At 70.8% G+C, this 111,990-nt stretch carries 108 protein-coding genes (2 of these 108 running past the window's edge); 55 read left to right on the top strand and 53 right to left on the bottom strand.

Features of this window, described 5'->3' with window-relative positions:
* On the bottom strand, positions 1-4,206 hold the 5' portion of the coding sequence (locus AW270_RS12965; protein ID WP_061294817.1) for an ATP-dependent helicase. The gene continues 414 nt to the left of window position 1, outside the view; the window shows 4,206 of its 4,620 coding nt (coding positions 1-4,206); it begins with the start codon at positions 4,204-4,206; the stop codon falls past the left edge of the window.
* An 89-nt stretch (positions 4,207-4,295) separates the two neighbouring features.
* Here AW270_RS12965 and AW270_RS12970 point away from each other — a divergent pair, with 89 nt between their 5' ends.
* From AW270_RS12970 to AW270_RS12980, 3 genes are read left to right on the top strand one after another with little or no spacing between them, the layout of a single operon-like run.
* Positions 4,296-4,793 carry a VOC family protein gene (locus AW270_RS12970; RefSeq protein WP_245674689.1) on the top strand — a complete coding sequence of 166 codons (498 nt, stop codon included), beginning with the start codon at positions 4,296-4,298 and terminating at the stop codon, positions 4,791-4,793.
* A 31-nt stretch (positions 4,794-4,824) separates the two neighbouring features.
* Positions 4,825-5,019 carry a DUF3046 domain-containing protein gene (locus AW270_RS12975; protein WP_061294346.1) on the top strand — a complete coding sequence of 65 codons (195 nt, stop codon included), beginning with the start codon at positions 4,825-4,827 and terminating at the stop codon, positions 5,017-5,019.
* A 29-nt stretch (positions 5,020-5,048) separates the two neighbouring features.
* Positions 5,049-5,342 carry a hypothetical protein gene (locus AW270_RS12980; RefSeq protein ID WP_061294348.1) on the top strand — a complete coding sequence of 98 codons (294 nt, stop codon included), beginning with the start codon at positions 5,049-5,051 and terminating at the stop codon, positions 5,340-5,342.
* Here the strand turns inward: AW270_RS12980 and AW270_RS12985 are convergent.
* Positions 5,289-6,041: an SDR family NAD(P)-dependent oxidoreductase gene (locus AW270_RS12985; protein WP_061294350.1), complete on the bottom strand. Its 753-nt coding sequence runs from the start codon at positions 6,039-6,041 to the stop codon at positions 5,289-5,291. The two genes, AW270_RS12980 and AW270_RS12985, sit on opposite strands and share 54 nt — an antisense overlap.
* A gap of 62 nt (positions 6,042-6,103) precedes the next feature.
* Positions 6,104-6,361 carry a hypothetical protein gene (locus AW270_RS12990; protein ID WP_061294818.1) on the bottom strand — a complete coding sequence of 86 codons (258 nt, stop codon included), beginning with the start codon at positions 6,359-6,361 and terminating at the stop codon, positions 6,104-6,106.
* A gap of 302 nt (positions 6,362-6,663) precedes the next feature.
* On the opposite strand from AW270_RS12990, the gene recA reads away from it, so the two are divergent.
* The 5 genes from recA (at position 6,664) to cqsA (ending at position 14,477) form a co-directional block, all read left to right on the top strand.
* Entirely contained in the window at positions 6,664-7,761 is a 1,098-nt protein-coding gene (recA, locus tag AW270_RS12995) for a recombinase RecA (protein WP_061294352.1), read from the top strand.
* A gap of 1,025 nt (positions 7,762-8,786) precedes the next feature.
* Positions 8,787-9,473 carry a recombination regulator RecX gene (recX, locus tag AW270_RS37665; protein ID WP_439649055.1) on the top strand — a complete coding sequence of 229 codons (687 nt, stop codon included), beginning with the start codon at positions 8,787-8,789 and terminating at the stop codon, positions 9,471-9,473.
* A 518-nt stretch (positions 9,474-9,991) separates the two neighbouring features.
* Entirely contained in the window at positions 9,992-11,632 is a 1,641-nt protein-coding gene (gene rny / locus AW270_RS13010) for a ribonuclease Y (RefSeq protein ID WP_061294356.1), read from the top strand.
* Positions 11,633-12,428: 796 nt separating this feature from the next.
* Complete coding sequence (locus AW270_RS13015) at positions 12,429-13,220, top strand: alpha/beta fold hydrolase (protein WP_218009205.1); 792 nt, start codon at positions 12,429-12,431, stop codon at positions 13,218-13,220.
* 111 nt (positions 13,221-13,331) lie between these two features.
* Positions 13,332-14,477: an alpha-hydroxyketone-type quorum-sensing autoinducer synthase gene (gene cqsA / locus AW270_RS13020; protein WP_061294359.1), complete on the top strand. Its 1,146-nt coding sequence runs from the start codon at positions 13,332-13,334 to the stop codon at positions 14,475-14,477.
* A 210-nt stretch (positions 14,478-14,687) separates the two neighbouring features.
* Here cqsA and AW270_RS13025 read toward each other — a convergent pair whose 3' ends face one another.
* Genes AW270_RS13025 through AW270_RS13050 form a run of 6 tightly spaced genes read right to left on the bottom strand, consistent with a single transcriptional unit; the run spans position 14,688 to position 20,481 of the window.
* Positions 14,688-16,499 carry a S9 family peptidase gene (locus AW270_RS13025; protein ID WP_061294361.1) on the bottom strand — a complete coding sequence of 604 codons (1,812 nt, stop codon included), beginning with the start codon at positions 16,497-16,499 and terminating at the stop codon, positions 14,688-14,690.
* A gap of 41 nt (positions 16,500-16,540) precedes the next feature.
* Positions 16,541-17,275, bottom strand: coding sequence for a type 2 periplasmic-binding domain-containing protein (locus AW270_RS13030; RefSeq protein ID WP_061294363.1), 735 nt, complete (start codon positions 17,273-17,275; stop codon positions 16,541-16,543).
* Between the two features lie 53 nt (positions 17,276-17,328).
* Positions 17,329-18,183 carry an amino acid ABC transporter permease gene (locus AW270_RS13035; protein ID WP_061294365.1) on the bottom strand — a complete coding sequence of 285 codons (855 nt, stop codon included), beginning with the start codon at positions 18,181-18,183 and terminating at the stop codon, positions 17,329-17,331.
* On the bottom strand, positions 18,180-18,848 hold the full coding sequence (locus AW270_RS13040) for an amino acid ABC transporter permease (protein ID WP_061294367.1): 669 nt from the start codon (positions 18,846-18,848) through the stop codon (positions 18,180-18,182). The genes AW270_RS13035 and AW270_RS13040 overlap by 4 nt, the downstream gene beginning before the upstream one ends.
* A 59-nt stretch (positions 18,849-18,907) precedes the next feature.
* Positions 18,908-19,714, bottom strand: coding sequence for a glutamate ABC transporter substrate-binding protein (locus tag AW270_RS13045; protein WP_061294369.1), 807 nt, complete (start codon positions 19,712-19,714; stop codon positions 18,908-18,910).
* Between the two features lie 11 nt (positions 19,715-19,725).
* A complete protein-coding gene (locus tag AW270_RS13050) occupies positions 19,726-20,481 on the bottom strand; it encodes an amino acid ABC transporter ATP-binding protein (RefSeq protein ID WP_082801521.1) in 756 nt (251 codons plus the stop codon).
* A 152-nt stretch (positions 20,482-20,633) separates the two neighbouring features.
* Here AW270_RS13050 and AW270_RS13055 point away from each other — a divergent pair, with 152 nt between their 5' ends.
* Positions 20,634-21,263: a hypothetical protein gene (locus tag AW270_RS13055; RefSeq protein WP_061294371.1), complete on the top strand. Its 630-nt coding sequence runs from the start codon at positions 20,634-20,636 to the stop codon at positions 21,261-21,263.
* Here AW270_RS13055 and AW270_RS13060 read toward each other — a convergent pair.
* Positions 21,235-21,870 (bottom strand): response regulator transcription factor, encoded by a 636-nt coding sequence (locus AW270_RS13060; RefSeq protein ID WP_082801522.1) that lies wholly within the window; start codon positions 21,868-21,870, stop codon positions 21,235-21,237. The two genes, AW270_RS13055 and AW270_RS13060, sit on opposite strands and share 29 nt — an antisense overlap.
* Positions 21,871-23,772: a sensor histidine kinase gene (locus tag AW270_RS13065; RefSeq protein ID WP_157521923.1), complete on the bottom strand. Its 1,902-nt coding sequence runs from the start codon at positions 23,770-23,772 to the stop codon at positions 21,871-21,873.
* Positions 23,773-23,875: 103 nt separating this feature from the next.
* Here AW270_RS13065 and miaB point away from each other — a divergent pair, with 103 nt between their 5' ends.
* The 4 genes from miaB (at position 23,876) to AW270_RS13085 (ending at position 27,564) form a co-directional block, all read left to right on the top strand.
* Entirely contained in the window at positions 23,876-25,357 is a 1,482-nt protein-coding gene (gene miaB, locus AW270_RS13070; protein ID WP_061294375.1) for a tRNA (N6-isopentenyl adenosine(37)-C2)-methylthiotransferase MiaB, read from the top strand.
* 156 nt (positions 25,358-25,513) lie between these two features.
* Positions 25,514-26,122: a CAP domain-containing protein gene (locus AW270_RS13075; RefSeq protein ID WP_218009206.1), complete on the top strand. Its 609-nt coding sequence runs from the start codon at positions 25,514-25,516 to the stop codon at positions 26,120-26,122.
* Between the two features lie 90 nt (positions 26,123-26,212).
* Positions 26,213-26,716 (top strand): hypothetical protein, encoded by a 504-nt coding sequence (locus tag AW270_RS13080; RefSeq protein ID WP_061294379.1) that lies wholly within the window; start codon positions 26,213-26,215, stop codon positions 26,714-26,716.
* A 191-nt stretch (positions 26,717-26,907) separates the two neighbouring features.
* On the top strand, positions 26,908-27,564 hold the full coding sequence (locus tag AW270_RS13085; protein WP_061294381.1) for a class III extradiol ring-cleavage dioxygenase family protein: 657 nt from the start codon (positions 26,908-26,910) through the stop codon (positions 27,562-27,564).
* A gap of 3 nt (positions 27,565-27,567) precedes the next feature.
* Here the strand turns inward: AW270_RS13085 and AW270_RS13090 are convergent, their stop codons facing one another.
* Positions 27,568-28,479, bottom strand: coding sequence for a ribonuclease Z (locus tag AW270_RS13090; protein ID WP_061294383.1), 912 nt, complete (start codon positions 28,477-28,479; stop codon positions 27,568-27,570).
* A gap of 179 nt (positions 28,480-28,658) precedes the next feature.
* On the opposite strand from AW270_RS13090, the gene AW270_RS13095 reads away from it, so the two are divergent.
* Positions 28,659-29,201, top strand: a complete 543-nt coding sequence (locus AW270_RS13095; protein WP_245674690.1) for a methylated-DNA--[protein]-cysteine S-methyltransferase — start codon at positions 28,659-28,661, stop codon at positions 29,199-29,201.
* Between the two features lie 58 nt (positions 29,202-29,259).
* Here AW270_RS13095 and AW270_RS13100 read toward each other — a convergent pair whose 3' ends face one another.
* Positions 29,260-29,520, bottom strand: a complete 261-nt coding sequence (locus AW270_RS13100) for an antitoxin (protein WP_061294387.1) — start codon at positions 29,518-29,520, stop codon at positions 29,260-29,262.
* Between the two features lie 11 nt (positions 29,521-29,531).
* Positions 29,532-29,723 carry an Rv0909 family putative TA system antitoxin gene (locus AW270_RS13105; RefSeq protein ID WP_061294389.1) on the bottom strand — a complete coding sequence of 64 codons (192 nt, stop codon included), beginning with the start codon at positions 29,721-29,723 and terminating at the stop codon, positions 29,532-29,534.
* A gap of 75 nt (positions 29,724-29,798) precedes the next feature.
* On the opposite strand from AW270_RS13105, the gene miaA reads away from it, so the two are divergent.
* From miaA to AW270_RS13135, 6 genes are all read left to right on the top strand, one after another.
* Positions 29,799-30,704 carry a tRNA (adenosine(37)-N6)-dimethylallyltransferase MiaA gene (gene miaA, locus AW270_RS13110; RefSeq protein WP_061294391.1) on the top strand — a complete coding sequence of 302 codons (906 nt, stop codon included), beginning with the start codon at positions 29,799-29,801 and terminating at the stop codon, positions 30,702-30,704.
* Positions 30,692-31,498 carry a diaminopimelate epimerase gene (dapF, locus tag AW270_RS13115; protein ID WP_061294393.1) on the top strand — a complete coding sequence of 269 codons (807 nt, stop codon included), beginning with the start codon at positions 30,692-30,694 and terminating at the stop codon, positions 31,496-31,498. Before miaA ends, dapF begins: the two co-directional genes overlap by 13 nt.
* Before the next feature lie 79 nt (positions 31,499-31,577).
* Positions 31,578-32,312, top strand: coding sequence for an SCO6745 family protein (locus tag AW270_RS13120; protein ID WP_061294395.1), 735 nt, complete (start codon positions 31,578-31,580; stop codon positions 32,310-32,312).
* Positions 32,313-32,370: 58 nt separating this feature from the next.
* A complete protein-coding gene (locus AW270_RS13125) occupies positions 32,371-34,656 on the top strand; it encodes a hypothetical protein (RefSeq protein ID WP_061294397.1) in 2,286 nt (761 codons plus the stop codon).
* 25 nt (positions 34,657-34,681) lie between these two features.
* On the top strand, positions 34,682-35,443 hold the full coding sequence (locus AW270_RS13130; protein WP_245674691.1) for an SDR family NAD(P)-dependent oxidoreductase: 762 nt from the start codon (positions 34,682-34,684) through the stop codon (positions 35,441-35,443).
* Between the two features lie 61 nt (positions 35,444-35,504).
* Entirely contained in the window at positions 35,505-36,248 is a 744-nt protein-coding gene (locus AW270_RS13135; RefSeq protein WP_061294399.1) for an HNH endonuclease family protein, read from the top strand.
* A gap of 9 nt (positions 36,249-36,257) precedes the next feature.
* Here AW270_RS13135 and AW270_RS13140 read toward each other — a convergent pair whose 3' ends face one another.
* Genes AW270_RS13140 through aceB form a run of 6 tightly spaced genes read right to left on the bottom strand, consistent with a single transcriptional unit; the run spans position 36,258 to position 42,585 of the window.
* On the bottom strand, positions 36,258-36,473 hold the full coding sequence (locus tag AW270_RS13140; protein ID WP_061294400.1) for a DUF2277 family protein: 216 nt from the start codon (positions 36,471-36,473) through the stop codon (positions 36,258-36,260).
* Positions 36,474-36,503: 30 nt separating this feature from the next.
* On the bottom strand, positions 36,504-37,244 hold the full coding sequence (locus AW270_RS13145; protein WP_061294402.1) for an IclR family transcriptional regulator: 741 nt from the start codon (positions 37,242-37,244) through the stop codon (positions 36,504-36,506).
* Positions 37,241-38,467 (bottom strand): (Fe-S)-binding protein, encoded by a 1,227-nt coding sequence (locus tag AW270_RS13150; RefSeq protein ID WP_061294404.1) that lies wholly within the window; start codon positions 38,465-38,467, stop codon positions 37,241-37,243. Before AW270_RS13150 ends, AW270_RS13145 begins: the two co-directional genes overlap by 4 nt.
* A gap of 1 nt (position 38,468) precedes the next feature.
* The gene (locus AW270_RS13155) at positions 38,469-39,581 is read right to left on the bottom strand and encodes an FAD-binding oxidoreductase (protein ID WP_061294406.1); all 1,113 of its coding nucleotides are present in this window, start codon (positions 39,579-39,581) and stop codon (positions 38,469-38,471) included.
* A complete protein-coding gene (locus AW270_RS13160) occupies positions 39,581-40,999 on the bottom strand; it encodes an FAD-binding oxidoreductase (protein WP_061294408.1) in 1,419 nt (472 codons plus the stop codon). The genes AW270_RS13155 and AW270_RS13160 overlap by 1 nt, the downstream gene beginning before the upstream one ends.
* A complete protein-coding gene (gene aceB / locus AW270_RS13165) occupies positions 40,996-42,585 on the bottom strand; it encodes a malate synthase A (protein ID WP_061294410.1) in 1,590 nt (529 codons plus the stop codon). The genes AW270_RS13160 and aceB overlap by 4 nt, the downstream gene beginning before the upstream one ends.
* Positions 42,586-42,724: 139 nt before the next feature.
* On the opposite strand from aceB, the gene AW270_RS13170 reads away from it, so the two are divergent.
* Positions 42,725-43,417: a DUF4097 family beta strand repeat-containing protein gene (locus AW270_RS13170; RefSeq protein ID WP_245674692.1), complete on the top strand. Its 693-nt coding sequence runs from the start codon at positions 42,725-42,727 to the stop codon at positions 43,415-43,417.
* On the opposite strand, the gene AW270_RS13175 is transcribed toward AW270_RS13170, so the two are convergent.
* Positions 43,414-44,766, bottom strand: coding sequence for an FAD-binding oxidoreductase (locus AW270_RS13175; RefSeq protein WP_061294414.1), 1,353 nt, complete (start codon positions 44,764-44,766; stop codon positions 43,414-43,416). The two genes, AW270_RS13170 and AW270_RS13175, sit on opposite strands and share 4 nt — an antisense overlap.
* Positions 44,767-44,965: 199 nt before the next feature.
* On the opposite strand from AW270_RS13175, the gene hflX reads away from it, so the two are divergent.
* The 3 genes from hflX to AW270_RS13190 all read left to right on the top strand — a co-directional run bounded on the left by hflX (position 44,966) and on the right by AW270_RS13190 (position 48,828).
* Positions 44,966-46,363, top strand: coding sequence for a GTPase HflX (gene hflX, locus AW270_RS13180; protein WP_245674693.1), 1,398 nt, complete (start codon positions 44,966-44,968; stop codon positions 46,361-46,363).
* A 416-nt stretch (positions 46,364-46,779) separates the two neighbouring features.
* The gene (gene hutI, locus AW270_RS13185; RefSeq protein WP_061294418.1) at positions 46,780-47,988 is read left to right on the top strand and encodes an imidazolonepropionase; all 1,209 of its coding nucleotides are present in this window, start codon (positions 46,780-46,782) and stop codon (positions 47,986-47,988) included.
* Positions 47,989-48,828 (top strand): DegV family protein, encoded by an 840-nt coding sequence (locus AW270_RS13190; protein WP_061294420.1) that lies wholly within the window; start codon positions 47,989-47,991, stop codon positions 48,826-48,828.
* A 463-nt stretch (positions 48,829-49,291) separates the two neighbouring features.
* Here the strand turns inward: AW270_RS13190 and AW270_RS13195 are convergent, their stop codons facing one another.
* The gene (locus AW270_RS13195; RefSeq protein ID WP_061294422.1) at positions 49,292-49,846 is read right to left on the bottom strand and encodes a cysteine hydrolase family protein; all 555 of its coding nucleotides are present in this window, start codon (positions 49,844-49,846) and stop codon (positions 49,292-49,294) included.
* A gap of 783 nt (positions 49,847-50,629) precedes the next feature.
* Between AW270_RS13195 and AW270_RS41160 the strand changes: the two genes are divergently transcribed.
* The 4 genes from AW270_RS41160 (at position 50,630) to AW270_RS13215 (ending at position 55,885) form a co-directional block, all read left to right on the top strand.
* Positions 50,630-51,532 (top strand): ComEA family DNA-binding protein, encoded by a 903-nt coding sequence (locus AW270_RS41160; RefSeq protein ID WP_245674694.1) that lies wholly within the window; start codon positions 50,630-50,632, stop codon positions 51,530-51,532.
* 554 nt (positions 51,533-52,086) lie between these two features.
* Positions 52,087-54,429, top strand: coding sequence for a DNA internalization-related competence protein ComEC/Rec2 (locus AW270_RS13205; protein WP_061294426.1), 2,343 nt, complete (start codon positions 52,087-52,089; stop codon positions 54,427-54,429).
* Between the two features lie 17 nt (positions 54,430-54,446).
* Positions 54,447-55,412, top strand: a complete 966-nt coding sequence (gene holA, locus AW270_RS13210) for a DNA polymerase III subunit delta (protein WP_082801524.1) — start codon at positions 54,447-54,449, stop codon at positions 55,410-55,412.
* 8 nt (positions 55,413-55,420) lie between these two features.
* Positions 55,421-55,885: an HAD domain-containing protein gene (locus AW270_RS13215; RefSeq protein WP_169807312.1), complete on the top strand. Its 465-nt coding sequence runs from the start codon at positions 55,421-55,423 to the stop codon at positions 55,883-55,885.
* 149 nt (positions 55,886-56,034) lie between these two features.
* Here the strand turns inward: AW270_RS13215 and AW270_RS13220 are convergent, their stop codons facing one another.
* Positions 56,035-56,700: an ABC transporter ATP-binding protein gene (locus tag AW270_RS13220; RefSeq protein WP_245674695.1), complete on the bottom strand. Its 666-nt coding sequence runs from the start codon at positions 56,698-56,700 to the stop codon at positions 56,035-56,037.
* A gap of 131 nt (positions 56,701-56,831) precedes the next feature.
* Between AW270_RS13220 and AW270_RS13225 the strand changes: the two genes are divergently transcribed.
* On the top strand, positions 56,832-58,043 hold the full coding sequence (locus AW270_RS13225; RefSeq protein WP_061294431.1) for an RNA-guided endonuclease InsQ/TnpB family protein: 1,212 nt from the start codon (positions 56,832-56,834) through the stop codon (positions 58,041-58,043).
* On the opposite strand, the gene AW270_RS13230 is transcribed toward AW270_RS13225, so the two are convergent.
* The 5 genes from AW270_RS13230 to AW270_RS13250 all read right to left on the bottom strand — a co-directional run bounded on the left by AW270_RS13230 (position 58,044) and on the right by AW270_RS13250 (position 66,464).
* Positions 58,044-58,967, bottom strand: a complete 924-nt coding sequence (locus tag AW270_RS13230; RefSeq protein ID WP_061294433.1) for an ABC transporter ATP-binding protein — start codon at positions 58,965-58,967, stop codon at positions 58,044-58,046. It abuts the gene before it with no gap.
* Positions 58,964-61,639, bottom strand: coding sequence for an FtsX-like permease family protein (locus AW270_RS13235; protein ID WP_061294435.1), 2,676 nt, complete (start codon positions 61,637-61,639; stop codon positions 58,964-58,966). Before AW270_RS13235 ends, AW270_RS13230 begins: the two co-directional genes overlap by 4 nt.
* A complete protein-coding gene (locus AW270_RS13240; RefSeq protein WP_061294437.1) occupies positions 61,640-64,864 on the bottom strand; it encodes an FtsX-like permease family protein in 3,225 nt (1,074 codons plus the stop codon).
* 230 nt (positions 64,865-65,094) lie between these two features.
* Positions 65,095-65,364, bottom strand: coding sequence for a 30S ribosomal protein S20 (gene rpsT, locus AW270_RS13245; protein ID WP_061294439.1), 270 nt, complete (start codon positions 65,362-65,364; stop codon positions 65,095-65,097).
* 92 nt (positions 65,365-65,456) lie between these two features.
* A complete protein-coding gene (locus AW270_RS13250; protein ID WP_061294441.1) occupies positions 65,457-66,464 on the bottom strand; it encodes a glycoside hydrolase family 18 protein in 1,008 nt (335 codons plus the stop codon).
* 74 nt (positions 66,465-66,538) lie between these two features.
* Here AW270_RS13250 and lepA point away from each other — a divergent pair, with 74 nt between their 5' ends.
* The 4 genes from lepA (at position 66,539) to AW270_RS13270 (ending at position 70,090) form a co-directional block, all read left to right on the top strand.
* Positions 66,539-68,368: a translation elongation factor 4 gene (gene lepA, locus AW270_RS13255; RefSeq protein ID WP_061294443.1), complete on the top strand. Its 1,830-nt coding sequence runs from the start codon at positions 66,539-66,541 to the stop codon at positions 68,366-68,368.
* Positions 68,369-68,412: 44 nt separating this feature from the next.
* The gene (locus AW270_RS13260; RefSeq protein WP_061294445.1) at positions 68,413-68,619 is read left to right on the top strand and encodes a hypothetical protein; all 207 of its coding nucleotides are present in this window, start codon (positions 68,413-68,415) and stop codon (positions 68,617-68,619) included.
* Entirely contained in the window at positions 68,616-69,053 is a 438-nt protein-coding gene (locus AW270_RS13265) for a type II toxin-antitoxin system VapC family toxin (protein ID WP_061294447.1), read from the top strand. Before AW270_RS13260 ends, AW270_RS13265 begins: the two co-directional genes overlap by 4 nt.
* A 71-nt stretch (positions 69,054-69,124) precedes the next feature.
* A complete protein-coding gene (locus tag AW270_RS13270) occupies positions 69,125-70,090 on the top strand; it encodes a methyltransferase (protein WP_061294449.1) in 966 nt (321 codons plus the stop codon).
* 62 nt (positions 70,091-70,152) lie between these two features.
* Here AW270_RS13270 and AW270_RS13275 read toward each other — a convergent pair whose 3' ends face one another.
* Complete coding sequence (locus tag AW270_RS13275) at positions 70,153-71,418, bottom strand: glycoside hydrolase family 18 protein (RefSeq protein ID WP_061294451.1); 1,266 nt, start codon at positions 71,416-71,418, stop codon at positions 70,153-70,155.
* Between the two features lie 120 nt (positions 71,419-71,538).
* Between AW270_RS13275 and hemW the strand changes: the two genes are divergently transcribed.
* Complete coding sequence (gene hemW, locus AW270_RS13280) at positions 71,539-72,756, top strand: radical SAM family heme chaperone HemW (protein ID WP_061294453.1); 1,218 nt, start codon at positions 71,539-71,541, stop codon at positions 72,754-72,756.
* Here hemW and AW270_RS13285 read toward each other — a convergent pair.
* Both AW270_RS13285 and AW270_RS13290 read right to left on the bottom strand, forming a co-directional pair.
* Entirely contained in the window at positions 72,740-73,546 is an 807-nt protein-coding gene (locus AW270_RS13285) for a DUF3097 domain-containing protein (protein ID WP_174549866.1), read from the bottom strand. The genes hemW and AW270_RS13285 overlap by 17 nt on opposite strands.
* Before the next feature lie 10 nt (positions 73,547-73,556).
* Positions 73,557-74,216 (bottom strand): hypothetical protein, encoded by a 660-nt coding sequence (locus AW270_RS13290; RefSeq protein ID WP_082801525.1) that lies wholly within the window; start codon positions 74,214-74,216, stop codon positions 73,557-73,559.
* A gap of 140 nt (positions 74,217-74,356) precedes the next feature.
* Between AW270_RS13290 and hrcA the strand changes: the two genes are divergently transcribed.
* The 3 genes from hrcA to AW270_RS13305 are packed head-to-tail and all read left to right on the top strand — an operon-like array spanning position 74,357 to position 77,223.
* Positions 74,357-75,370 carry a heat-inducible transcriptional repressor HrcA gene (hrcA, locus tag AW270_RS13295; RefSeq protein WP_061294456.1) on the top strand — a complete coding sequence of 338 codons (1,014 nt, stop codon included), beginning with the start codon at positions 74,357-74,359 and terminating at the stop codon, positions 75,368-75,370.
* Positions 75,371-76,501, top strand: a complete 1,131-nt coding sequence (dnaJ, locus tag AW270_RS13300; RefSeq protein ID WP_061294458.1) for a molecular chaperone DnaJ — start codon at positions 75,371-75,373, stop codon at positions 76,499-76,501. It begins immediately after the preceding gene.
* The gene (locus AW270_RS13305) at positions 76,498-77,223 is read left to right on the top strand and encodes a 16S rRNA (uracil(1498)-N(3))-methyltransferase (RefSeq protein ID WP_061294460.1); all 726 of its coding nucleotides are present in this window, start codon (positions 76,498-76,500) and stop codon (positions 77,221-77,223) included. Before dnaJ ends, AW270_RS13305 begins: the two co-directional genes overlap by 4 nt.
* Before the next feature lie 339 nt (positions 77,224-77,562).
* On the opposite strand, the gene AW270_RS13310 is transcribed toward AW270_RS13305, so the two are convergent.
* Together AW270_RS13310 and AW270_RS13315 are read right to left on the bottom strand one after the other, a co-directional pair.
* Positions 77,563-78,270: a hypothetical protein gene (locus AW270_RS13310; RefSeq protein ID WP_061294462.1), complete on the bottom strand. Its 708-nt coding sequence runs from the start codon at positions 78,268-78,270 to the stop codon at positions 77,563-77,565.
* A complete protein-coding gene (locus AW270_RS13315) occupies positions 78,267-78,872 on the bottom strand; it encodes a SigE family RNA polymerase sigma factor (RefSeq protein ID WP_245674696.1) in 606 nt (201 codons plus the stop codon). Before AW270_RS13315 ends, AW270_RS13310 begins: the two co-directional genes overlap by 4 nt.
* 129 nt (positions 78,873-79,001) lie before the next feature.
* Here AW270_RS13315 and AW270_RS13320 point away from each other — a divergent pair, with 129 nt between their 5' ends.
* From AW270_RS13320 to AW270_RS13335, 4 genes are read left to right on the top strand one after another with little or no spacing between them, the layout of a single operon-like run.
* Positions 79,002-79,343 carry a histidine triad nucleotide-binding protein gene (locus tag AW270_RS13320; protein ID WP_061294466.1) on the top strand — a complete coding sequence of 114 codons (342 nt, stop codon included), beginning with the start codon at positions 79,002-79,004 and terminating at the stop codon, positions 79,341-79,343.
* A gap of 58 nt (positions 79,344-79,401) precedes the next feature.
* On the top strand, positions 79,402-80,421 hold the full coding sequence (locus tag AW270_RS13325) for a PhoH family protein (RefSeq protein WP_061294468.1): 1,020 nt from the start codon (positions 79,402-79,404) through the stop codon (positions 80,419-80,421).
* A complete protein-coding gene (gene ybeY, locus AW270_RS13330) occupies positions 80,418-80,882 on the top strand; it encodes an rRNA maturation RNase YbeY (protein ID WP_061294470.1) in 465 nt (154 codons plus the stop codon). Before AW270_RS13325 ends, ybeY begins: the two co-directional genes overlap by 4 nt.
* Positions 80,883-80,886: 4 nt before the next feature.
* Positions 80,887-82,158 (top strand): hemolysin family protein, encoded by a 1,272-nt coding sequence (locus AW270_RS13335; RefSeq protein ID WP_061294472.1) that lies wholly within the window; start codon positions 80,887-80,889, stop codon positions 82,156-82,158.
* Positions 82,159-82,171: 13 nt separating this feature from the next.
* On the opposite strand, the gene AW270_RS13340 is transcribed toward AW270_RS13335, so the two are convergent.
* The 4 genes from AW270_RS13340 to AW270_RS13355 all read right to left on the bottom strand — a co-directional run bounded on the left by AW270_RS13340 (position 82,172) and on the right by AW270_RS13355 (position 85,076).
* Positions 82,172-82,672, bottom strand: coding sequence for a M15 family metallopeptidase (locus tag AW270_RS13340; protein ID WP_061294475.1), 501 nt, complete (start codon positions 82,670-82,672; stop codon positions 82,172-82,174).
* A 106-nt stretch (positions 82,673-82,778) separates the two neighbouring features.
* Positions 82,779-83,936 (bottom strand): sensor histidine kinase, encoded by a 1,158-nt coding sequence (locus AW270_RS13345; protein ID WP_061294477.1) that lies wholly within the window; start codon positions 83,934-83,936, stop codon positions 82,779-82,781.
* Position 83,937: 1 nt separating this feature from the next.
* Positions 83,938-84,603, bottom strand: coding sequence for a two-component system response regulator CseB (cseB, locus tag AW270_RS13350; protein WP_061294479.1), 666 nt, complete (start codon positions 84,601-84,603; stop codon positions 83,938-83,940).
* A 74-nt stretch (positions 84,604-84,677) separates the two neighbouring features.
* Entirely contained in the window at positions 84,678-85,076 is a 399-nt protein-coding gene (locus AW270_RS13355; protein WP_061294481.1) for a pyridoxamine 5'-phosphate oxidase family protein, read from the bottom strand.
* A 320-nt stretch (positions 85,077-85,396) separates the two neighbouring features.
* Here AW270_RS13355 and AW270_RS13360 point away from each other — a divergent pair, with 320 nt between their 5' ends.
* Genes AW270_RS13360 through era form a run of 3 tightly spaced genes read left to right on the top strand, consistent with a single transcriptional unit; the run spans position 85,397 to position 87,274 of the window.
* Complete coding sequence (locus tag AW270_RS13360) at positions 85,397-86,047, top strand: hypothetical protein (protein ID WP_157521925.1); 651 nt, start codon at positions 85,397-85,399, stop codon at positions 86,045-86,047.
* Positions 86,044-86,373, top strand: coding sequence for a cytidine deaminase-like protein (locus AW270_RS13365; protein WP_061294484.1), 330 nt, complete (start codon positions 86,044-86,046; stop codon positions 86,371-86,373). Before AW270_RS13360 ends, AW270_RS13365 begins: the two co-directional genes overlap by 4 nt.
* Positions 86,366-87,274 (top strand): GTPase Era, encoded by a 909-nt coding sequence (era, locus tag AW270_RS13370; protein WP_061294486.1) that lies wholly within the window; start codon positions 86,366-86,368, stop codon positions 87,272-87,274. The genes AW270_RS13365 and era overlap by 8 nt, the downstream gene beginning before the upstream one ends.
* On the opposite strand, the gene AW270_RS13375 is transcribed toward era, so the two are convergent.
* From AW270_RS13375 to AW270_RS13405, 7 genes are all read right to left on the bottom strand, one after another.
* Entirely contained in the window at positions 87,265-87,684 is a 420-nt protein-coding gene (locus AW270_RS13375; protein ID WP_061294488.1) for a hypothetical protein, read from the bottom strand. The genes era and AW270_RS13375 overlap by 10 nt on opposite strands.
* A gap of 73 nt (positions 87,685-87,757) precedes the next feature.
* Positions 87,758-88,531: an urease accessory protein UreD gene (locus tag AW270_RS13380; RefSeq protein ID WP_061294490.1), complete on the bottom strand. Its 774-nt coding sequence runs from the start codon at positions 88,529-88,531 to the stop codon at positions 87,758-87,760.
* On the bottom strand, positions 88,528-89,217 hold the full coding sequence (gene ureG, locus AW270_RS13385; protein WP_061294492.1) for an urease accessory protein UreG: 690 nt from the start codon (positions 89,215-89,217) through the stop codon (positions 88,528-88,530). Before ureG ends, AW270_RS13380 begins: the two co-directional genes overlap by 4 nt.
* Positions 89,207-90,019, bottom strand: a complete 813-nt coding sequence (locus AW270_RS13390) for an urease accessory protein UreF (RefSeq protein ID WP_245674697.1) — start codon at positions 90,017-90,019, stop codon at positions 89,207-89,209. Before AW270_RS13390 ends, ureG begins: the two co-directional genes overlap by 11 nt.
* Before the next feature lie 10 nt (positions 90,020-90,029).
* Entirely contained in the window at positions 90,030-91,742 is a 1,713-nt protein-coding gene (locus AW270_RS13395) for an urease subunit alpha (RefSeq protein ID WP_061294496.1), read from the bottom strand.
* Positions 91,735-92,061, bottom strand: a complete 327-nt coding sequence (locus AW270_RS13400; protein ID WP_061294498.1) for an urease subunit beta — start codon at positions 92,059-92,061, stop codon at positions 91,735-91,737. Before AW270_RS13400 ends, AW270_RS13395 begins: the two co-directional genes overlap by 8 nt.
* Positions 92,058-92,360: an urease subunit gamma gene (locus AW270_RS13405; RefSeq protein ID WP_061294500.1), complete on the bottom strand. Its 303-nt coding sequence runs from the start codon at positions 92,358-92,360 to the stop codon at positions 92,058-92,060. Before AW270_RS13405 ends, AW270_RS13400 begins: the two co-directional genes overlap by 4 nt.
* Positions 92,361-92,590: 230 nt before the next feature.
* Between AW270_RS13405 and urtA the strand changes: the two genes are divergently transcribed.
* From urtA to urtE, 5 genes are read left to right on the top strand one after another with little or no spacing between them, the layout of a single operon-like run.
* Entirely contained in the window at positions 92,591-93,817 is a 1,227-nt protein-coding gene (urtA, locus tag AW270_RS13410; protein ID WP_061294502.1) for an urea ABC transporter substrate-binding protein, read from the top strand.
* A gap of 60 nt (positions 93,818-93,877) precedes the next feature.
* A complete protein-coding gene (urtB, locus tag AW270_RS13415) occupies positions 93,878-94,744 on the top strand; it encodes an urea ABC transporter permease subunit UrtB (RefSeq protein WP_061294825.1) in 867 nt (288 codons plus the stop codon).
* Positions 94,741-95,823 carry an urea ABC transporter permease subunit UrtC gene (gene urtC, locus AW270_RS13420; RefSeq protein ID WP_061294504.1) on the top strand — a complete coding sequence of 361 codons (1,083 nt, stop codon included), beginning with the start codon at positions 94,741-94,743 and terminating at the stop codon, positions 95,821-95,823. Before urtB ends, urtC begins: the two co-directional genes overlap by 4 nt.
* A complete protein-coding gene (gene urtD / locus AW270_RS13425; protein WP_061294506.1) occupies positions 95,820-96,581 on the top strand; it encodes an urea ABC transporter ATP-binding protein UrtD in 762 nt (253 codons plus the stop codon). The genes urtC and urtD overlap by 4 nt, the downstream gene beginning before the upstream one ends.
* A complete protein-coding gene (gene urtE / locus AW270_RS13430) occupies positions 96,568-97,257 on the top strand; it encodes an urea ABC transporter ATP-binding subunit UrtE (RefSeq protein ID WP_061294507.1) in 690 nt (229 codons plus the stop codon). Before urtD ends, urtE begins: the two co-directional genes overlap by 14 nt.
* Positions 97,258-97,400: 143 nt before the next feature.
* On the opposite strand, the gene AW270_RS13435 is transcribed toward urtE, so the two are convergent.
* Complete coding sequence (locus AW270_RS13435) at positions 97,401-97,874, bottom strand: PaaI family thioesterase (protein ID WP_157521927.1); 474 nt, start codon at positions 97,872-97,874, stop codon at positions 97,401-97,403.
* Between the two features lie 24 nt (positions 97,875-97,898).
* On the opposite strand from AW270_RS13435, the gene AW270_RS13440 reads away from it, so the two are divergent.
* Positions 97,899-99,254: an aminotransferase-like domain-containing protein gene (locus tag AW270_RS13440; RefSeq protein ID WP_218009208.1), complete on the top strand. Its 1,356-nt coding sequence runs from the start codon at positions 97,899-97,901 to the stop codon at positions 99,252-99,254.
* Here the strand turns inward: AW270_RS13440 and AW270_RS13445 are convergent.
* Both AW270_RS13445 and AW270_RS13450 read right to left on the bottom strand, forming a co-directional pair.
* Complete coding sequence (locus AW270_RS13445) at positions 99,193-100,146, bottom strand: GNAT family N-acetyltransferase (RefSeq protein ID WP_061294509.1); 954 nt, start codon at positions 100,144-100,146, stop codon at positions 99,193-99,195. The two genes, AW270_RS13440 and AW270_RS13445, sit on opposite strands and share 62 nt — an antisense overlap.
* A 42-nt stretch (positions 100,147-100,188) precedes the next feature.
* Positions 100,189-100,431 (bottom strand): DUF2630 family protein, encoded by a 243-nt coding sequence (locus AW270_RS13450; RefSeq protein WP_061294828.1) that lies wholly within the window; start codon positions 100,429-100,431, stop codon positions 100,189-100,191.
* Between the two features lie 188 nt (positions 100,432-100,619).
* Between AW270_RS13450 and leuA the strand changes: the two genes are divergently transcribed.
* A complete protein-coding gene (gene leuA, locus AW270_RS13455) occupies positions 100,620-102,335 on the top strand; it encodes a 2-isopropylmalate synthase (protein ID WP_061294511.1) in 1,716 nt (571 codons plus the stop codon).
* Between the two features lie 135 nt (positions 102,336-102,470).
* On the opposite strand, the gene AW270_RS13460 is transcribed toward leuA, so the two are convergent.
* Positions 102,471-103,565, bottom strand: coding sequence for an NAD(P)/FAD-dependent oxidoreductase (locus AW270_RS13460; protein ID WP_169807313.1), 1,095 nt, complete (start codon positions 103,563-103,565; stop codon positions 102,471-102,473).
* A gap of 70 nt (positions 103,566-103,635) precedes the next feature.
* Between AW270_RS13460 and AW270_RS13465 the strand changes: the two genes are divergently transcribed.
* Positions 103,636-104,529 carry a Gfo/Idh/MocA family protein gene (locus tag AW270_RS13465; protein WP_061294515.1) on the top strand — a complete coding sequence of 298 codons (894 nt, stop codon included), beginning with the start codon at positions 103,636-103,638 and terminating at the stop codon, positions 104,527-104,529.
* Here AW270_RS13465 and AW270_RS13470 read toward each other — a convergent pair.
* The 3 genes from AW270_RS13470 to AW270_RS13480 form a co-directional block, all read right to left on the bottom strand.
* Positions 104,520-105,698 (bottom strand): esterase-like activity of phytase family protein, encoded by a 1,179-nt coding sequence (locus tag AW270_RS13470; protein WP_061294517.1) that lies wholly within the window; start codon positions 105,696-105,698, stop codon positions 104,520-104,522. The genes AW270_RS13465 and AW270_RS13470 overlap by 10 nt on opposite strands.
* Before the next feature lie 34 nt (positions 105,699-105,732).
* Entirely contained in the window at positions 105,733-106,722 is a 990-nt protein-coding gene (locus AW270_RS13475; RefSeq protein WP_063819206.1) for a Glu/Leu/Phe/Val family dehydrogenase, read from the bottom strand.
* 178 nt (positions 106,723-106,900) lie between these two features.
* Complete coding sequence (locus AW270_RS13480) at positions 106,901-107,575, bottom strand: TetR/AcrR family transcriptional regulator (protein ID WP_061294521.1); 675 nt, start codon at positions 107,573-107,575, stop codon at positions 106,901-106,903.
* Positions 107,576-107,679: 104 nt separating this feature from the next.
* Here AW270_RS13480 and AW270_RS13485 point away from each other — a divergent pair, with 104 nt between their 5' ends.
* From AW270_RS13485 to AW270_RS13495, 3 genes are read left to right on the top strand one after another with little or no spacing between them, the layout of a single operon-like run.
* Positions 107,680-108,150, top strand: a complete 471-nt coding sequence (locus AW270_RS13485; RefSeq protein ID WP_061294523.1) for an SRPBCC family protein — start codon at positions 107,680-107,682, stop codon at positions 108,148-108,150.
* Complete coding sequence (locus AW270_RS13490; protein WP_061294525.1) at positions 108,147-109,052, top strand: NAD-dependent epimerase/dehydratase family protein; 906 nt, start codon at positions 108,147-108,149, stop codon at positions 109,050-109,052. Before AW270_RS13485 ends, AW270_RS13490 begins: the two co-directional genes overlap by 4 nt.
* Positions 109,053-109,059: 7 nt before the next feature.
* The gene (locus tag AW270_RS13495; protein WP_061294527.1) at positions 109,060-110,628 is read left to right on the top strand and encodes an alkaline phosphatase D family protein; all 1,569 of its coding nucleotides are present in this window, start codon (positions 109,060-109,062) and stop codon (positions 110,626-110,628) included.
* Here AW270_RS13495 and rocD read toward each other — a convergent pair.
* Both rocD and ddaH read right to left on the bottom strand, forming a co-directional pair.
* Positions 110,612-111,790, bottom strand: coding sequence for an ornithine--oxo-acid transaminase (gene rocD, locus AW270_RS13500; protein WP_061294529.1), 1,179 nt, complete (start codon positions 111,788-111,790; stop codon positions 110,612-110,614). The two genes, AW270_RS13495 and rocD, sit on opposite strands and share 17 nt — an antisense overlap.
* A gap of 11 nt (positions 111,791-111,801) precedes the next feature.
* Positions 111,802-111,990, bottom strand: the end of a protein-coding gene (gene ddaH / locus AW270_RS13505) for a dimethylargininase (RefSeq protein WP_061294829.1). Its footprint extends 585 nt past the window's final position; only the last 189 of its 774 coding nucleotides appear in the window; the start codon falls outside the window, past its right edge; its stop codon occupies positions 111,802-111,804.

Here is a 111,990-nt window from a genome sequence, read left to right on the forward strand (position 1 = left end):
GTAGTCGCCCTCGGGCTGAGGAGGCTGCGCCACTTCCTTCCTGTCGGAGGCCCGCAGCCGGTCGACCGCCCCCGGCAGCGCGAACTGCGCCCCGCCGAGCCCTTCGACGAAGTAGCCGCGGCGGCACCGCCCGCTCTCCTCGAACGCCCGCAGCACCTGGTAGACGGCGGCGAACCCGCCCGGCAGCCGCTCGGCCGTCACGCCGCCGCGGGTCACCACGCCGTGGCGTTCGAGCAGCATCTCGGCCTGCGCCTGGGCGCGCAGCGTCACCTCACCCGAGGCCTCCGGCAGCAGCCACCACCGCCCTCCGACCGTCGGCGGACCCGACCGCGTCGGCAGCACGGCCCGCCGCCGCCGCGACGGGGAGGCGGGACGGTGGGCCGGTTTACCCGTCCCGAGAGCGGCCCGCAGCGGGGCGAGCGTGTCACCGGTGACCCGGCCCGACCAGACCAGATCCCACAGCGCCGCCGCGAGGGTGGCGTCGTCGGGGATCCCGCCGTGGACCACCCGGTTGGACAGGTCGCGGAAGAACAGCGCCCCGCCCCCCGACAGCACGCCGAGCACGGCCTCGTGGACCGGCGTCATGGTGATCTCACCCGGCAGCGGCATCAGCAGCGGCGCGGTGTCGGCGAAGAACAGCGACACCCACCCGTCGCCGCCGGGCAGCGCCCCCTGCCCCACCCAGAGCACCTCCCCGGAGGAGGTCAGCTCGTCGAGCAGCGAAGGTGAGTAACCGGCCACCCGTCCGGGCAGCACCAGCGTCTCCAGGGCCGACGCCGGAACGGCCGCCCCCTGCAACCGCTCGATGGCCGCGACCAGCGCATCCATCGCCCGATACGCCGCGCCCGCCCCCGGCCGCCCGCGCCCGCCATCGGGGTCGGCCGGACGTCCGGCGCGCCCTCCTGCCGCCGGGCTCGGCGGTTCGTGAGCCGCGATCCCGTGCCACCGGGGCAGGAACATCGCCAGCGCCTCCGGCGGCACCGGCTCGACCTCCTTGCGCAGCCGGGCCAGCGACCGCCGCCGCAGCAGCCGCAGCACCCCGGCGTCGCACCACTCCTCACCACGCCCACCCGGCCGGAACTCGCCCGACACCACGCGGCCGGACGCCGCCAGCCGGGCCAGCCCGTCGCTCACCACGGCGATCCCCACCCCGAAGCGCGCGGCCGCGGTCGAGGCCGGGAACGGCCCCCGCGTCCGGGCGTGCCGGGACAGCAGGTCACCCAGCGGATCAGGGCGGGAGGCGGTCTCGGGCGGGTCGAGGAACTCCAGCGGCACCCCCACCGGCAGCGGCGCCCCCAGCGCGTCGCGCAGCCGCCAGGCGTCTTCGACCGCAGCCCATTGGGGCACCCCCGCGACCCGCACCTGGATCGCCCGCCGCGACCGCTCCAGCTCGGCCAGCCACCCGGGATCGCCCTCTCTGATGGCGACGTCTTCGGCGAGCAGCGGCCCGTGGGACCGCAGCAGGTCGGCCAGGTCCTCCACGTCGCGCAGCGGCCGGTCGAGCCGGGCGAGCTCGCGCTCGGTCTCCGCGATCACGTCGGGATCGAGGAGTTCCCGAAGGTCGGCCTGGCCCATCAGCTCGGCCAGGAGAGAGGTGTCGAGGGCGAGCGCCTGGGCGCGCCGTTCGGCGAGGGGGGCGTCGCCTTCGTACATGAACTCGCCGATGTAGTTGAACAGCAGCGACGCCGCGAACGGCGAGGCCTGCCGCGTCTCCACCTCGACCACCCGCAGCCGCCGCGCCGAGATGTCGCGCATCAGCTGCACCAGACCAGGCACGTCGAACACGTCCTGGAGGCACTCGCGCATCGTCTCCAGCACGACCGGGAAACCGGCGTACTTGGCCGCCACGCCCAGCAGATGAGCCGACCGCTGGCGCTGCTGCCACAGCGGGCTGCGCCGCCCCGGAGTGCGGCGCGGCAGCAGCAGGGAGCGCCCGGCGCACTCGCGGAACCGGGCAGCGAACAGCGCGGACCCGCCGAGCTCCTCGGTGACGATCTGCTCGATCTCCTCGGGGTCGAACGCCGCCACATCGGTCGGCGCCTCGTCGAGGGTGTCGGGCACGCGAAGGATGATCCCGTCGTCGGAGTGGACGGCCTGCACGTCGATCCCGTAGCGCTCGCGCAGCCGCCGCGCGATGGCCAGCGCCCAGGGCGCGTGGACCCGGGCGCCGAACGGGGAGTGGATGATCACCCGCCAGTCGCCCAGCTCGTCGTGGAACCGCTCGACCAGCAGGGTCCGGTCGTCGGGGACGTATCCCGTCGCCTCCCGCTGCTCAGCGAGGTAGCCGATGAGGTTCCCGGCCGCGAACTCGTCGAGCCCGGCGGCGCGCACCCGCTCCCCGGCGGCCGGCCCGGCCCCGGCCAGTTCCCGGACGAACGCGCCGATCGCCCGCCCCAGCTCGGCCGGACGGCCCTGGGGGTCGCCCTTCCAGAACGGCAGCTTCCCCGGCAGCCCGGGCGCGGGGGAGACGAGCACCCGGTCGGCCGTGATGTCCTCGATCCGCCAGGACGTCGCGCCGAGGACGAAGACGTCGCCGACCCGGGATTCGTACACCATCTCCTCGTCGAGCTCCCCGACCCGGGACGCCTTCTCACCCACGAGGAACACGCCGAACAGGCCCCGGTCGGGGATGGTGCCGCCGTTGGTGACGGCGAGCCGCTGGGCCCCGGGACGCCCCCGCAGCGTGCCGGTCACCCGGTCCCACACCAGCCGGGGGCGCAGCTCGGCGAACTCCTCGCTCGGGTAGCGCCCGGCCAGCATGTCGAGCGTGGCCTCCAGCGCGGAGCGCGGCAGCGTGGCATAGGGCGCGGCGCGGCGGACCACGGTCTCCAGCTCGTCGACGGTCCATTCGTCGAGCGCGGTCATCGCGACGATCTGCTGGGCCAGCACGTCGAGGGCGTTGCGCGGATAGCGCAGCTCCTCGATCTGGCCGCCCTTCATGCGCTCGGCCACCACCGCCGTCTGGACGAGATCGCCCCGGTATTTCGGGAAGATCACCCCCCGCGACACCGCCCCCACCTGGTGCCCGGCCCGGCCGACCCGCTGCAGCCCGCTGGCCACGCTCGGCGGCGCCTCGACGCAGGCCACCAGATCGACCGACCCCATGTCGATGCCCAGTTCGAGGCTGGACGTCGCCACCACCGCCGGCAGCCGCCCCGACTTCAGCGCCTCCTCGATCTGCGACCGCTCCTCCTTGGACACCGACCCGTGATGCGCCCGCACGACCTCGGGAACCGCCCCCTTGGACGCCCCCGCCTGCGCCATCAGCTCGGCGGGCACCCCGGCGTCGAGCGACTCGGCCGTGCTCCGCTCGTAGGCCAGCTCGTTGAGGCGGCTGCACAACCGCTCGGACAGCCGCCGCGAGTTGGCGAAGATGATCGTCGACCGGTGGGCCTCGATCAGGTCGAGAAGATGCTCCTCCACGTGGGGCCAGATGCTGCGCTGGTTGGGCTCCCCGGCGTCGCGCGAGGTGATCTCGGCCATGTCCTCGACCGGGACGACCACGTCGACCTCGATCCGCTTGTCCGACGGCGGCTGCACGACCTTCGCCGGCCGCACGCCCCCCAGAAACGCGGCCACCTCGGACGCGGGCCGCACCGTCGCCGACAGCCCCACCCGCTGCGCCGGCTGGGGCAGCAGCGCGTCGAGCCGTTCGAGGGTGAGGGCCAGATGGGCCCCGCGTTTGGTGCCCGCCACCGCGTGGACCTCGTCGACGATCACCGTCTCGACCCCGCGCAACGCCTCCCTCGCCTGCGAGGTGAGCAGCAGGAACAGCGACTCGGGCGTGGTGATCAGGATGTCGGACGGCTTGGACGCGAACCGCCGCCGCTCCTCGGCCGGGGTGTCGCCCGACCGGATGGCCACCGAGATCTCCGGCACGGCCACCCCCATGCGCCGCGCCGTCTGCCGCACCCCCGTCAGCGGCGCCCGCAGGTTGCGCTCGACGTCGACCGCCAGCGCCTTCAACGGCGAGACGTAGACGACCCGGCACTTCCTCTCCGGATCCTCCCGCGCGGCCAGCCGGTCGATCGACCACAGGAACGCCGCCAGCGTCTTGCCCGACCCGGTCGGGGCCACCACCAGCGTGTTGTCACCGTCGGCGATGGAGTTCCAGGCGCCTTCCTGGGCGGCCGTCGGCGCGGCGAAGGCACCGGTGAACCACTCGCGGGTCACCGCCCCGAACCTGCTCAGCGCGCCTTTCGCCATCAGGCCCACCTCCTCCGCACATCATGCCTCCGGCGACCGACAGTTTCCGTCGGGCCTTGAGTGGTTCATCTGCGGTTAAAGCGACAATCATGAGAACCATGGACATCGACTACGAGGCCATCGAAGCCACCCGCGCTTCCATAAAGGAGCGTCACCTCAACGAGCGCCGACCCCCGAGCAGTGCGCGCGGTCTGCACCACTTCGCCCTACTGTCCTCCAATGTCGAACGCACGATCGAATTCTACCAGGGCCTTCTGGAGTTCCCGCTCACCGAGATCTTCGAGAACCGCGACTACAAGGGCTCCAACCACTTCTTCTTCGACATCGGCAACGGCAACCTGCTGGCCTTCTTCGACTTCCCCGGCCTCGACCTCGGCCCCTACAAGGAGGTGCTCGGCGGCCTCCACCACATCGCGATCTCCGTCGACCCGGTCGTGTGGGAGCGCCTGCGCGGCAAGCTGGAGGCCGCCGGGGTGCCGTACATCATGGAGAGCGGCGCGTCCATCTACTTCAGCGACCCCGACGGCGCCCGCCTCGAACTCCTCGCCGATCCCCTCGGCGAGATGTACGGCTCCCGCGTGCTCTGACCACCCTCACGACCCGGCCATACTGGGGGCCATGCGACTCACGGATTTCTGGAACCGCATGTCCAGCCATTTCGGCCAGACGTACGCCGAGTCCTGGGCGAAGGACTACGTGATCGCAGGACTCGGCGGCCGGACCGTCGAACAGGCCCTGGCCGACGGCTTCGCGGCCAAGCAGGTCTGGCAGGCGGTCTGCCAGGTCGTCGACGTCGACCCCCGGCTCCGCTAACCCCCCGAGAAGCAGGAGAAGACCGGCCGATGACCCTCCCCGCGCCCACGCGCACCCCGCTCACGGCAGACGAGAAGATCCGCGCCGAGGCGAACTTCGTCCCCCTGGTGGCCGGACACCTGGCCGCCAGCGGCCGGTTCCGGATCAGCGCCGACACCCCCGAGCTGGTGGAGCTGTTCCAGAACGTGGCCCACACCGTGGGCGAGCGGCTCGGGCGGCCCGTGGTCAGCTACGCCAACGGCCGATACATGGTGATCACCTTCGCCGGCTCAGACGATGAGCCCGCCGGTGGCCCTCAGGTTCTGACCGGTGATCCACTGTGAGTCGGGCCCGGCCAGGAACGCCACCACGTTGGCGATGTCGGCCGGTTCGCCCAGCCGGCGCAGCGCGGTCTTGGCGGTGATCCCGTCGAAGGTCTCGTCGGCGCTCACCCCCGACGACTCGCGCATCAGCTCGGTGTCGGTCACCCCGGGAGAGACCGCGTTAACGGTGATCCCGCGCTCCCCGAGCTCCCGCGCGGCCACGGCGGTCAGCAGCTCCAGCGCCGCCTTGCTGGCCAGATAGAGCGACAGCCCCTCGGCGGGCGCGCGGGTGCCGAAGGACGAGACGTTCACGATCCGCCCGCCCGCGCGCAGAATGCGGGACGCCGCCTGGATGGCCAGGAACGGCCCTCTCGCGTTCACGCCCATGACCCGGTCGAAGTCGTCGGCCGTGGCGTCGATGATGCGCCGGACCGGGTTGATCGCCGCGTTGTTGACGAGGATGTCGAGGCCGCCCAACCGGCGTAACACCTGCTCGAAGAGCAGTTTCACGTCGTCGGGGCAGCCCATGTCGGCGCGGACCGCGTGAGCGGTGCCGCCGAACCTGGCCACCTGCTCGACGACCTCCTCGGCCGCCGACCGGTTCTCGTTGAAACTGAAGACCACATGAGCGCCTTCGCGAGCCAGTTTCTGTACGACGGCCCGCCCGATCCCCCGCGAACCACCCGTCACCAGAGCCGCCTTCGTCTCCAGTGCGCCCATGTGTCGTCTCCTCACCGCTGGGGCCCAACGGCAGCGTGCCACACATTCGTGGAGACGGGGTGTCAAGCCGCCTGAGAGAGGAGCTTCTCCAGGGTGTCGGCGGCGGCATCGGGGGAGTCGGCGTTCTCCTGGCCGTCGGGCGACCAGAGGAACAGCCATCCGCCACCCGACTGCGTGGCGAAGACGATCGTCTGCCGGCTCGTGCGGGGATGCCAGATCCACAGCACGGGCTCGCCCCCGCCCAGCATCCTGCCCTGGAGCCCGCGCCCGGGAAGCCGCTCGGCGAGCGTCTCCAGAAGAGCACGGCGTTCGTTTTCCATCGACACGGCGCCGCCTTCTCACTCGCGGGTCTGGTCTGGCTGATTCGCCCGTCTCCTCCAGGATCGCCGCAGGTCAGCGGCATGGCAACAGTCTGATCACAATGCCCGGGAATGTGACCTTCCGGATGGGTTCCCTTTCCTTCTCCGTACGCGAACTCATAGGCTGTTCGTGGTGTGATCGAACAGCCGTTCGGCTATATTTGGGACCGCCGCCCGGAGGCAGCGTCTCCAGAAAATGTCAGTGGCACCTCATAGCGTTCCGTTGACCGGAACAACCCACGACCCTCACAGGGGGCACCCCAATGGCAGTGAACGACCGCGAGAAGGCCCTCGAGACCGCCCTCGCCCAGATCGAGCGGCAGTTCGGCAAGGGCTCCGTCATGCGCCTGGGTGAAGACGCCCGCGCCCCCGTCGAGGTGATCCCGACCGGCGCGATCGCCCTCGACGTCGCCCTCGGCATCGGCGGCTTCCCCCGCGGCCGGATCGTCGAGGTCTACGGCCCCGAATCGTCCGGTAAGACCACCGTCGCCCTCCACGCCGTGGCCAACGCCCAGCGCCAGGGCGGCATCGCCGCCTTCATCGACGCCGAACACGCGCTCGACCCCGAATACGCCAAGAAGCTCGGCGTCGACGTCGACGCGCTGCTCGTCTCCCAGCCCGACACGGGTGAGCAGGCGCTGGAGATCGCCGACATGCTGATCCGCTCCGGCGCGGTCGACATCATCGTCATCGACTCGGTGGCGGCCCTGGTGCCCAAGGCGGAGATCGAGGGCGAGATGGGCGACAGCCACGTGGGTCTCCAGGCCCGCCTGATGTCCCAGGCCCTCCGCAAGGTCGCCGGCGCGCTCAACAACACCGGCACCACCGCGATCTTCATCAACCAGCTCCGCGAGAAGATCGGCGTCATGTTCGGCTCGCCCGAGACCACGACCGGCGGCAAGGCGCTGAAGTTCTACGCCTCGGTCCGCCTCGACGTGCGCCGCATCGAGACCCTCAAAGACGGCACCGAGCCCGTCGGCAACCGCACCCGCGTGAAGGTCGTCAAGAACAAGATGGCCCCGCCCTTCCGCACGGCCGACTTCGACATCCTCTACGGCTTCGGCATCAGCCGCGAGGGCGGCCTGATCGACATGGGCGTGGAACACGGCTTCGTCCGCAAGGCCGGCGCCTGGTACACCTACGAGGGCGACCAACTCGGCCAGGGCAAGGAGAACGCCCGCAACTTCCTGAAGAACAACCCCGACATCGCCAACGAGATCGAGAAGAAGATCAAGGAGAAGCTCGGCGTCGGCCCCCGCCTCGACGCCCAGCCCGAGACCCCCGCCGTCCCCGTGGCCGCCCCGGCCCCGACCGGCCGAGGTTCCAAGGCCTCCGCCACCCCGAAGCCGGGTGACGTCTGACCGATCCGGTGCGACCTTCCGACCCCTGGGACGACGACGACCCGGCCACCCGGTCCCGCTCCGGGTGGCCGTACGACGACGACCGCGAACAGGGATGGGGCTTCGGTGATGCGCGCTCGGAGTGGTCCTCAGGCTCGACGTGGTCGGAGATCGACCCGGAGAACGTACGTGGGGGTGGCGGGTGGCCGGGTCTCTTCGGCGACGACGGGGATCCTCGTGACCTGAGCGACCCCGCTCCCGGCGGCGATCGGTGGGGCCGATCGCCCGACGACGACGGACCGGTGTCCTCTCACCGGTCCACGGGGCGCGCGGGTCGGCCCGCTCGTGAGGATTCGGATCACTCCCTCGGGGAGGCCGATCGGCGTCCCGGCGGCGGTGATCCGGAGGCTGCTCATCTGTCCGCGCCGCCTGATCATGGCGAACACGCTGTCGGCATTCCTGATGCCGAGGGGTTCTCCACGGGTGACGGGCGGCGGAGTGGGGGCCGGACCTCTCGTGCCGGTGGTTCTCGCCGTGACGGCCGGGGGAGTGCGGGCAGGGCTTCCGGTGATCAGAGTCGGTGGCGTCGGGCCCCTCTCTCGGCTGATGCTGATGAGCGGGGGTCGGTAGACCACGCTTCTGAGGGTGATCGGCCTGAATCCTTGAGTCCCCCCTCGACCGCTGATGGCGGAGGGTGGCCGTCCGGTGAGGCTGGCGAGGAACACGGGCGCATCGGCCGGGATCCTGTCCCGTCCGCTGACGCCGAGCTGGGGTCGGCAGGCTGTGTGCCCGATGGAGATGAGCTGGGGCAGGCAGGCCGCATGGCCGAGGGGGATGAGCTGGGGCAGGCAGGCCGCATGCCTGATGGGGATGAGCTGGGGCAGGCCCGCCATGTCTTTGATGGTGATGAATTTGAGCTCCCGGGCGGTGCATCCGATGGTGATGGGCGCGGACGCCTGAGCTCGTCCTCTATTGCTGATGGCGGGGACGGTAGGGCCGCTCGTGAGGCACCGAACGATCGGCCGAACCCCCGTGACTGGGGCGGGTTGCCGGACGACGAACCCGCTGGCCGGCGGCGGTCACGGAACGGTAAGACGGGTCGGCGTGGGTCCCGTCGTGGTGAGCCGGATGGCGATGGTCCCCCCGAGGGGGATGCGCTCTTCGGCGGTGGTGACACCGGTCGTCGGTCCAAGCGGCGGGGGGCGACGTCCGAGGAGCAGAGTTCCGATCCTGAAGCTCGGGCGCGGGCGATCTGCCTTCGGCTGCTCACTCTCGCTCCCCGGACTCGGGCACAGCTCTCCGAGGCGCTGCTGAAGCGGGAGATCCCCGAGGAGGTGGCCGAACGGGTTCTCGAACGGTACTCCGAGGTCGGCCTGATCGACGATCAGGCGTTCGCGGCCGCGTGGGTCAGTTCACGGCACCACGGGCGAGGGCTCGCCCGGTGGGCGCTGGCGCAGGAGTTGCGGCATCGCGGGGTCGAGGAGGAGACCGTCAAGGAGGCCGTCGAGCAGCTCGATCCCGATGAGGAGGTCGAGACGGCCCGGCGGCTCGTGGCCCGGAAGCTGAGGTCGACCAGGGGCGCCGATCCGCTCGTCCGGACGCGGAAGCTGGTGGGCATGCTGGCGCGGAAGGGATATTCGGCCGGGCTGGCCTTCCGCATCGTCAGAGAGGCACTCGAAGCTGAGGGCGAAGAGACCGACGACGCCGAAGGCGGCTACCTGGACTCTCTGTGATCGTTGGGCCCGCTCGGCGTCTTCGGCGGCGGACGATCCCCGCACCCGCCGAGGCGCGGGCGTCACAATGGGGGATCTGTGCCTGTGCGGTCGGGGCGTGTCTTGACGCGGGGTATGACCGTGCCCGTGCTCGAATGATCCTGATCGTGGTTCTTGGCCATCTCTGGGGCCTTGTCATACCGGGGCTTTCGGGGCATCTCCGGCCCATCGGTCATGACGTTCGGAAGCGGGGTAAATCCGCTGCGTCATCGGGTGCCCCGTCCGGCTCGTCCGGAAACCGGGAAATGATGATCGAGAAAAACTCGCCACCTGCCGCGTCTTTGCTTGCTCGTTACCCGAATGACGCTTAACCTCGACCGCAGTGAGGAGTTACTCCGCGCAGCGCGGATTGCCATAACGGTGAACCACGGGCCTCGATCTTGTCGGGGTACGAATATATTTCCTGGTGGTGCCACCAGGTGTCTTCGTGCTGTGCTGGTGACCCCTTGTCGGCTTGAGGCTAGAAGGGGTGGGTGCGCATGGACATGACGATCGTGATCGTGCTTGCAGTGGCGGTGCTGCTGCTCGCGTTCGCGGCGATTGCGGCCCTCCTGATCATTTTGCTCCGGCGTACCGCCCCGAAAGAGCTCGGTCCGAGTCAGGAGCAGCTTGACCAGATCCGCGCGGAGCTCAGCGAGAGCGTCCGCGAGAAGGAACTGGAGAGGGCCCGCGAAGAGGCGGCGGAGATCCGCGACAAGGCCGAGAACGACGCCGGTGAGATCCTCCGCAAGTCCGAGGCGCTCGTCGAGGGCGCGGCGCTGATGCGGCGGGAGGTCGAGGAGGAGTCGCGCGTCCTCAAGAACGAGCTGAAGGAGCTGCGCGCCGACCTCGAACGGCGGGAGAGCCGGCTGGCGGAGCGGGAGCGGCGGCTCGACGAGGAAGGGCGGCTGCACACCGAGCGGGCCGGGCGGCTGGCCGAGAGCGAGACCGATCTGGCCGATCGGCGGGCCGAGCTCGAGAAACTGGGCGAGCAGCGGCGGGAGGTCCTGGAGCGGGTGGCGGGGCTGACCGCCGAGCAGGCCAAGGGCGAGCTGGTCAAGGAGATCGAGAACCAGGCGAAGCGCGAGGCCGCGCTGATCGTCCGGGAGATCGAGAGTGACGCGCGCAAGGAAGGCGAGAAGCGGGCCTGCAAGATCGTGACGCTGGCCGTACAGCGGGTGGCGACCGAGCAGACGGCCGAGTCGGTCGTGAGCGTGCTGCACCTTCCCGGCGACGAGATGAAGGGGCGCATCATCGGGCGCGAGGGCCGCAACATCCGGGCCTTCGAGTCGACGACCGGCGTGAACCTGATCATCGACGACACGCCCGAGGCGGTGCTTCTGTCGTGTTTCGATCCCGTGCGCCGCGAGACCGCCCGGCTGACGCTGGAGAAGCTGGTCCTCGACGGGCGCATCCATCCGCAACGCATCGAAGAGGCCTACGAGCGCAGCCGCGCCGAGGTCCGGGACCTGTGTGTACGCGCCGGTGAGGACGCCCTCGTCGAACTCGGCATCACCGAGATGCACCCCGAGCTGGTCACCCTGCTGGGCCAGCTCCGCTACCGCACCTCCTACGGCCAGAACGTGCTCAAGCACCTCATCGAGTCGGCCCACATCGCCGGGATCATGGCCTCCGAGCTGCGGCTCGACCGTGACCTGGTCAAGCGCTGCGCGCTGCTCCACGACATCGGCAAGGCCCTGACCCATGAGGTCGAGGGCAGCCACGCCCTCATCGGAGCGGAGATCGCCCGTCGTTACGGGGAGCACGAGGACGTCGTCCACGCCATCGAGGCCCACCACAACGAGGTCGAGGTGCGTACCGTCGAAGCGGTTCTCACGCAGGCCGCCGACGCGATCAGCGGCAGCCGGCCGGGGGCGCGGCGCGAGAGCCTCGAAGCCTATGTGAAGCGGCTGGAGCGGCTGGAGGAGATCGCCCAGGGGCACGAGGGCGTGGAGAAGGTCTTCGCCATGCAGGCGGGGCGCGAGATCCGCGTGATGGTGCGGCCGGACAACGTCGACGACATCCAGGCGCAGGTGATCGCACGTGACGTGGCCAAGCAGGTCGAGGAGGAGCTGACCTACCCGGGTCAGATCCGGATCACGGTGGTACGTGAGTCACGCGCCACGGAGTTCGCGCGCTAGCCGCTCACCTCGATCTCAGGCATCCCCAATGACCGGGACGAGCCACTGTCGGCGGACTGGAAACGCTGCGACCTGAGACCTGTGGCTCAATGAGGACTGGTCATAGCCACTGATCCGATGCTGCGGCCCGAGGGCCTGGTAAGCAGCCGGTGGCCTGTGGCTAGCGAGGATCGGTCGGGACGAATGTTCCGATGTCGAGGCGCGATGGTGCTTGGCTCCTGCGGCTCGGCTGGGTTTTGCCGGGATGACCGATCCGATGCCGAGGCGCGAGATGCCCGGAACTGTACCTGAATGCAGGCTTGCCGGGGCGGCCTGTCCGGTCAGCCGTGCTTGTTGGCTCCTGCGCTCGACCTGGTGGAAACCGTGTCTTCTGCGCATGAAAACTGGTCCGCTGCCAGGGAGCCGATGAGAGCGTCGCCCGGCCTCCGGCTTCGACGTATCGAGTCACCACCCCCGTGACGATCGCAATCTGACACAAGGCCCGTGAAGCGAGTGGGGAACGGTTCCGAGGCATCGCGGGGAAGGTCGATGTCGCGTAGCCCGGCAGCTTCCGCAGCCGCACCAGAGCTCGTGGGAAGAAGAAGCGGCCGCCTCGGCAGCGCCCGGGGCGGATCTGGCTGAGCACCATGGCGACCAGGCGTTCAACCACCAGCAAGCCACTGGGCGCGCTGTCCGTGGACACGGAGACTACGTGACGAAGCCTCGCCAAGCACCGCAAGACTACGAAGACCACATGATTCGCCCGTGGTGCCGTCCGGCGCACGATGAGCGGGTTGTCACGACTCCAAGGAGCATGATGTCCCGCTTACTGAAGTCCCTTGTCGCCGCCTTCCTGCTGGCCGGCCTGACCTTCTCCGTCCCGGCCCAGGCGGTGAGCACGCCCAAGCCCAAACCGACCATCGTGCTGGTCCACGGCGCCTTCGCCGACTCCAGCGGGTGGAACACCGTCGCCGGTCAGCTGATCCGCAAGGGCTACACCGTCACCGCGTTCTCCAACCCGCTGCGGGGGCCGCTGGCCGACGCGGAGTACCTGCGGCTGTTCCTGTCCACCATCACGGGGCCGGTCGTCCTGGTCGGCCACTCCTACGGCGGGGCGGTCATCTCCAACGCCGCCACGGGGAACGCCAACGTCAAGTCCCTGGTGTACGTCGCCGCCTACGCGCTCGACGAGGGCGAGAGCGTGAGCGACGCCAACCACCTGGCCGGCGGCGAGACCGAGGTCACCAGCCACCTGAAGACCGCGCCGTTCCCGGGCGCTCAGGGCCAGGACGCGGACGCGTACATCGACCCGGCGCACTTCCACCGGCTGTTCGCCCAGGACCTGCCCCGCAGCGTGACCTCGGTGATGGCCGCGACGCAGCGGCCGGGGGCGCTGGCCGCGCTGGTGTCCGCTTCGGGGCCGGCGGCGTGGAAGACGATCCCGAGCTACTTCGTGGTCGCCAAGCAGGACAACATCATCCCGACGGTGGCCGAGCGGGCGATGGCCAAGCGCGCCAAGGGCGTCATCGTCGAGATCGACAGCTCGCACGTGCCGATGATGAGCCACCCCGACGTGGTGACCTCGCTCATCGTGCGCGCGGCTCGCTGACCTCGTGACACGGAAGGCCCGCCTGCCAGGCGGGCCTTTCCGCGGTTCCGGGGTGATCTTGACGTGGCCGGGGTGGCATCTTTCGTCCGGCGCGTTGTATCACTCTGAGTTATGAAAACGTCACCCCAGCCCGCCACCGCTCGTGTCCGGGCCCGGGTCGAGCGGTTCCATCGCCACCGGGTCGCCGGGGAGTGGTCCGGCCGCGAACTGCTCTCCGGGCGGTCACCCCAACCCGGCGACGTCCGGGTCGACAGCAACGACTACCTCGCCCTCGCCGGTGACGAACGGGTCGCCAAGCGGATGGCCGACTGCCTGCTCGGCGGGCAGGACCAGGTCGTACCGGAAGAGGATCTGACCTCGCACCTGCGGGCCCGCGCCGGGGTGCTGTGCCAGTCCGGGTGGGACGCCAACCTCGGCCTGCTGCAGGCGATCGCCGACGAGCACACACCCGTGTACGTCGACCAGCTCGCCCACATGTCCCTCGCGGCCGGCGCGAAACTGGCGCGCGCGCCGCTGCGGCCGTTCCGGCACAACGACCTCGGGCACCTGCGGCGGCGGATCGAGCGCCACGGCCCCGGCGTGGTCGCCGTCGACGCGCTCTACAGCACGAACGGGAGCCTGTGCCCGCTGGCCGAGATGTGCGACCTGGTCGAGGAGACCGGCTGCGTGCTCGTGGTCGACGAGTCGCACTCCCTCGGCACGTCCGGCCCGCTGGGCGCCGGTCTGGTGGTGGAGCTGGGCCTGACCGGGCGCGTGCACTTCCGGATCGCCAGCCTCTCCAAGGCGTTCGCCGGGCGGGCCGGGTTCGTCGCGGCCCAGGACCCGGCGTTCGTGCCCTACTTCCGGCTGGAGTCCTTCCCGGCGGTGTTCTCCTCGCGGCTGCTGCCCCACGACCTGGCGGGGCTGGCGGCGACCTTGGAGGCGGTGCGGACCGACGAGTGGCGGCGCGACCGGCTGCGCGAGGTGTCGGCGTGGGTGCGCGAGGAGGTCGCCGAGCTGGGGTTCGACCTGGAGGGTTCGGCGAGCCAGATCGTCGCGCTCCAGACGGGGACCGAACGGCACACCATCGATGTCCGGGAGTCGCTGGAGGAGCACGGCGTGTTCGGCTCGGTCTTCGCGCCGCCCGCGACGGCCCGCAACCGGTCGCTCATCCGGCTGTCGCTGCACTGCGGGCTGGGCGACGACGACGTGACGCGGATCGTCGAGGCCTGCCGGGACGTGCGCGACCGGTTCGGGGTCGAACCCGCTCGCCCGTGAGATGCCCGGTCTGCGAGGGGACCGACGCCGCTCCGGCGCCGGAGGTCGCCGAGCGGCGGCCGATCCGATGGTGGGACCTCGGCTGGGCTGATGCCGGCCTGTCTGACCGCGACGCTGCGCCACATATCGATCGCGTTCTTGCCCGGAAGCGAGTGGCTGATCGGCTACTGGCTGGTGCTGGGTGCGTCCGTCGCCGTCATCGGGCTCGCGTCAGCCGAATATCTGCAGGTAGAACGAGAGCTCGGCGGCGAGGGCGGCGGTTCTGGTCTCGACGCGGCGGAACCCGTGGCTCTCGCCCTCGAAGGCGAGGTAGGTGCAGGGCACCCCCCGGGCGGTCAGGGCGGCGGCGAACGTCTCGGCCTGTGACGGCGGCACGACCGGATCGTTCTGCCCCTGCAACAGCAACACGGGACAGTCGATCTCCTCGACCCGGGCCAGCGGTTCGCGGCGCGGGCCGTCGGGCCCGGCGAGCCACGTCGCGTACTGCGACTCGAAGTCGTGCGTCGCCTCCAGCAGGGGGCCGAGCGAGGTCACCCCCGCGATCGACACACCCCCGGCGAACACGTCGGAGGCCGCGCAGGCGGCCAGCACGGTCCAGCCTCCGGCGCTGCCGCCCCGGATGGCGATCCGGTCGGGGTCGGCGTGGCCCGAGAAGGCCAGCCACTCGGCCGCCGCGATGACGTCGTCGACGTCGACCACGCCCCACTGGCCGCGCAGTTTCTCCCGGTAGGCCCGCCCGTATCCGGTCGACCCGCCGTAGTTCACGTCGAGCACGCCGATGCCGCGCGTGGTGAAGAAGGCGCGCGCCAGGCTCAGTTCCGTCGTCACGTGGGCGGTCGGCCCGCCGTGGGCGAACACCACGAACGGCGAGGGTCCGGTCGCGTCGAGGGGCTGATAGAGGTGGGCGGGCACGCGGTGGTCGATCATCACTGTCGACGGCCGGGGCAGGTAGGCGACGTCGGGGAGTTCGGCGATGTCCCGCCGCAGGCCCTCGACCCGTCCGGTCACCGTGTCGACGCGGACCACCGACCGGGGCACGTCCCAGCCGTATCCGATGCCGACCAGCATCCGCCCGTCGGCCGACAGCGCCGGGTGGAACCCGTCGTAGGGCACGTCGAGGTCCTCCAGCAGGCCCGACTCCACGTCGAGGACCCCCAGCCGCAGGTTGCCCTGCCCGTGCAGCACGCCGAGCCGCCCGTCGCCGAGCACCACGTAGGGCCGGCCGCCGAGCTGCCACAGCGGCCCGGCGAACTCCTCCTCGGAGGGGAAGAGCGCCTGGGGCGAGGTCCCGAACATGCCGATCCGGTAGAGGTTCCACCAGCCGGACCAGTCGGAGACCAGGTAGAGGTTGCGGTCGTCCTTCCACGTGGGGGCGAGCACCGATTCGGTCTGGCCGCCCTTGACCGTCCACGACGAGCCGTCGTCGATGCGGGTGATCCGGACTTCGGTCCCTGCCCACGGCATGCGCGGGTGGTTCCAGCAGACGTACGCCACGTGCTCCCCGTCGGGCGAGACCGTGGGCGAGGCGTAGAAGTCGAAGCCGGACGCGACCACCGAGACCGTGCCGTCGAGCGAGACGGCGACGACGGCCCGCTCGACCTTCCCGTCGTCGTGGTGCCTCTCCTGGACGGCGAAGACGCGCCCCCCGGCCCAGGACAGGTCGGCGTAGCGGCAGTCGGGCTCGTCGGTGACGGCCCGGGGTTCGCCGTCGGAGACCAGGTAGAGCCGCTGGTCGGAGTGTTCGGCGAAGACGACGCCGTGTTCGGGGATGACGAGGTAGGACCGCCCGCCGTATTCGTGCACCCGGGTCCGCGCGTCCCACGGCGCGGGCAGGATCTCCCGCCGCTGCCCGTCGGCGGCGCGGTGGACGATGGTCCGGCGGCCGTTCTGGGCGGGCCGGTCCTCCTCCCACCACACCTCGTCGCCGATCACGGTGGGGAAGCCGAGGTCCAGTCCGGAACGGGCGACGTCGGCGGTGGATATGCGGGCGGCGTACGGCAGCGGCGCGCGCTCGGGGAGCATGGACGGCATCCTGCCCGAACGCGGCTGATGATGTCGTGCGGTTACCGCTTTTCCAGGGCGGGCGGCATCTCGTACTGGGTGGCCAGCTCGCCGAGGTAGTCGATGACGGCCCGGTGCCACGAGCCGTCGTCGAACATCTGCCGGAGCGCCTCCTCGATGTCGTCGCGCCACGACTCGGTCCGCTCCGACAGGCCGATGCCGTAGCGTTCCTGCGCCAGGGCGCGCCCGACCAGGCGGAACCGGCCCGGGTACTGCGCCGAGAGCCCGGCCAGGACGGGCGCGTCCGCGATGATCGCGTCGGTGCGCCGGTCGGCCAGCAGCGGCCCGCACGCGGCCGGCACGTTGGCCTCGGCCAGGTGGGCGGCCCGCCACTCGGCGCCGAACCGGCCGCTGAGGCCCAAGGTGTCGGCCCGGGTGCCGCAGACCAGGCCGGCGGCCAGGTCCTTCAGCGTCCGGTCGCGGTCGCGGGCCCGGACCAGGATGTCCTTGGTCGCGACGAGGTAGGGGCCGACATACGGCTCCCGCGCGGGGCCCATCACCAGGTCGGCGGATTCCAGATCGGTGGTGTACCGGATCTGGTCCCTCCGGTAACCGAGCTGCCGGGCCACGTAGTGGGCCACGGCGATGTCGAAGCCGGACCAGCCGCCGCCGGGCAGCTGTTCGGCCAGGCCGGGCTGGCCCGCGCGGACGCCGATCAGAAGGCCGGTGCCCGAACAGCCCGCGAGCCCGGCCGCGATCGAGAGGGCCGCGATACCCGCAGCCAGGACGCGCCACACCCGATCAGGATCAGATCTTGATCGCCCGTGAGGCGGATACGACACGTAAAGGCTTACCCCACACCGACCGACTGGGGGGCCTCGACGGGCTTGATCGTGGTCTTGCGACTGCGGCGGGAGCGGCGTTCCAGCCAGTTGGCGAGCAGCCCGACCAGGACGTTGATGATGATGTAAATGATCGCCACGACGATGACCGCCGGGATCAGGTTGCGGAAGTTGGCCGGGAGGATCCGGGCGCCCGCGTTGAGCAGGTCCTCGAACGCCACGATGAACCCGAGCGCGGTGTCCTTCAGCAGCACGATGAGCTGGCTGACGATGGCCGGCATCATCGCGGTGACCGCCTGCGGCAGCAGGATGAGCCGCATCACGTCGCCCTTGCGCAGCCCGATGGCCAGCGCGGCCTCGGTCTGCCCGCGCGGCAGCGACTGGATCCCGGCCCGGACGATCTCCGCCAGCACCGACCCGTTGTAGAGCACCAGCCCGAAGACCACGGCCGTGAACGAGGTCACGGTGAGCCCGAGCACGGCCGAGCCGCCGTACTGCGCGAAGAAGATCATGATGAGCAGCGGGATGGCGCGGAAGAACTCCACGACCGCCCCGGCGGGCACCCTGATCCACGCGTGCTCCGACAGCCGGGCGATGCCGAACACGAACCCGAACGGCACCGCGATCAGCGTGGCCACGGCGGCGGCCGACAGCGTGTTGAGCAGGCCCGGGATGATCAGGTTCACCCAGACGTCGGCCTGCAGGAACGGCTCCCACAGGGCGGCGTCGAACTGGCCCTTCTCGTCGAACTTCAGGTAGACGTACCAGGCCGCCACGATCAGCAGGGCGGCGAACACGAACGTCAGGATCCGGTTGCGCAGGATGCCGCGGGGGCCGGGGGCGTCGTACAGGACGGAGCTCATCGGGCCACCTTCAGCCATCGGGCCAGCCGGCCGAACAGCAGGCCGGTGGGGAGGGTCAGCACCAGGAAGGCCAGCGCGAACCCGAAGAAGATCGCCACCACCGAGTCCTGGTGCTGCTCGAACAGCGACTTCATCGTCAGCGACGCCTCGGCCACGCCGATCGCGGCGGCGACCGTGGTGTTCTTGGTCAGCGCGATCAGCAGGCTGCCCAGCGGCGCGATGATCGCCCGGAACGCCTGCGGCAGCACGACGAACCGCAGGTTCTGGGTGAACGTCAGCCCCAGCGCCCGCGCCGCCTCGGCCTGCCCGACCGGGACGGTGTTGATGCCCGACCTGATCGCCTCACAGACGAAGGCGGCCGTGTACGCCGACAGCCCGATGATCGACAGCCACAGGTAGTTGGTCGACAGCGACTCGGAGAACGACACGTCGAGCACCAGCCCGAGGCCGAGCCCGCAGAACACGATCACCAGGGTCAGCGGGGTGTTGCGCAGGGTGTTGACGTACACCGTGGCCGCCCCGCGCAGCACGCCGAACGGGCTGACCCGCATGGCGGCCAGGACGGTGCCCAGCACCAGCGCCACCACGGCGCTGGCCAGCGTGAGCCGGATGGTCAGCCAGAACGCGCCCAGGATGACCGGGAACTCTTCGATCAGGGCGCCCAACGCCCCACCTCCCACGAGAAACGGCCCTCCCCGCAGGGGAGGGCCGCGAGCCGGTCAGATCAGTACTTCTCCAGCGCCGGCGGGGTCGCGAAGGCGCTGGCGAACTCGCCGAAGTTGGCGTCCACGGCCTTCTTCCAGGAGCCGTCGGCGAACATCTTCTCGATGGCCGCGTTCACCTTGTCGCGGGTCTCCTTGTCGTCCTTCTTGAGGCCGACGCCGTACTTCTCCTCGGAGAAGGGCTGGCCCACGAGGCGGAACTTGCCGGGCTGCTGCGCGGCGAAGCCGGCCAGGATGGTGGCGTCGGTGGAGATCGCGTCGACCTGCTTCTGGTCGAGCAGCGGCAGGCAGGCGCCGTAGCCCTGCTGCTCGGTCAGGAACTGGCCCTTCCACTCCTCGCCGAACTTCTCGACCAGGCGGGCGGGGGAGCTGGAGCCCTGGGCGCCGCAGACCTTCTTGGTCTGGAGGCTGTCCTGGCCGGTGATCGTGGTGTCGTCGGCGCGGGTCAGGATGTCCTGGCCGGTGACGAGGTAGGGACCGGCGAAGGAGATGACCTCCTTGCGCTTGTCGGTGATCGAGTAGGTGGCCACCACCATGTCGACCTGGCCCTGCTGGATGAAGGGCTCGCGGTTGGCCGACACGGTCTCCTTCCACTCGATCTGGTCACCCGTGTAGCCGAGCTCCTTGGCGATGTAGGTGGCGACGTCGACGTCGAAGCCCTTCACCGACCCGTCGGTCTGCTTCAATCCCAGGCCGGGCTGGTCGAACTTCACGCCGATGACGAACTTGTCGTCGCCACCGCACGCGGTCAGGGTCGCCGCGAGCGTTGCGGCGGTCAGCAGGAGAGCACCAATACGACGGACACGCATGACAGCCACCTTCAGTGTGTGAGGATCTTGCTGAGGAAATCGCGGGCACGGTCGGTGCCCGGATTCGTGAAGAACTCGTCGGGGGTGTTCTGCTCGACGACCGCGCCGTCGGCCATGAAGACCACCCGGTTGGCCGCCCGCCGGGCGAACCCCATCTCGTGGGTCACGACGAGCATGGTCATGCCGTCTCTCGCCAGCGAGATCATGACGTCGAGCACCTCCTGGACCATCTCGGGGTCCAGCGCCGAGGTCGGCTCGTCGAAGAGGATCATCTTCGGGTCCATGGCCAGGGCGCGGGCGATGGCCACGCGCTGCTGCTGGCCGCCGGAGAGCTGGGCGGGGTACTTCTGCGCCTGCGAGGCGATGCCGACCCGCTCCAGGAGCTCCATGCCGCGCTTCTCGGCCTCCGGGCGGGCGATCTTGCGCACCTTGATCGGCCCGAGGGTGACGTTCTCGAGGATCGTCTTGTGGGCGAACAGGTTGAACGACTGGAACACCATGCCGACCTCGGAGCGCAGCCGGGCCAGCGCGCGGCCCTCGACGGCGAGGCTCTGCCCGTCGAAGGTGATGGTGCCCGAGTCGATGGTCTCGAGCCGGTTGATCACCCGGCAGAGGGTCGACTTGCCGGCCCCCGAGGGGCCGATGGCGACCACGACCTCGCCTCGCGCGATGTCGAGGTCGATGTCCTTCAGCACATGCAAAGCGCCGAAGTGCTTGTTGACGTTCTCAAGTCTGACCAGAGAAGTCGATCCCACGGCTTCCGTCATGGCCTTCAAAGTAAAGGGGCCGATATCTCCAAGTCAGCAGCGGAGTTATACCGATCACATCACGACTCTGTCCTGGTCATCCCGGCTGCCCGGGACATTTTTCCCGAGTCTGACTCATGAGATTTGGGGCCGGAGGTCGGTTGGCTGAGGGCATGACCGATACCTACCGGCGCACCGTCGCCGCCGGCGCGCTGATCGCGTGGCCCGTCCTGCTGTTCGCCGCCTTCCTCACCTCACCGCCCAGCGAGGAGCACGACCCCGTCCTGTTCGCCTCCATGCCGGGCCAGGTGCAGGTCAGCGGCCTGCTCTTCCTGTACGCCACCCTCGCCATGATCCCGGCGCTGTTCGGCCTGGCCGCGCCCCTCTATCCGAGGGCCAGGGCGCTGGCCAACACGGGCCTGACCCTGGGCCTGTTCGGCGCGGCCTCGGCGTGCACCCTGTTCATGACCGACTTCTACGACCTGGCGCTGGCCCAGACCGTGCCCGCCGAGACGGCCCGGCAGGTCACGGCCGCCGCCGGCGAGCTGCCGGGCTTCGTGTTCGGCATGCTGCTGCCCGGCTTCCTCACCCACGTGGGCACCCTGGTCCTGGTCGTCGGACTGGCGGTCAAGAGGGCCGCGCCGTGGTGGGTGCCGGTCGCGGTGGTCGCCGGGATCGTCTGGCCGTTCGTGGTGGCGAGCACCTCGCCCGCCATGCAGTCGATCGGCTCGCTGCTGGAGCTGGCCGCGCTTGCCTGGGTGGCGCGCGCGGTGATCAGAACCCCGAGTCCCGTGCCCGCGTGATCGCCTCGGCCCGGTCGGCGACCTGGAGCTTGGCGAAGATGTTGGACACGTGGTTGCGGACCGTCTTGCCGCTCAGCCCGAGCCGCTCGGAGATGTGCGGGTTGGTCATGTGAGCGGCCATCAGGGAGAGGATCTCCCGCTCCCGTACGGTCAGCTCGGGGAACCCCTGCTCCCGCTTGGCCAGGCCGGTGAAGTAGCCGGTCAGCCGGGACGCGATGGCCGGCCCGAAGATCGCCTCACCGCCGTGGACGGCCAGGATCGACCGCACCAGCTCGGCCTTCCTGGCCCCCTTCAGCACGTAGCCGAGGGCGCCCGCCCGCAGCGCCGCGAAGACCGAGTCGTCGTCGTCGGCCATGCTCAGCACCAGCACCCGGATGTGCGGGTGGTCGCGGACCAGCCGTTCGGTCGCGGCCACCCCGCCCATCCCCGGCATCGCCAGGTCCATCAGGACGACGTCGGGCTGCACCTGGCCGACGAGGGCCAGGGCCTGCTCACCCGAGGACGCCTCGTCGGCGATCTGGATGCCGGCCACCGGTTTGAGCAGGGCCGTCAGGCCCGCCCGGAACGCGGCGTGGTCGTCGACGAGCAGGACGCGGATCTGTTCCATTCAGGCTCCCATTGGCAACTGCGCGCGAACGGTCGTGCCGCGCGCAGTGATGATCACAAAGGAGCCGCCCAACTCGGTGGCCCGTTCGCGCATGGACGTCAGGCCGATGCCCGGAGGCCCATCGGCCCCGCAGCCGTCGTCGACGACTTCGACCAGCAGATTCTTCCAGGGGACAAGCCGGAGCGTGACGGTCCCGGCGCCGGAGTGGCGGCGGGCGTTGTTCATCGCCTCGACAGCAATATGGTAGGCCGCCACTTCGGTCGCCGCCGACAGTTCGGGCAGCTCGACGGGCAGATCGAGACCTACGCGCGGCTCTCCCGGCAGTCCCGCCACGTGGGCCCGGAGCGCCCCGAGGAGCCCGAGGGTGTCGAGCGCGGGCGGCCGCAGCCCCTCGATGAGGGCCCGCACGTCGGCGGTGGCGGCCTGGGCCGCCCCGATCATCTCCTCCAGCAGGGCCCGCGCCCGTGGGTCGGCGACCAGGTCCTGGACCGCCTCGGCGCGCATCGTCAGCGCGGCCAGCGTCGGCCCGAGCCCGTCGTGCAGGTCTCGCCGCAGCCGTCTGCGCTCCTCCTCCCGGGCCAGCACCAGCCGCTCCCGGGAGACCCGCAGGTCGGCGGCCAGCCGTTCGGCGTGCACGACCGGCCCCATCTGCCGGGCCAGATCCTCCAGCAGCCGCAGGTCGCGGGCGCTGAAGCCCTTCTGCCCCGCCCGGGGCGCGAGGGCGAGATGCCCGACGAGCTCGTTCCGGTACGTGAGCGGCAGGCGCACCAGCCCCGGGTCCCCGGCCACCCCGAGAGGCTCCACCGCCGCGTGGGGGAGCTTCAGCGCCTCGGCCACCGACTCGGCCGCCGCCTGGGCGCCGGGCCGGACCTCCAGGCTGCGGCCCAGGTGGGCGATGGCGGCGTAGGGGTCGTCGCGGCGGCCGTACATGAGCACGTTGACGGCGCGCTGCACCCGCGCCCGGAGCGGCGCGAAGACGAGGGCGACCACCCCGGCGGCGGTCACCGCCAGCGGGAGCCCCTGACTCTGGAAGACCGCGCCCAGATAGGCGACGACGGCGACGTATCCGCCGGTCACGAAGGCGGTGAGGACGGCGTAGACGAGCGTGCGGTTGATGACCAGCTCGATGTCGAACAGGCCGTGCCGCACGATCGCGATGCCGATGGCGGCCATCACGAAGGTGATCGCGGCTGTTCCGGCGATCTCCCAGAAGCCGCTGTCGATCGGCCAGATGGCGTCCGGGATGTCGTCGTTCAGGCCCGCGAACAAGCGGAGCACGATCATCAGGCCGGCGATCGTGACGGCGTAGACGAGCCACTGGACCTGGGCCCGCTCGATCCGCCGCGCCCTCCTGACCAGGTCGGCGGCGCCGACGAGGAAGATCAGCCCCGCGACCACGGTGATCGCGGGCTCGGTGAACCTCGCGACACCGGCCAGGGCCTCGATCCCGAAGGGGTTGCGCATCGCGGTGCCGTAGCCGAGCTGCTGGTTGGTCCCCGGCGCGAACGCGCAGGGGAGCGCGGCGAGCGCCACGAGGGCGACCGTGATCCTCGGGGCGGGGAGCGGCCGGTCGGGGAAGCAGAAGGGGATCGCGGCCATCGCCAGGTTGGCGGGCACCCACAGGAAGGTCTGCGGCCAGGCCAGCAGCGACAGCTCCGGCCGCCAGAGCGCGAGCTGCCCGCAGAAGTCGAGGGCGGTGAACGAGAGCCCGGCGGTCAGCAGGAGCGTTCCCACGGCGTTGCGGGGCCGGTTCGCCTTGATGATCGCGCCGATCAGCACGCACGCCGCCGCGTAGACCAGATGACTGAGCGCGACCACGCCGAGCCCGTTGACCAGCCCGAGGACGAGCGCCACGGCCGCCGCCGCGAGCCCGCTCACCCCGACGGCCCATCTCGTTGTCATCGCACGTCAGGATATAGACAGACATGCCCGAGTACCCGGGACAATGTCCCGGAGCTCCGCGGGCTCGGCGGGCTCCCGGGAGCGCCTAGGCTTGTGGACTGAGATGACTGCGACAGAGGAGAGCACCCGCACGTACGAAGTACGGACCTACGGGTGCCAGATGAACGTCCACGACTCCGAGCGCCTCTCCGGCCTGCTCGAAGACGCCGGCTACGTCCGCGCCCCCGAGGGTGACACCCCGGACGTGCTCGTGTTCAACACCTGCGCCGTGCGCGAGAACGCCGACAACCGCCTCTACGGCAACCTCGGCCACCTGCGCCCGGTCAAGGCCGCCCGCGAGGGCATGCAGATCGCCGTGGGCGGCTGCATGGCGCAGAAGGACCAGGGCGAGATCGTCCGGCGCGCGCCGTGGGTCGACGTGGTCTTCGGCACCCACAACATCGGCTCCCTGCCGGCCCTCCTCGAACGCGCCCGCATCGCGCAGGAGTCGCAGGTCGAGCTGGAGGAGTCGCTCACCGTCTTCCCGTCGACCCTGCCGACCAAGCGCGAGTCGGCCTACGCCGCGTGGGTCGCCATCTCCGTGGGCTGCAACAACACCTGCACCTTCTGCATCGTGCCCGCGCTGCGCGGCAAGGAGAAGGACCGCCGCCCCGGCGACATCCTGGGCGAGATCCAGGCCTTGGTCGACCAGGGCGTCATGGAGGTCACGCTCCTCGGGCAGAACGTGAACACCTACGGCGTCGAGTTCGGCGACCGGCTCGCGTTCGGCAAGCTGCTGCGGTCGTGCGGCGACATCTCCGGGCTGGAGCGGGTGCGGTTCACCTCGCCCCACCCCGCCGCCTTCACCGACGACGTGATCGCGGCGATGGCCGAGACGCCCAACGTGATGCACCAGCTCCACATGCCGCTCCAGTCGGGATCCGACCGGGTCCTCAAGGCGATGCGGCGCTCCTACCGCGCGGAGAAGTACCTGGGGATCATCTCCCGGGTCCGCGCCGCGATGCCCGACGCCGCCATCTCGACCGACATCATCGTCGGGTTCCCCGGCGAGACCGAGGACGACTTCCAGGCCACCCTCGACGTGGTGCGCGAGTCGCGCTTCGCCAACGCCTTCACCTTCCAGTATTCGATCCGGCCCGGCACCCCGGCGGCGACCATGCCCGACCAGGTGCCGAAGGAGGTCGTCCGGGAGCGGTACGACCGCCTCATCGCCGTCCAGGAGGAGATCGCCTGGGCCGAGAACCGGGCGCAGACCGGGCGGGTCGTCGAGGTGCTGATCGCCGAGGGCGAGGGCCGCAAGGACGACGCGACCCGGCGTCTGTCGGGCCGCGCCCCCGACAACCGGCTCGTCCACGTGGCGTGGGCCGATGCCCGGCCCGGCGACATGGTGACGGCCGAGGTGACCTACGCGGCGCCGCACCACCTGGTGGCCGACAAGGTCGTGTCGGTCCGGCGCACCCGGTCGGGCGACGCGTGGGAGGCCCGGCAGGGGCGGCCCGCCGCGTCCAAGGGGGTCAGCCTGGGCATGCCGACCATCGGCCGGCCCGCGCCGCTGCCGGTGGTCTCGGGGTGCGAGGTCTCCTAGCTCCGCCACCTGCGACGACCGGTTCCGAGATGTCGTGATTCTTTCGTGATTCGCGTGCGGCGAATTCGTTACTGGGATTAGTGTGTCACCCGTTCGCGGAGTGACACAGGAAGGTCCCGGATGCCCTCGTTCCGGCAGCGTGGCTGGCTTCTTCTGGTGCCCGCGCTCCTGACGGCCTGCGGGAGCGGGCAGACCGGGGCGTTCGACATGGCCAGCGAGCCGCCCGTGCCGGTCGACTCCTACACGGTCCCGAGCGCGGAGCCCAGCCCCGTCCCGCCCAAGCAGAAGCCGACGGTCCGGGTGAAGACCAACAAGCCCGCCCGGAAGACGGCCAAGGAGCGCGCCGGCACCGCCCCCGTCGCCGCCACCGCGCCCTCCAGCTCGCTGAAGACCGCCGAAGACGAGGTGGTCCGGCTGACCAACGTGGCCCGCCGGGCCGAGGGCTGCCGGTCGCTGCGGATCGACGAACGCCTCCGCAAGGCGGCCCGGCTCCACTCGTCGGACATGTCGGCCCGCGACTACTTCAGCCACGACTCCCTCGACGGCCGCTCCCCGTGGGACCGCATCGAGGCGGCCGGCTACGACTATCCCGCCGCCGAGAACATCGCGCGAGGCCAGACGACGCCGCGCGAGGTGGTCCAGGCCTGGCTCGACAGCCCCGGCCACCGGGCCAACATCCTCAACTGCGACCTGGCCGCGATCGGGGTCGGCCTGAAGCTGGGGGCCGAGGGGCCGTGGTGGACCCAGGACTTCGGGTACCGCTGATTTGTACCTATATCGGCATTTATAGGCCTAGATTTCGGGATTGTGGCTAGGCTGCTGGGACCCTCAACCAAGCAGCATGGAGTCACCCTCATGAACCGATCCGCGCCGAAGGCATCCCCGCCCCGCCGCGCACGGTCAGGCGGCAACACCAAGACGATCGCGATCGTCGCAGGCGCTCTGGTGGCGGTCGTCGGCGGAGCCGGCATCGGCCTCGCCCTCAACGGAAACTCGGCACCCCCCGCCTCCGGCCCCGCGCCCGTCGCGACCTCGGCCGCGCCCCAGGACGTCGAAGAGGCCGGCCCGCCCGAGGCGGAGTCGCCCCCCGACGTGGCGGCCGACGGCGGCGAGGCCCCCGCCGTGCCGGAAGACGTGCAGGACGACGTGCGGGAGGACACCCCGGTCGCTTCGGGAGGCTCCTCGGAGCCGGACGACCAGGGCAGCGGCAGCGCCAGCGGACAGCAGAAGCCCGCCCTCAAGCCGACCAAGAAGCCCGCGGCCAGACCGACCCAGGCCCCCCAGGAAGACCCGGACGTCATCGACCGGACCGGCGACGCGGGCGCGGTCGAGCCTGGAGGGCCGATCGGCGGGTACTGATCTGTCAGAGCCCGCAGCGACTTCTTGAGCGTCCAGGCCCGAGTGGTGGCGCCGACCTCGACGGGGTCCGGGCCAGAATCACAGGCCATCAGCTGTGACTGCGCGAGGCCATAGACCTTGGCCGGCTGGGCTGTGAGACGGGGACCTGATCGGGGGCCTCCGGACCGATCAGCGGTGGATACGCTGAGGCGGTGCTCGTCGCCGCTGCCGTGTGCCCGAATCCACCGCTGATCGTCCCCTCTCTCGCCGGGGCCGCGTCGGCCGAGCTCGACCCCCTCCGGGCGGCCTGCGCCCGGGCCGTGGCGGTGCTCCACTCCGCGTCCCCGGATCTGATCGCGGTCGTGGGCGGCGCCGACGCCGGGCGGGTCCATCCCCCCACCGCCGCCGGGACGCTGCGGCCGTGGGGCGGCGACGTCACCGTCGGGAGCGGGACGCCGGTCCTGCCGCTCTCGCTCACGATCGGGCGCTGGCTCCTGGCCTCCTCCGAGGTGCCGCTGCACCTCGAATCCCTCCGCCACGACACCGCCCCCGCCGACTGCCGCGCCCTCGGATCACGGGTGGGCGAGCTGGCCGGCCGGGTGGCGCTGCTGGTCATGGGCGACGGCTCTGCCCGGCTGACCGAGAAGTCGCCCGGATACCTCCACCCGGGGGCGGCGGCCTACGCGCGGCGGATGGAGGCGGCGCTGGTGACCGGCGAGACCGCCTCGCTCGACCCCGGCGAGGCGGCCGAGATGTGGGCCGAAGGGCGTGCGGCCTTCCAGACGCTGCCCGACCGGCCCGCCGAACTGCTCTATTCGGACGCGCCCTACGGCGTGGCCTACTACGTCACGGCCGCGCTCACCGCATAGGGGTCATCGGCCGCGTTTCGGCACGGGCACCCGCATAAGGTCCCGGGCCACCACGATGTCGCCCGAATAGGCCTTCGCGGCCTCATCGCCGAAACGGCGCTCGTCGTCGTGGACGTAGCGCTCGGAGAAATGGGTCAGCACCAGTTTCCGCACACCCGCCGCCGCCGCGACCTGCCCGGCCTGGGCGGCGGTCAGATGGCCGTAGTCGCGGGCGAAGGCCGACTCCGACGACAGGAACGTCGACTCGATGACGAGCAGGTCGACCCCCTCGGCCAGGGCGTGGACGTTGTCGCACATCCTGGTGTCCATGACGAACGCCATGCTCTGGCCGACACGGGGTTCGCTGACCTGGTCGAGGGTGACCTCGCCGAGGCGGCCCTCCCGCTGGATCTCGCCCACCTGAGCGCCGCTGATCCCGTGCCGGGCGAGTTCGGCGGGGATCATCCGGCGGCCCGACGGCTCGTCGAGCCGGTAGCCGTAGGCGTCGACCGGGTGGGACAGCGGCCGGGCCGTCAGCGTGAGGCCCTTCATCGGAAGGGCCGCGACCTCGCCCTCGACCGGGCGCGGGGTGATGACCGAGGTGTCGCCGAAGGCGGTGGCGTGGCGGAGCCGCCGCCAGTAGTCCTCGCCGCTCGCCGGGTAGACGGCCGTGACCTCGTGAGGCACGCCGTCACGCGCGATCCGCTGGATGACCCCGGGCAGGCCCAGGCAGTGGTCGCCGTGGAAGTGGGTGACGCAGATCCAGGTGACGTCGTGGGCGCTGACCCCCGCGAGCCGCATCTGCCGCTGGGTGCCCTCGCCGGGGTCGAACAGGACGCCCTGGTCGTCCCAGCGGAGGAAGTAGCCGTTGTGGTTGCGCGACCGCGTCGGCACCGCACTCGACGTGCCGAGAACGATCAGCTCACGGTTGGACATCGCCTCATGGTAGGAGGTCCGCTTCTGTCGGGGGCGCGGACTAGGGTCGATGCGGGCGCCCGCCCGGCCGCGGACAGCCCGGCCGAAGGGCAGCTCCGGGAATCGGCCGCGGGTTCGGGGTGGATCCGCGCGCTCCGCTTGCTGTGACAGATTCCGGCACGAACCGCAGGAGGATGCGCATGGGTCTGAGTTTCGTGTCCGTGCCGACCGACGTCGGTCTCGTCGTGGCGGCGGTGACCCCCCTGGGTGTGGTGGCCACCTCGTTCGAGGACACTCCGGAGTTCCGTGAACGCGTCCAGGAGCGGATGCGTCCTTTCCTCGGTGATCCGTCCGAAGCCGGTGATGAGCCGGGTCGCTCCGAGGATGACGTCCGCGACGACGTGGGCGACCAGCTCGCCGCCTATTTCGCCGGGGAGCTGAAGGAGTTCACCGTTCCCATCGACTGGCGGCTGATGTCCAAGACGCAGCGCCGGGTGCTCGGGCTGCTCTTCGAGAGCGTGCCCTACGGGCGGGCGGTGACCTATGGCGACCTGGCCGGCGAGACGGGGATCCCGGCGCGGGCCATCGGGTCGATCATGGGCAGCAATCCCATCCCGATCATCGTGCCGTGCCACCGGGTCGTGGCCGGCGGCGGGCTGGGCGGGTTCTCCGGCGGCACCGGTGTCGAGTCGAAGAGATGGCTCCTGACCATGGAGGGCCACCTGCCCCCCACCCTCTTCTGAGGATCGGGGTCCCCGAGGGCCCGCCCTCGGGCGTGAGGGCGGGCGGGGCAGAGGGAGCCTAGTCCCGCTTGCCGTCGATCTTGTCGGCGGCGTTCCTGGCGGAGCCCGCGGTGCGGTTGATCTGGTCGCGGTACTTGCCCTTGGTCATCTCGTCGGCCTTGCGTGCGGTGGAGTCGATGCCGTTCTTCACGGAATCCTCCACCTTGTCACGGAAGCCCTCTTTCTCGGTTCCGGGCATGCGCTGGGGTCCAGGAGATGTCGGGTCGGAGTGGGTGTGGTGTCCGCCGAACATGTCCTTGACCTTGTCAATGAACGACATCAGAGTTCCCCCTACCGCTGGTCGTCGATCTTGTCGGCCGCGTCCTTGGCCTTGTCGGCGACCTTGTCGATCTTGTCGTCGTGCTTGCCGCCGGTCGCGTGGCGAGCGGTCTCCGAGACCTTGTCGACGCCCTTCTTGGCGGCTTCCTCCACCTTCTCGGAGTTCTCGCCGAGTTTGTCCTTGGCCTTGTCGAACATGGACATGTCGTACCCCCGATCGTGACGCTGACGGGCGCCACTCGTCTCATTGTTACCCCGGACCTTGGGACACTGGAGGGCGTGGGGCAGCTACCAGTCATCGCCGTCGTGGGGCCCACGGCGGCCGGGAAGTCCGATCTGGCCGTGGAATTGGCGATCCGTCTCGGGGGCGAGGCGGTGAACGCCGACTCGATGCAGCTTTACCGAGGAATGGATATCGGCACCGCCAAATTGACCGTCCCCGAACGAAAAGGTGTCATCCACCATTTGTTCGACATCTGGGACGTCGATCAGACGGCCAGCGTCGCCGAATACCAGCGGATCGCCCGCCCGCTGATCGACGGGCTCCTCGCCCGCGAGGTCACCCCCGTGATCGTGGGCGGTTCCGGCCTGTACGTCCGGGCGATCCTCGACGACCTGGAGTTCCCCGGCACCGACAGCGCGATCCGGGCCAGGCTGGAGCGGGAGCTGGCCGACGGGGGCGTCGCGCCCCTCTACGCCCGCCTCCAGGCCGAAGACCCGGTGGCCGCCGCGGCGATCCTGCCCAGCAACGGCCGCCGGGTGGTCCGCGCCCTGGAGGTCATCGAGCTGTCCGGGCGGCCCTTCTCGGCCACCATGCCGTCCTACGAGTCGGTGTACAGATCCGTACAGATCGGACTCCAGATCCCCCGGCCGGTGCTCGACGAGCGCATCGGGCTCCGGGTTCACCGCATGTGGGCGGCCGGTTTCGTGGAAGAGACACGGAAACTGCACGCGGCCGGTCTCGGCCCGACCGCGTCGCGGGCGCTCGGATACGCGCAGGTGATCAAATACCTCGACGGCGAATGGACCGAGGAGCAGGCCGTCGACGAGACGATCAGGGCCACCAGGCGCTTCGCGCGCAGGCAGGAGTCGTGGTTCCGCCGCGATCCAAGGGTGGTCTGGCTGCCCTACGACGCCCCGGACCTGCCCGCACGAGCGATTAGAGTTGTCTCATGCGCTTCGTGAAGGGTCATGGGACCGAGAACGACTTCGTCCTGCTGCCCGACCCAGAGGGGCGTCTCGACCTCCCCGCCCCCCTTGTCGCCCGGATCTGCGACCGCAGGGCGGGGATCGGCGGCGACGGCGTCCTCCACGTGGTGCCGACCAAGCTGGTCCCCGAGGTGGAGTCCCAGGCTCCCGACGCCGAGTGGTTCATGGACTACCGCAACGCCGACGGCAGCCTCGCAGAGATGTGCGGCAACGGGGTGCGCGTGTTCGCCCGCTACCTGGTCGACGCGGGCCTGGCCGATCCCGGCGAGTTCGGCGTGGCGACCAGGAACGGGGTCCGCAAGGTCAGTCTCGGGGCCACCGGCGACGTCCGGGTCGACATGGGACGGCCGTCGGTCTCCGGCGAGAGCCGGACCGTCCTCAACGGCCGCGAATACCGGGGCCTGCGGGTCAACGTCGGCAACCCCCACCTGGCCTGCGTCATCACCGACCCGGTGACCGAGCTCGACCTCTCCGCCCAGCCCTCCTTCGACCGCCGCGCGTTCCCCGAGGGGGTCAACATCGAGTTGATCAACCCCATCGGCGACCACTCGGTCTCGATGCGCGTCTACGAGCGCGGCTCCGGCGAGACCCGGTCGTGCGGGACCGGCGCGGTGGCGACGGCGGTGGCGGCGGCCCACGCGGCGGGCGAGACCGAGGGCGTCTGGTCTGTGCGGGTCCTCGGCGGAACCCTGACGATCACCCTCGACGCCGACACGAGCTACCTGGCCGGCCCGGCCGAGCTCGTGGCCAGTGGCGACTACCACGGCTGATTCCCGACACGATCGCTAGGTTGCCGAATATTGTTCTGTCTTCCATCCTGGGTTCGCTACATAGACCTAGGAGGCGGACGTGTACAAGAAGGCGATCGGGTCGCTCGGAGGCAGGTTCATGATCTCCCGCGAGGTCAAGGCGCTCTGCGACGAGCACGGCCTCGGGCAGTGGGAGATGTACTTCCGCGGCCGCTGCGGCGTCCTGGGCGAGGTCGACGCCGAGGTGGTCATCGCCGTCGCGACGTTCTTCGAGCCCGGCTTCGTCCGCGCGCGGTGGGAGGGCGGCCGGTCGCTCCCGGCCGAGAAGGCCGCTCTCCTGTACGCCGGCGCCTGCGCCGCCTGGGGCCGCCGCAACCTGGCCTTCGACGGCGCCGGACGGCTGGCCGACCTCCTCACCAAGGCCACCTCGAACGCCTCCCCGCTGGCCGCGCCCCTGTTCGCCGGGTGGCGGGCGCTCCCGATGCCGGACGACGCGCCGGCCCGCGCGGCCCACGCCCTCCAGGTCGCGCGGGAGCACCGGGGCAGCATGCACGCCATCGCGGTGGCCGCCGGGCTGCTCGACCCGCTCATGGCCACACTCGTCGGCAGCGCGGAGGCCGGCATGCCGCGCACGCCCGCCGGCACTGCCGAGGTCGCCAGGTTTCTGTCGTGGCCGGAGCCCTATCCCGTACCGGCGGAGGAGGACCTGGACAAGCGCGCCCGCGCCGAGGAGCTGACCGACGTGCTGGTCGCGCCCGCTTACACCGTGCTCACCGAGGGTGAGGCAAGGGAACTGGGCGAGCTGCTCAAGGTTGCACAGGCCAGTGTGAATTAGCGCGCCCGGCCGTGCGGACGTTTGGGGCAGCCCTGGTGACCTGGCAGACTGGCTGCCCATGGACGTGGACATCTGGTCGTGGGTCGGCGGCACCCAGCGGCAACTGCACGAAGCGGGAAATGTCGGGTTGGCGATGGCGCTGGGCGACGTTCCGGCGCAGGCCCTCGAAGGCCGCTACGGCCAGCTCGACGTCGTGGCCCCGGCGATCGCGCAGCAGGCCGAGACCATGGAGCAGCCGTGGCTTGAGCTGTTCGCCCGTTATTGGCATCTGATCGGCCGGGTCGGCGACCGCGCGAACGGGTCCGTCGCCATCGACGACGCCCGTGAGCTCGTGAGTTTCGCCGCCCGCGCCGACGTGGCCGACTGCCCGGCGGCCTCCTGCGCCGTCGAGGTGCTGGCCATCGCTCAGGCCAACACCGACGGGCCGGGCTACGCCGACGAGCGGCTCGGTTCGCTCGGCCGCGCGCTGCAGACCGTGGGGCCCGACTCGCTCGCCTTCTCGGGGCTGACCACTCAATACGTGCTGGCGCTGCTCGACGCGGGCAAGCCCGCCGAGGCCGTCGCCTACGCCGAGGCCGCCGTCGAGCGGCTGCGCGGCGCCGGGCGCGAGGCGTCGTGGGAGCTCGCCGCGATGTCGGCCCGCGCGCTGCTGGCCTCCGGCCGCGCGCAGGACGCGCTCAACGCGCTCCACGCGGCCGGCGCCTTCAAGCCCGACGACCCGGTCGCCAAGGCCCGGCGCGAGGGCATCCTGCACTCCCGGATCCTGGTCGAGCTCGGCCAGGTCCAGCACGCCGTCGAGTCGCTGCCCGACCTCGACATCGTGGGCGAACACCCGCGCGACTGGGTCGAGTGGGCCCAGGTCGTCTTCAAGCTGTCCGAGCAGGACGCCATCCAGAACTCCTGGCAGCTCGGCCGGATCGTCCGCCAGTGGATGAGCTACTTCGAGACGATGGGCTCCCCGCGCGCCCGCCTCGAACTGGCCTTCACCGGCGCGCGGCTGGCGCTGCGCCGTCAGGGCGTCTGGCAGGCCCGGCTGCTCGCCGACCTGGCCGAGGCGGCCTCGCGTGACCTGAAGTCGGCCGACGACGTCGCCGAGCGGATCGCCGCGCTGCGCGCCGAGTGCGACGCCGCGATCGAGACGCCCGCCCCCGGCCCCGAGGGCGAGCTGGTCGCCTACTTCGACGCCGCCGACGGCCGCACCGCCGACCCCGAGCGCTGGGTCGGCTGGCTCTGGCCGCTCTCCGGCAAGGACCTGGAGGCGACCCGCCGCCACACCACGACGCTCGGCTTCCTCGGATACGCGCCGACCGGCGCCGACATCTACTGGCGGATGGCGGCCGTCGACGGCGACCCGGCGCAGGCCGACACCGAGGACATCGCCTACCTGACCGGCCTGCTCATCGAGGCCGAGCAGGACGAACGCGTCCACGACCTCGCCGGCCGCCTCAAGGCCCCCGCCTCCCACCTGGCCCTGGCCCGCCTCCACCGCGCGCGTGAGCGCTGGGAGGAGACGGGCGACGAGGCCGAGAAGGCGGCCAAGGGCGGCGCCGGTCTGGAGGCCCTGCGCCTGTGGTCGGGCGCGGTGCAGCACCAGGGCGACAACGTCCGGGCCGCCGAGATCCTCCGCCCGGTCATCGACGGTGACGTGCAGGGCGAGGAAGAGGACATCTGGCGCGTGATCGTGCTGTCGACGGCGGCCGAGGACTGGGTGACCGTCCGCAAGGGCGCGGCCAAGCTCGGCATGCCGATCCAGTCGACCGAGGGCCCGATCGAGGAGGAGTGGCACCTCATCCGGACCATCCTCCCGGCCCCCGACGGCAGCCAGCGCGAGGTCCTCGCGGTCCGCACCGGCCCCGCCACCGCGCGGCTGGCCATCCCGCAGCCGCGCGGCATGGAGTACAACGCCGGTGACATCGTCGTCATCGACCCCCGCCCGCTGGAGCCGGTCCCGGAGAGCGAGGAGGAGAAGGAGAACTTCGTCATCCCGTTCGCCGGGGTCACGATGCTCCGTCCCGGCGGCTACACGAGCTGGTTCTTCGACGGCGCGGCCCCGACCGACGAAGAGTGGGCCGAGTTCGACGAGCTGATGGCCGAGCGCGGCTGGCCGATGTGGGTCTACTCCGACAAGAACTACCAGGTCACCCACCCCGGCACCGGCGAGCAGCTCCCGGGCGTGTTCGGCTGGATCGCGATCCCGCCGGACGCGAGCCCGACCGAGCTCGACGCCGTCCTCGACGACGTGACCGAGACGTGGGTCCACCCGCTGGCCTGGCTCGACCTGGCCCGCGAGGTCGGCGTCGAGGCCGAGCGCCACGAGCACATCGTGAAGGAATACGGCCTCTAGAACTTGGTTCGGTAGGGTGGCGGCCGTGATTCTTGAACGTTTCCGTCTCGACGGGAAAGTCGCGGTCGTCACCGGGGCCTCGTCCGGCCTGGGGGTGGCCTTCGCCCGCGGGCTCGCCGAGGCCGGCGCCGACGTCGCCATCGGGGCGCGCCGGGCCGAACGCCTGGAGGAGACCCGGCGGCTGGTCGAGGAGACCGGCCGCCGTTGTGTCGCGGTGCCCACCGACGTGACCTCGCCCGCCGACTGCGCGGCTCTGGTCTCCGCGGCCGTCGCCGAGCTCGGCGGGGTCGACATCCTGATCAACAACGCCGGGGTCGGGACCGCCGTGCCCGCGCTGAAAGAGGCGCCCGAGGACTTCCGGGCGGTCGTCGACGTCAACCTCAACGGGGCCTACTTCATGGCCCAGGCGTGCGCGCGGGTGATGAGGCCGGGCTCGTCGATCGTGAACATCGGCAGCATCCTCGGCGAGACCACCGGCGGGCTGCCGCAGGCCGCCTACTCGGCGTCGAAGGCGGCGATCACCGGCCTGACCAGGGACCTGGCCCAGCAGTGGACGGGCCGCAAGGGGATCCGGGTCAACTGCCTGGAGCCGGGCTTCTTCGCCTCGGAGATGACCGACCAATATCCGGCGAGCTACCTGGAGACGATGCTCAAGCTCCGCGTCCCCGCCGGGCGCGCGGGCGAGGCCGAGGAGCTGGTCTGCGCGGCCGTCTTCCTGGCCTCGGACGCCGGCTCCTACGTGACCGGGGCCGTGATCCCGGTGGACGGCGGCATCCTGATCACTTAAGTCCCTAAATTTGGGCATTTGCTATACCTGGGCAGGAGATTTCATGACCTGGGGGTGAGCGGTGCTGCGAAAGCTGGGCGCCGGGTTCGTGCTGGCGGGATTACTCGTGTCGGGTTGCGGCGCGATCGAGGCGGCGGCGCCTCCGGGCGACACCGGGGGAGGGGGCGGCTCGTCGTCCGGGACCAACCCCCTCGACAACCCCGAAGGCACCAAGGCGGGCCTCAAGGCGATCACGTCGGAGGCCGACCTCAAGGAGGCCCGCGAGGTGATCGGCAAGGTCGAGACCAAGGGCCGGGGCCCGAAGACCGGCTACGACCGCGACGAGTTCGGCTACGCCTGGGCCGACAACGCCGACGGCATCCCGCTGGCGCGCAACGGCTGCGACACCCGCAACGACCTGCTCCAGCGCGACGGCGAGGACGTCGAGTTCCGCAGCGGCTCCGACTGCGTCGTGGTGGCGATGACCCTCGACGACCCGTATACGGGCAAGACCATCGACTTCCGGAAGGAAGACGCGTCGGAGGTCCAGATCGACCACGTCATCCCGCTGTCGTACAGCTGGCAGATGGGCTCCTCGCGCTGGAGCGACGCCGAGCGCAAGCGGCTCGCCAACGACCCGCTCAACCTGCTCCCGGTCGACGGCTCGACCAACTCCTCGAAGAGCGACTCCGGCCCGGCGTCGTGGTTACCGCCGGTGCGGAAGATCCGCTGCTCCTACGTGGTCAGGTTCGCCCAGGTCGCGCTGAAGTATGACCTCCCGGTCACCACGGCGGACAAGGAGACCATGCTGAGCCAGTGTGCCTGATCGGGCCGGTCAGGCTTTCGCGCCGCGGACCTCCAGGGCCGCCAGCAGTTTGGCGCTGGCGGCGGTGATCTCCGCGACGGCCTCGTTGAAGGCCGCCGCGTTGTGGGCCGCCGGCGCGCGGAAACCGCTGATCTTGCGGACGTACTGGAGGGCGGCCGCCTCGACGTCGTTGTCGGTGACGTCGTCGGTGAACGGCGGGCGCAGCGTCTTGATGCTTCGGCACATGCCCTCAACCTAACCGCGTCCCCCGACAAACTAGCCGCGGGCTCCGTACACCTCCGCGCCGAAGTCGTCGGCGATCTTCCGCAGGCCCCGGGCCAGCTCGTCGCGGTCGAGGGCGGAGATCCGCTCGGCGGGGCCGGACACCGACATGGCCGCGACCACGCGGGAGCCGTCGGCGACCGGGACGGCCAGGCAGTGCACCCCCGACTCCTCCTCGCCCAGGTCCATCGCGTATCCCTGGTGGGCCACCGCCGACAGCTCGCTCATCATCGCCGCGATCGAGGTGATGGTCCGGTCGGTCCGGCGGGGGAGCCCGGTCCGGCCGAAGACCGCCGCCGCGTGGGGGTGGTCGGCCAGCAGGACCTTGCCCACCGCCGTGCTGTGCGGCAGCACCCGCCTGCCCACCTCGGCGAACATCCGCAACCGGCGGGGTGAGGGCACCTGGGCGACGTACACCACGAAGTCGCCTTCGAGCACCGCCATGTTGGCCGTCTCGCCGGACAGCTCCACCATCTTGGTCAGGTAGGGCTCGGCCCAGGCCCCCACCAGTCGCTCGGCCGCGCCGCCGATCCGGACCAGGGCCCCGCCCAGCGCGTAGCGGCGGTCGGACTCCTGCCGGACGTACCCGCGCAGCAGAAGGGTCTGCAACAGGCGGTGGATCGTCCCGTAGGGCAGGCCCGTGCGGGCCGCGATCTCCGACAGGCCGGCCTCGCCGCCGTGGTCGGCGAGGGCTTCGAGCACGTCGAGGGCGCGTTCGACCGACTGGACGCTCACCGCACCGCCCCGAGCCCCCGCAGCGAGGCGTCGAGCACCTGGGCGGTGTGGGCGACCGGCATCACCGGACGCCCGAGGCGCCGCATCGCGGCGGTGATCTGCATCGTGCAGCCGGGGTTGGCCGAGACGAGCAGGTCGGCCCCGGTCTCCTCGACCCGGGCGGCCTTGCGTTCCCCCAGCTCCCGGGCGGGCGCGGGCTGGAACAGGTTGTACGTCCCGGCCGACCCGCAGCAGATGGCCGACTCGGCGATCTCCCGCACCTTCAGGTCGGGGATCCCCTCCAGCAGCTCACGCGGCTGCGCCCGCACCCCCTGGGCGTGGGCCAGGTGGCAGGCGTCGTGGTAGGCCACGGTCATCGGCAGCGGATGGCGTTCGGCGACCGGGCCGAGCTCGACCAGGTATTCGGCCAGGTCGCGCACCTTCAGCGACTCGGCCCGCCGCCGCCACCCGGGGTCGTCGGCGAGCACGTCGGCGTAGTCCTTCATCGACGACCCGCACCCGGCCGCGTTCACCACGACGGTGTCGACCCCGGCCTTCTCGAACGTCTCGATGGTCCGCTTGGCGAACTTGTGGGCGTCGTACCCGGAATGCAGGGACAGCGCCCCGCAGCACCCCTGTCCCGGCGGGATGACGACGTCACACCCCTCCAGTGCCAGCACCCGGGCGGTGGCCCGGTTGACGTCGGGGAAGAACGCCCCCTGCACACACCCGGTCAGCAGGCCCACCCGCGCCCGCCGCCGCCCCCGGGCCCGCACCAGCGAGGGCAGCGGCCGGGTGCGGCTCCGGGGCGGGGTGAGCTCGGCCAGCGCCCCCAGGGTCGGATGCACCCGCGCCAGGAACGGCGCGAGCCGCCGGTTCAGCCGGGTGAACGGCTTGACGAGGCGCAGCCGCCGGGGATAGGGGAACAGCGCGAACACCAGCGCCCGGACCGCCCGGTCACGCGGCTCCCGGGTGTGCTCCCGCTCGACGACCGGACGGGTGTGCTCGATGAGCTTGTCGTACTGAACCCCCGAAGGGCAGGCCGTCACACACGCCATGCAGCCCAGGCACGCGTCGAAGTGGCCCGCCATCTCGGGCGACATCTCGGCGCCCTCGTTGTACTGGGCCATCAGGTGGATGCGGCCGCGCGGAGAGTCCATCTCCTCGCCCCACAGCAGGTAGGTCGGGCACGTCGGCAGGCAGAACCCGCAGTGCACGCAGTCCTTGATCAGCTCTGGGTCCATCTCAGACGCCTCCCGCGAGCCGTCCGGGCGACATCCGCCGCCCGGGGTCGAAGCGCTCCTTGACCCGCCGCATCAACGGCAGCGACGGGTTCGGGCCCCAGCGGTCGCCGGTGACCTCGCCCGACAGGCCCACCAGCCGGGCGTGGCCGGGCAGCTCCGAGCGCCACGCGTCGAGGTCGGCCGGGCCGGAGGCCAGGTAGACGCCGGTGGCGAGCGAGCCGCGTACCGAGACCCCGTCCGGGATGTGCGGCGCCACCCGGCACCGCAGCGAGTGGAGCGGCTCACCCGGCGGCCGGCCCCACCACGGCGGCGACTCGGCGCAGACCTCCCCGCCGCCCAGCAGTTCCCGCGCCACCAGGGCGCGCTCCCGCGCGGCGGGCCCCTCGAACAGCGCCGCCACCATCGACATCCCCACGGCGGGACGGTCGATCTCGACCGCGCTCGGTTCGAGCTGGGACCTCATCAGCACCCCGGCGTCCTCCCAGCCCTCGCACTCGAAGGTGAGCCAGCACCGGTCGGCCGCGATCGGGTGGAGCCGGAACGTCGCCTCGGCGATCACGCCGAGCGTCCCGTAGGAGCCGGTGAACAGCTTGCCGAGGTCGTATCCGGCGACGTTCTTGACGACCTTGCCGCCGGCCTTCGCGACCGTCCCGTCGGCCAGCACGACCGTCACCCCGATGAGCAGGTCGCGCGCGTTGCCGTAGCGGTAGGCCCGGGGGCCCGGCGCCGGGGCCGCCAGGGTCCCGCCGACGGTCGCCTCGGGGAACGGCACGTCGAGCGCGAGCTCCTGCCCGGCCTTGGCCAGGATCTCGGCCAGCCGGGCCAGCGGGATGCCCGCCTGCACGCGGACCACCAGGTCACCGGCCACGTGTTCCAGCACGTCGTGCATGAGCGACAGGTCGAGCAGCACGTCGGCCCGCTCGGGCGGGGCCGCCCAGCCGAGCTTGCTGCGGCCCCCGGCGGGGACCACGGCCAGATCGGCGTCGGCGCAGGCGGCCAGGACGACCGAGATCTCGTCGACGGATTCGGGCCGGGCGACCCAGCGCGGCAGCACTCCGCCGACCGCGTCGCCGGGTCCGGCCTCGCGGACCGTGACTCCTGTGTGGCCGAGCATCAGAAGATCTCCCCGGGTGAGCCCTTGCGGACGCGGGGCACCTCGCCGCACAACCTCGGCGTCGGGAACACCTTGCCCGGATTCGACCGTCCGCCGGGGTCGAAGGCGCAGCGCACGCGCTGCATGGTGTCGAGGTCGGCGTCGGTGAACATGCGCGGCATGTAGCGGGCCTTGTCGACCCCGACGCCGTGTTCGCCGGTGATCGAGCCGCCGTGCAGGATGCACAGGTCGAGGATCCGCCCGCTGACGATCTCGGCCCGGTGGCCCTCACCCGGCGCGGTGTCGTCGAACAGCACCAGCGGATGGAGGTTCCCGTCGCCGGCGTGGAAGACGTTGGCGACCCGGATGCCGAACTCCACCTGCAGCGCGTCGATCCCGGCCAGCACCTCGCCGAGCGAGGTCCGGGGCACGACGCCGTCCTGGACGATGTAGGCCGGGCTGATCCGGCCGACCGCGGCGAAGGCCGACTTGCGGCCCTTCCAGATCTTGGCCCGCTCGTCGGCCGAGGCGGCCACCCGCTGCTCGAACGAGCCGGTGCCCACGCAGATGGCGATCACCTCGGCGAGCTGGGACTCCACCTCGGCGGCGGGCCCGTCGAGCTCGACGATCAGCACCGCTCCGGCCTCGGGCGGATAACCGCAGGCCACGGCTGCCTCGGCGGCCTCGATGGCGAGCGCGTCCATCATCTCGATCGCGGCCGGCACGATGCCCGCCCCGACGATCGCCGAGACCGCCTGGCCGCCCGCCTCGATGTTGGGGAACGCGGCCAGCAGGGTCGTCACAGCCTCGGGCGCCCGCATCAGCCTGACGGTGATCTTGGTGGCGATGCCGAGCGTGCCCTCGGACCCGACGAACGCGCCGAGCAGGTCGTAGCCGAAGTCGTCCTCGGAGATCTCCATGATCTCCCCGTTGGGGGTCACGACCTCCAGGGCCAGGACGTGGTTCACGGTGAACCCGTATTTGAGGCAGTGGGCCCCGCCCGAGTTCTCGGCCACGTTGCCGCCGATCGAGCAGATCTGCTGGCTCGACGGGTCGGGCGCGTAGTAGTAGCCCCGGTCGCGGACCGCCTCGGTGATCGCCAGATTGGTCACCCCCGGCTCCACCACGGCCCGCCGCTGGTCGAGGTCGATCGAGATGATCCGCCGCATCCGCGACGTCACGATCAGCACCCCGTCGGATCGGGGCAGCGCGCCCCCGGACAGGCCCGTGCCCGAGCCGCGCGCCACGAAGGGCACGCCGAACTCGGCGCAGACCTTGACCACCGCCGCGATCTCCTCCGTGGTCTCCGGCAGGACCACGACCATCGGGGTCGCGCGGTGGTAGGTCAGGCCGTCGCACTCGTAGGTCCGCAGCCGGACCGGGTCGGTGATGACCCGGTCGGGCGGGAACAGCGCGTCGAGCCGGTCGATGACCGTCACGGCATCTGAGAATACGCCGGAAGGGTCAAAAACTCGGCGAAGTCATCGTCAAGAGCGACTTGTTTGAACAGGTCGGTGGCCTGGGTGAACAGCTTCTCGTCCCAGATCGGCTCGACTCTGATCTTGTCGAGCTCCTCGTCGATGATCCGCTCCACGAGCTCCTTGGTGACCACCTCGCGGGTGTCGGCGAGCTCGATGTCGTTGTGGATCCACTGCCAGATCTGCGACCGGGAGATCTCGGCGGTGGCGGCGTCCTCCATCAGGTTGTGGATCGCCACCGCGCCGCTGCCGCCCATCCAGGCCGCGAGATACCTGAGCGCGACGTCGACGTTGTTGCGCAGGCCCGTCTCGGTGATCTCGCCGGGCGTCTTGGAGACCGAGAGCAGGTCCTCGGCGGTGACCGACACCTCCTCGCGCTTGCGGTCGAGCTGGTTGGGCCGGTCGCCCAGGACCCCGTCGAAGACCTCTTTGCAGATCGGCACCAGGTCGGGGTGGGCCACCCACGAGCCGTCGAAGCCGTCGCCCGACTCGCGGGTCTTGTCGGCCCGCACCTTCTCCAGGGCGACCGCGTTCACCTCGGGGTCCCGCCGGGAGGGGATGAAGGCGGCCATCCCGCCGATGGCGTGGGCGCCGCGCTTGTGGCAGGTCCGCACCAGGAGTTCCGTGTACGCCCGCATGAAGGGCGCCGTCATCGTCACGGTGTTGCGCTCGGGGAGCAGGAACTCGCGGCCACGCGTGCGGAACTTCTTGATCACGCTGAACAGGTAGTCCCACCGGCCGGCGTTGAGACCGGCGGAGTGGTCGCGCAGTTCGTAGAGGATCTCCTCCATCTCGAAGGCCGCCGGGTAGGTCTCGATCAGGACCGTGGCCCGGACGGTGCCCAGGGGCAGGCCGACCGCGTTCTGGGCGGCGACGAAGACGTCGTTCCAGAGGCGGGCCTCCAGGTGGGACTCGATCTTCGGAAGGTAGAAGTAGGGACCCTTGCCCTTGGCCAGCAGACGGCGGGCGTTGTGGAAGAAGTAGAGCGCGAAGTCGAAGATCGAGGCGGACACGGGGGCGCCGTCGACCGTCAGGTGCTTCTCGTCGAGGTGCCAGCCCCGGGGGCGGACCACGATCGTGGCCAGTTCCTCGTCGGGCTTCAGCGTGTAGGACTTGCCGCCGCTCTCGAAGTCGATCTCACGGTCGAGGGCCGCGCGCAGGTTGAGCTGGCCGTTGAGGTTGTTCTCCCAGGTGGGGGAGTTGGCGTCTTCGAAGTCGGCCAGCCAGACCTTGGCGCCCGAGTTGAGCGCGTTGATGGTCATCTTGCGGTCGACCGGCCCGGTGATCTCGACCCTGCGGTCCTCCAGACCGAACGCCGGGGGCGCCACCTGCCAGTCGCCGCGCCTGATCTCTTCCGTTTCGGGAAGGAATCCGAGCGTCCCCCCCGCCGACAGTTCGTCTTGGCGGGTCTGGCGGGCGGCCAGGAGCTCGCGGCGGCGGTCGTCGAAGGCACGGTGGAGATCCGCCACGAAGGCGAGGGCCTCGGGGCTGAGGATCTCGTCGAATCGGTCGGACATCGGGCCGTTGATCTCAACGCCGTTCGTCATCGCCCACTCTTTTCCACTGTACGGAAATTCGATTCTGTCCAATGGAAGATTATCAGAGGCGTTTCCTGAGGGTCGGCTCAGGGAGCCCTGGGGGCCATCCCCGATGGGAGCGGGGCGCCCGCGCTCCCAGACTGATGGCATGAGAATGAAGAGCCTCGCGGCCGCGGGTCTGCTGGCCGGATCCGCGCTGGTCCTGACCGCCTGCGGCGACCTCCCCTTCGACCTGGACTTCGGCCCCCGCAACCAGGCCGTCGAGAAGTACGACGTCAAGGACGCCGTCACCACCCTGCGCGTCCAGTCGGGGTCGGGCGACGTGGTCGTCAACGAGTCCGACCGCACCGGCATCGCGGTGACCGAGACCCTCCACTACCGGGGCGACAAGCCGACCGACGGCCACGAGGTCGGCGACGGCACCCTGACCCTCGCCTACACCTGCGACGACTGCTCGATCGACTACAACGTCGAGGTCCCCAAGGGCCTGAACGTCAAGGTCGACACCGGCTCGGGCGAGATCACGCTGCGCGCCCTCAGCGGCCCGGTCGACGTCTCGACGGGTTCGGGCGAGGTCGACGCCAGCGGCCTGCTGGGCAAGACCTTCGTCGCCGAGGCCGGTTCGGGCAACGTCGAGGCCAAGTTCGGCGCCGCGCCCGACTCGGTCACCATCGAGACCGGTTCGGGCGACGGCATCGCGTGGGTCCCCGGCGGCAGCTACCACGCCACCCTCCACACCGGCTCGGGAGAGCAGACCGTCGAGGTCACCAACGACCCGGCCGCCCCCAAGAAGATCGTCATCCAGACCGGTTCGGGCGACAGCAAGGTCCTCAAGCTCTAGTTCCGGCCCACGGGGTGGTTGGACCGGAACGTGTTCAGGGGGTCGCGGCGGGCTTTGATCCGCCGCAGCCGGGCGAGGGTGCCCGGGGGGAAGGCGGCGTCGGCGGGTTCGTCGTGGCCGAGGAACGTGAAGGCCTTGCGGCCGGACGCGCAGGGTTCCAGTGCCCGCGCGATCGAGGCCTGCCGTTCCCTGATCGGCCCGGCCAGCTCCGGCCAGGGCAGCATGCCCGCCGCGTGGACCTGGTACTTCTCCGTCAGGTGGCCGCAGGCGCCCGCGCCGGGACGCTCCCGCGCCAGCGCCCCGCCGAGGTGGCGGACCATGACGAAGGTGAGCGGGGCGACCGTGCCGGGCCCGGCCGCGGCGAGCAGCGTGGCGGCCGCCCGGTCGTCGAGGTCGGTCAGCAGGTGTGAGGTGACCAGCGCGGGGGTGGGGTCGGTCGGCTCCATGCAGATCTCGCCGAGCCGGTCGAGCGGCATCGTGCCGCGGGTGTCCACGATCGCGCCGGGGATCGCGTCGAAGCGGGCCAGCAGCTCCCGGGCCCGCTCCTCCCCGCCCAGGTAGGTGGCGTCCAGGCAGACGGCCGACAGGCCGCGCAGCGGCTCGGGCAGTTCGGGGAACGGCGGCAGCTGGAGCAGCGTGAACCACAGGGTGAGCTCGTCGGGGGCGGTCGCGGTCGCCTCGCGGAAGGCCGTCAGCACCTCGGCGGCGCGGGCGGCGGGCCACATCATCCGGCCGCCGAACAGCTCGGGGGCGGAGAACAGGCCGATCTCGACGGCGGTGACGACCGCGAAGTCGCCGCCGCCTCCGCGCAGCGCCCAGAACAGGTCGGGGTCGGTGTGCGCGGTCACCCGCCGGTGCTCGCCCTGGGCGTCGACCAGCTCGAAGGCCACCACGTTGTTCGCGGCGAAGCCGTGCCTGCGGCCGAACCAGCTCAGCCCGCCGCCCAGCACGAACCCGGTCACGCTGACCGCGCCGGTGCTCCCGGCCAGTCCGGTCAGGCCGTGCTTGGCCGCGGCGGTCAGCACCTCCTGCCACGACGCGCCGGCCTCCACGCGGGCCACCCGCTCCTCGGGCCGCACGTGCACCGCGCGCATCCGCGAGGTGCGCAGCAGGATCGCGTCCTCGAACCCGGCCGAGGGCGCGTGGCCGTTGGGCTGGGTGGCGACGGCCAGGCCGTAGAGGCTCGCGTGGCGGACCACGGCGGCCACGTCGGCGGCGTCCTCGGCCTCCACGACGGCTGAGACGCGCTGGTCGACCGCGCCGTCCCAGGGCTCACGGGCCCGGTCGAAACCCTCGTCGCCGGCGGTGAGCACCCGTCCCCGGACCGCTTGGCGCAGATCATTGATCATGATTCCTCCTCGTTCGTCTGGACCGAGGATCCGGGGAGGCGTTTGGTGCCGGGTTGGCATGGAGTTGGAGGACGGCGTGAGACGGCCGCCCCTCCGTGCTGAGCTGGGAGCTTAACGGGATGCGCGGGATTCGTGTGTCATGCCACCATCGACGGGAAGACACGGTGGTGTCGCATTGTTGTCAGGAGAAATGACGTATATGCATAACGAGCCAGAAGACATCGGCGATTACGAACTCGAAGAGCGTCAGGCGCTAAGGCGGGTCGCGGGTCTTTCGACAGAGCTCGAAGATGTCACCGAGGTCGAATACCGGCAGCTCCGCCTCGAACGGGTCGTCCTGGTCGGGGTGTGGACCAGCGGCACCGTCTTCGACGCCGAGAACTCCCTCCAGGAACTCAAGCTGCTGGCCGAGACGGCCGGCTCCGAGATCCTCGAAGGCCTCATCCAGCGACGCGACCGCCCCGACGCCGCCACCTACATCGGCTCGGGCAAGGCGATCGAGCTGCGCGACGTCGTCGCCTCGACCGGCGCCGACACCGTGATCTGCGACGGTGAGCTGACCCCCGGCCAGCTGCGCCAGCTCGAGGAGATCGTCAAGGTCAAGGTCATCGACCGGACCGCCCTGATCCTCGACATCTTCGCCCAGCACGCCAAGAGCCGCGAGGGCAAGGCCCAGGTCGAACTGGCCCAGCTCTCCTACCTGCTGCCGCGCCTGCGCGGCTGGGGTGGCAACCTGTCCCGCCAGGTCGGCGGCCGGGCGGCCGGTGGCGTCGGCATCGGTGGCCGAGGCCCCGGTGAGACGAAGATCGAGCTCGACCGCCGCCGCATCCGCGAGCGCATGTCCAAGCTCCGCCGTCAGATCAAGGAGATGTCCACCGCCCGCGACACGATGCGCAACCGCCGTCAGCGCCGCGAGGTCCCGGCCGTCGCCATCGCCGGCTACACCAACGCCGGCAAGTCGTCGCTGCTGAACCGGCTGACCGGTGCGGGTGTGCTGGTGGAGGACGCCCTGTTCGCCACGCTGGATCCGACGGTACGCCGCGCGCGCACCCCCGAAGGCCGCCTGTTCACCCTGGCCGACACGGTGGGTTTCGTGCGTCACCTGCCCCACCAGCTCGTCGAGGCGTTCCGCTCGACCCTGGAGGAGGTCGGCGACGCCGACCTGATCCTCCACGTGGTCGACGGCTCCCACCCCGACCCCGAGTCGCAGCTCGCGGCGGTCCGTGAGGTCTTCGGCGAGATCGAGGGCGCCAGGGACATCCCCGAGATCGTCGTGATCAACAAGGCCGACGCCGCCAGCCCCGAGGTGATCGACCGCCTGACGCTGCGCGAGCGCCACAGCATCGTGGTCAGCGCGCGCACCGGCCAGGGCATCACCGAGCTGATGGACCTCATCGAGAAGGAGCTCCCGCACCTCGACCACGAGGTCCACCTGCTCGTCCCCTACGACCGGGGCGACCTGGTCGCACGGGCCCACAAGGAGGGCGAGGTCCTGTCGGTCGACCACACCGGCGACGGCACCGTCCTGCACGCCCGGGTCCCGTCGGCGCTGCTCCACGAGCTGGACAGGGTGGCCAAGCCGGTAGAAACCGTCTAATTTCGTACCTATTCCGTAAACTGGCAGGAAAGCGGCGGTAGCTAGCAAGCTTCGCCGTTGGTACGATATGCCGAAACTTACGGCGACTTTCGCTGTGAGTGCCGTTACGCGTGGGGGACGCGCGCTTTACCGGGCCCTACCTGGGGGAATGGGTCCCGGCGTGACAGGAGAGCAGGACGGGCCAACCGGATGCCCAGGAGGCGAACCGGCGTTCTTCTCAATAACCCTGTACAGCGAGCCGACCTGTGAAATAACGTAACTGGACTGAAATCGCCGAGGTGACCCCCGGCGATTGGTCCATCGCACAACCCGGTGCGCGATGAGAGCAGGAGACCCCCAATGACGTCCGGACACGGAGCGGACCCAGTGGGTCCATCAGTGGCGACGGCATTGGCGTCCACACTGGTGGTGGTCGGATGACCGTTCGGCTGCTCACGAACATCGGCCGTCTCTGGACCGGCCACGATGTCTGCAGCAACGCCTCGATTCTCGTCCACAACGACCGGATCGCCTGGGTCGGCCGCGCGGCCGACCTGCCGCAATCCGTTCCCGGAGTCGTCGACGACATCACCGACGTCGACCAGGTGGAGAACCTGGGCGGCGCCCTGGTGACCCCCGGCCTCATCGACGCGCACACCCATCCCGTCTACGCGGGCAACCGCTATGCGGAACTGGCGATGCGCTCGGGCGGCTCCTCGGCCTCCGCGATCACCGCCGCGGGCGGCGGCATCGGTTCCACGGTCACCGTGACCCGCGGCACCGACCCCTGGACGCTGTGCAACGGCGTCCGCGAACGCCTGCGCGAATGGCTCCTCAGCGGCACGACCACCGTCGAGGCCAAGACGGGCTACCACCTGACGCGCGACGGCGAACTCGCCGACGTGCGCCTTCTCCGCGAGCTGGAGAAGGAACCCATGATGCCGCGCGTCCACGTGACCTTCATGGCCGCCCACGTGGTCCCGCCGGAATACTTCGGCCGCCAGCGCGACTACGTCGAGGCCGTGGCGGCGTGGTGCGCCGACGCCGCCGCAGCCGGCGCGGACTCGGTGGACGTCTACTGCGACGACGGCCACTTCTCCACGGAGGAGGCCCGCTGGGTCCTCGCCTCCGGCCGGAACGTGGGCCTGCTGCCCCGGGTCCACGCCGGCGCCTACGCCAAGCGCGGCGCCGTCCAGCTCGCCGCCGAGATGGGCTGCGCCTCCGCCGACCTGCTCCACCACGTGACCGACGAGGACATCGCCCTGATGGCCCGCTACGGCGTGCCCGCGGTCGTCTGCCCCGGCACCGCCCTCCAGCAGGGCTCGCTCCCGCCGGTCCGCCGCCTGCTCTCGCAGCACGTCCCCGTCGCGCTCGGCAGCGACCACAACCCCGGCCACTGCGGCATCACCTCGATGTCCCTCGTCATCAGCCTCGCCGTGGCCGCGTTCGGCATGAGCGTCGGCGACGCCCTCCGCGCCGCCACCCTCGGCGGGGCGCAGGTCCTCGGCGCCCCCGACCGGGGCATCCTCGCGCCCGGACGGCTCGCGGACATCGTTCAGTGGGACGCCGACCACGAGGGCGCCTTCGCCTGGGCCTTCGGACTGAAGCCGCGCCGCGTCTGGCGCGGCGGCACGCCCGTGCAGTAGATGACGGTCGCCGTCGTCACCGACTCGACCGCGTACCTCCCCGCAGCCGAGCTCTCCCGATACGGGATAGCGGTGGTCCCGGTGACGGTCGTCGTCGGCGGACGCGAGTTCCTGGACGGCGCCCAGATCTCCGCCGAGGCGGTTCAAGGGGCCCTGCGGGAGTCCGGCGCGGTTTCCACCTCGCGGCCGTCTCCGGCACAGTTCGCGGACGTGTACGAGGCCTGCGCGGGGCGTGGTTTCACCGAGGTGGTGTCACTCCATCTGTCCGGGGCCATGTCCGGGACCGTCGAAGCGGCGCGACTGGCCGCACAGTCCGCCCCGCTGCCGGTCGAGGTGGTGGACAGCCGGTCGGTGGGGATGGGCCTGGGATTCTCCGTTCTCGCCGCGGCCATCGCCGCTTCGCGGGGGGAGTCCCTTTCCGCGGTGGTGTCCCGGGCGCGGTGGTGCGCCTACGGGACGCGGTCGTTCTTCTACGTGGACACGCTGGAGCACCTGCGGCGGAGCGGCCGGATCGGCGCCGCCGCCAATCTCCTCGGGACGGCGCTCGCCGTGAAACCCCTGCTGCACGTCAACAACGGCGCCGTTTCTCTCCTGGAGAAGGTCCGGACCGCTTCGCGGGCGCTGTCGCGGCTGGAGGACCTGGCCGTGGTGGCGGCGGGGGCCGACGTGGTGAACGTGGGGGTGCAGCACATGGGGGCCACCGAGCGGGCCGAAGCGCTGGTGGAACGGTTGCGGGGGCGGGTGCCGAAGCTGGGTGCCGTATGGGTGGGGGAGATCGGGGCGGCGATCGGGGTCCATACGGGGCCTGGTGTCGTGGGGGTCACGGTTTCGCCGGCTTGAACTCGGCGGGTGTCGTGCCTCGCTGGTGTGGGTCCCTGTATGGCGCCCGGTGATCTGGACCTTCGGATGATGAGTCCGATGATCTGGCAGCTCGCCGGGTCCTTATATTTCCTCCGGTTCTCTTATGTCGGCATCCAGCTTATATCGGCATCCAGTGCAGAGTAGATCATTCTTCCGGCCTTGTTCGGGGCGGAAGACTTGGTGGTCTCATTATTTGGCTGTATCTGCTATGTGTTCTTTGAGGGGATAACGCTTTTCTCCGCTTGATAACAACTTGCGTAGTGCACCACCGAATTCGGAGGCATTTACATCCTGTGTATTGCGGATTGCGTCGTTCAGGTGTTACACCAGGTTGGGGTGCTTTCGTCGGCCAAGCGGCGGACATGTTGTCGATCCCCACGAGGTGAATCGTGAGCACGCGTCGTCGTCTCTCGTTGGTCTGGATGAGGTCACGTCGTGAGGGTCAGGTCGTGAAGGTCACGTCGGCTGCGTCAACGACGGATGCTTCGCGGCCGGGGGCGGACTGGAACTTCCAGTACAGGTTCGTGTGGGCGATGACCTGGTCGACCGGCGGAGCGCCGTAGGCGGTGAGGTCTTCGGTGGTGTGGGCATCGCCGACGAGGGTGACGTCGTAGCCGCGGGTGAAGGCGCCGTGCAGGGTCGAGCGGATGCACGCGTCGGTCTGGGCCCCGTTGACGATCAGGCGGCCTACGCCTCGGGCGGCGAGCTGGGTCTCCAGGTCGGTGTCCTCGAACGAGTCGCCGTAGAGCTTGTGGACCACGGGCTCGGAGTCCTCCCGGACCAGTTCGGCGACGTACTCCCAGCTCTCGCTGCCGTATTTGAGGCCGTCGTCGGAGTGCTGGACCCAGACGACCGGGACCTCTTCCGCGCGGGCCTTGCCGAGCAGAGTGTTGATGTTGGCGATCACTTCGTCGCGGCGGAGTGCGCCTTCCACCACGCCCTTCTGCACGTCGACGATGAGAAGGGCGGTGTTCGGGCGGTTGGACAGGGTCGTCATGGGACCTCCTGTGCCTTGCATGGGTGCGGTCGCACTCATGGCGGGGCGGGTTCGTAGTGGTCTGGCCTGGCCTTGTGCGGCAGGCGTTGTGCCCGTCCAGCCTAGGGCGGGCCACCGACAAAATCCGGCCCCGCTACCGGAGGCCTGGCTTGACCAGGGCCACTGAGCCAGGCTTGATCGTCGCCGGTGCCCGGTGCCCGGTGCCCGGTGCCCGGTGCCCGGTGCCCGGTGCCCGGTGCCCGGTGCCCGGTGCCCGGTGCCCGGTGCCCGGTGCCCGGTGCCCGGTGCCCGGTGCCCGGTGCCCGGTGCCCGGTGCCTGATGGGGCGGTGCCTGATGGGGCGGTGCCTGATGGGGCGGTGCCTGATGGGGCGGTGCCTGATGGGGCGGTGCCTGATGGGGCGGTGCCTGATGGGGCGGTGGGTGGAGGTTCATGGCCGGCTCTGTGGCCAGTTGCTTGGTCGTTGGCCGGTGTTTGGCAGTGGGGACGCAGTTCTTCCTAGGCTGTTTCGGTGCCTGAGCCGACGGCTTGAAGGTTTTTGTGTCGATCGATTTCGATCCGTTCTGCGGTGCGACTTTCGTGGCGAGTGGGAGGTGCAGCGCGTCGAGTTCAATTTCTCCTTCTTTGGGATGTGTGGATCTTGCCGGCTTGGAACTGGGGCTGGGGAAAACGGTGGCGTTAAGTTCCGCTCTGTCGGTATTGCGGTGGTTTGTTTCTGGTGGGTTATCCACAGACTTGCGAGCTGTGCGGGCGGGATCATTGTGTGAGGCTTTACCTTCTCCGGGTGCGTAGCAGGGAGCGGGAAAGTCGCCAGGCCGTGGCGCAGGCGCGTCTCAACCAGATCGTCGATCGGCCGCCGCCTTCTTTCGGGGCCGATCAGCCTCTGCCCAAATATCCGGTGCATTCGGAATCCAGAGCGCCACGACCTGCGAGACCTCGGGGCCGGGACCCTTACCAGCCCGAGCAGCCGACCGATCTCCGAGACGGCGCGTCGTCGTTGGTGCCCGGTGGCATTCCGCCCTCGTTCGGAAAGGCGCCGCCGTTGTCGAGGTGGCCACTTCCCGACGAAGACGAGTTGGCAGACGACCTCGACGGTCCGCTCGATCCCGGCCGCCGGGGCGTCAAAGGGCTGATCCTGGTGGGCGTTGTGGCCGCTCTGGTGGCGGTGTCCATCGCGATCTGGACGCGTCCACGTGAGGAGCCGCTGGCAGCGCCCACTCCCATGACCGGGTCATCAGTCGCGCCTTCACCATCGCGATCGGCTCCTGCAACGGCCGAGGTGACGATCTACGTGACGGGCAAGGTCAGGCGGCCGGGGGTGATCGCTCTGCCCCTCGGGTCGCGCGTGGTCGACGCGATCATGGCGGCGGGCGGGCTCAAGAAGGACGCCGATCCCGGTGGGCTGAACCTTGCCCGTCGGGTGATCGACGGGGAGCAGATCGCCGTGGGAGAGCCAGGGGCGGCGGCCGCTGCGCCGGCAGTGGCTGCGGAGTCGGGGGTGGTCAGTCTCAACACGGGCACGGTCGAACAGCTCGACCAATTGCCCGGCGTGGGGGAGGTGCTGGCGCAACGGATCGTCGAATATCGGGACACCAACGGTGGCTTCCAAAGCATCGAGCAATTACGCGAGGTGGAGGGAATCGGAGAGGCGAAGTTCGCCGACCTGAAGGACCAGGTCACGCTGTGACAAATCCATCTATTGTTCGTATGACTGAATCGTATTCCTTTATGCCCCCTGGTGTTCTCTGATCGCCCTGCTGATGGGGCCGTAGGCGTCGAGCAGTGGGCTGGGCCTTGTGCAGCCATGTGATGCTGCGTTGACAATTCGCTTTGTTTGTAGGTGGCCAGCAAGCCTGTCTATTGCACCGTTCTTTTTCCGTCACAGCTGGGCTCGTGGTTGAGAGGGTTTCATAGTCGTCTCGGGTCGACGTCGGGCTGTTGCGCATCAAGAGGAGCCGCTGCTCCTTTGTCTCTCCTCGTTGGTGGACCGGTCTTTGGGTGGAGGAGGCCATTTGTCGCCGCCGCTACCCATCGTCGGCCGCGAGGCCGCCGCCCGCGCTCATGCCGCCGACGGCGATCTTCCTTAGGCCGGTGTCGGCGAAGCCGGCGCAGCACGGTGGAAGTTACGAGCCCTGGTGCAAAGAACGGAGTTCTAGTGAGTAGCCGGTTCTGTCGAAGTCGTGGCTGGCTATCTGTCATCCTCACGACGAACCGGCAGTCCCCACCGGAGGTCGGCTTCTGATGGGCGCTCGGCTGAAGCTCGAACTGGTCGAGGGGCTGAGAACCAGGGTTCAGCAGCGGAGGGATCGGTATCGTCCCAAGCGGCCTGACGCCGACGACGAGGTCGTCCCGCCACCGGCCAATGTCTGGCAGGGTCACTCTGTCGAGTTGGTCGTCCCCGCCGTGGTCGCCTGGCTGGCCGCGCTCTTCCTGATCGGGTTGCCTGCCTGGGCCTCCTTCCTCGCCGCCGGTGTCTTCTGCCTCGTCGCGCTGACCAAAAGGAGGATGCTCGTCGCGGCCGCCATCGCGGGCTGTGCCGTCTCGGTCATCGTCGGGATCAAGGTCCATGGCGTCACCTCAGGTCCGCTGGCCGCCATGGCGGAGCGGAACGCCACCGTCTCCGCGGAACTGGTCATCGCCGCCGACCCGCGCGCCAAAGGAGACCTCGTCTTCGTCGAGGCCCACGTCGTCACCGTCGACCGCCTCACGCTCGACGCCCCGGTGCTCGTCTTCGCCCGCGGCGACACCTGGCGCAGCCTGCTCCCCAGCCAGCGCGTGAGAGTCTCCGGCCGTCTCGGCGTCGCGGAGCCGGGGGAGTTGCTCGCGGCCGTCTTCATGGCCCGGGGCGAGCCGCAGATCCTCACGCCACCGTCGACTTCACATGGGCTGGCGGGCGTCATCAGGGCCGGTCTCCGCGAGGCCAGTTCCGTGCTCGGCCCGGCCGAACGCGGGCTCCTCCCCGGTCTGGTCGTCGGCGATGTGACCAATCTCAGCGAAGACGTCAAGGCCGACTTCAAGACCGCCGGGCTCTCGCACCTCACGGCGGTCAGCGGGGCCAATCTCGCGATCATGGGTGGGGCGGTGCTGCTCCTGGGCCGGGCCGTCGGGCTCACGCTCGTCTGGCGGGCCGTGCTGGTCGTGCTCGCCATGGTTGCGTCCGCGTTCGTCGCGCGGTTCTCGCCCAGCGTGCTGCGTGCCCTCGTCATGGGGACCGTCGCCGCGCTCGCCCTCGGCGCCGGACGCCAGCGGGACGGCGTGTCCGCCCTCTCCGTCGCCGTGCTGCTGCTGTTGCTGTTCAACCCGGGGCTGGCCAGGGAGTACGGCTTCGCGCTCTCGGTGTGCGCCACCGCCGGCATCATCCTGCTGGCCCCCTGCTGGCGGGATCGGATGGCCACCCGGATGCCGAAATGGTGCGCCGAGGCCATCGCGGTCCCGGCGGCGGCGCAGGTGGCGGTCACGCCGGTGCTGGTGCTCATGTCGGGGCAGATCGGGCTCGTCGCCATCCCCGCCAACCTGTTCGCCGGTCCCGCCGTCGCCCCGGCCACGATCCTCGGGTTCGTCGCCGCGATCATCGCGCCGATCAGCATGGATCTCGCTCAGCTCGTCACACGTCCGGCGGGGCTCGCCATCGGGTGGATCATCCTGGTCGCCGACCGGGCGGCCGACGTGCCGGCGGCGACCATCGGGTGGCCCGGCGGGCTGGTGGGGGTGGCGTTGCTCGTGCCGATCGGGGTCGCCCTGTGGCATCGCGGGGCCAGGCGGGTCAGTCTCGCCGTGGCGGGAGGGGTGCTGGTCGCGACGCTCGTGGCGGGGCCGGTGGTGTCCGGTTGGCCGCCCAGCGGGTGGCTCATGGTGATGTGTGACGTCGGGCAGGGTGATGCGATCGTGCTCGACGCGGGGGACGGGAAGGGTGTCGTCGTGGACGCGGGGCCCGAGCCCGATCTCGTCGACGCGTGTCTCGATCGGCTCGGGATCGAGGCGGTGCCGCTGCTCGTGCTGACCCATCCGCACGCCGATCACATCGGCGGGCTCGCCGGCGTCTTGCGCGACCGGCAGGTGGGGGCCGTCGTGGTCAGCCCGCGCCGGGTCGCCATGCCGGAACTCGCCGCCCGCCGTGTCCCGGAATGGGTGGTCACGCCCGGTACCACCTGGAAGTTCGGCGAACTGGTGCTCACCGTGGTCTCGCCCGCGCCGGACGCGCCGCCCAAGGGCGCGGGTGAGGGGGCGGTGCTGAACAACGCCAGTGTGGTGCTCCATGCCAAGTGGCCCGGGACGTCGGCGCTGCTCGCGGGTGACCTGGAGACCGAGGCGGAGTCCGCTCTCGTACGGATACTCCCGCAGGCCGACATCCTCAAGGTCCCCCACCACGGCAGCGCGCGCCAGGACCCGGCCTTCCTGGCCGCCGCGCGTTCCCGGCTGGCGCTGATCAGCGTGGGCGCGGGAAACGACTACGGCCACCCCGCGACCTCGACGGTCGACACGCTGACCATGCTCGGCAACCGGATCCACCGCACCGACGTACAGGGGGACATAGCGGTCGTGACCAGGGAGGGCGTGCTGGCCGTGGTCGCGCGGGGGCCGTGATGTGGCATGCTGCCGGGATGGGGAACGCCGCGCCGGTGACGCTCGTGTCGGGTGACGAGGAACTGCTCGCCGACCGGGCGGTCGCGTCGGTGGTCTCCGCCGTACGCGCCGAGGAGCCCACCGCCGAGGTCCACGATCTCACCGGGGGGAAGGTCGAGCCGGGCGAGCTGACCCGGCTGATGTCGCCCTCGCTGTTCGGCGACCGGTCGGTCGTGGTGATCCGCAACGCCCAGGACCTGTCGAAAGAGGTCATCACCGAGACGGTGAAGTACGCCGCCCATCCGTCCGACGACGTGACGCTCGTGCTGGTCCATCCGGGCGGGGTGAAGGGGAAGGCGCTGGTCGACGGGCTGAAGAAGTCCGGCGCGCAGGTCGTCACGGTGGCCAAGCTCACCAAAGCGGGCGAACGCATCGACTTCATCCGCAACGAGTTCCGCAACCTCGGCCGGGCGATCGCGCCCGCCGCCGCCCACGCCCTGCTCGACGCGGTCGGCAGCGACCTGCGTGAGCTCGCGGCGGCGTGCAGCCAGCTCGCGTTCGACACCCAGGAGAAAACGGTCGGCGAGGCCGCCGTGGCCCGCTACCACCGGGGGCGGGCCGAGGTGAGCGGCTTCAACGTGGCCGACATGGCGGTCGAGGGCAAGCTCGCCGAAGCCCTGGAGCAGCTGCGCTGGGCGCTGTCGACGGGGGTGGCCCCGGTGCTCATCGTCAGTGCCCTGGCGGGTGGGCTGCGCAGCCTGGCGAAGGTGTCCGGCGCTCCGCGGAACGCCAACGAGAACCAGCTCGCCGGCCGGTTGGGCATGCCACCCTGGAAGATCCGCAACGCCCGCCGCCAGCTCAACGGCTGGGGCCCCGAAGGGCTGTCCCGCGCCATCCAGGCGGTGGCGACGGCCGACGAACAGGTCAAGGGCGGCGGAACCGACGCCGCCTACGCCCTGGAGAACACCGTCCAGACCGTCGTCCGCAGCCGGAACGGCCGCTGAGCGGCGGCATGCGCCGTCCGCCGATCCTGTTCCTGGACGTCGACGGCCCCCTGATCCCCTTCGGCGGCTGGCACCCCGCGAGGAACACCCACGTGCCCGAGGGCGCGAGCCCGCTGCTGGCCCGACTCGACCCCGGCCTGGGTCCCCGGCTCGCCGCCCTGCCCTGCGAACTGGTCTGGGCCACCACCTGGACGTCCCACGCCAACGACGTGATCGCCCCGGTCCTCGGCCTGCCCGGCCTCCCCTACGTCGACTGGCCGGACGCCGACCACTGGGGCGAACTCCACTGGAAGACCGCCCACCTGGTCGAGTGGGCAGAGGGCCGCCCCTTCGTCTGGGTCGACGACGAGACCACGGACCTCGACCGCCGCTGGATCGCCCGCCACCACCCCGCCGACGCCTTGATCCACACCGTCGACCCTGCCACCGGTCTCACCGTCGCTGACCTGGACGTCATCCAGTCATGGCTGTAGAAGCCGCCTCCTGGCTCGCCGAGATGGCCAGGCCAGGATCAGACGACGGCGATCGGGAGGCCACTTCGGATCAACCCTGGCTCTGGCGGAGCGCCGGGTGCAAGGAGGCCGGCATCCGTTCGGCCAGGCTCAGACCGGCTCCGGCGTCATCACGGCGTGGCCGAAGCCGCTGGTTCTGCTTCCAGGAAGACGCCGTCTCGTAGTTCCAGCACCCGGTCGGCCAAGGTGATCAAACTGGGGTCGTGGGTGGCCACGACCGCTGTGACGCCCTCGCTGCGGACCAGCGCCCGGATGAGCTGCATGATCTGACGGGCCGTCTGCGAGTCGAGCTGGCCCGTGGGCTCGTCCGCGATCAGCAGTTTCGGCCGGTTCGCCAGGGACCGGGCGAGCGCCACCCGCTGCTGCTGGCCGCCCGACAGCTCGTAGGGCCGCTGGTTGGCATGGGCCTCCAGGCCGACCAGCGCGAGCAGCGCCTTCACCCGTTCGTCCCGTTCGGCGGGGGCGGTGCGGCTCAGGCGCATGGGGACGCCCACGTTCTCCGCCGCCGACAGCACCGGGATCAGGCCGAACGACTGGAACACGAACCCGATCACGTCGCGCCGCAGCTCCAGCAGGCCCGCCTCGGGAAGGGCCGTGACCTCCTTTCCGTTGACGAAGACCCGGCCCTCGGTGGGCGCGTCGAGGCCTCCGAGCAGGTTGAGCAGGGTCGTTTTGCCCGACCCCGACCGGCCGCGGACGGCGACCAGTTCGCCGGGGGAGGCGGTGAAGGACACCCCCCGCAACGCCTCGACCCCGCGCGGGTAGACCTTCCGCAAGCTTTCGACCACAACAAGCGGTTCGCTCATCAAAACTTCTCCACTGGGGAAACCCGGTCCTTCAGGGCCGGGAGACGCGGCACGACAGCGCACCGTGTATGGGAACCATTACCTTCTGTTATGATTCGAACGTGCGTACGGCTTACAAAGTTCGGCTCTGCCCCACCCCCGAACAGGCCGCGGTGCTGAACCGCACGTTCGGTTGTGTGCGCGTGGTGTGGAACCGAACCTTGGCCTGGCGGCGCGCCCGCTACCACGGCGAATGTGTGAAGACGAACTTCACTCAGGCCAACGCGTATCTGACCGCGATGAAAGCCTTCGACGATCTGGCGTGGCTCAACGAGGTGTCCTCGGTTCCCCTCCACCAGGCGATCCGCCACCAGCAGGTCGCGTTCAGCAACTTCTTCGCCGACCGCGCCCGCCATCCGCGACACAAGTCCCGCAATGGGCGGCAGAGCGCCGAATACACCCGCTCGGGCTTCCGATGGCGCGACGGAACGCTGACCCTGGCCAAGATGAATGTCCCGCTGGCATTCGTCTGGTCCTGGCCCGACGTCGACCCCGCCGCACTCGACCCGACCACGGTGACCGTCTCGAAAGACCCTTGCGGACGCTGGTACGCGTCTCTCGCGATGGACGTAGCCGATCCGGAGCAGGCCCCGGCCGCGGGCGCGGCGGTCGGGGTGGACCTTGGTGTCACCGACTTCGCGGTCACGTCCGACGGCGAGAAGATCGCCAACCCGCGCCACCTGGCCAGGCGTGAGCGGAACCTGGCCCACTACCAGCGGCGCATGGCCCGCAAACAGCGAGGGTCGGCCAACCGCGGCGAGGCCAGGGCCAAGGTGGCCCGCGCCCACCGCAAGGTCGCCGCGGCCCGGGCCGACTTCCTGCACAAGACCAGCACCCGGCTGGTCCGCGACCACGACCTGATCGTGATCGAAGACCTCAACGTGCGGGGAATGGTCGGCAACCGGCCCCTGGCCAAGGCGATCTCCGACTGCGGGTGGGGTGCCTTTCGCCGCATGCTGGAGTACAAGACCGCAAAGCACGGCCGTCGCCTGATCGTGGTCGACCGCTGGTTCCCCAGTTCCAAGACCTGCAGTGCGTGCGGGCACCTGCTCGCCTCGTTGTCCTTGAGCGCCCGGACGTGGCAGTGCCCGTCCTGCGGCACCCGGCATGACCGGGACGTCAACGCCGCGAAGAACATCCTGGCGGCAGGTCGTGCCGTGTCCGCCTGTGGAGCCGACGTCAGACATTCGGGGTCCTCCCGGGTGCGGTCGGCCGTGAAGCAGGAACCCCGGCCCGCGAGGGCCGGAGCCCCCGTCCTTCGGCGCGGGGAGTAGTCAATCGCCGTTCTCCTCACCAGCGCCGGCCGGCCACACCCCGATGTGGTCGCGCTCGAGTTCGAGCCGTACGCGCCGCTCCATCGCCAGCGCGTTCGTGAAGTCGCGGGGGAGCTGCAGGCGGCCCACCCGGTCGAGGACCGCGTACTCCTCGGCGATCACGTCGCCGTCCTCGGAGGTGCGGCGCAGGGTCTCGCTGGAGGTGCGGCCGTCGCGGATGCCGACCGTGCGGTCGACCTGCTCCGACACCAGGGGGTCGTGGGTCACGATCACGGCGGTCACGCCCAGTTCCCGGTTGGCCCGGCGCAGCGCGCCGAACACCTCTTCGGAGGTGTCGCTGTCGAGCTCGCCCGTGGGCTCGTCGGCCAGGATGACCTCGGGGGAGTTGGCCAGGGCCACCGCGATGGCCACCCGCTGCTGCTCGCCGCCGGACATCTGGCCCGGTCGCCGGGGCGCGCAGTCGGCGACGCCGAGCAGGTCGAGGAGCTCGTCGGCGCGGTCGCGGCCGGCCTTCTTCCCGGCCAGTTTCATGGGGAGCATGACGTTCTCGCGCGCGGTCAGATAGGGGAGCAGGTTGCGCGCGGTCTGCTGCCAGATGAAGCCGACGACCGAGCGGCGGTAGCGCAGCCGGTCCTTGGCCGTCATCGACAGCAGGTCCATCCCGGCCACCCGGGCCAGGCCCGCCGTAGGCACGTCCAAGCCTGACAGCACGTTCAGCAGGGTCGACTTGCCCGAGCCCGACGCGCCGACGATCGCGATCAGCTCACCCTTCTCGATCAGCAGGTCCAGGCCCTGGAGGGCGACGACCTCCACGCCCTCGGTCTTGTAGATGCGGACCAGGTTGTCGCACAGGATGTGGGCGTGCTCGCCGAACGCGGGCGCGCGCCGGGTCGCCTGGGCCTCCAGGTCGGACAGTGTGGTCATGAGGATTCCCCCACTCGGAGTGCGGTGGTGACGCGGCGGCCGGCGGTCGCGTGGGCGAAGGCGCCGAGGATCGAGACGGCGGTCAGGCCCGCGGCCAGCAGGGCGGGCGTGGTGAAGGTCAGCGGGAAGTCGGTGACGGCCAGGCCCGCGAAGGCCGACAGGTCGAGGCCGGGGCCGAGCACCAGGGGCAGCACCAGGCCGAGCGCGAGACCGGCCACGGCGGTCAGGACGATCAGCGGCGCCACCTCCAGCACGGTCAGCGTGCGGGCCTGCTGCTGGGACAGCCCCAGCGTACGCAGGAACGACAGCGCCTTGGTCCGGTCGGCCGCGCCGATGACCAGGGCCACGATCACCGCGATCAGCGCGTAGACGCCCATGGCCACGGTGGCGATGGTGAAGGCGAGCGTGATGGCGCCGGTCAGCGGGGTGTCCCGCACGTCGACCAGCGACGTCGCGTAGGTCTCGATCTCCGCGTCGTTCAGGCCCACCGTGCGCTCCAGCGTCGCCCGGTCGACGTCGCCGTCGATGAGCAGGATGTTCGTGTACGTCCGCAGCCCCGCCCTCTTCGGCCCGTCGAACGGCATCACGATGAGGTTCTCGCCGGGGAACGACAGCCCGGGGAGCTCGTCGAGCCGGCCCATGTTGCGGACCTTCATCCGGGTGTGCCACCCGATCTCCAGCTCCTTGTACGGCGTCAGCGTCTTCGACATCAGCGCGGGGATGCCGAGCCCGCGCGGCGGGTCGGGCACCGTCAGGGGCGAGCCCGCGACGAGCTCGCGGTAGTCCTTCAGGTCTATGGACAGCACCGTGGCGCGGAGCCCGCCGATCCCGACCTGGACGTTGCCCTTGCCCGCCCGCACCACCGAGTTCACCCCGGGCAGCGCCTCGACCCTGGCCACCACGTCCTCGGGGATCTCGGCCGACCGCTCGACCCGGGCCGACGCGCCGACGTCCTGCCAGGCGGCCCGGCTCTGGGTGTCGCCGATCGCGCCGGAGACCAGCGCCCCGAACACCGACACGGCCAGCGCGGGCAGCAGGATCAGCACCGGCAGCGCCGCCCCGCCGCGCGACCGGGCGGCCAGCGTGAGGCCGAGGAACGGGACCGCGCCCGGCCGCCGTCCGGCGATCCTGGTGAACAGCCGCAGCGGCAGCGGGTAGAGGCGCAGGGTCAGGATCCCGGCCGCCAGGGCCAGCCCGGCGGGCGCGAGCATCAGGAACGGGTCGGCGCCCAGCTCCTGCGCGTCGCTCGCCACCCCCCGCGAGCGCAGCAGGTAGGCCCCGCCCAGCCCGAGGAGCACCACGAGGACCTCCAGGGCGACGCGGCGGGGCGAAGACCGTGCCGACACGACGTCGGCGCGGGTGTCCTTCAGGGGACGCCGGTGCGCCAGCGCGAGCCGGCCGACCGCGAACAGGACCGTCGTCAGGGTCAGCACGACCGGCACCAGGTGCCCGACGAGCGTCGCCGGGCCGGGCACCAGGTAGGACAGGCCGTACCCGAGCAGGGTCGCGGGCAGCACGGCCAGCGCGATCACCGCCGCCCCGGTCCGCACGACCTGGCCGAGGGACGCGCCCCGGGCGCGCACCAGGGACAGGGCCGTGCGCATCCGCTCGGTGAGCAGCTGGACGGCCAGCGCCAGCACCCCGATCGACACCACCGCGAGCCCGCCGAGCAGCAGGTAGAGCAGCGTCTCGGCGGTGCGCAGCACGCTCAGGAAGTCGGTCAGGACCAGGTCGAGGCCGGTCACCAGCTCGTACCGCAGGGTGGTGAACATGCTGCTGTAGGGGCCGCCGGCCAGGTCGGTCAGGATCCGGGAGTAGTCGTCGACCTGGGCGATCATCGCCCCGGAGTCGGCGGCGCTGACCGCGTCACGGTCCAGTCCGTAGACCCACGAGTAGCTGAGCTCGCGCCGCTCGTCGAGGCTGGCCAGGCCCTCGTCGCTCACCAGGCCGGTGGTCAGCCACTCGCTCTCGGTGTCGCCGGGGATCGGCCGGATGATCGCCCGGGTGACCTCGTAGTTGTGCTCCCAGAACCGGTCGGCCGGGTCGTCGACCTCGTAGATCCCGGTGACGCGGGCCACGACCGGGTAGCTGTTGCCGAGCAGCAGGACCGCGCCGGCGTCGATCTTCATCTTGTCGCGGGCCTCGGTCACCAGCCCGATCTCGATCACCTTGAGGTTCCGCAGCTCGGGGTGGCCCGGCACCCGGGCGAGCGTCGACGAGGGGCCGGGCGGGGTGCCCTCGACCCACGTCACCCGGTCGGCCGCGGCAGGGACCCAGGCGAAGTCGACGTACTCGTGCGAGGCCCCCTTGGAGCCGTCGAGACGGGTGTCGACCGGGGTGCCGGTGGTCTTGGCGGAGAAGTGGGAGGTGCCCTGGCCGAGCGGGACGACGGCCTCGCGGAGGTCCCGGGGCAGGTGCTTGGCGAACTCCGCGTAGCGGGTCTCGAAGTCGGCCGGATTCCCGATCAGCGCCTCGGCCGACAGCGGCCGGGCGGTGACGTCCAGGTCGGTCTGCTGGGCGGAGACGTCGCGGAGCATGCCGTGCACGGCCTCGTCGTAGGCCGTCTCGAACCCTCTCGGCAACGCCGCGAGCAGCAGCGACGCGGAAAGCGCCAGCAGCGCCAGCACCAGGGCGGCGGCCCGGTGCACCTTGACGAGCTGCCAGACGTTCACTCAGTCCTCCCCGATGCGCAGCGCGCGGCCGAGACCCTGGCGGCGGAGCGTGCGGGCCAGGCCCGCGACCACCGCGAACAGCAGCAGCGCCACCGCTGCGAGCAGGGCGGCCGTCGCGCCCCACGGGATGTCCAGCAGCACGCCCGGTGTCACCGCGGTCGCCTGACCGGTGAGCACGATGTGCGGCACGACGAGGGTGGCCACGGCGACCGCGAGCGCCGTACCGCCCAGCAGGGACAGCCCGATGATGAAGGTCTGCTCGACGGCGAGCAGCCCGAAGACCTGGTTGAAGCTCACCCCGAGCGCGCGCAGCAGCGCGAACTCGGTGGTGCGTTCGCGGGCCGCGACCGCCGCGTTGACGAGGAAGCCGAGCACCGCGAAGACCAGCGCCGCCGCGAAGCCGAGGATCAGCGCGCCCTGCAGGCCGCTGGCCAGCGGGTCGTCCTGGAGCTGGGTGGTCAGCGCGGCCCGCGAGACGATCGTCTGGTCCCATTCGAGGTGCCTGGTCATCTCCGCCTCGGCGCGCGGGCCGTCGGTGGCCAGCCACCACTCCGTGGCCTGATGGGGGACGTACGCCCCGGCGAGGTCCCCGGCCTGGACGGTCTCCAGGTCGGCGAGCACGGCCGGCTGGTCGCCCTCGGTCCCGGGCATCGCGTCCAGGACGGCGATCGGCGTCACCGGGGTCTGCACCCCGTCGATCGCCATGGTCGTCGTCCTGCCGATCACGAGCTTCGCGCTCGCGGCCAGGTCGGCGGTGACCGCGACCGGCAGCGCCTGGGGCGCGACCGGGCTGGGCGCCATCGCGAGGTGCTCCCCCTCGACCGGCACGTCGGCGGGGTGCGGCTTGGGCCGGTCGGTCTTCAGCGTCAGGAACCCGCCGGGGGTGACCGCGGGCTTGCCGAGGTTCTGCTTGCCGCGCTGCGCCACCGACCAGGCCGGGGCGGTCAGCGCGGCCCCGGCGTCGGTGGTGACCGTGTCGACGGCCACGGTGATCGGGCTGCCCTCGGGCGGGATCGGCACGTCGAGCAGCACGCCCTCCACCGTCAGCGGGTAGGCGATCGCACCCGAGCGCCCGGCCAGCGCCTTCAGGTCGGCGGTGAGCTGGTGGAGCTCGCCGTCGGGGGTGAGCAGGCCGGTCCGCGCCTCGGCGCGGGCGCCCAGCCGGTCGCGGACGACCAGGCTCAGCGACAGGTTCGTGTAACCGGCCGCGCGGGCCGGGTCGTCGAGCGTGAGCCGGACCCCCAGCTTCAGCGCGGCGGGCTCGCCGGGAATCTCGATCGAGGCCGGGTCGGGCCGGGCCGAGGTGAGCTCGCCCGCCAGCTCCGGCACGGTCAATGCGGTCAGGTCGGGGCGCAGGTGCAGCAGCCCGTCGAGCCGGCCCGCGTCGGCGGCCAGGAACACCGCGTCGTCGTCGCCCGTCTCGATCGTGCCCCGGTAGACCGGGCTGATCCCGGTGACGCCGGGCAGGGCCGCGTACGCGCTGCCCCGGCCGAGCGAGCCGAGTTCGGCGCCCGAGACCGGCCCGGCGACCCGCAGGTCGGCGGCGGCGATGTGGCGGGCCTGGTCGATCTGGGAGCCGCGCCAGGTCGCGGCGGTCGCGATCGACACCACGCCGATCGCGATGGCCATCGTCAGCAGCAGCACCGGCCCCGAGTAGCGCATGGGGCGGCGGCTGACCTGCCAGGCGCCCAGCGCCGGCGCGAGACTGGACCTGCGGCTCGTCCACCGTTCGGCGATGCCCGAGACGATCGGGACGAGCCGCAGGCCCAGCATGCCCCCGCACAGAAGGGCCAGTGCCGGTCCCGTCACGATCAGCGGGTCGATGCCGAGCCCGCCGCTCGTCGTGGACGTGACCGGAGCTCCGTACCGCTGGAGTTGCCAGACCGCGAGGGCCGCGACCGCGAGCAGGACCAGGTCGCCGCCGGCGCGCTGGATGATGCCCTGCTTCTCACCGCGTCCCCGCGAGGACTGTTCCTCTATGTACGTCCGCCGCGCCCCCCGCAACGCCGGCAGCGCCAGCAGCACGGCACACGCGACCGCGACCCCCGCCGAGACGAGGAACGTCGACAGGTCCGGCGTCGGGGTGAGCCGCACGCCGGTGGCCCGCAGCCACGGCAGCGACCCGATGAGCGTCAGCAGGGGCGGCGCCAGGAACGGCGCGACGATCGCGCACGGCAGCGCGACCAGCAGCGACTCGGCCCCCGCCAGCAGCCCGAGGCGCAGCGACCCGGCGCCGCGCGAGCGCAGCAGCGCCACCTCCATGCGGCGGTGGTCGGCCAGCAGCCGCGCCGTCAGCATCAGCGCGTACGCCGCCAGCACCAGCAGCTGCAGCACCGGCACCAGCATCGTCGACCGGGCGACGAGCGCGGCCTGGTCGAGCTGGCCCAGCATCTCGGGCAGGTTGCTGCTGGCCGAGCAGCCCGTGCAGTCCTTCTTGAGCTCGTCGTTCAGCCCCGCCACCGACCCGGCGAACGGCCGCAGCTCCTCGCGCGGCAGGTCCCGCAGGTCGGGCACCACGAACCAGGTCGCCGTCACGTTCGTCGCGAACCGCTGCACGAACGTCCCCGGCTCAACCATCATCGGCCCGAACGTGGTGTAGTTGCGGACCTCCGAGCCGCGTCGCAGCAGCTCGTCGCCGTTCCACCGGTCGCTGTAGGGGTCGTCGAGCTGGTAGACCCCGCTGACCCGCACGTCGACCGGCTTCTTGTCGAGCCGTCCGGTGATGGTGAAGGTCGCGCCGGTGGCCAGGTTCATCGCCTGCGCGGCCGGCTGCGACAGCGCGACCTCGACCGTCCCCGACGGGGAGGCGGCCGGCCAGGCGCCGTCGACGAGCTGGGCGTGCCGGTCGAAGTTCTGGTAGGTCGCGAACCGGGTCAGCTCGGGCTGCTCCAGCTTCTCCTGGCCCGGCATGGCGTAGGAGTCCGACCGGATGCCGACCGTGATCTCGGCGGGCACGTCACCGTAGGTCTCGGCGAGTTTCTTCCGGATGAGCGCGTCGCGCTCGGGATAGGACGTCGCGTCGACCGGAGTCGTCACCCTGGCCGAGGTGGTCTTGATGGGAGCCGTCTCCATGCTCCGGCGGACGCCGACCTCGGCGACGGTGACGGCGTACATGATGAGCGCCACGAGAGCCGTGGTGGCCAGCAGGATCGAGCCGAACGCGGCGACGAGCAGGAGCGGCTGGCTGAGAGCGCGCCGCAGGACCAGCGGAATACGCCCCCGCATGAACCGACTCCTATCGTTTTCGCCGTTGTGCGGCACACGATAGGGGAGTGCGAACCCTTGACGACGGGTCAGGGAAGACGGTGACCTAGCCGGTACGCTGCGGCGATGCCAATGTGATATCGAAAACGTGACATATTACGGGTTGAATCGCGGCATCCCCGCCCATGAAACGCGGAAGCCGTGTCCCGGTGATTCGGGACACGGCTTCCGGAAGCGTGGGAACGCAGGGCCTAGCTGGCCGCGAGGGCGGCGGCGCGCTTGGCGATCGCCGACTTGCGGTTGGCGGCCTGGTTCTTGTGGATGACGCCCTTGCTCACGGCCTTGTCGAGCTGGCGGCTGGCCACCAGCATCGCCGCGGACGCCGCGGCGGCGTCGCCGGCCTCGGCGGCCTCGCGGAACTTGCGGACAGCCGTCTTCAGGGACGACTTGACGGCCTTGTTGCGCATCCGGGCCTTCTCGTTCTGCCGGTTGCGCTTGATCTGGGACTTGATGTTCGCCACGAAGAAGCCTCGAAATGAAGTCTGGGTTTTGGTATGGGCCGCGCTGGCTCGTGAGAGGGCGTGCCATACGCAGTTATCTAGGCTACCAGGACTCAGTTCGTGGGGCGGACCCATGAGCTCTCGTACTCCCGCCAATCCTCCTCGGTGGCGGCGAAGTCGACGTAGAGGGCCAGGCCCGTGTCCTCGCGCGGGGTCTCGCTGATCACCAGCCGCAGGCCCTCGGCGGCCATCTCGACACTCTCGGCGTAGTCGCTCACGCCGACCTTGTGGTCGTGGTAGGCCGGGGCGCCGATCAGCACCCCCGTCGATTCGGGGGCCAGCGCGAACGCCTTGCGGGCCTGGCGGGCCACCCAGCCGCCGTAGACGGTCTGGAGGGGCGTCCACGAGTCGTAGGTCATGATCGCGACCTGGTCGACCCGTTCGGCCACGGTCCTGAAATAGGGCTCCGACCAGTACTTGCCGTGCCCCACCACGGCGTTCCAGCCGGTCACCGCGCCGGGGAAGGGCTCGATCTGGTGGCTGGAGACGGAGATGCGGGCGTTGGGGATGGCGGCCCGGGTCTCGTCGAGCAGTTTCAGGTAGGAGGCGTCGCCGTCCGGGACCGGCTCGAAGTTGTAGTGGACCCCGTCGTAGCCGAGCGCCACGATCTCCCTGGCGCCGGCGATGATGTTCGCCCGGGTGGCCGGGTCGTCGAGGTCGAGGAACCCTTGGTCGTCCTCGTTGACCGTCTGGCCGAGCCACGGCAGCACCCGCACTCCGGGGACCTGGGCCCTCACCCAGGTCAGGAAATCCCGGGACTTGGGGTGGAGATTCGGGTCGAGCCGCCCGTCCGGGCCGTAGGGCCCGGTGTGCACGAACAGGTCCCGCATGTGGGTGAGGCGCGGCCTGAGCTCCTGGAGATCCTTCTCGGTACGCCGCCCGTCCACCCACATGTGCCCCATCCACAGCGCGTCGGTCCCCGCCGAGCGCGCCGAGGCCGAGGGAGTGCCCAGGTAGTCGGCCCGCAGAACGGCCATCCCGGTCACCGCGAGCACCAGCGGAACGGCCACGACGATCAATAAGCCGAGCACCGCACGGCGGCGCGTGGTCGAGGCAAGCATGGGGACATGCCACCATGGAGGGTGGCTGCCTCGCCAGCCGACGACCGCCTCAAACCCTGCTGAAACGGACCTCGGTGCGCACTCAGACCGGCCAGACCGACCCCGCGTTGATCCGCAATTTCTGCATCATCGCGCACATCGACCATGGCAAGTCAACGCTTGCCGACCGGATGTTGCAGATCACCGGTGTCGTCGACGACCGATCGATGCGCGCTCAATACCTCGACCGCATGGACATCGAGCGCGAGCGCGGCATCACCATCAAGTCGCAGGCGGTGCGGCTGCCGTGGAACGGCCACGTGCTCAACATGATCGACACGCCCGGCCACGTCGACTTCACCTATGAGGTGTCGCGGTCGCTCCAGGCGTGCGAGGGCGCGATCCTGCTGGTCGACGCGGCGCAGGGCATCGAGGCCCAGACGCTGGCCAACCTCTATCTGGCCATGAACAACGACCTCAACATCATCCCGGTCCTCAACAAGATCGACCTCCCGGCCGCGCAGCCGGAGAAGTACGCCGAAGAGCTGGCCAACCTGATCGGCTGCGACCCGTCCGACGTGCTGCGCGTCTCGGGCAAGACCGGTGTGGGCGTGAAGGAACTGCTCGACCACGTGGTCGAGACGGTCCCCGCCCCCGTCGGCGACGCCGACGCCCCCGCGCGGGCCCTGATCTTCGACTCGGTCTACGACACCTACCGGGGCGTGGTCACCTACGTCCGCGTCATCGACGGTCACCTGTCCAAGCGCGAGCGCATCCTCATGATGTCGACCAAGGCGCAGCACGAGACGCTGGAGATCGGCGTCATCAGCCCCGAGCCGCTGCCCTCCGCCCTGGGCCTGGGCGTCGGCGAGGTCGGCTACCTGATCACCGGCGTGAAGGACGTCCGCCAGTCCCGCGTGGGCGACACGGTCACCTCGGCCGCCCAGCCCGCCGAGAAGGCGCTCGACGGCTACGCCCACCCGAGGCCGATGGTCTACTCCGGTCTCTACCCGATCGACGGCGACGAGTTCCCCGAGCTCCGCGAGGCCCTCGACAAGCTCCGCCTCAACGACGCCGCCCTGGTCTACGAGCCCGAGTCGTCGGCCGCGCTGGGCTTCGGCTTCCGCTGCGGCTTCCTCGGCCTGCTCCACATGGAGATCGTGCGCGAGCGCCTGGAGCGCGAGTTCAACCTGGCCCTGATCTCGACCGCGCCCAACGTCATCTACCGCGTGATCATGGAAGACGGCACCAAGCACACGGTGACCAACCCGTCGGAGTTCCCCGAGGGCAAGATCGCCGAGATCTACGAGCCGGTCGTCAAGGCCACCGTTCTGGCGCCGTCGGAGTTCATCGGCGTCATCATGGAGCTCTGCCAGGGCCGCCGGGGCCAGCTCCAGGGCATGGACTACCTGAGCGAGGACCGCGTCGAGATCCGCTACACGCTGCCCCTGGGCGAGATCATCTTCGACTTCTTCGACCAGCTGAAGTCGAAGACGCGAGGCTACGCCTCCCTCGACTACGAGCCCTCCGGTGAGCAGGACGCCGACCTGGTCAAGGTCGACATCCTCCTCCAGGGCGAGGCGGTCGACGCGTTCTCGGCCATCGTCCACCGCGAGAAGTCCTACGCCTACGGCGTCGACATGGCCAAGAAGCTCAAGGAACTGATCCCCAGGCAGCAGTTCGAGGTCCCGATCCAGGCGGCCATCGGAGCCCGGGTCATCGCCCGCGAGAACATCCGCGCGATCCGCAAGGACGTGCTCGCCAAGTGCTACGGCGGCGACATCTCCCGCAAGCGCAAGCTCCTCGAGAAGCAGAAGGAGGGCAAGAAGCGCATGAAGATGGTGGGCCGCGTGGAGGTCCCCCAGGAGGCCTTCGTGGCCGCCCTCAGCACCGACAGCGGCGCGGTGGAGAAGGCCAAGAAGTAGCGCGTGCAGGTCGCGGCAGGTTGAGACGCTCTACACTTCCTTGTATGAGCGTCATGCGGGACGAACTTCGCGATCTTGTGGACCAGCTCCCCGAGGAGAAGGTCGCGCCAGTGCTCCGGCTTGTCCGCGACCAGTTCGCCGATTCGCCCAAAGTGCGGCACTTGCCGTGGATTGGGACGATGGAAGCTGGGCCCGATTTCGCCGAACGGTCGGAAGACATCCTTCGGTCAGGGGACAATCACCCTTTGTGACTGTCTCTGCTGCCGGACGTGTTGTCGTGGACACAGGACCGTTGGTCGCGGCGTATAACCGCGAGGATCGGTACCACGAAGTCTGCGCCGACCTCCTGGAACGCTATCCAGGCCCCCTGCTGGTCCCGGCGACCGTGATCGTTGAGGTGTGCCAGCTCGTCGATAAACAACTCGGGAGCAAGGCGGAGACCCAGTTCGTCGACTCCTTACTCGATGCGTTCACCATGGTCCAGTTGGTCGACGACGATGTGCGTCGGATGAGTGCCCTGATGAGCAGATACGCCAGCTTCCCGTTGGGTGTGGTCGACGCATCAGTGATCGCCGTCGCCGAAAGGTTGAACATCTCCACCGTCGCGACCTTGGACCGCCGACACTTCACTGTGGTGCGACCCTGCCATGTCGACGCCTTCGATCTCCTGCCTGTCCAGCTCTGAATTCGATCGCGCTGCGGGTTCAGGCCCAGTAGCGTCCCTCCTTCGCCCCCGCGCCGAAGAGAGGCCGACCCATGTCCGGAATCTGGCAACTCGCCGACCTGATCACCCCCATGGCCGTCAGAACGGCCGCTCACCTCCGCCTCGCCGACCTCCTGGCCGAGGCTCCGCGCACCGCCCCTGAGCTGGCCGGACTCACCGCCACCGACGAGGACGCCCTCACGCGGCTGCTCGCCCATCTCGTCCACATCGGTGTCCTGGAGAGATCCGGCGACCGCTACGGCCTGACCGCCCTCGGCGATCCGCTCCGCGACGACCACCCCGACGGCTTCCGGGCCTTCGCCGACCCGGCGTCCATGATCGGCCGGGGTGACCTGGCCTTCATCCACCTCCCGCACAGCGTGAAGACCGGAGAGGCCGCCTACCCGCGGCTCTACGGCGCGCAGTTCTGGGACGACGCCCGCGTCCAGGCCGGCGACTACGACCGCCAGATGGGCCTCGACATCTCGGCCGACGCCCCCGACGTCGCGGCGGCCTTCGATTGGGGTTCGCTGGGTCATGTCGTCGACGTCGGCGGGGGAGACGGCACCCTGCTGGAGTTCCTGCTCGACCGTTTCCCCACGCTGACCGGCCAGGTCTTCGACCAGCCCGCCACGGCCGCCACGGCGGCCCGCCGCCTGGAGCGGTTCGGCGACCGCGCCTCGGCCGTCGCCGGCTCCTTCTTCGACGCGGTCCCGCCGAAGGCGGGCGGCTACCTGCTGACCGCGATCGTCCACGACTGGGACGACCCCCACGCCGTCGCCATCCTGGAGAAGGTCGCCGAGGCGGCGGGCCCCGGCGGGAGGGTCTTCGTCGTGGAGAAGGTCACCGGAGACCGGGTCGGCACCGGGATGAACCTCCGGATTCTGGTCTACATGACCGGCAAGGAGCGCGGCGTCACCGAACTCGCCGCCCTCGGTCGAAAGGCCGGTCTCGATCACGTCGCCACCCACGCCTCGGGCGCCATGTCGGTCGTGGAGTTCCGCGTACCGGGGGCATGAGAAAGGGCCGGAGCGCGACCCAGTGCGCTCCGGCCCTCGTCTCATCGGGTCAGCTCATCGGGTCAGCGCAGGACCTTGTAGAGCGCGTTGGTCAGGGACGCCTTGCTGTCGTCCTGGTCGATCGACCACATCATCGAGCCGCCGAGGCCCTTCAGCCTGATGTAGGCGGCCTTCTCGACCAGCGAGATCGGGTCGTCGTAGGACCAGAACTCGTTGCCGTCGTACAGCCACAGCGCGCCGGTCAGCAGGTCGCGGTGGCGCTTGCCGGGCTTGTTCACCAGGTCCTTGTAGTCCTCGGAACCGGCGGCCCACTTGCCGGGGGCGGGGCCGGTCGCGGGCTTCCAGAGGCCGTTGCCGCCGGCGGTCACGCCGGTCCAGCCCTGGCCGTAGGCGGGCACGCCGACGACGATCTTCTTCTTGGGGGCGCCGCGCGCGATGTAGTCGCGGACGGTCTGGTCGACGCTGAACTTGACCGGGTTCGGGTCCTTGCGGTCGTTGAACAGGTTGCCGTTGTGGCCGGTCACGTTCTCCCAGGAGCCGTGCAGGTCGTAGCCCTGGACGGTGGCGAAGTCGAGGTAGGAGAAGACCTTCTTGACCTCGAAGCCGGCGTCGATCTTCGCGGCGGCGGCGGGCAGGAAGGCGGTGAGCTCGTGCTTGTTGTTGTAGGCGTTCATCTGGCTGCGCAGCTCGGCCAGGAACAGGGTGAAGTTCTGCTTGTCCTCGGGACGGATGACGTTGCCGACCTCGCCGGACGAACCGGGCCACTCCCAGTCGAGGTCGATGCCGTCGAAGACGCCCGCGCCCGCGCCGGGGGCGGCGCCGGGCAGGTTGCCCTTCAGCCACAGGTCGATGCACGAGGCGGCGAGCTTGGTGCGGGCCTCAGGGGTGAGCACGGCGTCGGAGAACCACTTGGAGCCGGTCCAGCCGCCGAGCGAGATCAGGACCTTGAGGCTCGGGTACTTGGCCTTCAGCTTCTTGAGCTGGTTGAGGTTGCCCGCGATGGGGCCGGTGCCGTCGTCGGCCACGCCGTCGACGCTCTGCTCGGCCGGGACCGGGCGCTGCCAGTCGGCCCACGGGTCGGCCGAGTAGCACTCGCTCTGCTGGTTGACGAAGCCGAAGGCGTAGTTGACGTGGGTGATCTTGCCCGCGGCGCCGCTCGTCACCATGTCCTTGACGTGGTAGTTGCGGCCGTAGATGCCCCACTGGATGAAGTAGGCGACGCGCTTGTAGCCCGAGCTGCCGGTGGAGGCCTGGGCCGGAACGGGCGCGGCGGTGGCGACCAGACCGGCCACCAGCGCTAACAGAAGGGGGGTGCGTAGTCTCGGCACTCTTGTCTCCGCTGCTAGGAGGCACTTCTTATAGGAAAGTTTCCTGTAAGTTTGCCGGGATCATAAAGCGGGCCCGGTGACCCCGTCAATGAACCTCCCGGCATCGGGCAGACTGGGCGGATGCCCTCCGTGCTGCCCGACGGTGAGACCGTCCCCACGTCCGGTGAACTTCCGGCCGCCGCGTCCGACACGCTGGGTGCCCGTCCGTTCGGTTTCTATGTGCACGTCCCCTTCTGCGCGTCCCGCTGCGGCTACTGCGACTTCAACACCTACACCGCGTCGGAGCTAGGGTCCGGAGCCTCGCAAAGCGCTTACGCGGGAACCGTGATCGAGGAGATCCGGCTGGCCCGGCGGGTGCTGGGCGACGTCGAACTGCCGGTCTCGACGGTGTTCTTCGGCGGCGGCACCCCGACGCTGCTGCCTCCCGAAGATCTTGTACGCATCCTCCGGGCCCTCCACGAGGAGTTCGGCATCGTCCGCGACGCCGAGGTCACCACCGAGGCCAACCCCGAGTCGGTCGGCCCCCGCGAGCTGGCGGTCCTGCGCGAGGGCGGGCTCAACCGCATCTCCTTCGGCATGCAGAGCGCCAGCGACCACGTGCTGCGGGTGCTGGAGCGCAAGCACACGCCGGGGCGCGCGGCCCAGGCCGTGCACGAGGCGAAGGAGGCGGGGTTCCGCCACGTCAACCTCGACCTGATCTACGGCACCCCGGGCGAGACCGACGACGACTGGCGGGCCTCCCTGGAGGCGGCCCTCGCGACCGGCCCCGACCACGTGTCGGCCTACTCGCTGATCGTCGAGACCGGAACCCGCCTGGCCGGCCAGATCAAACGGGGCGCGCTGCCGATGCCCGACGACGACGTGGCCGCCGACCGCTACCTGATCGCCGACGAACTCCTGGAGAAGGCCGGTTTCTCCTGGTACGAGGTGTCCAACTGGGCCACGAGCGAGAAGGCCCGCTGCCGCCACAACCTGCTCTACTGGTCGGGCGCCGACTGGTGGGGCGCGGGGCCGGGGGCGCACAGCCACGTCGGCGGCGTGCGCTGGTGGAACGTCAAACACCCGTCGGCCTACGCCGCCCGCCTCGCGGAGGGCCACTCACCCGCCCACGCCCGTGAACGGACCTCGCCGGAGGAGCGCGCCCTCGAACGGGTCATGCTCGAACTCCGGCTGCGCGACGGCTTCCCGCTCGACGACCTGGCCAGGGAGGTCAGACCGGCGGCGGCCAAGGCGCTGGCCACCGGCCTGCTCGACGTCGAGGCGTTCAAGAAGGGCCGGGCCGTGCTCACCCTCCAGGGACGGCTGCTGGCCGACGCCGTGGTCAGGGACCTGACGTGACGAAGTCGATGAGCTCCTCGACCCGCCCGAGCAGCTCGGGCTCCAGGTCGGCGTAGCTGTTCACCCGGCCGAGGATGTGCCGCCACGCGTCGGCGGGCTCCATCCGCCAGCCGAGCGCCGCGATCACGCCCTCTTTCCACGGGACCCCGCGCGGCACGTCCGGCCACGCCCCGATGCCCAGCACCGAGGGCTTGACGGCCTGCCAGACGTCCACGAACGGGTGGCCCGCCACCAGCACGTGGGGGCCCGTCACCCGCTCGGCGATCCGGCTCTCCTTGGAGCCGGGCACCAGGTGGTCGACCAGCACGCCGAGCCGCCGGCCGGGCTCCGGCCCGAACTCGGCGACGATCTCCGGCAGGTGGTCGACCCCTTCGAGATATTCGACGACCACGCCCTCCACCCGGAGGTCGTGGCCCCAGATCTTCTCCACGAGCGCGGCGTCGTGGACGCCCTCGACGTAAATGCGGCTCTGCTTGGCCACCTGGGCCTTGAGGCCCTCGACCGCGATGGAACCCGAGGCGCTGCGCCTCGGGCCCTGGGGTCTCGGCTGGGGGCGTACCAGCGTGACGGGCTTGCCCTCCAGGAGGAAGGCGGCGGGTTCCATCGGGAACAGCCGCCTGCGGCCGAACCGGTCCTCCAGGGTGACGGCCTCCTTGTCGCAGGCCACCACCGCCCCGCAGAACCCGTCGTCGGCCCACTCGACCACGAGGTCGAGCTCGGCTGGGATCTGGGGGATCGTCCCCTTCTTGGGGCGCCGCCAGTCTCCGGAGAGCACGTCCCGCTCGTACATGCCGGGAACGTTAGTACATCCCCGCCATCCGGCGGCGGGCCCGGCCGCGCCGCACCAGCACCACGATCGTGACGAGCAGGGCCACCATGAAACCGAAGCCGGGCACGAGGATGAGCGCGGCCAGACCGCCCACCAGGCCGCCCGCCACCTCGCCCGCGGCCGACAGCAGCTGCTTGCCGACGCCGAACGTGACCCCGTCGCCGTCACAGGCGACCTGGTACTGACCGGAGGCCGGGACGCCGACCGTGAAGAGCATCTCCCAGTTGGTGCCGTCGTAGGTGAGGGTCTGGTTGCCGGCCGCCTTCTCCAGGGTGATCTTCTGGCTCGGGTCGGCACCGGTGACCTGGCACGACACGTCGGTCGGCTGGCCCGCGGCGGCCCAGATGGCGGGGCTGTCGGCCGGGTCGAGGTTCACCTTGACGGTCTCGCCGCCGGTGAAGGTCGTCTTGGGGGCGATCTCCCCGATGTTGGCGATGGTCGAGCCGACGCCGCCGGCGAAGATCACGCCGCCGATCACGAGCGTGACGACGAAGAACACCCAGGACAGAACGATCCAGAGGACCCTGGGACGCACCGGCCCCTGGGGCGGCGGAGCGCCGTAGGGAGACTGGGGGGCGCCGTAGTAAGGGTGGGGCTGCTGGCCATAGCTCTGGCCATAGGGAGCGGTCATAGGGGACATTGTGGGATAGCTGACTTGCGGCGGATTTGCAGTCGGCTTGTTCCTCCCGGCCAGGGCTGTGTTATCGCACCCTGGGGGCGGTGGCCGTACACTTGGCACTCGGGAACACAGAGTGCCAGGGAGGTGAGACCGTGCTTGACGACCGGAAGCTGGCGGTGCTGCGGGCGATCGTCGAAGACTACGTCTCCACCAACGAGCCCGTGGGTTCCAAGGCGCTGGCCGATCGGCACAACCTCGGGGTCTCACCGGCCACGATCCGCAACGACATGGCCGCCCTCGAAGACGGCGGCTACATCCACCAGCCTCACACGAGCGCCGGGCGGGTCCCGACCGACAAGGGCTACCGGCTGTTCGTCGACCGGCTGTCCCAGGTCAAGCCCCTGTCGGGGGCCGAGCGGCGGGCCATCGAGACGTTCCTGGCCGGCACTCTCGACCTCGACGAGATCGTGACCCGGACCGTCCGGCTGCTCGCGCAGCTGACCAGGCACGTCGCGGTCGTCCAGTATCCTTCGCTGACCCGCTCGACCGTCCGCCACGTGGAGATCGTGCCGCTGGCCGAGACGCGGGTGATGCTGGTCCTGATCACCAACACCGGCCGCGTCGAGCAGCGGGTGGTCGACCTTCCCGAAGTGATCGCCGACGACCGGGTGTCCCATCTGCGCGCCGTGCTCAACGCGGCGCTCGACGGATGCGGGCTGGCCAAGGTCCCCGAGACCGTGGCCGCCCTGCCCGAACGTCTGTCCCCCGAAGACCGGCCGGTGGCCGCCACGATCCTCTCTGTGATCCTGGAGACCCTGGTCGAACGGCACGAAGAGAAGATCGTGTTCGCCGGGGCCGCCAACCTCGCCGCCGCCGATTTCACCATCGGCCTGCGCGACGTGCTGGAGGCCCTGGAGGAGCAGGTCGTCCTGATGCGCCTCCTCGGCGAGACCGACGACCTGTCCGAGCTGACCGTCCGGATCGGCTCGGAGAACCCCTACACCGGTCTGCGCGGCACCTCGATCGTGGCCGCCGGATACGGGTCGGGAGACAAGGAACTGGCCCGGCTCGGAGTGCTGGGCCCGACGCGAATGGATTATCCGGTGACGATGGGTGCGGTGCGCGCGGTGGCGCGCTATGTCGGCCAGATCCTGGCGGGGTCATAAGTGGCCAAGGACTACTACGCCACCCTCGGCGTACGCCGCGAAGCGAGCCAGGACGAGATCAAGAAGGCCTATCGCCGGCTCGCCCGTGAGCTGCATCCCGACGTCAACCCCGACCCGGCGACGCAGGAGCGCTTCAAGGAGATCAACGCGGCCTACGAGGTGCTCTCCGACCCGCAGAAGCGGCAGATGCACGACATGGGCGGCGACCCCTTCGGCGGCGCGGGCGGCGGCGCGGGGGGCTTCGGCGCGGGCTTCCCGTTCAGCGACATCATGGACGCCTTCTTCGGCACCGCCTCCGCCGCGCGCGGCCCCCGGTCGCGGGCGCGGCGAGGGCGTAACGCGACGATCCGGGTCGAGCTCGACCTGGCCGAGTCGGGCTTCGGCACCACCCGCGAGCTCGTGGTCGACACCGCGATCCTCTGCGAGGTCTGCCAGGGCTCCGGCGCGGCGGCCGGCACCCACCCCGACACGTGCGACATGTGCCACGGCCGGGGCGAGGTCTCCCAGGTGACCCGCTCGTTCCTGGGCCAGGTCATGACCTCGCGGCCGTGCCCCCAGTGCGGCGGCTTCGGCAGCGTCATCCGCCACCCCTGCCAGGAGTGCTCCGGCGACGGCCGGGTCCGCACCCGCCGGACCATCAAGGTCCGCATCCCGGCGGGCGTGGAGGACGGCACCCACATCCAGCTCGCCGGCGAGGGCGAGGTCGGCCCCGGCGGCGGCCCGCCCGGCGACCTGTTCCTGGAGATCGTCGAGCGCCCCCACCCGACGTTCGAACGCCGTGGCGACGACCTCCACTGCACCGTCCAGATCCCCATGACGGCGGCCGCCCTGGGCACGTCGCTGACCATGGAGACCCTCGACGGCGCCGAGCAGATCGACGTCCGCCCCGGAACCCAGTCGGGCCAGGTCATCCCGCTCTACGCGCGGGGCGTCCAGCGCCTCAACGAGACCGGCCGGGGCGACCTGCTGATCCACGTGAGCGTCGAGACCCCGATGAAGCTCGACGTCGAGCAGGAGGAGCTGCTCCGCAAGCTGTCCCAGCTGCGCGGTGAGGAGCGCCCGCCCGGCAAGTTCGCCCCCGGGCAGCAGGGCTTCTTCTCCCGCCTCAAGGACGCCTTCAACGGCCGATGACCGTCCCCGTCTTCCTGGGTGAGGTCACCCCGGGCCCGCACCTGACCCTGGGCGGGCCCGAGGGCCGCCACGCGGCGGCCGTCCGCCGCATCACCGCCGGCGAACGCGTCGACGTGACCGACGGGGCCGGGAAGGTGGCCGAGTGCACGGTCACCTCCGCCGGCAAGGACCACCTCGACCTGACGGTCCTGCGCGCGTACGAGATCGCGCCCCCCTCGCCGCGCCTGGTGGTCGTCCAGGGCCTGCCCAAGGGCGACCGGGGTGAGCTGGCGGTCGAGATGATGACCGAAGCGGGCGTCGACGCGGTCGTGCCCTGGTCGGCGGCGCGCTCGATCACCCAGTGGAAGGGCGACCGGGCGGCCAAGTCCCTGGCCCGGTGGCGCTCCACGGCCCGCGAGGCGGGCAAGCAGGCCCGGCGCTTCCACCTGCCGGAGATACTGGAGCAGGCCTCCACGAACCAGGTGGCGGCCCTGCTGGAGTCCGCCGCCCTGGCCGTCGTCCTCCACGAGGAGGCCGCCGAGCCGCTGTCGCGGCTGGACCTGCCCGAGAAGGGCGACATCGTCGTGGTGGTGGGCCCGGAGGGAGGCGTCTCCGACGAGGAGATCACCCGCTTCCGCGCCGCGGGCGCGATTACGGCCCTCCTCGGCCCGACGGTCCTGCGCACCTCGACAGCGGGCGTGGCGGCAGCGGCGGTCCTGATGTCCCGCACGGGCCGCTGGTGAACCACGACGGCGTCCCGCCGACGGGTGTGTGTCCTGATGTCCCGCCTATTTTCGGGAATGTCGGTTGAGGTGTTCCTGTAGGGATGCGCCCGCCTGTGTTCTCGTTAAGCGGTAGACATTCTCTGTTCAGGCGCTGGTCACTTTGAACTGTTAATCAATCGCTTCTGCTGATATTTCGGGACACTCTGTGGTGTCGCGAATTCCCACGTCAGACCTGGCGCGCGCCCGTCTGCTGCCCGCTATTCCGGGCGTCGGGAGAGCGGCTCTGGGCGTACGGGAAAAGAAAAACGGGCCCTTCGGAGTGCTTGGCACGTTCCGAATGGGCCCGTTTTCCAAAAATTAGGACGTGGGGGACGAGACGTCCACCGTCGTCGACGGGGTCTCCGCGGGGGTCGGGGCGGCCGTCGGGGTCTCGCACGAGTCGCCGCAGCCCGTGGGGGCGGGGGAGGGGGCTTCGGCCGTGGGCGTCGGGGAGGGCTTGGCCGGGGTCTTGGTGACGCTCGGTTTCGGCTTGGGGCCGGTGCCCGCGGTCGGGTTGGTCTCCTGCGTGGGGCACTTCGCCGCGGCGTCTCCCGGGTCGGGGGTCGGCTCGTTGGTCACGCACGGGTTCGACGACGGCTCCGCCGACGGGACGGCGGCCGGCTGCGACGGGGCGACCGACCCCGCGGGGGCCGGCGTGTCCTGCGGCTTGGTCGGGTCTTGGGTGGTGATCTGGATGCCGCCGGGCTCCGACTGAGTGGGCGGCGGCTGGAAGGTCGAGTCGGAACTGGGGAGCTCACCCGCCGGGGTCTGCTCGGTTCCGTTCTTCACCTCGGTGATGCCCACGTTCTCCCGTATCTCGGGGATGGACACCACGACGATTCCGGCCACCAGGGCGGCGGCGGCCACGGACGCACCTATGCGCCACCACAGCAGACCGCGGAGGCCGCGGTTCTCGATGCGGTGGCGGATTATCTCCAGTCCGTCGGGAGACGGCACGACCGAGTCCGCCTCCGCGCGCATCACACGGCGGAGGAGGTCGCCGTGCTCGTCGGGGGGGATGGTCATGAGAACTTCTCCAGCACTTGACGTAGTGAGGCCATGCCTCTGGCGGTGTGACTTTTCACCGCGCCTTTGGAGATGCCCATGGCGTGGGCGATCTCGGCCTCGGAAAGGTCGCCGTAGTAGCGCAGGACCAGCGCCTCGCGCTGCCGCTGGGGCAGGGCGCGGAGCGCCTCGATCACCGCGCTGCGCTCAAGCTCGCCGATGGCGCCGTTCTCGGCGCTGGGGGCGTCGGGGAGGCCCTTGGGGGCGTACTTCTCCACGACGGCCCGGTGGCGGAGCACGGAGCGCGAACGGTTGACGACCGACTGTCGCAAGTAGGCAAGTGCCTTGTCGGGGTCGCGCAGCCTGCGCCAGGCGCCGTGAATGGCGACGAACGCGTCTTGAACGACTTCCTCGGCGCTGGCCACATCGCGGACCAGCAGCACCGCGAGACGCACCAGTGACCGATAGTGGGCGCTGTAAAGCGCCGTAACGGCCACGTCGGCATCCCACCCGACGGGCACCGTGCCCAGCGACCTGTCGGCCACGAGGGTCTCGGTGGTCACATCAGTAGGACGCTCGTCCTTGCCGGAGGGTTTACGCTCTTCCGAATCATTAGGGGGCATGACCCAGTTGTGTCCTCGCCCGACACAGGGGATTGGTTGACGGTGCAGTGTCGCACATAAACCCTATCCGGGCAGATCTTTGCCCGGGACAATCCGGGGATTACCGATTGGCAACGCTAGGCTTCCCCCGTGAAGAATGAGTGCTTGTTCTGCGCAATCGTGGCCGGTGAGATACCCGCGACGGTCGTTCACGAGACGGACACCACCCTCGCCTTCCGCGACATCAGCCCCCATGCCCCCACGCATGTTCTGGTCGTACCGAAAAACCATGTGCGCGACGCGGGTGAGTTGGCGGAGGCTGGGCTGGCCAACGACGTGATCAACGCCGCCAAGGCGGTCGCCGTCGCCGAGGGCATCGCCGAATCGGGCTACCGGCTCGTCCTGAACACCGGGCCCGACTCGGGGCAGAGCGTCTTCCACGCCCACCTCCACGTGCTGGGCGGGGCGCCGCTCACGCTCCAGATGGGGTAGCGGACGGCTACCATTGACAGCGGAAATAGGGAGGCGAGCAGGCCCGACGAGGCCGCCCATGTCCGAGACGCGCGAAACACAGAAGACCCACGCCAAGGTCGTGATCCCCGACGAGCACGCGATGATCAGCATCCTGGGCTCGCGTGACGAGCTCCTCCGGGTCATCGAGAAGAGCTTCCGGGCCGACATCCACGTGCGGGGCAACGAGATCACCATCACCGGCTCGCCCGACGAGAGCGGTGTGGTCGTCCGGCTGTTCGAGGAACTGGTCGAACTCGCCCGGGCCGGGGCGCAGCTCACCCCCGACGCGGTCGAGCGCAGCATCTCCATGCTGCGCAAGAGCGACGGCCGCCCGGCCGAGGTGCTCTCGCTCGACATCATCTCCTCGCGCGGGCGCACGATCCGCCCGAAGACGGTCAACCAGAAGAACTACGTCGACATGATCGACAAGCACACCGTCGTCTTCGGCATCGGCCCCGCGGGCACCGGCAAGACCTATCTGGCGATGGCCAAGGCCGTGAAGGCCCTGCAGGAGAAGCGGGTCAACCGCATCATCCTGACCCGTCCGGCCGTGGAGGCCGGAGAGCGCCTGGGCTTCCTGCCCGGCACGCTCTACGAGAAGATCGACCCTTATCTGCGGCCGCTCTACGACGCCCTCCACGACATGATCGACCCCGACTCGATCCCGCGCCTGATGGCGGCGGGCACGATCGAGGTCGCCCCGCTGGCCTACATGCGCGGCCGCACGCTCAACGACGCCTTCATCATCCTCGACGAGGCCCAGAACACCTCGCCGGAGCAGATGAAGATGTTCCTGACCCGTCTGGGGTTCAACTCCAAGATCGTGGTCACCGGTGACGTCACCCAGGTCGACCTGCCGGGCGGCACCGAGAGCGGCCTCAAGGTGGTCCAGGGGATCCTCGACGGCATCGACGACATCCACTTCAGTCGCCTGACCAGCGCCGACGTCGTCCGCCACAAGCTGGTGGGCCAGATCGTCGACGCCTACGGGCGCTACGACGCGGCCGTCGCCTCCGACCCGCGCGGCAACGGCAACCGGCCCAGGGGGCGGCGATGACGATCGAGGTCAACAACGAGTCCGGCACCGAGGTCGACGAGAACCGTCTCGTCGCCCTCGCCGGCCACGTCCTCGGCCAGATGGGCATCAACTCCCTCGCGGAGCTGTCCATCCTGGTCGTCGACGAGGCCGCGATGACCGCCCTCCACGAACAGTGGATGGGCGAGCCGGGCCCCACCGACGTGCTCGCCTTCCCGATGGACGAACTCCGGCCCGGCCAGGGCCGCAACGACGACGCCGCGCCCGATCCCGCGCTGCTGGGCGACGTCGTGCTGTGCCCGACGGTGGCGGCCAAGCAGGCCATCGAGGCGGGCCACTCCACGCAAGACGAGCTCGACCTGCTGTGCACCCACGGCATCCTCCATCTGTTGGGTTACGACCACGCCGAGCCCGAGGAGCACGCCGAGATGTTCGGCCTCCAGGGCGAGCTGCTTGAGTCGTGGCGCAAGTCGGCCCCTTAGGACCATGAGTAACGGCTGGTTGATCTCGGCCGTCGCCCTCATCATCGGCGGCGGCCTGCTGGCGAGCGCGGAGACCGCGCTCACCCGAATCTCCCGCGTGCGCGCCGAGGAGTTCGTCAAGGACGGACGCCGCGGCGCGAACCGTCTCCAGGCCATCGTGGCCGACCCCCCTCGCTACCTGAACCTGCTGCTGCTCCTGCGGATGAGCTGCGAGCTCGGCGCGACGGTGATCGCGACGCTGCTGTTCATCGACTGGCTGGGCGACACGGGCCAGGCCTACACGGCGGCGGCCGTGTCCATGATCGTCATCGCCTACGTCATCGTCGGCGTGTCCCCGCGCACCCTCGGCAGGCAGCACGCCGAGCACATCGCGCTGGCCGGCGCGCCCGTCGTCTACGGGCTGACCCGGATCCTCGGGCCGCTGCCGACGCTGCTGATCCTGCTCGGCAACGCCGTCACCCCCGGCAAGGGGTTCCGCGAGGGGCCGTTCACCTCCGAGGCCGAGCTGCGCGACCTGGTCGACCTGGCCGAGGAGCGGCGGGTGATCGAGCCCGACGAGCGGGAGATGATCCACTCGGTGTTCGAGCTGGGTGACACGCTGGTGCGCGAGGTCATGGTGCCGCGGACCGACATGGTCTTCATCGAGCGCCACAAGTCGCTGGAGCAGGCGCTGTCGCTGGCGCTGCGCAGCGGCTTCTCCCGCGTCCCGGTGACCGGCGAGAACGAGGACGACGTCATCGGCATCGCCTACCTGAAGGACATCGTCCGCCGCATCCAGGAGACCGGCGACGGCGAGGGCGCGGTCGAGGAGCTGATGCGCCCGGCGACCTACGTGCCGGAGAGCAAGCCCATCGACGACCTGCTGCGCGAGATGCAGGCCCGGCAGATCCACCTCGCCATCGTGATCGACGAATACGGCGGCACCGCCGGCCTCGTCACGATCGAGGACGTGATCGAGGAGATCGTCGGGGAGATCGCCGACGAATACGACCAGGAGGCCCCCCGCGTCGAACACCTCGACGACGACGCCGTCCGGGTCACCGCGCGGCTGGCCGTGTGGGAGCTCGAGGAGCTGTTCGGCACCGAGATCGAGTCGGAGGACGTCGACACGGTGGGCGGCCTGCTCGCCCACGCCCTCGGCCGGGTCCCGATCGCGGGCTCGGAGGCGACGGTGGCCGGGCTGCGGCTGACCGCCGACGAACTGGCGGGCCGCCGGAACCGGATCAGCACCGTGGTGGTCCGCCGGGTCGACGACGACGCGGTGGCGCGCCACTAGCCCCCGCCGCCGCTCAGGCGCTCGCGTCCGGCCGCATCGGGGGGCAGGTGCCGCCCGGTGCGGTGGCCAGTTCGAAGTGCCACATCTCGTTCGCGTACGTCTGGCAGAGGCCGTATGCGGCGCCGTGCCGGTTGAGCCAGTCGTCGGCGTCGGTCGGGCCGACGTCGACGGCGTGGCCCGTGACGTGGTGGGAGTCGTCGGGGGTGCTGACGTAGCGGGCGGCCTCCCGCTCGCCGCCGTACCTGCTGATCGCCTGCTCGTACAGCTGCCGCTGGTAGCGCTCGCTGCGCCAGGCGGTGGTCAGGAACATCGTGACGCCGTCGTCGGCGGCGTCCTGGGCGGCATCCTGGACGGCCCGCAGGAGGGCCGGGTCCAGGTTGGCCACCGCCGGGAGTTCGGTGTCGAACGGGGAGATGTGCGCTCCGTCGGCCACGAACCCGTCCGCGGCGCCGACGGCGCCGGGCCCGCAGGCGGTCGTGAGGAGGAGCAGCAGGGGCGCCAGCCACCGGTACATGGGCGGACTTCCGTTTCCTGGTCGGCATCGAGTGGATGCGTCCAGGCTGGTCGGCGCGGGTGTCGGCGCTGCGGGAGCCGCATGTCGGCGGCCGCTCGGCCGTGTATCAGTTCAGCCGCACGGTGGCGACCGCGCCGCCCCCGGGGTCGTTACCGAAGTCGAGCCGGGCCCCGATGACCCTGGCCTGCCCGGCGGCGATGGTCAGCCCGAGGCCGTGGCCGTGGCCGCGCTCGCTCGCCCCGGTCCGGAACCGCTGCGGCCCCTCGGCCAGCAGCGAGGCGGGGAAGCCCGGCCCGTGGTCGCGGACGGTGATCGCCGCGCCCGCCACGCTCACCTCGACCGGGGCCTTTCCGTGGCGGTGGGCGTTGACGACCAGGTTGGCGAGGATGCGGTCGAGCCGCCGGGGGTCGGTCACCGCGACCGGGTCGCCGTGGACGGTCACCTCGGCCGCCAGGCCCGTCCGGTGGACGCAGTCGCGGGCGAACCGGCCCAGCGGCACCTCCGCCCGGTCGGCGGACTCGGCCCCCGCGTCCAGGCGGGAGATCTCCAGCAGGTTCTCCACCAGGACGCGCAGGACCCCGACCCGATCGCGGACCAGGTCGGTCACCTCCCCCTCGGGCAGCAGCCCGGCGCAGGTGACCAGGCCCATCAGCGGTGTGCGCAGCTCGTGGGCGACGTCGGCGGTGAAGCGCTGCTCGGCGCGCAGGCGGTCGTGCAGGGCCGCGGCCATGGTGTCGACGGCGGCGGCGATGGCGGTGATCTCGTCGCCGCCGGGTCCGGCCGACGTGCGGGCCTCCAGGTCACCCTCGGCGACGCGGCGGGCGGTGCGGGCCACCCGCCGCAGGCGGCGGTTGGGCAGCTCGGCGGCCAGCGCCGCCAGCGGGACCACCACGCCCAGGACGCCCAGCGACGCCAGCACGATGTGGCGGTCGAGGGCGCGCAGGTTGCGCAGCTCCCCGCCCATATCGATCTTGACGGCCCTGGTGCCGCTGGCCGCCCACATCCACGGGACGTCGGGGTCGCGGTCGTCGTACCAGGTGGCGTAGGTGTGCGGACCGGTGATCTGGGCGCGCAGGGCGGGCGGGAGCGGGCCGGGGTCGGCCTGCTCCGACAGCAGGGCGGTGAGGGCCCGGTCCCGGCCGAGGCTCAGCGAGCGCTCGAAGGTGCTCCGGTGGACCAGCACGCCGACGGCCAGCGCCACCACGCCGGAGGCGACGGCCACCAGGGCGGCGATCTGCCAGCGCAGGGATCTCCGGCGGGACATCTCAGCGCCGCAACTTGTAGCCGAACCCGCGGACCGTCTCGATCCGCTCGGCGCCGACCTTCCTGCGCAGCCGCTGGACGCACAGGTCGACGACCCGGCTGTCGCCGTCCCAGCCGTAGTCCCACACGTTGCTCAGGAGCGTCTGACGGTCCAGCACGATGCCGGGGTTGGCGGCGAACTCCAGCAGGAGCCGCAGCTCGGTGGGGGCCAGCGAGACCTGCTCGCCCGCGACGTGCACCTCCAGCGCCTCCGGATCGACGGTCAGGTCGCCGAAGACGAGCCGGGGGGTGCCCCCGGGGGCGGGCGCGGCCCGGCGCAGCAGCGCCCGGATCCTGGCCACCAGCACGGAGGTGTCGGCGGGCTTGACGACGTAGTCGTCCGCGCCGGCCTCCAGCCCCGACACCACGTCGAGGGCGTCGCCGCGAGCCGACATCATCAGGATCGGGACCGCGCTGGACTCGCGCACCCGGCGGCACAGCCCGATGCCGTCGAGGCCCGGCAGCATCACGTCGAGCAGGAGCAGGTCATGGCCGCCGGAGTGGAACAGCTCCAGGCCGGTCAGGCCGTCGGCCGCCGAGGCGACCCGGTAGCCGTAGCGCTCCAGGGCCATGGCGACGCTTCTGCGGATCACCTCGTCGTCCTCGACGAGGAGCACCGAAACCGACATCGATCTCCCATGACGCGTGAACAGGACCGATGCAGGATATGCGGGCTCCGCGGCCGTCCCGCCTCGGGCGTGTATCAGGCGTGAATCGACCTGACGGGGTGGACGCGGTACTCGTACGCGTGCTCGTCGAAGAGTAACCACTCGGTGACGTCGATCCGGTAGAGCCGCTCGCCGGGGGCCAGGCGGACCGGGTCGGGGGACTCCGCGGGGCTGCTCAGCCCGGCGAAGGTGACGCCCCTGCCGGGGGCGGCGATGATCGAGCCGGCGACTTTCGGCCGGGTGGCCAGACCGGCGACCAGAGGGCGGTCGCGGTGGGCGATGAACATGAGCCGATCGGGCGCGAAGGCCGCGTGGAAGGGCAGGGGGAGGAGCACCGGAGCCCCGTCGCCGTCGACGGCGGACAGGGACATGAGCCGGGCGTTGCCGACGTACTCCTGGAGGAGGCGGCGGCCGTTGGAGGGCGCGGATGTCACGTGCCAAGGATGCTCTCACCTGCTTGGGTGTGTCTTGCATCCGAGACCGTGATTCTCCGCAAGCGTTCTTTAAGCGGCTTGCAAGTCATCTCGTGCATTGTCATCCCAAGGCGCTCGGGAGGGGTTCGGAGCGCCGAACAAGGGGTCGATCGGTGCACCGGGAGGGGTTCGCGGTGCACCGGCTGATCTGAGGGGGATCATCGATTAGGGGGCTCTCGTCCGGCGAGAGCCCCCTAATGATGTCTCCGGCCAGGTGGTTGTCGGATTTCGGCCCGGGAATGAAGCCCGGGGGAGATCGACGAGGGGGACCTGGAATGCGCGTGGCGAGACTCACGGTCGCCTGCTGTCTGCTCGCCGCCGCCGTCGCCGGATGCGGCTCGGGATCCGTGGGAGACGCCCGCACCACTCCCCAGGCGCTCGAGCTCAAGGCGCTGTTCGCCGACCTCGCCGAGATCCCGCGCGGTTTCGCCACCCGCTCGCGGTCCGGCTGGGAGGAACCGTTCAAACCGGTCGTCCGGGAGTGCCGCCGCCTGTTCAACCTGATCTCCGGCCACCCGGTCCGCAAGGGGCTCACCGCCACCGCCACCGCGACCTACCTGGGCGAGGGCGTCGGCCAGACGGCCGCCGTCTCCCTGGCCGTGTACGGCTCCCGCCAGGCCGCCGCCCAGATGGACGAGCTGGCCAAGGCGTCCCGGAAGTGCACCACCGTCCGCGACCAGACCGCCGGGGAGGTCAACCGGCTCACCGTGGCCCCGCTAGCGGTGTCGGAGGAGGTCCTGGCGGGTGGCGGGATCGCCCGCCGCCTGGTCGGCCGGGTCGGCGGCTATCCCTACGAGATGCACCTGATCGTGGCCCGGGAGGGCTCGGCGGTGATCGGGCTGGTGAACGCCGGGATGAGCGGCCCCGACGCCAGGACCACCGAGGAACTGGCCGAATTGGTGTCCCGCAAGGTCGCTACCCTTGACCTGTGACGCTTGACCCAGAAGACGAGAAGATCCTCACCCTGGCCCGGTCGGCCCGGGCCAGGAACGGCACCGCCGAAGGCGCCGCCGTCCGTGACGAGACCGGCCGGACCTATGTCGCCACCGACGTGAACCTGCCCTCGCTGCGGCTGACCGCAGTGCAGGTCGCGGTGGCGATGGCGGTGTCGAGCGGCGCCGAGGGCCTGGAGGCCGCCGCGCTGGTCGACGACGCCGAGGAGCCCTCGGAGCAGGACCTGTCCGTCGTCGGCGACCTGGGCAACGCGATCCTCTTCCACGCGGGCGGCGACGGTTCGCTGAAGGGCCGCTATGTCTGAGGGGCCGGAGTTCCGCGCGGGGTTCGCCGCGTTCGTGGGGCGGCCCAACGTGGGCAAGTCGACCCTGATGAACGCCCTGGTCGGCACCAAGGTGGCCATCACCTCCTCCAAGCCCCAGACGACCCGGCGGGTGATCCGCGGCATCGTCCACCGGCCCGACGCCCAGCTCGTCATCGTCGACACCCCCGGTCTCCACCGGCCCCGGACCCTGCTGGGGGAGCGGCTCGACAGCCTGGTGCTGGCCACGCTGACCGAGGTCGACGTGCTCGGGTTCTGCGTCCCGGCCAACGAGCCGATCGGGAAGGGCGACCGGTTCATCGCCGAGAAGCTCGCCGCGGTCAAGAAGACGCCGGTGGTCGCCGTGGTGACCAAGTGTGACCTGGCCTCCCGTGAGCAGATCGCCAAGCAGCTGCTCGCGGTGTCGGAGCTGGCCGAGTTCGCCGACATCGTGCCGGTGTCGGCGGTCGGCGACGAGCAGCTCGACGTGCTGGCCGACCTGCTGACCGCCCGGCTGCCCGAGTCGCCGCCCCTCTACGTCGGGGGCGTGCTGACCGACGAGCCCGAGCAGGTGCTGGTGGCCGAGCTGATCCGCGAGGCCGTTCTCGAAGGCGTGCGCGACGAGCTGCCCCACTCGATCGCCGTGGTGGTCGACGAGATGGGCCCCCGTGAGGGGCGCGAGGATCTCCTCGATGTGTACGCCCACATGTTCGTCGAGCGCGACTCCCAGAAGGCCATCGTCATCGGTCCCAAGGGAAGCCGGCTGAAGGACGTGGGGAGCAGGGCCCGCCACCAGATCGAGGCGCTGCTCGGCAGCCGGGTCTTCCTCGACCTGCGGGTGTCGGTCGCCAAGGAGTGGCAGCGCGACCCGAAGCAGCTGCGGCGGCTCGGCTTCTACGACTGATCGGGCGGCCGGCGGCGACCGGCCAGCGCCAGGCAGGCCAGCGCCGCGACCACCATCGAGGCGCCCAGCCCGGCGAACCAGCCGTAGAAGATCGTGGGTTCGACCCGCACGAGGCCGGGGATGGCCATCGTGAGCCGGTCGAACCCGGGGGGCCTGGTCAGGAACATGGCCAGCGAGAACGCCGCGATCGCGCCGGGCAGGATCGCCATGCCGGTGATGAGCCGGCTGCGGGAGATACCCAGCGCGCCGAGCCCGGCGGCGGCGAGGCCCGACCCCACCACCCACCATCCGGCCCAGTCCTCGGTGCCGTGGACGGTGGTCAGGTCGGCGTTGATGACCCCGAACGTGGCGCTGATTCCGGCCCAGGGGAGGACCCCGGTGACGGCGAGGGCGAGGCCCGCGACGACCATGGTCAGGCCCAGTAAGGTGCTTGTCCCGCTTCGCTCCGGTGTGGGGGGATGTGCGGTTGCCACACTCTCCACCCTAGGGGAGAACCCGGCCCTCGCCCCACGAGAGCCGCCGACGGAGTTCGACGGCGTCCCCGGCGAGCGCGGAGACGAGAGTGCCGGGACCGGCGAGAGGGAGCACCGCGACCCCCTCGGCCACTTCGGCCTCTCTCGGTTCGCTCTTGGGCTCGGCCACCCCGGTTTCGGCCGGGGAGGTCCCGTGGCTGCGGGGGGCCGCAATCAGGGTGCTGCCGACGCAGCGGGCCGTGCCGAACACCGCCGGGCTGCCGTCGATCGCGGGGTCGCCGACGACGAACTCCTGGCGGAGCAGGGGACGGCCGCCGACCGTCGCGTCGAAGCGGGAGTGGCAGCGGCCCGGCTGCTCGCCGTGGCGGCCGAAGACGATCTCCTCGCGCCAGAACAGCTCGGCGTCGTCGGCCAGGTCGACGGTGGTGGTCATGGCGTGGTCGCAGCCCGCCGCCAGGACCGTCGGTTCGGGGGAGAAGACCAGGGCGGCGCCGGAGGCCACGGACACGTGGATCTCCATCAGGGAGCGGCCGGCGCCGGGGAGCACCAGCGTGCTGGCGATGGAGCGGACGGTCAGGGAGGTTCCCTCGGCCACCTCGACGTCCAGGCGGAAGTGGTCGCCGCCCAGGGGGCCCGCGCCGGTGCTGACCAGGTGGATCTCGCCGGGGGCCGTCTGGCGCAGGGTCAGCGGCGGGTCGGAGCGCATGGTCTCGATCCGGGTGAGGCCCCGGTCGTCCAGGCCCGTGCGGAGCACCGCACGGGCCCGGACCAGCGCCTTCTTCATGCCAGGTAGCTGTGCGAGTGGGGCGTGCCGTGTTCGTGCTGCCAGGAGCCGACGACGCCGGCGACCCATTCGGCGACCGAGTGGGCGCCCCGGTCCTCGCGGATCGAGGTGAACAGCACCGGTTTGCCGTCGCGGACCGCCGCCGCGTCGCGGGACATGACCGTGAGGTCGGCGCCGACCATCGGGGCGAGGTCGGTCTTGTTCACCACCAGCAGGTCGGCGGAGGTCACCCCCGGGCCGCCCTTGCGGGGGACCTTGTCGCCGCCCGAGACGTCCAGGACGAAGATCTGCCGGTCCGCCAGGCCCCGGCTGAACGTCGCGGTCAGGTTGTCGCCGCCCGACTCGACGATCACCAGGTCGAGTGGGCCGAAGCGTTCCTCCAGCGTCTCGACGGCGTCGATGTTGGCGGCGATGTCGTCGCGGATCGCGGTGTGCGGGCAGCAGCCCGTCTGCACGGCCATGATCCGGTCGGGGTCGATGACGCCGGCCCTGCGCAGGAAGTCGGCGTCCTCGGTCGTGTAGATGTCGTTCGTCACCACACCCAAGCGGAGCGAGGGGCCCAGGCTCCGGCAGAGCGCCGCGGTGAGAGCGGTCTTGCCGCTCCCGACCGGGCCGCCGATCCCGAGGCGCAGCGCCCGGCCGTGCCCGTCGGGCGCGTCGTGGTGGTCATCGTGGTTAGCTGACAAAGAGCCTTACCTCCGTACGTAGGTGCTGTTCGGCCAGCAGATCGAGAGCGGGGGCGGCGTGCGCGGGTAGCGCGGACCAGTCGTGCTGTTCGGCGATGACCGAGTCATAGGGGAGCCCGGCCAGGACGTGGTGGACGGTCACCGGGTCGAGGCCCAGCAACCGCACCGCCGCCGTGGCCGCGCCGGTGACGGACGTGTACGCGGCCGCCATGGCGGCCTGTTCCGGCGTGCAGCCCGCCGCGTGGGCGGCGGCGCCCAGGGCGATCGGATGGTGCGCGCCGTCGGGGAGGGCTCTGGCCAGGCCGGTCAGGACCGGGGCAGGCCAGATGCGCCTGGCGGTCCTGATCAGCAGGCGGCCCTGGGTGCGGCTGGCCAGCCGCTGGGCGGGCGAGGCGATCCGGGCGTCGGCCTCGGCGTCGAGCAGCCGCCAGGCGGCTCCGGCATCGGCTGTCGGGGCGCTGTCGGTCGGTGACTCGATGTCCGGATCGATGTCCGGAAATTTCGGTGCATGGGCTGCCGCGCAGGCGGACCACGCCAGGGCCGCCGCCACCCGGCCCGCCGTCGCGAGCCGGCCCCGGAGGAACCGCGCCAGGTCCTCGGGGCCGGAGATCGCGCCGGTGCGGCAGGCCTCCTCCGCGCCGCCCGAATGGGCGTGGCCGCCCGCGGGCAGCCGCGAGTCGGCGAGCAGCAGGAGACCGGCCAGCCCGTGCATGGCGGGCATCCCGGAGGACGCCGCGGGTGCCGGCGGCGTCGTGGACTCCGCGCCGTTCAACGCGGGTCCTCCGGGGGCCGTTCCGTCCATCGCCGTCGTCCTAGAAGAGGAAGTAGCGCTGGGCCATGGGCAGGACCTCGGCCGGGGCCGGTTCGATCAGTTCGCCGTTCACCTTCACGGCGAAGGTGTCGGGGTTGACCTCGATGTCCGGGAGGGCGTCGTTGAGGGGCATCGACTCCTTGCCCCGGGACCGGACGTCGGCCACGCCCACCAGCCTCCGGTTGACCCTCAGGCGGTCGGCGAGGTCGCCTTCGAGGGACAGCGGGGCGACGAAGTGGACCGAGGTCTGGGAGGGCGCCGCGCCGTACGCGCCGAACATCGGCCTCGGGAGGACCGGCTGCGGGGTCGGGATGGACGCGTTGGCGTCGCCCATCTGGGCGTAGGCGATCATGCCGCCCTTGACGACCAGGTCGGGCTTGACGCCGAAGAACGCCGGGCTCCACAGCACCAGGTCGGCCAGCTTGCCGACCTCCACGGAGCCGACCTCGGCGTCGAGGCCGTGGGCGATCGCCGGGTTGATGGTGTATTTGGCGACGTACCGGCGGGCTCTGAGGTTGTCGGCCACGCCCTCCAGGGCGCCGCGGCGCTTCTTCATGACGTGGGCGGTCTGCCAGGTCCGGATGATCGTCTCGCCGACGCGGCCCATGGCCTGGGAGTCGGAGCCGATCATCGAGATGGCGCCGAGGTCGTGCAGGACGTCTTCGGCGGCCATCGTCGTCGGGCGGATGCGGGACTCGGCGAAGGCCAGGTCCTCCGGGATCGACGGGTTCAGGTGGTGGCAGACCATGAGCATGTCGAGGTGCTCGTGGTGGGTGTTGACCGTGTGGGGCCGCGTCGGGTTGGTCGACGACGGCAGGATGTTGCGCTCGCCCGCGACCTTGATGATGTCGGGGGCGTGGCCGCCTCCGGCGCCCTCGGTGTGGTAGGCGTGGATGCTCCGCCCGGCGATGGCCGCCAGCGTCGACTCGACGAAACCGGCCTCGTTGAGGGTGTCGGTGTGGATGGCGACCTGCACGCCGGTCGCGTCGCAGACCTTCAGGCACGCGTCGATCGCGGCGGGGGTGGTGCCCCAGTCCTCGTGGAGCTTGAAGCCCGACGCGCCGGCCCGCAGCTGCTCCAGCAGCGCTTCCTCGCTGACGGTGTTGCCCTTGCCGAGCAGCGCGACGTTGACGGGCATGCCGTCCATCGCCTCCAGGATGCGGCCCACGTACCAGGCGCCGGTGACGGTGGTCGCCTTGGTGCCCTCGGCGGGGCCGGTGCCGCCGCCGACCAGGGTGGTGACGCCGCTGGCCAGGGCCTCGTCGACGATCTGGGGGCAGATCAGGTGGACGTGGGAGTCGACCGCCCCGGCCGTGACGATCTTGCCGTTGCCGGCCAGGATCTCGGTCGAGGGGCCGATCACCAGGTCGGGGTGGACCCCGTCCATCGTGTCGGGGTTGCCGGCCTTGCCGATGGCGACGATCCGGCCGTCGCGCACGCCGATGTCGGCCTTGACGACGCCCCAGTGGTCGAGGATGACCGCCCCGGTGATGACCAGGTCGGGGGCTCCCTCGGCGCGGGTGGCGCGGGCTTGGCCCATCGACTCGCGGATCACCTTCCCGCCGCCGAACACCGCCTCGTCGCCGGCCCCGGCCGGGCCCATGGCCAGGTCCTCGGTGACCTCGATGAACAGGTCGGTGTCGGCCAGGCGGATCTGGTCGCCGACCGTGGGGCCGTAGAGGGCGGCGTAGCGAGCTCTGGTGATTTCAGGCATGCGGGCTCCCGTCGAGAGGGCCGGCCCATTCGGAGCGCAGGCCCGGCACGACCCGGTGTCCGGCGATGGGCACCAGCGTGACGTCGCGCTCGACGCCCGGCTCGAACCTGATCGCGGTGCCCGCGGGCACGTCGAGGCGGTGCCCCCACGCGGTCTCGCGGTCGAACTCCAGCCCCGGGTTGGCGGCGGCGAAATGGTAGTGGGAGCCCACCTGGATGGGCCGGTCCGCGGTGTTGACCACGCGCACGGTCACCCGCTCACGCCCCGGGTTCAGCGGGACGGGCGTGGCGCCGGGGACGATCTCTCCGGGAACCGTCATGAGATCGGGTGGTGGACGGTGACGAGTTTGGTGCCGTCGGGGAAGGTCGCCTCGATCTGCACCGAATCCAGCATTTCGGGCACGCCCTCCATCACGTCCTGGCGGCGCAGGACCTTGCGGCCGGCGTCCATGAGTTCGGCGACGGACTGTCCGTCACGGGCCCCTTCGAGCAGGAACGAAGCGATGAGGGCGGTGGCCTCCGGATGGTTGAGCCGCAGGCCACGGTCCATCCGGTCGCGCGCGACGCCGGCCGCGACGTGAATGAGCAGGCGTTCCTGCTCGTGTGGGGTGAGCCGCATGGCCGGACCCTAAGAAAGATCGGTTTCGACGGCGTTTCCGCGCGATGACGGCGGCGTTTCCGAACTTCGGGGGGCGCCGAACCATGATAGCGCGGCCCGGCGCCTTACTTCATTGAGTGATGTTTCGGTAATCGGCTATTAACCTCCCCGATTTTCCCGGGAAATCGCACTCGATCACCTTTGCGGCAGATGGGTCGGTGCGGGGGCCGTATCGGCAAGGAGGAAAGTCATTGCGCAACGTATTCTTACGCACTACTGCAGCCGCGGGGCTGGTACTGGTTCTGGCGGCGTGCGGTGGTGAACCGACCGAGAGCGCGGCCGGTGGCGGCGCCGCGAGCGGCGACACCATCAAGGTCGGCCTGCTGCACTCGCTGAGCGGCACGATGGCCATCAGCGAGGTCACGGTCCGCGACGCCGAGCTCCTCGCGATCGAGGAGATCAACGCCGCGGGCGGCGTGCTCGGCAAGAAGCTCGAACCGGTCGTGGAGGACGGCGCCTCCGACTGGCCCACCTTCGCCGAGAAGGCCAACAAGCTGATCAGCCAGGACAAAGTCGCCACGGTCTTCGGCGGCTGGACCTCCGCCTCACGCAAGGCGATGCTCCCGGTGTTCGAACGCCACAAGGCGCTGCTCTGGTATCCGGTGCAGTACGAGGGCCTGGAGTCGTCCCCGTACATCTTCTACACCGGCGCGACGACCAACCAGCAGATCATCCCCGGGCTCGACTACCTCAAGGAGCAGGGGAAGACCAAGATCTTCCTGGTCGGCAGCGACTACGTCTTCCCGCGCACGGCCAACAAAATCATCAAGGCCTACGCCGCCGCCAACGGAATGACGGTCCTCGGCGAGGAATACACCCCGCTGGGCCACACCGAATACTCGACTTTGACCAACAAGGTCGTCCAGGCGAAGCCCGACGCGGTTTTCAACACGTTGAACGGCGACAGCAACGTGGCCTTCTTCAAGCAATTGAAGAGCGCCGGCGTGACGGCCGAGTCGATGCCCGTCCTCTCGGTTTCCGTGGCCGAGGAGGAGGTCACCGGAATCGGCGTCGACAACATCGTGGGTCACCCGGTGGCGTGGAACTACTACCAGACCACCGAGAACGCGGCGAACTCGAAGTTCGTCGCCGCCTTCAAGGCCAAGTACGGCGCCGCGAAGGTCACCTCCGACCCGATGGAGGCCGGCTACAACGCGGTCTACCTGTGGGCCGAGGCGGCCAAGAAGGCCGGCACGGTCGAGGTCGAGGCGGTCAAGAAGGCCTCCGGAGGGATCGCGCTGGAGCGTCCCGAGGGCCTGGTGACCATCGACGGCGAGACGCAGCACATGTACAAGACGGCCCGCATCGGCATCATCCAGCCCGACGGGCTGATCAAGGAGGTCTGGAACTCGGGCGAGCCGATCAAGCCCGACCCCTACCTGAAGTCGTATCCGTGGGCCGGGAGCCTCGCCTCCTGACGCCGCTCTTCCCGGGGCGCCCGCGTGCGCCCCGGGTCGTTCTTCCAGAAAGGGGGCAGGGTGGAGGGAATCCTCAACCAGCTGCCGATCGGGCTGTCGATCGCGGCGGTCCTGCTGCTCATCGCGCTGGGCCTGACGTTCACGTTCGGCCAGATGGGCGTGATCAACATGGCCCACGGCGAGTTCATCATGGCCGGGGCGTACACGGCCTACCTGCTGCAGGGCTTCGCCGACCGGAACGCGGTGCTCGTGGCGCTGCCGGTGGCGTTCCTGGTGGCCGGGCTGATGGGGCTGATCCTCGAACGGGCGGCGATCCGGCACTTCTACGGACGCCCGCTCGACACCCTGCTGCTGACCTGGGGTGTCTCGCTCGTCCTCCAGCAGGTCGCGCGTGACCTGTTCGGCGCGCCCAACGTGCAGGTGCAGTCGCCGACGTGGCTGCAGGGGTCGCTGGGGCCGATGCCGTACAACCGGATGTTCATCCTGCTGCTGGCGGTCGGCTCGGTCGTGGCGATCTGGGTCTACATGAACCGGAGCGCGCAGGGGCGGCGGATGCAGGCCGTGATGCAGAACCGGCAGCTCGCCGCGACCAGCGGGATCAACACCGGCCGGGTCGACCAGCGGACCTTCTTCATCGGGTCGGGGCTGGCCGGGATCGCCGGGGTCGCCCTCACCCTCATCGGGCCCGTCGGGCCGACGCTCGGCACCTACTACATCGTCGACGCGTTCCTCGTGGTCGTCGCGGGCGGGCTCGGGCAGCTCCGCGGGGCGGTCATCGCCGCGCTCGCGCTGGGGCTGCTGAACTCGTACGCGGAGTTCTGGACCAACGCCAGCCTGGCCAAGGTCATCGTCTTCGTGGTGATCATCGCCTTCCTCCAGTTCCGGCCGCAGGGCCTGTTCGTCCTCCGTTCAAGGGCGCTGACATGACAGCCACACTCGAGAAGCCCCCCGTCACCGAGGCCCCCGTCAAGGAACCGCGCGACTGGCGCGGGCCCGCCCTCTTCGCGCTCGTCGCGGTCATCGGGCTCGTGGTCATGCCGCTGGTGCTGGAGCCGTTCCGGCTCGGGCTGCTGGCCAAGTACCTCACCTACGCGATCGTCGCCCTCGGCATCGGCCTGGCCTGGGGCCAGGGCGGCATGCTGACCCTCGGGCAGGGGGTGTTCTTCGGCCTCGGCGGCTACGCGATGGGCATGCACCTCAAGCTCAACGACGCCGGGGACGGCCTGCCCGACTTCATGGTCTGGAGCGGCGTCGAGACGCTGCCCGCCCTCTGGGAGCCGTTCCGCAACCCGGTCTTCGCCATCGCCATGGTGGTGGTCGTGCCGGGGGCGATCGCCTGGCTGCTGGGCACGCTCGTGTTCCGGCAACGGGTGCGCGGCGCCTACTTCGCGATCCTGACCCAGGCCCTCGCCGCCGCCATGGTGATCCTGCTCGTCGGGCAGCAGGGGCTGACCGGCGGCACCAACGGCCTCACCAACTTCTTCGAGTTCTTCGGCCAGGACGTCGCGGCCGACTCGACCCAGCGAGGCCTCTACTTCACCGTGGCGATCGTGCTCGGCGTCCTGTTCCTCGGGGCCTGGCAGCTCCAGCGCTCCCGGTTCGGCCGCCTGCTGCTCGCGGTCCGGGACGGCGAGGACCGGGTGCGGTTCCTCGGCTACAACCCGGCCACCGTGAAGACGATCACGTTCACCCTCTCGGCGGTCATGGCGGGCATCGCGGGCGCCCTGTTCGTGCCGATCGTGGGGATCATCTCGCCGGCGCTGCTGGGCGTCGTGCCGTCCCTCGAACTGGTGGTGGCCGTCGCGATCGGCGGGCGGTTCGCGCTCGCCGGGGCGGTGCTCGGCGCGGTCCTGATGGGCTACGCCAAGACCTACTTCAGCGAGGAACTGCCCGACGCCTGGCTCTACCTCCAGGGCGCGCTGTTCATCCTGGTCATCGGCCTGGCGCCCAAGGGCATCATCGGCATCATCTCCTCGCTCCGGCGCAGGAAGGAGGCGGCGGCATGACCGCGCTGCTGGAGGTCCGCGACGTCTCGGTCGTCTTCGACGGGTTCCGGGCGCTCGACGGGGTGAACTTCACCGTCGACCACGGCGAACTCCGCTTCCTGATCGGCCCGAACGGCGCCGGCAAGACCACCCTGATCGACATCATCACCGGGCTGACCAAGCCGACCACCGGGACCGTCAGCTTCGACGGCGCGGTCGTCAACGGCAAGCGGGAGCACCAGCGGGTCAGGCTCGGCATCGGCCGGACCTTCCAGACCTCGGTGGTCTTCGAGGAGCTCACCGTCCTGGAGAACCTCGACCTGGCCGCCTCGTTCCGCAAGCCGCTGGCCTCGCTGCTGGCCAGGCGCAAGGGGATCACCGAGAAGGTCGCCCAGGCGCTGGAGACGACCGGTCTCGGGGAGCTCGCGCAGAAGAAGGCGGGGGTGCTCTCCCACGGTCAGCGGCAGTGGCTGGAGATCGGCATGCTGATCGCCCAGGGCCCCCGGCTCCTTCTCCTGGACGAACCCGTCGCCGGCATGTCGTCGGAGGAGCGCGTCAGGACCGGCGACCTGCTCACCGAGATCGCCAGGGACCACACGGTCATCGTGATCGAGCACGACATGGACTTCCTGCGGCGTTACGCCTCCACCGTGACCGTCCTCCATGAGGGAAAACTCCTGATAGAGGGCTCGGTGGACGAGGTGCGGGCCGATCCGCGGGTACAAGAGGTCTATCTGGGTCGCGCGCGCGAGGAGGCCGCACACGATGTTGTCGGTTGACAGTCTGGAGGCCGGATACGGCCGCGCCCGGGTGCTGTTCGGCGTCGGCCTGGCGGTCGAGCCGGGCCAGCTGGTCTGCGTCATGGGCCGCAACGGGGTCGGCAAGACCACCCTGCTCAACACGATCATGGGCGTCATCCCGGCGACCGCCGGGACCGTCACCTTCGAGGACCACGACGTCACGAAGATGAAGCCCCACGAGAGGGTCAAACTGGGCATGGGGTACGTCCCCCAGGGCCACGAGACCTTCCCCCAGCTCAGCGTCCTCGGCAATCTGCTGGTGACGCTGGAGGCGTCCGGGAACCCCCAGTCGGCGCTCGACGAGGCGCTCGACGTGTTCCCCCGCCTCAAACCGCTGCTGAAGCGCAAGGCGGGCTTCCTGTCCGGCGGCCAGCAGCAGCAACTCGCCATCGCACGGGCCCTGGTGACCAGGCCGAAGCTCCTGATCCTCGACGAGCCGACCGAGGGCATCCAGCCCTCGATCATCATCGAGATCGAGGAGGCGATCGAGACGCTGCACGCGTCCGGCATCGCCGTCCTGCTGGTGGAGCAGTACCTGGACCTGGCCATGCGGCTGGCCGATCGCTACGTGATCCTCGACGGAGGCCACGTCGTCCACGCCGGGACGGCCGCCGACCTCCAGGGAGAGGAGGCCCGCCGACTCCTGGCCGTCTGACCGTTCTTGACAGTTCTCAGTAACGGCGCAGCTCAACGGCTCGAAGCGGGGTAGCGTCTAAGTCAGGACCCGTCGGGGCTCTCCCGGACTTGGTGGCACAGTCCGGGCCGTCCCGGCGGGTCCCCTTTTTGTGCGCACGGGAGCTACCGGCCGGTGGCCTGATCCCCGCGCAGCGTCATGACCGTGCTGGTGACCATGGCGGCCGGTTTCCCGTCGGCCCGCTGGATCTCGCACGCGTAGTGGGTGATCGTCCGCCCTCGGTGCGCCGGGCGGGCCGTGGCGGTCAGCGGGCCGCCCCACACCGGCCGCAGGAAGACCGCACGGATGTCGACGCTGGTGAACGACTCACCCGCCTCGACGAGCGTGGAGTGGGCGGTGCCGATGGCCGCGTCGGCCAGCTCCACGAGGAAGCCGCCGTGGACGGTGCCCTGCTGGTTGCCGTGCGCGTCAGGGTCGGCCGTCACCCTGACCTCGGCGAACCCCGGCCCGATCCCGGTGACCCGGAACCCCAGCAGCCGGGAGATCGCGGTGGGATGGCGCAGGTGGGTCCGGTCGCCCGGTTCGAGGGTCCCGGCCAGCTCGCGCCGCAGGTAGTCCAGGACGGACAGGTCTGTCATGGGTGCGATGCTAGGAACGTGGGAGTGGTGCGATCAAAGAATTGTCCTAGGTACAAGACCATCGCCACCGAGCTCGCCGAGGCCATCCACAGCGGCGCGCTGCCCCCGGGCGCCCGGCTGCCGACCCACCGCGACCTGGCCCGCGACCACGGCGTGGCCATCGCCACGGCCTCCCGGGTCTACGCCGAACTCGCCGCCGCCGGCCTGGTCACCGGCGAGACCGGCCGGGGGACCTTCGTCCGCGACCGGAGCGGCTACGGCGGCCTCGAACCCCGCCGCCTGCGCCCCGGCGATCGGGTCGCCGATCTGACCTTCAGCCAGCCCACCGGCGCGGACCTGGGCGACCTTCTCCGCCACGCCCTCCGCGACCTGTCGGGCCGGGGCGCCCTCGACGCCCTGATGCGGCAGCAGCCCCCGGGCGGCCGGACCGCCGACCGGGCCGCGATGGCGACCCACCTGCTCGACCGGGGGATCGACGTCCCGCCCGCGAACGTGCTGCTCACCGCGGGCGCCCAGCACGCCCTGGACGTGGCGCTGAGCGCCCTCACCGGCCCCGCCTCGGTGATCGGCGTGGACCCGCTGACCTATCCCGGGGTCAAGCTCGTCGCCGAGGCCCGCCACCTGCGCCTGGCGGCGTTCCGGGACCTCAGCCACCTTGAGGCGCTGCTGGCCACGAGCCGGATCGCGGCCCTCTACCTGATGCCGACCCTGCACAACCCGATCGGCCACGTGCTCGACCTCGCCGACCGGGAGCGGATCGTGGCGCTCGCGCGCGCCCACGACCTGCTCCTGGTGGAGGACGGCACGCACGCCTTCCTGGCCCCGGACGCCCCGCCGCCGCTGCTCACCCTGGCTCCCGAGCGCACGCTCCACGTCGGCGGCCTGTCCAAGAACCTGGCCACCGGCCTGCGGATCGGCTACCTCGTCGCGCCGGACGCCTGCCTCCCCGCGCTCACCCGGCTGCTGCGCGTCTCGACCTGGGGGACGCCCCCGCTCATCGCAGAACTGGCGACCCGCTGGCTCCGCGACGGCACGGTGGCCGAGCTGGAGGGGCGTCACCGCGCCGACGCCCGCCGCCGCCAGGAGATCGCCCTCCGCGAGCTGGGCGACCTCGGCTGGCGGGCCCACCCCGGCTCGTCGTTCGGCTGGCTGCCCCTCCCGGAGGAGACCCGCGCCGACGCGGTCGCCGCCGAACTGGCCGGCCGGGGCATCCTCGTCTCACCGTCCGAGGCCTTCGCGGTGCCGCCCTACGCCGCCAGCGGGCTGCGGCTGGCGCTCGCGAACCCGCCCGTGGAAGATCTCGCGGCGATCCTGCGGGTCATACACGCAGTTCCCACTCGTGCCACACGTCCAGGAGCTCGTAGCCCAGCCGCTCGTTGATGGCGACCATCGGGCCGTTGGCGACCGCGTTCCAGGTGATCACCCGGGTGAGGTCGGGGCGCGAGCGCTTCAGCCAGGCCGTGTTGGCCTCCTTGACCCACCTCGCGAGGCCGCGGCCCCGGTGGGCGCGGACCACGGCGGTGTCGGTCTGCCGGGCCCAGCCGTCCGACTCCGCCCGGTGGGCGAACAGGCGGGTGAAAGCGGCGGCGGTGCCGTCGTCGGCGCGGGCGATCACGGTGTAGACGTCCTGATCGGCCAGTTCCCAGGCGTCCTCCATCGCCTTGAGGTCGCCGGGGGACCAGAACTCCTCGTTGACCGCCAGGTCGTCGAGGGGGGCGTCGTTCATCGTCTCCATGAACGTGATCATCTCGGCGATCGACGGCTCGGGCGTGCGGCCCCGCAGGAACTCCAGCCGATAGCCGGGGACCTTCCGCTCCGGCGCGGCGAAACGGGTGAGGTCGAGCACCCTCCGGGCCTGGGTGGCGACCTCGCGCATGCCCTTGGCCCGCGCGAACGCCTCGCCGGGGCCCGCCTCGGCGACCTCCACGAGCAGCATCTCGCGCTGGTGGGCGCGGGCCCGCCCGGCGGCGTGGGCCAGCAGGGCGCTGCCCACCCCCCGTCGCCGCGCGCCGGGCGCCACCTGGAGGAACCGGATCAGCGCCAGGTGGGTGTTGTCCTGGTCGGGCAGGTGGAACGTCACGCCGCCGACGACCCGGCCGTCGTCGAGCGCGAGCCAGGTCTCGGCGGGAACCGGGCGCCAGCCGCGCTCGGCGAGCAGCCGGAACAGGTGGGCGGGCACCCGGGGACCGGGCACCGCCCAGTCGGCCGCGAGCGCGTGGTATTCGGCGAGCCTGCCGGGCTCGGCCGCGAAATCGAGGGGGACGATGTCCATGGACCCCAGTCCACCCCTGCGATCGCCGTAAAGCGACCGGATTTACTGCTGGTAGCCCTCGACCTCGGAGACCGGACGGGCCACCGCGCCGTCGGGGTTCTCGCCGATGCCGCGCCTGGCCCGCCGCTGGCGGAGCAGGTCCCAGCACTGGTCGAGGGACTCTTCCAGGGCCTTGATGCGGCCGCGGTCGTCGGTGGTGGCCTCGCCGCTGGAGATGCGGGAGCGGAGCTGATGCTCCTCGTCGATCAGATCGCCGATGCGGCCGAGAATCTCTTTGTCCTGCATGATCCCCACTCTAGGGGCCGTCTCGCGGAGGCCACTCGCCGGGCTCTGATAGCCTCGATCCCATGCTGCGCTGGCTGCTCCTCCTTAGCCGCCGCGACGAGGGCCTGTAACAGGCCGGCTCCCTCGTCGCGGTGCGAGTCACGCGCGTCGGCCACGTCCTGTGATGTGACCCCAACGAGGAGCCTCGAATGTACCCCCGGCAACAGCCCAGCCCCATGCCCTTCCGGCGCTACACGCCCTTCACCCCCGTCGCCCTCGACGACCGCACCTGGCCGTCGAAGGTGATCGAGCAGGCCCCCCGCTGGTGCGCGGTCGACCTGCGTGACGGCAACCAGGCCCTGATCGACCCGATGGACTCCACCCGCAAGCTGAAGATGTTCGAGCTGCTGGTGCAGATGGGCTACAAGGAGATCGAGGTCGGGTTCCCGGCGGCCTCGCAGACCGACTACGACTTCGTCCGCAAGATCATCGAAGAGGGCCGCATCCCCGACGACGTGGTCATCCAGGTGCTGACCCAGGCGCGGCCCGAGCTGATCGAGCGGACCTACGAGTCGCTGCGCGGGGCCAAGCAGGCCATCGTCCACCTCTACAACTCCACCTCCACCCTGCAGCGCCGCGTCGTGTTCGGGCTGGACAAGGAGGGCATCACCGCCATCGCGGTCGAGGGCGCCAAGCTGTGCAAGAAGCTGGCCGACGACATGGCGGGCCAGACCGAGATCTACTTCGAATACTCGCCGGAGTCCTACACGGGCACCGAGCTGGAGTACGCCGTCGAGGTCTGCGACGCCGTCAACGACGTCTGGCAGCCGACCCCCGACCGCAAGGTGATCATCAACCTGCCGGCCACGGTCGAGATGGCCACCCCCAACGTCTACGCCGACTCGATCGAGTGGATGCACCGCAACCTGCGCTACCGCGACTCGATCGTGCTGTCGCTGCACCCCCACAACGACCGGGGCACCGCCGTGGCCGCCGCCGAGCTGGGCTACATGGCCGGGGCCGACCGGATCGAGGGCTGCCTGTTCGGCAACGGCGAGCGCACCGGCAACGTCTGCCTGGTCACCCTGGGGATGAACCTGTTCTCGCAGGGCGTCGACCCCGAGGTCGACATCTCCGACATCGACGAGGTGCGGCGGATCGTCGAATACTGCAACCAGCTGCCCGTCCACCCGCGTCACCCGTGGGGCGGCGAGCTCGTCTACACCGCGTTCTCCGGCTCCCACCAGGACGCGATCAAGAAGGGCTTCGAGCACCTGGAGCGCGACGCCGCGGCGGCGGGCGTGCCGGTCGACGAGTACGCCTGGGCGGTGCCCTACCTGCCGATCGACCCGAAGGACATCGGCCGGACCTACGAGGCGGTCATCCGGGTCAACAGCCAGTCGGGCAAGGGCGGCGTGGCCTACATCATGAAGGCCGACCACCAGCTCGACCTGCCCCGGCGGCTGCAGATCGAGTTCTCCCGCGCGGTCCAGGCCCGCACCGACGCCCAGGGCGGCGAGGTCACCCCGGCACAGATGTGGGAGGCGTTCACCGACGAATACCTGCCCAACCCGGCCAACCCGTGGGGCCGCGTCGGCCTGCTGGCCCACCGCAACGTCGCGGCGGTCGACGACAAGGACGCGATCAGCGTCGACGTCCGGCTGGAAGGCCAGATCCGCGAGATCCACGGCACCGGCAACGGCCCGATCTCGGCGTTCTGCGACGCGCTGGGCACGCTGGGGATCGACGTGCGGGTCCTCGACTACACCGAACACGCCATGAGCGGCGGCGCCGACGCCAAGGCGGCCTCCTACGTGGAGACCGAGATCGACGGCAGGGTCCTGTGGGGGGTCGGCATCGACGCCAACACCACGACCGCGTCCCTGAAGGCGATCATCTCGGCGGTCAACCGCGCGAACCGCTGAGACGGATCAAGCGCGGGGCCGCTCCGGTCCCGCGCTTTTTTCTTTCTCCGTTACGGCTCCGCCTGCCACGGCGCCGCCCGCCGTCCCGGGTCCGCGCCGCAGCCGGCGCCGACCGGCCGCGCCGCGGCGTCGCCGTCACGCGAAACGGGCCGGGGACAGGCCCGCCGGGGGACTCTCCAGGCCGAGGACCATCTCGGCGCAGACGCGGCCGACCGCCGGGGAGATCGCGAAGCCGTGGCCGCCGAAACCGGCCGCCACGTAGAGCCCGTCGGGCCCGGCGGGGCCGATGACCGGGGCGAGGTCGGGCGTGATGTCGTAGCAGGCGGCGTACGACTGGGCGAAGACGACGTCGGGGAAGGCCGGGAAGCGGGTGGTGAACCTGGCCGCCGCGCGTTCGAGCTCGACGTCGGTCGCCTTGTTGAGGTAGCCGTCGGGGGCGATCAGCTCGTCGGCCGTGTGGGAGCCGATGAGCAGGCGGCCGTGGTTCTCGTGGCGGACGTACTGCATGCCGAGCAGGTCGGTGAAGGCGGGGACCGGGCCGATCGGGGCGCCGGGGGCGGCCACGACGATGGGTTCGCGGATCGCGCCGATCGGCAGGGCCACGCCCACCTGCTCGACCAGGTCGGCGGTCCAGGCTCCGGCGGCGACGATCACGGTGCGGGCGCCGACCACGCGGCCGTCGGCCAGGCGTACACCCGAGATCGACGAGGAGTCGCCCAGGAGGGCGGCGACCCGGGTGTGCTCCAGGACGCGCGCGCCGCCGCGCTGGGCCGCCTCGGCGAAGTGGCGGCAGGTGGCGATCGGGTCGCCGTGGCCGCCGCGCGGTTCGAAGGCGAAGGCGGCGAAGTCCTTGGTCTCCAGGCCGGGCCACAGGGCCGTGACGTCGTCGTGGGTGACCGTGGCGACGTCGACGCCGAGGTCCTGACGCCGGGCCACGTTGTCGCGCAGGGCCGCCGCGCCGTCCTCGCCGACGCCCACGACGTGGCCGGTCTGCTGGAACCCCAGGCCGGGGTGGCGTTCGAAGAAGCGGGTGCCCTCCCAGGCCATCGCGGTCAGGGTGGGGCAGTCGTAGTGGCAGCGGACCAGGCCGCTCGACTTGGCGGTGCCGCCGGAGCCGGTGGTCCGGCGCTCCAGGACCAGCACGTCGCGCTGCCCTCGGGCGGTCAGCGCGGCGGCGATCGACAGGCCCTCCAGCCCGCCCCCGATGATCACCACAGCGTGGGAGCTCATGGCGGGAAGTGAACAGGTGGCACATTGCCCCCATGTGGCCCGCCGGTTTCCGATGGGTAACCTTCGGGCCATGAAGATCGCAATGATCGGTCTGGGGTCGATCGCCCGGAAGGCGTACCTGCCGGTGCTCAGCGCCGTCGACGGGGCCGAGCTCGTGCTCTGCACCCGCGACCCCGAGACGCTCCGTGAGCTGGGCGACGCCTACCGCGTGCCCCGGCGGCACACCTCGGTGACCGAGGCGATCGCCGGGGGAGTGGACGCCGCGTTCGTGCACACCGCCACCGAGTCGCATCCGGCGATCGTGACCGAGCTGGTCGAGGCCGGCGTGCCGGTCTTCGTGGACAAGCCGCTCTCCTACCGGCTCGACGAGGCCGAGGCGCTGGTCGAACTGGCCCGCGACCGGGGCGTCCCGCTCATGGTCGGCTTCAACCGCCGGTACGCCCCCGGCCTCACCGCCCTCAGGGAGCTCCCGCGCGACCTGGTCATCCTGCAGAAGAACCGGCACACCCGGCCGGAGGAGCCGCGCCGGATGGTCTACGACGACTTCATCCACGTCGCCGACACCCTGCGGTTCCTGGTCCCCGGCGAGGTCACCGAGACCTCGGTACGGGTCCGCACGCAGGGGAGCCTGCTGGAGCACGTCGTGCTCGAACTGTCCGGCGACGGGTTCACCGCCCTCGGGATCATGTCGCGGGTGAGCGGCCAGACCGAGGAGACCTGCGAGGTCATCGGCCGGGGCGAGAAGCGCAAGGTGCTCGACCTCGGCGACGAGGTCACCTTCACCGAGGACGGCGAGACCAGGCTGCGGCGTCCCGACTGGGTCTCGGTCGGGACGCAGCGCGGTTTCACCGGCGCGTGCCTGGCGTTCCTGGGCGCGGTCGGCGAGGGCAGGCTGCTCGACGCGGGCGACGCGCTGGAGACGCACCGCCTGTGCGAGCGGATCGTCGAACGGGCTCAGCGGTAGACACGGCGGTCCGCGCCGAGGCCCCTGGCCAGCCTGACGGTGATGAACTCGGTGTCGTCGGGCACGCCGGGGGCGCGGCCGCTCGACGACGGGAAGTTGTTGTCGGCCAGGACGCCGAGGGTGCGGTCGCCGAGGACGACGAGGTCCTCGATCGTCTCGAACGGGAAGGTGAAGGTCGCCGGGAAGCCGCCGATCCGCCGGGGGTTGGCGAGGTCCATCAGGTCGGCGACCTGCCGCTTGTCCGTCGTCCCGTCCTTCCTCAGGGTGACCAGGAAGATCTTCTTGAAGACGGCGGCGGCGCCCTGGCCGCTGTCGCGCTCGATCACCAGGAAGCGCTCGCGGCCGACCGCGGCGAAGTCGCCGACGGCGTGGGCGGCGGAGTCCAGCGGGTAGGTCCAGCGCCTGCCGGTGTAGGCGCGCCCGCGCAGGTCGAACTCGTTGATCCGCAGCGAGGTCGCCGGGTCGCCGGTGACGGGGCCCTCCAGCAGCGGGTAGAGCGTCGTGCCGTCGACCGACCGGGCCAGGCCCTCGAAGCCCCTGCTGACGCCGAGGTTCGGGGCCGCGCCGTCCAGGTGGGGGTGCTGCGGCGACCGGACGCCGGGCAGCGCGATCGGCGCCTCCAGTAGCCGGCCCCCGGCGTCGGCGTGCAGCAGGAATGGGCCGAACTCGTCGCCGAACCAGAACGTGCCGTCGGCGGTCCGCACGACCGACTCGACGTCGAAGTCGGCGCCGGTCAGCCTGCGGTCGGCCCGGGTCAGCGCGAACGGCGCCTTCCCGGCCGGGTCGCTCAGGTCGAACCCGCCGAGCACCGTGACGGTGTTCCTCCGGAAGTCCGGCCTGATGTGGTGCACGCGCAGGACGAAGTCGGCGCTGTTCGCCTTGGTGCCGAAACCGTTGTCCGACATCGCCAGGAAGGTGCCGTCGCCGTTGCGCACGACCCCCGAGAAGCCCTGCACCGGCTGACCCGGGAACGGCGCGGTGACGCCGTTCACGGGCGTGGTGCCCAGCGCGGAGCCGGACGGCTCGCTGGCCGGCACGTAGGTCAGCGCCGGCAGCGACGCGAAACCGGTCAGCGTGGCGCGGCCGAACGGCTCCCCGTGGCGCGGGTTCCCCGCCGCGACGGCCGTGGCCAGCGCGGCGGCGGTCAGGACGACGATCGTTTTCCTCATGAACCCGCTACCGGTGCCCGCTCTGGTGAAGGTGTCAGACGCTTCTCGACCGGCAGGCGTCGGCCACCCGGCCGACGGCGATCACATGGGCAGCCTGGCGCAGCGTCAGGCCTTTGTCACGTGACAACGCCCTGACGGCGCGGTAGGCGGGTTCCAGGTGCTCGCGCAGCCGGGAGCCGAGGTCGCCGAGCCCCCACTCGCTGTGCGAGGCGATGGCGCCCCCGGCGTTGGCCAGGAGGTCGGGCACGACCACACACCCCTTCCCGGCCAGGATCTGGTCGGCCGCCGGGGTGACCGGGCCGTTGGCGGCCTCGACGACCGTCCGGGCCCGCACGCCGGTGGCGTTGTGGGCGGTGACGCCGCCCTCGGTGAGGACGAGCACGTCGGCGTCGGCGGTCAGCGCAGTGGTCGACGCAGTGCCGTGGAGCACGAAACCGGTCGCGGCGAGCGTGGCCGTGACCGCGTTCGCGACCCCGCCCGAACCGTGGACCGCCACGGTCCGGCCGTCGCCCGGGCCGAGCAGGACCCGCACCCCGAGTGCGACCGCCTCGGCCAGGTCGGGCCCGGTGGTCGGGAAGGGCATGTCCCGGCCGACGAGCGGCTGGATCTCGTGGGTGTAGCGGCGGGTGAGCCGTTCGAGCTCGCGCTCGGTCAGGCCGGCCGGGTCGACGGCCACCCCGCCCTTCGCGCCTCCGTAGGGCAGCCCGGTCAGGGCGCACGTCCAGGTCAGGCCCATGGCCAGGGCGGTGACCTCGTCGAGGTCGGTGCCGGGATGGAACCGCACCCCGCCCTTCGCCGGGCCGCGCGACAGGTTGTGCTGGACCCGGTAGCCCTCGATCACGTCGATCCGGCCGTCTTCCCGGCGGACCGGGACCGAGACGGTCAGCGAGCGGCGGGGCGTGGCGAGGAGCTGGTGCAGGCCCTCGTCCAGAGAGAGGAAGCGGGCGGCCTCGGCGAGGTGGTGCTGGGCCGAGGCCAGCGGCGCTGCCGCTGATCGTGCCGACGACACTGTCGGGATTTCCATGACGGTCATAGCTGGTGGTGCCTCTCGGATTGATCATCCGTCGCCATTGACGGGTGATGTCCACCATTGTCCGGAAGTTCGATCACGGCGATGTCCCATATGCGGACTTGATCGCCGTTTTTTCGTGGAGCCTGGATCCACTATCGCACCGCTTTGGTCACGTTCGGTGAACGGGGTGTTACAAGCCGAGGTATCTCGCCAGGGATCGCATGCCGTGGTCGAAGAACTCGCGACGGTGCGTGATCGTGTTGTCGAACTGGCCGAACAGCTCGAAGCTGACCGCGCCGAACAGGGCCGTCCAGGCGGTGACCGCGCGGGTGACCGCGTCGTCGGAGACGCCGGGCATGACGGCCCTGATCGCCTCGATGTCCGGGCCGATCGCGGCTGGGGGAGGCGGGGCGAGGTCCGGCGGGGTGGGCCGGGCGTCGGAGATGATCCGGCCGCAGACGAGGGTCGTGCGCAGGGCGGGGGCGACGGTGTCGGCGGGGGCCTGGTAGCCGGGCACCGGGGAGCCGTAGAGCAGGGCGTATTCGTGCGGCCGGGCCACGGCGAAGTCACGGACGGCGTGGCAGAGGGCCAGCCAGCGCTCGGCGGGAGGGTCGCCCGCCCGCTGGGACGCCTCCGCCGCCTCTCCGAGGGCGGTGTAGCCGTCGATGATCAAGGCAGTGAGCAGGTCGTCCTTGGTCGGGAAGTAGCGGTGGATGGCCGAGGACGCCATGCCCATCTCGCGCGCGATCGCCCGCAGCGACAGGCCGGCGGCGCCCTCTCGCGCCAGGTGGGTGCGGGCGATGTCGGTGATCTCCCGGACCATCTCGGCCCTGACGCGTTCCCGTGCGGTCCTCGCTGCGCTCATCTCCGCAGCTTAACAGAGCGGCGTACAGAAAAGAGAGCAGTGCTCTTGACGAGCGATGCTCAAAAGAGAGAGCATTGCTCACAGAAGAGAGAAGGAGTCCGGGAATGACCTCCCTGAACGATCTGCACACCGGCTACGCCATGCAGGGCCGCATCGACGAGCGGGCGCCGGTCCGCAACACCTCGTCGATCGAGATCGACGCGCCCGCCGAGAAGGTCTGGGCCCTGCTGTCCGACCTGCGGGGCTGGGAGCGCTGGTGGCCGGAGCACAAGGTGCTCGACCTGGGCGCGATCACCCCCGGCGCGACCTTCCGGTGGCGGCTGGGCGGGGTGAGGATCCGCTCCCGGTTCGCCGTCGTGACCGAGGGGCGTGAGCTGACCTGGAGCGGGGTCGTGCTCGGCGTCTACAAGGCGGTCGACCGCAACCTCGTCGAGGCGCTGCCCGGCGGGCGCACCCGCGTGACCATCTCCGAGTCGCTGGCCGGACCGCTGGCCGGGCTGCTGTACCCCGCCGCGAAGCTCCGCGTCGGGCACGAACGCTTCCTCACCGCGATCAAGAAAGAGGCCGAGAAATGAGACACGTCGTCATCGGGGCCGGCCAGGTCGGCGGCCAGCTCGCGGAGCTGCTGCTCGGGCAGGGTCACCAGGTCGTCCAGATCTCCCGGTCGGGCGGCGGCGCGCCGGGGGCCGAGAGGGTCGCGCTCGACGCGTCCGACGCCGAGGCCATGGTCAGGGCCACGCAGGGGGCCGACGTCATCTACAACTGCGTCAACCCGCCCTACCACCGCTGGCCGATCGACTGGCCGCCGATGCACGCCGCGATGATCCGCGCCGCCCAGGAGTCCGGCGCCGGGCTGGTCATCCTGGGCAACCTGTACGCCTACGGCCCCGTCTCCGGCCCCATGACCGAGGACCTGCCGCTCGCGGCCACCCACGTCAAGGGCAGGGTCCGGGCCGAGATGTGGGAGCAGGCCCTGGCCGCCGGCATCCGCACCACCGAGATCCGCGGCTCCGACTACTTCGGCCCGGGGTCGACCGGCGAGGCCTACCTGACCATGCAGGTCATCCGGCCCGCCGCCGAGAACCGGCCGGTGGTCGTGCTGAGCGACCCCGATGTGCCCCACTCGTGGACCTACCTGCCCGACGTGGCACGCGCGCTGGTCGTCGCGGGCGCCGACGAGCGGGCGTGGGGGCGGCCCTGGCACGTGCCGACGTCGGGGGCGCTGACCTTCCGGGAGGTCGCCGAGCGGGCCGCGCTGCTGGCCGGGGCCAGGAAGCCGCGCATCGTGAAGGTGCCGAGGGCGGTGTTCCACGCCATGGGCTGGACCTCGCCGAAGATGAAGGGGCTGCGCGAGACCCTCTACCAGTTCGAGGCTCCGTTCGTGCTCGACTCCTCCGACTTCGAGACGACGTTCGGCCTGGCGCCGACCCCTGTCGACGAGGCCCTGGTGGCGTCCATCGCGAAAGAGCCGGTATGACTAGGACGTGGCACAACTAGTGATCGGGCCCCTCCTCCGCCACGTCGACGCGTCGACCGCGTCCATTTGGGTGGAGACCAGTGATCCCTGCGCGGTCACCATCACTGCGGGCACCGAGCAGATGACAGAACGCACGTTCACGGTGCACGGGCACCACTACGCGATAGTGGACGTCCCCGTGACCGAACCCGTCCCCTACGAGATCCACCTCGACGACGAGGCGGTGTGGCCGCTGGACACGATGGACCCCAGCGTCATCCGGCCCGTCCCGAAACTCAACAAGGTCGTCTTCGGGTCGTGCCGGACCAGCGTCCCCCACGACACGGCCCACACCATCTCCCACGGCGTCGACACCCTCTTCGCCCTCGGGCACGCCATGAGCGTGGACGACGACCTGCCCGACCTGCTCATCATGCTGGGCGACCAGGTCTACGCCGACGAGCCCTCGCGCGAGATGCTCGACTACATCACCGCCCGCCGGGGCGACCAGGAACCCGTGGGGGAGATCGCCGACTTCGAGGAGTACGCCGAGCTCTACCGCCAGGCCTGGAACGACCCGGAGATCCGGTGGCTGCTGTCCACCGTGCCGACCACGATGATCTTCGATGACCACGACCTGCGCGACGACTGGAACACCTCCAAGGACTGGCGGGCCAAGATGGCCAAGATCTCCTGGTGGCCGAGGCGGGTCGTGGCCGGGCTCGGCGCCTACTGGGTCTACCAGCACCTGGGCAACCTGTCCCCGGCCGAACGCGCCGCCGACGAGGTCTACACGAAGCTCAGGGCGGCCGAGGGCGACGGCGCGGCGGTGCTCGACGCGTTCGCCGAGCAGGCCGACGCCGACCCGACCACCAGCAGGTGGAGCTACGCGCGCGACTTCGGCGACACCCGGCTGATCATGCTCGACTCGCGGTGCGCCCGCCATCTGGAGCCCCGTGAGCGGTCGATGCTCGACGCGACCGAATGGGCCTGGCTGGAGGAGGTGCTGGCCGACCCGCCCGAGCGGGTGCTCATCGGCTCGTCGGTGCCGATCCTGCTCCCGGCCGGCATCCACCACATCGAGGCCTGGAACGAGGCCCTGGCCGACGGCGCCTGGGGCAAGACGGTGGCCCGGTGGATGGAGAAGGCCCGGCAGGCCGTCGACCTGGAACACTGGGCGGCCTTCCGGCGCTCGTTCGACCGCCTGCTGAAGATGCTGGCCGCCTCGGGCACCACGGTCATGCTCATGTCGGGCGACGTCCACTACTCCTACGTCGCGCGGGTCAAGGGGCTGCCGATCTACCAGCTCGTCTGCTCGCCGATCCGCAACCCGCTCAGCCGCACCTTGCGCCTGGCCAACGTGATCGCCCAGTTCGGAGTGGCCACGGTCCTCGGCGCCCTGATCGCCCGGACGGCGAGACTGCCGAGGCCGCCGGTGAAATGGCGCATCACCGACGGCCCCTGGTTCCCCAACGCGCTCGCCACCCTCACTCAGGAGGACGGCGTGCACGTGGTCCGGTGGGAGACGCCGACCGTCCTCGACGACCCACCGAAACTCAAGGAGGTCTCCCGGGTGGAGCTCACTCCGATCCCGTGAGCACCGCTTCCAGCTGCTCCAGCGCCCACTCGATCTCGCGGGCCTCGACCACCAGGGGCGGGGCCAGCCGGATCGTGCTGCCGTGGGTGTCCTTGGCCAGCACACCCCGCCGCATCAGGCCCTCGCAGACCTGCCGGCCGGTGGCCAGGGAGGGGTCGATGTCGACCCCGGCCCACAGGCCCCGGCCGCGGACGGCGGTCACGCCGGTCAGCGCGCGCAGGCCGTCGAACAGGACCGGTTCGAGCTCGCGGGCGCGGGCCTGGTACTCTCCGCTCTTCAGCAGGTTGACCACGGTCTCGCCGACCGCGCAGGCCAGCGGGTTGCCGCCGAACGTCGAGCCGTGCTGGCCGGGCTTGATGACGCCCAGCACGCCGGCGTCGGCCGCGACCGCCGACACCGGCACGACGCCGCCGCCGAGCGCCTTGCCCAGGACGTACATGTCCGGGACGACGTTCTCGTGGTCGCTGGCGAAGGTCTCGCCGGTGCGGCCCAGGCCCGACTGGATCTCGTCGGCGATCATCAGGATGCCGCGCTCGGTGCACAGGTCGCGGACCTGCCGCAGGTAGCCGTCCGGCGGGACCAGCACCCCGGCCTCGCCCTGGATCGGCTCCAGCAGCACCGCCACCGTGTTCTCGTCGGCCGCGTCGGCGATCGCCTCGGCGGAGCCGTACTTCACGACCCGGAACCCGGGCGTGTACGGGCCGAAGCCGTCGTGGGCGTCGGGGTCGGTGCTGAAGCTGATGATCGTGGTCGTGCGGCCGTGGAAGTTGTCCTCCATCACGACGATGTTGGGGTCGGTGATCCCCTTCACGTCGTGGCCCCACTTGCGGGCGACCTTGATCGCCGTCTCCACGGCCTCGGCGCCGGTGTTCATCGGCAGGATCATGTCCTTGCCGCACAGCTCCGCCAGCCCCGACGCGAACGCGCCGAACCGGTCGTTGAAGAAGGCGCGGCTGGTCAGGGTGACCCGGTCGAGCTGGGCGTGGGCCGCCGCCAGGATCACCGGGTTGCCGTGGCCGAAGTTCAGCGACGAATATCCGGCCAGGCAGTCGAGATACCGCCTGCCCTCGACGTCGGTGACCCACGCGCCCTCGGCCGAGGCGATCACCACGGGCAGCGGGTGGTAGTTGTGCGCGCTCCGGCTCTCGGCCAGCTCGATCATGTCTCGCGTGTTCAAAGGCGGATCTCCAGGGTGCAGCACTTGGGGCCGCCGCCGGCCTTGCGCAGTTCCGACAGGTCGACCGGGATGACCGAGTAACCGGCGCGCTCCAGCTCGGCGCGGAGCCCGGTGGCCTCGGCGTTGACGATCACATTCTTGCCGTCGGAGACGGCGTTCAGCCCCAGCACGAGCGCGTCCTCCTC

The organism is Herbidospora cretacea (assembly GCF_001570605.1).
GTDB classification, from domain to species: Bacteria; Actinomycetota; Actinomycetes; order Streptosporangiales; family Streptosporangiaceae; genus Herbidospora; species Herbidospora cretacea.

Bases quoted from the DNA above. Each gene is read 5' to 3' on its own strand.
- AW270_RS13305 (WP_061294460.1), top strand. From the start codon at position 76,498: ATGACCGTCCCCGTCTTCCTGGGTGAGGTCACCCCGGGCCCGCACCTG.
- AW270_RS13050 (WP_082801521.1), bottom strand. From the start codon at position 20,481: ATGACGGAAGCCGTGGGATCGACTTCTCTGGTCAGACTTGAGAACGTC.
- AW270_RS13375 (WP_061294488.1), bottom strand. From the start codon at position 87,684: ATGGTCGTCGCGGGCCTCGCCCTCGCCGTCACCGGGGTCCTCCCCTGG.
- miaB (WP_061294375.1), top strand. From the start codon at position 23,876: ATGACTGCGACAGAGGAGAGCACCCGCACGTACGAAGTACGGACCTAC.
- AW270_RS13035 (WP_061294365.1), bottom strand. From the start codon at position 18,183: ATGAGCTCCGTCCTGTACGACGCCCCCGGCCCCCGCGGCATCCTGCGC.
- AW270_RS13170 (WP_245674692.1), top strand. From the start codon at position 42,725: ATGAGAATGAAGAGCCTCGCGGCCGCGGGTCTGCTGGCCGGATCCGCG.
- rocD (WP_061294529.1), bottom strand. From the start codon at position 111,790: ATGATCGAGCTGGCCGAGAGCCGGAGCGCGCACAACTACCACCCGCTG.
- AW270_RS13150 (WP_061294404.1), bottom strand. From the start codon at position 38,467: ATGGACCCAGAGCTGATCAAGGACTGCGTGCACTGCGGGTTCTGCCTG.
- hutI (WP_061294418.1), top strand. From the start codon at position 46,780: ATGACCGTTCGGCTGCTCACGAACATCGGCCGTCTCTGGACCGGCCAC.
- AW270_RS13125 (WP_061294397.1), top strand. From the start codon at position 32,371: ATGGACGTGGACATCTGGTCGTGGGTCGGCGGCACCCAGCGGCAACTG.
- AW270_RS13345 (WP_061294477.1), bottom strand. From the start codon at position 83,936: ATGTCCCGCCGGAGATCCCTGCGCTGGCAGATCGCCGCCCTGGTGGCC.
- AW270_RS13290 (WP_082801525.1), bottom strand. From the start codon at position 74,216: ATGACCGCTCCCTATGGCCAGAGCTATGGCCAGCAGCCCCACCCTTAC.
- AW270_RS13205 (WP_061294426.1), top strand. From the start codon at position 52,087: ATGGGCGCTCGGCTGAAGCTCGAACTGGTCGAGGGGCTGAGAACCAGG.
- AW270_RS13310 (WP_061294462.1), bottom strand. From the start codon at position 78,270: ATGACCATCCCCCCCGACGAGCACGGCGACCTCCTCCGCCGTGTGATG.
- AW270_RS13470 (WP_061294517.1), bottom strand. From the start codon at position 105,698: ATGAGGAAAACGATCGTCGTCCTGACCGCCGCCGCGCTGGCCACGGCC.
- cseB (WP_061294479.1), bottom strand. From the start codon at position 84,603: ATGTCGGTTTCGGTGCTCCTCGTCGAGGACGACGAGGTGATCCGCAGA.
- AW270_RS13460 (WP_169807313.1), bottom strand. From the start codon at position 103,565: ATGAGCTCCCACGCTGTGGTGATCATCGGGGGCGGGCTGGAGGGCCTG.
- leuA (WP_061294511.1), top strand. From the start codon at position 100,620: ATGTACCCCCGGCAACAGCCCAGCCCCATGCCCTTCCGGCGCTACACG.
- AW270_RS13090 (WP_061294383.1), bottom strand. From the start codon at position 28,479: ATGTCCAACCGTGAGCTGATCGTTCTCGGCACGTCGAGTGCGGTGCCG.
- AW270_RS13445 (WP_061294509.1), bottom strand. From the start codon at position 100,146: ATGGACATCGTCCCCCTCGATTTCGCGGCCGAGCCCGGCAGGCTCGCC.
- AW270_RS13190 (WP_061294420.1), top strand. From the start codon at position 47,989: ATGACGGTCGCCGTCGTCACCGACTCGACCGCGTACCTCCCCGCAGCC.
- ybeY (WP_061294470.1), top strand. From the start codon at position 80,418: ATGACGATCGAGGTCAACAACGAGTCCGGCACCGAGGTCGACGAGAAC.
- AW270_RS12990 (WP_061294818.1), bottom strand. From the start codon at position 6,361: ATGGAAAACGAACGCCGTGCTCTTCTGGAGACGCTCGCCGAGCGGCTT.
- AW270_RS13485 (WP_061294523.1), top strand. From the start codon at position 107,680: ATGACCTCCCTGAACGATCTGCACACCGGCTACGCCATGCAGGGCCGC.
- dapF (WP_061294393.1), top strand. From the start codon at position 30,692: ATGCGCTTCGTGAAGGGTCATGGGACCGAGAACGACTTCGTCCTGCTG.
- AW270_RS13140 (WP_061294400.1), bottom strand. From the start codon at position 36,473: ATGTGCCGAAGCATCAAGACGCTGCGCCCGCCGTTCACCGACGACGTC.
- urtE (WP_061294507.1), top strand. From the start codon at position 96,568: ATGTTGTCGGTTGACAGTCTGGAGGCCGGATACGGCCGCGCCCGGGTG.
- AW270_RS13240 (WP_061294437.1), bottom strand. From the start codon at position 64,864: ATGCGGGGGCGTATTCCGCTGGTCCTGCGGCGCGCTCTCAGCCAGCCG.
- hflX (WP_245674693.1), top strand. From the start codon at position 44,966: ATGCATAACGAGCCAGAAGACATCGGCGATTACGAACTCGAAGAGCGT.
- AW270_RS13380 (WP_061294490.1), bottom strand. From the start codon at position 88,531: ATGAAGAAGGCGCTGGTCCGGGCCCGTGCGGTGCTCCGCACGGGCCTG.
- AW270_RS13475 (WP_063819206.1), bottom strand. From the start codon at position 106,722: ATGGAAATCCCGACAGTGTCGTCGGCACGATCAGCGGCAGCGCCGCTG.
- urtD (WP_061294506.1), top strand. From the start codon at position 95,820: ATGACCGCGCTGCTGGAGGTCCGCGACGTCTCGGTCGTCTTCGACGGG.
- rny (WP_061294356.1), top strand. From the start codon at position 9,992: ATGGACATGACGATCGTGATCGTGCTTGCAGTGGCGGTGCTGCTGCTC.
- recA (WP_061294352.1), top strand. From the start codon at position 6,664: ATGGCAGTGAACGACCGCGAGAAGGCCCTCGAGACCGCCCTCGCCCAG.
- AW270_RS13105 (WP_061294389.1), bottom strand. From the start codon at position 29,723: ATGTCCATGTTCGACAAGGCCAAGGACAAACTCGGCGAGAACTCCGAG.
- AW270_RS13390 (WP_245674697.1), bottom strand. From the start codon at position 90,019: ATGGACGGAACGGCCCCCGGAGGACCCGCGTTGAACGGCGCGGAGTCC.
- AW270_RS13285 (WP_174549866.1), bottom strand. From the start codon at position 73,546: ATGTACGAGCGGGACGTGCTCTCCGGAGACTGGCGGCGCCCCAAGAAG.
- urtC (WP_061294504.1), top strand. From the start codon at position 94,741: ATGACAGCCACACTCGAGAAGCCCCCCGTCACCGAGGCCCCCGTCAAG.
- AW270_RS13260 (WP_061294445.1), top strand. From the start codon at position 68,413: ATGAGCGTCATGCGGGACGAACTTCGCGATCTTGTGGACCAGCTCCCC.
- AW270_RS13175 (WP_061294414.1), bottom strand. From the start codon at position 44,766: ATGATCAATGATCTGCGCCAAGCGGTCCGGGGACGGGTGCTCACCGCC.
- AW270_RS13270 (WP_061294449.1), top strand. From the start codon at position 69,125: ATGTCCGGAATCTGGCAACTCGCCGACCTGATCACCCCCATGGCCGTC.
- AW270_RS13450 (WP_061294828.1), bottom strand. From the start codon at position 100,431: ATGCAGGACAAAGAGATTCTCGGCCGCATCGGCGATCTGATCGACGAG.
- AW270_RS13400 (WP_061294498.1), bottom strand. From the start codon at position 92,061: ATGACGGTTCCCGGAGAGATCGTCCCCGGCGCCACGCCCGTCCCGCTG.
- AW270_RS13100 (WP_061294387.1), bottom strand. From the start codon at position 29,520: ATGTCGTTCATTGACAAGGTCAAGGACATGTTCGGCGGACACCACACC.
- AW270_RS13325 (WP_061294468.1), top strand. From the start codon at position 79,402: ATGTCCGAGACGCGCGAAACACAGAAGACCCACGCCAAGGTCGTGATC.
- AW270_RS13395 (WP_061294496.1), bottom strand. From the start codon at position 91,742: ATGCCTGAAATCACCAGAGCTCGCTACGCCGCCCTCTACGGCCCCACG.
- AW270_RS13080 (WP_061294379.1), top strand. From the start codon at position 26,213: ATGAACCGATCCGCGCCGAAGGCATCCCCGCCCCGCCGCGCACGGTCA.
- AW270_RS12975 (WP_061294346.1), top strand. From the start codon at position 4,825: ATGCGACTCACGGATTTCTGGAACCGCATGTCCAGCCATTTCGGCCAG.
- AW270_RS13095 (WP_245674690.1), top strand. From the start codon at position 28,659: ATGGGTCTGAGTTTCGTGTCCGTGCCGACCGACGTCGGTCTCGTCGTG.
- holA (WP_082801524.1), top strand. From the start codon at position 54,447: ATGGGGAACGCCGCGCCGGTGACGCTCGTGTCGGGTGACGAGGAACTG.
- AW270_RS13060 (WP_082801522.1), bottom strand. From the start codon at position 21,870: ATGGAACAGATCCGCGTCCTGCTCGTCGACGACCACGCCGCGTTCCGG.
- AW270_RS13155 (WP_061294406.1), bottom strand. From the start codon at position 39,581: ATGCTCGGCCACACAGGAGTCACGGTCCGCGAGGCCGGACCCGGCGAC.
- AW270_RS13230 (WP_061294433.1), bottom strand. From the start codon at position 58,967: ATGACCACACTGTCCGACCTGGAGGCCCAGGCGACCCGGCGCGCGCCC.
- AW270_RS13015 (WP_218009205.1), top strand. From the start codon at position 12,429: ATGTCCCGCTTACTGAAGTCCCTTGTCGCCGCCTTCCTGCTGGCCGGC.
- AW270_RS13045 (WP_061294369.1), bottom strand. From the start codon at position 19,714: ATGCGTGTCCGTCGTATTGGTGCTCTCCTGCTGACCGCCGCAACGCTC.
- era (WP_061294486.1), top strand. From the start codon at position 86,366: ATGTCTGAGGGGCCGGAGTTCCGCGCGGGGTTCGCCGCGTTCGTGGGG.
- AW270_RS13340 (WP_061294475.1), bottom strand. From the start codon at position 82,672: ATGTACCGGTGGCTGGCGCCCCTGCTGCTCCTCCTCACGACCGCCTGC.
- AW270_RS12985 (WP_061294350.1), bottom strand. From the start codon at position 6,041: ATGGGCGCACTGGAGACGAAGGCGGCTCTGGTGACGGGTGGTTCGCGG.
- AW270_RS13250 (WP_061294441.1), bottom strand. From the start codon at position 66,464: ATGCTTGCCTCGACCACGCGCCGCCGTGCGGTGCTCGGCTTATTGATC.
- AW270_RS13465 (WP_061294515.1), top strand. From the start codon at position 103,636: ATGAAGATCGCAATGATCGGTCTGGGGTCGATCGCCCGGAAGGCGTAC.
- AW270_RS13055 (WP_061294371.1), top strand. From the start codon at position 20,634: ATGACCGATACCTACCGGCGCACCGTCGCCGCCGGCGCGCTGATCGCG.
- AW270_RS13405 (WP_061294500.1), bottom strand. From the start codon at position 92,360: ATGCGGCTCACCCCACACGAGCAGGAACGCCTGCTCATTCACGTCGCG.
- AW270_RS13435 (WP_157521927.1), bottom strand. From the start codon at position 97,874: ATGACAGACCTGTCCGTCCTGGACTACCTGCGGCGCGAGCTGGCCGGG.
- hemW (WP_061294453.1), top strand. From the start codon at position 71,539: ATGCCCTCCGTGCTGCCCGACGGTGAGACCGTCCCCACGTCCGGTGAA.
- AW270_RS13335 (WP_061294472.1), top strand. From the start codon at position 80,887: ATGAGTAACGGCTGGTTGATCTCGGCCGTCGCCCTCATCATCGGCGGC.
- AW270_RS13480 (WP_061294521.1), bottom strand. From the start codon at position 107,575: ATGAGCGCAGCGAGGACCGCACGGGAACGCGTCAGGGCCGAGATGGTC.
- AW270_RS12980 (WP_061294348.1), top strand. From the start codon at position 5,049: ATGACCCTCCCCGCGCCCACGCGCACCCCGCTCACGGCAGACGAGAAG.
- AW270_RS13215 (WP_169807312.1), top strand. From the start codon at position 55,421: ATGCGCCGTCCGCCGATCCTGTTCCTGGACGTCGACGGCCCCCTGATC.
- AW270_RS13490 (WP_061294525.1), top strand. From the start codon at position 108,147: ATGAGACACGTCGTCATCGGGGCCGGCCAGGTCGGCGGCCAGCTCGCG.
- AW270_RS13025 (WP_061294361.1), bottom strand. From the start codon at position 16,499: ATGCTCCCCGAGCGCGCGCCGCTGCCGTACGCCGCCCGCATATCCACC.
- AW270_RS13315 (WP_245674696.1), bottom strand. From the start codon at position 78,872: ATGCCCCCTAATGATTCGGAAGAGCGTAAACCCTCCGGCAAGGACGAG.
- aceB (WP_061294410.1), bottom strand. From the start codon at position 42,585: ATGACGAACGGCGTTGAGATCAACGGCCCGATGTCCGACCGATTCGAC.
- AW270_RS13195 (WP_061294422.1), bottom strand. From the start codon at position 49,846: ATGACGACCCTGTCCAACCGCCCGAACACCGCCCTTCTCATCGTCGAC.
- cqsA (WP_061294359.1), top strand. From the start codon at position 13,332: ATGAAAACGTCACCCCAGCCCGCCACCGCTCGTGTCCGGGCCCGGGTC.
- AW270_RS13065 (WP_157521923.1), bottom strand. From the start codon at position 23,772: ATGACAACGAGATGGGCCGTCGGGGTGAGCGGGCTCGCGGCGGCGGCC.
- AW270_RS12970 (WP_245674689.1), top strand. From the start codon at position 4,296: ATGAGAACCATGGACATCGACTACGAGGCCATCGAAGCCACCCGCGCT.